We start from the raw sequence: 103,910 nt of genomic DNA, 5'->3' as shown, positions 1-103,910 counted from the left end.
GCGCACTGATTGTCGGCGCTCGACAAATTCCAACTCAAAATCTTGCGCGGTCTTGTCATTGTCGGACGTCACGGCAATTCCTTGATTTCACCGCTTGATCCAAGCGATGCACTTCGCCTTAGACTTTAGGCCTAGATGATAACATTTGGGAAAATTAAATAAATCGAATTCGCGGGCGAAATATTAAATTCGTTTTATGTATAAAGTCGGCGAAAACTTGGCGTTGATACTCCATTTTAAAAGTCATCTTGGTGTAGCGGCAAAATCCAAAATAACCAGTCGCCACGCAGTGTTCCCTCAAATGCTCCATACCCCTTCGTATATTAGTATTAGCTAACAGTGGACAGGCATACGCCTTTCATGGGATATATGCGGCTGCGTCCCATTTGATGAAAATTGTCTGGAATTTCCGGCAGGAATATTAAATCGCTCTTGCTAAAACACCTCCAAAATAACCAACAGGAGGCAGTCGCATGAACAATGTATTTTTCAATGCTGTACGCCGTGAAAGCGTAAAATGGGCAGCAACGGCCGCGATAGGTCTTGCAGCTTCTTTGTGTCTTTCTGCAAATGCGCAGGCCAAAGACAAATACAAACCGAAGAATGACACGCAGTCCGTTTACCTCGTGAAGTATCGCGTCAATAACGAAGTCCGTTACAACAAGAACCCGATGGGCAAGGTCGTCAAGGTTTCGGCTTCGCAGTATTATAGCGGTACTCCCTATGTCTGCACACCGAGCGGCTTTGGGCAAAAGTCACGCTGTTTTATGCGTGACTAATAATGTTCGTAACCCGGGGCCGACATTCGCATCCTTGGGACATGAATGTCGGCTTCTAACGACCACCAGCCCGCCAACTCCGCTCATGCACTCCTAACGCACGAAGTCGGCGAGCCGGTTCCCCGCCTGGGATTTATTTGGCTGACGCCTTAATTCGCATCAGTCCTTTGCTGACCAGATCGCCCCGCACGAGCTTTTGTGCTTCATCCGTCGGCTTCGAAGGGTTGTTCCGGAATATGTACCAGTCGCCGCCAATGGAGCGCTTCTGGTAGATCACGCCTGCCTTCTCGCGATGCAGGAAGCAGCTTATATCTCCGCCGCCACCACTGGATTTATTGCGCCAGTAAGCCTGCATGCAGAGCTTGCCGCCGTCGGTCGCGTACCAGCGTCCTTCACCATAGGACCAGGCTTTTCCCTTTTGGGACCAGGCCGCCAGTTTGTGTCGGTCGGCAGAGAAAAAGCCGCCGCCGTCCTTCCATTTCCATGTTTTGCCCGCATAGATCGCCTCAAGCGCCTGTGCGGACATTGGCGAAGCGGCAGCGGCCAGCTTGGCCGTTACGTCATCTGCTTTTGGCTTCGGTGCAGCTTCGGCGACACCTGCCACGAGGAGTACGGACAGCGCCGCACTCACAGCTGTGAAACGGATCGAAACCATTTTGCTTTCCTGTCCAATCTTTCGAGTTTCGGTTAATCCAACGGATGGTTCGCGACGCGCCAGTCAGGCCGCCCGACACCCCTTGGCCACGGATAGACTTCGCGGTCATTGAAATAGACAACGGCTGTCAGTTCCGGGAATTCGGGCTGAGGCTTGTTTGCCTCCGCAGCCCATGCCCGCACATAGTCGTCGCTGCCTTCATAACCGAGTTCCGCAATAACGATCGGCTTGTTGAAGGCCACCACGCGGTCGTAACCGGGCTTTGCGCGTTCGACGAAACTCGTGGGGCGCCCGACCTCCAGCTTGTCATAAGGCTCGTAGCCGAACACCGACAGGCCGATCACATCCACGAAGGCGTCGCCCGGATAATAGGCCTGAAGTCCCTCGTCTCCCTTCGGCGACCACATATATTTGGCGTTCGGCAGAGTTTTCCGGCAGACCTTCACGGCATGCTGGTAAGCAGCGATATACCCCTGCGGCGACCAATAGGACCATGTGAACTGGCCGGTCTTGTCGTCCATTTCCTGCGCCCAGCGAATAGTCACCGGACTTTTCAGTTTTGACGCCGCCGAACAGACGGCACCCATGTTGGAGTCGTAGCGACCATTGACGATTCCGCTCAGGAGCGCATCCGGCGCAACACGCCAGTCGCGCGCCCATGACCATGGCTCGATGGTGATCAGCAGATCACGACCGCGCTCCCGCGCATAGGCATCAGCTGCGCTGAGGCTTGTCAGATCCACATCTTCCCATGGCAAGAACAGATGTTCGATCTTCGAATTGGGATCATTGGTATAATCCCCGTGCGGGTCGTAAGCGCCGGGCGTGATCGACTTCGGTGTTATCACCGGGCGCTTGTCGTGGAACAGATTGCGCGTATCGACCGTCGCACCGGAAACCCCGCTTGCGGCATAGACAGCGCTGGTAACGAATGCTCCGCAGAGCAATATCGAAGCTATCTTGTAAGGGGTTTTCATGGCCCCCTCCCTTCTATTGTTTTGGCGATTGCTGGGCGGCTTCCGCCGCTGTCAGCTCGCCATTCTTTTTTTCCGATGCAAGACTGATGGATATGAGTTTGCGCGCCTCGTCTTCCACACGACCGTCAGCGTGACGGAAGACGTACCAGACGCCGTTGGGCTCGCGCTTTTGATAGACTGCTCCATCGCCGATACGGTGCGAAAAGCACGTCTTCGCCGGAAACTTGCCTTTTTCGGTGTGCCAGTCAGCCTTGAAGCACATGCGCCCGGTCTTGGTGATCATCCAGCGACCTTCCGCCCAGGCTTTGCCCTTTTCGCCATCGACACGCGCCGTAAAACGACGATCCGCACTCACCATCTGGCCGGAGCCATCGGCCCATTGCCAGTTTTTGTCACGGTAAAGCACGTAGATTTCAAACGGCGTCATCACGCGCGTCCCGGCGGGGATATTATCACCGGGCATGGTCGCAGCTTCGGCAGCACCTGCTGCGAGACCGGTCAGGCCAGCCATCAGGGCAAGAGTTGTAAGGGACAGCCTGCTCCGGCGGCTGAAATAGCGGCCGGTATCAAACATCGATAGCTTCATTTGATCCTCCCACGATTTTGAGATTGCGCGCGCCCGCCGGGGGTTCTTGTGGTGGGCGGACGCGCGCCTGCGGCAGCAAGTTTATTGGTTTTATTTCCTGCCGCAGATGAACGGGGCGACCGATGGTCGAAATACGAAAGCCAAGCCTTTCGGCCATCGCCCGGGAAAAGACATTTCTGAGATCTATGAGAACCGGCTGGCGCATTAGCCGCTTCATGCGAACGAGATCAAGCTTGCGAATGCTGTCCCATTCGGTCACGACAACGGCGGCATCAGCATCGGCCACACAGTCATAGGCGTTCTCGCAAAACTCCACATCGCTGAGGATGCGGCGTGCATTTTCGATGCCGACCGGATCATGGGCACGAATGCGTGCGCCGAAACGCTGCAAGGTTTCAATCAGCGGAATGGACGGCGCATCGCGCATATCATCCGTATCGGGTTTGAAGGTCAGGCCAAGCACGGCAATGGTGCGGCCCTCGATATCGCCGCCGAGCGCATCCATGACCTTCAGCGCCATGCGGCGCTTGCGCGCTTCATTGGCTGTCACGGTTTCCTCGACCAGACGCAGCGCTACGCCGTGGTCCTGCGCCGTGCGCAGAAGCGCAATGGTATCCTTTGGAAAACAGGAGCCGCCATAGCCCGGACCCGCATTTAGAAAGCTGGTGCCGATCCGCTTGTCCAGCCCCATGCCCAAAGCGAGATCGGAGACATCGCTTCCCACTTCCTCGCAGAGATCGGCGAGTTCGTTGATGAAAGTTATCTTGGTGGCAAGAAACGCATTGGCCGCATATTTGATCAGTTCGGACGTGCGGCGCTGCGTCACCACGATGGGCGTCTGGTTTGCTTCGAGTGCAGCGCTATAAAGCGCGACCAGAAGCTTGCGCGCACGCTCGTCCTCGACGCCGATAACCACGCGGTCGGGTTCCAGAAAGTCGCGGATGGCAACACCTTCGCGCAGAAACTCCGGATTGGATGCAACCGAAAATGTTCCAGGCTTGCGCACCGAGCCGATGATCTTCTGCACCACATCACCGGTCCCGACCGGAACGGTGGATTTCACCACCACAACCGTATTGTCATCGATGAGCGGCGCCAATTCGCGTGCCGCCATATAGACGAAAGACAGGTCTGCATCGCCATGGCCAGCCCGGGCGGGCGTACCGACGGCGATAAGCACAAGCTCTGCGCCTTTGACGGCTTCGGCCAGATTGCAGGTGAAGCTGAGACGACCAAAGGCGAAGTTGCGTTCGACCAGTTCGTCCAGCCCCGGCTCGTAAATGGGCACGATACCACGTTCCAGTCCGGAGATTTTCTGCGCGTCCTTGTCCACGCAGACAACCTCATGTCCCCAGGCAGCGAAGCAGGTGCCGCTGACCAAACCGACATATCCCGTTCCAATAACAGCGATCTTCATAACAAGTCCCGCCTCTCCGCTAGTTGTTTTCGCTGCGCGTGCCGCCCAATGGGTTCTCGCGCCAACGTGGGTTGAATATTGTCTTGTGCGTGTCGCGTCCGCCGACGCCTGCTCCGGCTACCGAGAATTGGTCGTCGAATACTGAAAAGCTCAATGTGCCCCAGGTGAGCGCTTCAATGCCGTCGCGGCCCCGTTCAGCGGTCGTGAAACCTGTGACCATGACAAGCGCCATGAAGCTGCTTGCGAGGACCGGCTGATAGAACCGGCTTTGCATCCGCACCTTGTTTTCATGTGCGTGCTGCACAATGATCATGCCGATCAAAAACAGGTAGAAGCACGCATTGATGATGGCGAAGACGTAGAAGCCGCGTGTTTGATCAGCGTCATCGACCAACAGAACCGGAACAAGCGACAGCATGGAGATGGAGGCATAGGGTGCAAGCACTCGGAACGGCACCGGATCGACTTCTGATGAGCCCTTCGGCGTAACGCGGAAGTCGACGAATGAACCCGTTGCCCAGTCCCGAAATGCTGCGAAGGTTCCAGCCAATACCCATGGCCAACGCGCCAACAGAAACAGCATCGCTTCCCAGCTGAAAATCTTGCCGTCGACCGGGCGGAACGTCTTGCTCGACCGCCACCAGAACGCGAGGAACAAAATCATCAGCGACTGCGGCATGAAGTGAAGCAGAAAATCCGGATATGTGACGCTGACAAAATTATCGCCATAGGCAAGGATAATGATCGGCAACAGAAAGGTCATAGCCAGGAAGAAGGCATAGAGCGGATACCAGACCTGTGAAAACAGAAACTGGAACTTCAGACGCAGCGGCAGTCGACCGATCAACTTCGGCGTGTACTGCAAAAGGATCATGACCAGACTACGCGACCACTGAAACTCCTGCGTTACCAGATCGCCGAAGGTTCGCGGACCATCGCCATGGGCAATGGCATCCAGTGCGTGAACGCCGCGCCAGCCATGCGCATTCATGAACAGGGTTGTCGAATGATCTTCTGCAAGTTCGGGGCCAAGGCCGCCGATTTCCTTCAAAGCCGCTGTACGAACTGCATAATGCGAACCGATGCACACAGGCGCAAAGCCGCCATTGTACCCCGCCTGCAACGAGCCATGCATGCTCGCCTCGACATAGAGACGTCCGCGTGCCGACCAGCTTTCATGGGCGTTGCGATCGCAAATGCTTGGCGCTGAAACATAGCCGATTGCCGGGTCTGCGAATGGACGCAGAATGTTGTAGAGATAATCCGGCTCTGGCACATGGTCCGCATCGAGCTGCGATACGAAGTCATAGCGTTCATAGCCGTAATGATCGTAGAAGAACGCCAGATTACCTTCCTTGCAGCGCGTGCGGCGCGGCCATGTCTGCCGGTGATAATCGGCGCGTCCCTTGCGCGTTGATACGAACACACCATGCTCCCGGCACCATGCCAGCGTTGATGGTGACGGATCTTCATCGGCAAGCCAGGTGTCATGCGGGACATTCTGAGCCAGCATGGCCAGCAATGTTTCCGACACGACTTCAAACGGTTCGGACGGTGCCTTGGTGACCACCATGGCCACCCGGCTTCCTTTCGGCAGCCGTAACGGGCCGGTCGGGCGCGCCGCGTGGAAGAAAATCAGGATGAAATAGAGCGGCAGTATGGTTATCCAGGCCAAAAGCGCCGTAACCAGAACAGAACCGACCGGATGGATATGTTCGGCGCTGATCAGCCACCATTGCCAGAAATAAGCAATGGCCATAGCCCAGAGAACGATGCCGATAATATATTCCACCCGCTTGCGGCCTGTGAAAATGGGTGTCAGCAAGGGTTCATGATTGTCCGTGAGCGGAGGAATTCGAGGCGTTTTCATGATCGCGCCTCCAGACCGAAGAACGGAGCAGCGGTACGAATGATCGTATCGAGATCGGAATGAAGCGTCGTGAAGCCGAGCTTTGCGGCGGCTTCTGTCGGATCGGCGTAAAGCGCTGGCGGATCGCCTGCCCGGCGCGCGCCCATTTCTACCGGCACCTCACGTCCCGTTACCCGCCCGATGGCATCGACGATTTCCTTGATCGATGTGCCGCGTCCGGTGCCGAGATTGAGAACGAGATTGCCGCCGCCATTCGCCAGATGTTCGACGGCCAGCACGTGGGCCCGCGCCAGATCGACAACGTGGATATAGTCGCGAATACAGGTGCCGTCCGGCGTATCGTAATCATCGCCGAAAACTTCAAGCGCATCAGCGCTACCAGCCGCCGCCAGCATGGCGCGCGGGATAAGATGCGTTTCGGGATCGTGCTTTTCGCCCAGTTCTCCATCGATATCCGCGCCGCACGCATTGAAATAACGCAGCGCCGCATAACGCATCCCATAGGCTGTCGAATAATCGGCAAGCATATGTTCGGCGATCAACTTGGTCCGCCCATAAGGATTGATCGGACGTTGCACCTCGCCTTCCCGGATCGGCAAGCGATCTGGGATGCCATAGGTCGCACAGCTGGACGAGAAGATAACCGGACGTCCGCCCGTCAAACGGCACGCTTCCAGAAGCGATTGCGTGCCGCAGACATTGTTCCGGTAATATTTTGCCGGGTCAGTGACGGATTCACCGACATAGGCCGAAGCCGCAAAATGGATGACAGCAACGGGATCGAAAGTCTCGATCGCCGCGATGAGCTTTTCCTGCGAGAGAATATCGCCTTCGACGAATTCGCCCCAACGTACCGAAGCCTTGTGACCGGTCGACAGATTGTCGTAGACGACCGGAGAAAATCCGTGCCCGGCCAAAAGCTTGGCCGTATGGCTACCGATAAAGCCAGCACCGCCGGCAACGAGTACGTTTTGCCTGGTCATCATGCCACCTCAACAAGCTCTCCCGAAGGTCGGACCAGTTGGCGCTCGAAATAGGCTATCGTTGATTTCAACCCTTCAGTGAGGGCAATCGCCGGTTCCCAGCCAAGCTCGCGCTTGGCAACGGTGATATCTGGCCGACGCTGGCGCGGGTCGTCGGTTGGCAGCGGACGCTGCACAATCCGCGATGACGAACCGGTCAGAGCGATGATCTGTTCCGCCAGTTCCCGCACCGTGAATTCGCCGGGATTGCCGAGATTGACCGGCGTGTGGATGGCAGGCTGACTGCCCATCAGGCGGCAGAAGCCTTCGATGAGATCATCGACATAGCAGAAGGAACGCGTCTGCGAGCCATCGCCATAGATGGTGACGTCATCACCCTTCAGAGCCTGTACGATGAAATTGGAAACGACGCGGCCATCGTCCGGGCGCATGCGCGGACCATAGGTGTTGAAGATGCGCACGATGCGGATATCAACGCCATATTGCTTATGAAAATCATAGAACAGCGTTTCAGCCGAACGCTTGCCCTCGTCATAGCAGGACCGTGGACCGAACGAATTGACGTTGCCCCAATAGGTTTCCGGCTGTGGGTGCACCTGCGGATCGCCATAGACTTCCGATGTCGAAGCCTGGAAAATCCGGGCCTGATAATGAGCGGCCAGTTCCAGCAGATTGAGCGAGCCGATAACGCTCGTCTTCATCGTGTGAACCGGATCAGCCTGGTAATGCGGTGGCGAAGCCGGGCATGCCAGATTGTAGATTTCATCAACCGGCAGATCGAGCGGGTGCACAATGTCATGGCGAACGAAGCTGAACGTGTCATAGCGCAACAGATTGCGCAGATTTTCGATGCGCCCCGTGGAAAAATTATCGACGCAGATAACGAAATTGCCTTCGCGCAGAAGTCGCTCGCAAAGATGCGAACCTAGGAATCCTGCACCGCCGGCGACAAGAATGCGGCGCGTAGACATGCGCTCTGCGAATATACTCGACGATTTGAAGATGATGCTCACAAAAACCTCCCGCGATACTCATCCGGTTTATGTCAATTCTTCAAATGCAAAGGACCTCCCCCAGCGACCGCATAGCAGCAGCCACTTTGAACAGTGTTTTCGGATGCCCTTTATTAGATGCTTGACGATAACCGCACGGGTTGGCTCTGTCGTTAGCGTAGAATCCTGAAACTTATCCGCGCGTCCAAATCTTCACAAAAACAAGGCGACCGGCTTTCGGGACGAGAAAATTGAATTTCAGACGCCTTGAAGCTGGAGATTGCAGGTCTAACGCGGCCCAAATCGCGGATAAAACCGCGTGTTCCGCAGCGCATATGGTGCAATCATTGAGACAACACGCCATATTACGAATTGTTGTATTTGTTTACAGCATCAGAAATTCATTAGAACTAAATTCTATTTGTATATAAATTAATTGCTAGATTAGTCCGCTTTTCCCGGCTCTTCGAATAGGTTTTCGCCCCTGAAACCTCATCTGTGTCTCTTTTTATTTATATTTACAGCCTTTATCCATATACGAGTTTACATTAGCGTGCGCGCATTCTTGAGGTGATGAGGAGGAGACACACCGGAATGAGTGCTACACATATTGATAGCGCTGTTCGGAAGGCCACACGGCGACTGCTGCCATTTCTGGCGCTGATGCTGATCATGGCCTTTCTTGATCGCGCGAATATCGGCTTCGCCAAGAAGGAGTTTCAGCTCGATACGGGCCTAAGCGATGCAGCCTATGCTTTCGGAGCGGGCATATTCTTCATCGGTTACGCGCTGTTTGAAGTGCCGAGCAACATCATCCTGCACAAAGTGGGCGCGCGGCTCTGGCTTAGCCGCATCATGATCAGCTGGGGGCTTGTATCGGCGGCGATGATGTTCGCCCATACGGAAACGGTGTTCTACACGCTGCGTTTTTTGCTGGGCGTTTGCGAGGCTGGTTTCTATCCGGGCGTTCTGCTGTATCTGACCTATTGGTTCCCAGCGAAGGAACGCGCGAAGGCGACGGGCCTGTTCTATCTCGGCGTCCCTCTGGCGCTGGTGTTGGGCAGCCCCCTGTCCGGCTGGCTTCTCACGCATCACGGCATATTCGGGCTCACCAACTGGCAATGGATGTTCCTTGTCGAAGGTCTTGGCGCCTCACTCATGGGCATCATTGCGCTCTTTTACCTGACCGACCGGCCCGAAAAGGCGAGCTGGCTCACGCCGGAAGAACGAGATGCGCTGACGACCGTTGTGAAGGCGGAAGAAGCCGCCAAGGAGAATACGCACAAGCATTCGGCACTTTCTGTTCTGAAAGACGCCAGAGTCTGGGCCTTTATCGCGATCTACTTCTTCCTGCAGATTGGTACCGCACCGCTCACGTTCTATTTCCCCTCGCGATTCGCGGACGCGGCATCGGGTGGAGAAATGAACCTCTTGATCGGCACGCTGTTGAGCCTGCCGTGGCTGTGTTCGGTGATAGCAACCCGCTATTTCACCGTGCTTGCGGATAATACCGGCAAACACCGGCTCATCTGCGCTCTGATGGTCACCGCAGGCACCATCGCCTTGGCGATGATCGGTCTGACCGGAAATGCCTGGATCATGCTGATTGCGGCCTGCATCGCCGTGCCCGGACTGACCGCATCGCAACCGGTTTTCTGGAGCCTCCCGACGCGCTATCTCGGTGGTGTGGGTGCGGCAAGCGGTATCGCCTTTATCGTGTCCATCGGCAATTTGGGTGCATTCTTCGCGCCGCAGATCAAGAACTGGGCCGATGTCGCCGTCGGCAATCACGATGCCGGGTTCTACGTTCTGGCTCTTCTGTGTGCGCTTGCCATCGTCGTTCTGATCGGACTGCGGGCAAGGAATGGCGGAAGCGAACTCGCCAAACATCACGCATAAAGCTTTCAAAATTCAAGCTCCCGGCTGACCATTTGGCCGGGAGTTTTATGACCTGAGGCCTATTCATCCATAGACAACAGAACCAATTGGCGATTCATGCACCGCGCGTCAGATTTAACTTGGTTTATGAAAATAAGTCATTGATGCGATTGCCCGGTTCAGCTAGAAACGCGGCAGAACAGGCTTTCAGCCGTCCAGTTTGCACCCGTAGCTCAGCTGGATAGAGTGCTGCCCTCCGAAGGCAGAGGTCACAGGTTCGAATCCTGTCGGGTGCGCCAAAAATCTCAATAAAAACAATAAGATTTTAGATTTCCTTTGGGACAGCAACCCCAAGCGTACGCAGAATGTACGCATAACGCTTCTTACGCGCCCCAATTCCATGGTCACAAGCGGTGGCTGCCATGGATAAGGAACATGCGTTTGTCGCAGTGCGTTTTCAGTTGCTTGAGCAACTCAGTCGAGACCAGGAGCTCGGCGACCGCGAAGTGCGCATCGCGACGTTCCTCCTTTCCGCACGCTTCAACCGTGCCTCAGGCCTGGCCTGGACAAGCTTCGCCGATTTGGCAAAGGCCATCGGTTGCAGCGAGAAAACGGTTCAACGAGCAATCCAGACCCTGGAGGCCCGGAATTGGTTCACAGTTGCCAGAGGTAACGGTCGCGGAAATGGAACGCGCATTGAATTTTGCGCCCAGCGCATTTCCACGGCGAAGTCGATGCGGGAAAAGGGAGACAATGTTGTCCCCTTTTATCCTCCAAAAGGTGGACAACCTTGTCCCGAAAGGAGGACAGAACTGGTTGAGAAAGGGCGACAGGTCTGTCCTACTTACCAAGAAAAAAAATACCAAAACACGCAGGCACGCGCGAGACCGCTTGAACTGTCGCTGCGACTGCCCGACATTTTCATCCCGGCAGACAGTGACTTCCAGATCGAGCCTTGGCGTGAATGGCTGCACAGCCACGGCCTCCCGACACTGGACGAATGCGGTAACCGAGGAAAACACCAAGGCCGACCTGGGTACTTTCTTCCCTCTCGTTTCCCACCGGCGTCTTCAGACAGCGATTCTCTCAAATCGATCATTGAGCACCTGCTAAATCGAGCGGAGCAACCCGCTCGAGAGCGAAGACGGCAGGGTTAGCCAATGGCGCTCATTCGAACGAAGAGAGCAAGGCTACCCCTGTCTGACACGCCTTGCGTTGACAGTGGCCTTGCGAGGGGTGGCGAGCCTCCCCTTCGAACCCCGCCAGGGCGCGTTGAGCGCGATGCGCGTGTGATTTTCCGCTGCTCGTCCGCAGAGAAGATGCTGCTCAACGCAAAGGCTGAACGGGCTGGTGTCAGCGTCTCGCATTTGCTGCGCGAGGCCCTCAATCTTGTGGGCGCCAAACGTCGCCGTGCCTTCCCCCGTGTTGATCCTGCTTTGCTTGGCCAGCTGGCTCGCATCGGCGGCAATCTGAACCAGATTGCGCGGTGGTTGAACGCAGCGGCAGCGACGGGTCAAGCCAGGCAGATTGATGCGCTCGTGGTGGCCACCAGGCTCGTCGCTATTGAGAGAGCTTTGAGCCTTCTGGCCACTCCTCACGCATTGGCTTTCGCTGAAGCCAACAACGGTGAAAGCGGCGCCGACTATGGGTCTTCGGCGCCCCTATCACCAAACCGCGATGCCTCCGCCCTCGAAGCTGGGAGGCACCCGTGATAATCAGCTTCTTCTCAACCGGCAGAGGCACTGGATCAGGACCGGTCGACTATCTCATTGCTCGCGATGTCATCCAGCGTGACGACAATCGCAACATTATTCGAGATGGCGATGGCCGCGCTGTTCTAATTGAGCGCTTCCCCATGCCGGAAGTGCTAGCAGGCAATGCCGAGCAGACACGTGACCTGATCGATGCCTCGCCGCATCAGTGGCGTTACACGTCAGGCGTGATCGCGTTTGAACGCGATGACCGCCCATCTGATGATCAGCAACGCGAAGTCCGTGACCGGTTCGAGAATCTGGCTTTTGCCGGTATGGCAGAGGATCAGCGCAATATCCTTTGGGTCCGGCACTCTCATGAGGATCGTGTCGAGTTGCACTTCCTCGTGCCTCGTATGGAGCTGCAATCCGGGCGATCCTTGAACATCGCACCGCCCGGATCAACCCGTGCCTACGATGCTTTGCGTGATGTGCTGAACAAGGAGAATGATTGGGCGGATCCTCAAGATCCGGCTCGTGCGCGCGATGTTCGCTCCATCATCGAACAGGTCAAACGCGGCAATGCTCGCGAGAGCCTGCATGATTGGGTGATCAATCGCATTGCAGAAGGCGTAATCAATGACCGGTTGCAGATGATCGATCATCTGAAGCGCGAAGGCTTCGAGGTTACACGCCAGGGCAAGACATACATCACAGCGCTTGAGCCCAGCACGGGCGAGCGCTTTCGTTTAAAAGGCGATATCTTTCATGAGAATTGGACGCGATCGGCCGCGCTTGAGCGAGCGGTTGGCGAGCGACATCGAGAACAAGGGCATTCCGCCCCCCGATGCGGAGAGCGCCTCGCCGCCGAAGACATTGGAGAGCTTCGAGAACGATTACAGGCGCATATCGACCGACGCGCTGACTACAATCGAGAGAGATATGGCAGCCTTCGTCTCCACGACCAGGAGCATGATCGAGGCGGCGGCAGCTCAGATCGGGACCGAATTGGCGGTAATCTCCAAGACATCGCGCAATCGTCTCTGGATCATGAGCGCATCGGTGCTGATTGCGATCGCCATCAGCGTGTTCGCGAGCTTCTGGTTCACCCGCTTGATGATGCAGGAAGCCCGGAGCGTCAGCTTAAGTACAATTGGTCTGCAAGCGTCTCAGACGAAGGCTGGGCTCGTGGTGACCTGGGACGAGACCAGACTGCAACTTGGCCAATGCCAGACAGGCCAGACGATCACGCCCTGCCTTCTCTCAATCTCGAAGTAGCCACGCCCGGAACCCTGTCGCGCGGCAAGGATCAGTCCACCGCAGCGCTTATCGATGGAGACAACAATGGCCATAGAGCAGCCACCCCGCCCATTCGAGACGCTGACCGGACTCGAACGCGAATTGCTGGGCTACGTCGAGCGGCTGACCAAAGCATCCGAGGACTTGAGCGAGCAGTTCGAACGGCTACAGAGGCAGTCGAGCGCGTTGCACGAACAGCGGCAGACCGCCGTCGAAGATGGCATGAAATCGCTGATCGTGTCCGTGCACGCGTTGATCGCGCATCTGAGCGCATCCAGCGCGGCTTCGACTGGTGGAAAGACTTTGCCGCCAGACTTGGCCGACAGTCTGACAGCTTTGAACGACGCAGTGCAGACCCTGCGCGGGCGGTCGGAGCAGGACGAAAGCTAGCCCTCCAAAACGGTATCACCAGCACTGCCGACACCCAGCAGGCAGCAGATCATCGTCAGCAACAGCAACAGCGCGTGCGCCCGACGGATGGCGCGCGCGATCGCGGCCCGTCGTGCTGACCTCATCTCAAAATCGACAATAACAGACACAGAGGTCTCTCATCATGTCCAGCTTTGCCATTACCCCCATTCGTATTACCCTGGCGATCACCATCGTCATGCTGGGTATCGCTACCATCTTCATCCAGCCGTCCATCTGGCCCAACCTGTTCCAGTCGAGCCGCATCGCCGTTCCGATGCTCATTGCCGCCATAGCGCTCTATGTGTGGCGCGATGGGCTTGAAGGTAATGCGATGACAATCATCAGTGCTTTGGCAGTTCTGACGATTTTTGCCGCCTGTGCGCTTGCGCTGTCGGATATCGTTTATCTAGCCAAAGTGATCCTAACGACTATCCGACAATGGCGAGAGGCCGGTCATTCGGCCTTTGCATCCTTGCAAGCAGGTGTAAGGGTATTGGACCGGCTGACCGAACCCCAGAGCCGTGCCTTCATGAGTGCAGGCCTCATCGGGTTAGCTCCGCTCTTCCTGCTAATGCTGAAAATGGTCTTTACCGCCAATGCACGCTCAAGAGGGCGGATATCCAAAAGCGGCCCCTGGCAGGCAAAGTGGATGGGCAAGCGTGATATTCGCTATCTCCGTAACCTAAAAGCCGGATTACCGCTCGGGCTGAAAGACGGCAATATTCTCCGGTATTCTCCCGATCCCGCCAAAGGATGGCGCGGCGGGCATCATGCGGCCATTGCAGGAACACGTGCAGGCAAAGGCGTCTCAGTCGTCATTCCTGCCATCATCGACCATGACGGACCGGTCGTCGTCCTCGACATCAAAGGAGAGAACTTCGCTGTTACACGGCGCTGGCGGCAGATGCAGGGCCGTCATGTTGTCGTGCTCAATCCGTTCGGGGTCATTGAACCCTCCAAGGACAGCTTCAACCCGCTCGAATACATCAGACCGCAATCGCTGGTCCGCGATATCGACGTGATCGCCGAGGGCCTGGTGAAGCCAGAGCCGGGCAATGGCGCGCATTTTGCCGAACTCGCCCGCCAGCTTGTGGCAGCAACGATCGAAGTAGTGATGAGCATCTACCGCGAGGAGGACCGCGATCTCAATGCAGTTGCCGATATTCTGCTCTCCCCCAAGGCCGAAGACACGCTGCGCAGCTGGGCCGAAAATCCGATCCAATTTGGTCGCAGGCCGTCACAAGCAGCCGCCATCCTACTCGGCGCTGGTGAAAACGAACGTGGCGGCGTGCGCACCACTCTGACGAAGGCCTTTGAATGGATGCGCTCGGATGAAATGCGCTCCTTCCTCGAAAGCGGACCAGACAAGTTCAAGCCATTCAGCCACCTGCTGTCGGGTCGTGTCGACATCTTCATCGTGGTGCCGCTCGATCAGATTGACCAGCAGGCTGTCTTCATGCGCCTCGTGATCAACATGGTTCTTGGCACGGTCGTTCGCCAGGACGGCCAGTCGACCGTGAAGAAGCGGATCCTGCTTGTTCTGGACGAGTTTGTGCGGCTTGGCCGCATGGAGAAGCTGCTGAGCATCGCCAATGTTTCGGCCGGAGCCGGTATCGAAGCGCTGTTCATAACTCAGGACAAAGGTCAGGTCGAAACAGTATACGGCCCCAACGATACCGCCAGCATCTTCGGCTCCTGCGTCACCAATCGCGTCTTCGGCCTTGGCCGAGCCGAGATTAAAACAGCGGAATGGATTGCAAACGCGCTCGGCGATCAGACGGTGCTGACCCAGTCGACGCAAACGGCGATCAAATTCGGCGATACGCCTAAAACCTCGACTTCCGAGCACAAGCAAAAGCTCATGACGGCCGATCAGATCCTCGAACTTCCGCCAGATGAAATGCTATGCTTAATCGGCTCGAAGCCGCCGATCAGGATGAAGGCGATCGTCTCGCACGGCCATGCGAGCTACAGGAAAAAGCTCGACGCGAATCCGACACGGCCTACATAGACAAATGGTCAGGCATATCGCCGCAGAACAAAATCCCAGACCTGCTCCACCTTGCTGTTCCACAATGCTTGCGGATAGGGATTTTCGGGCAGTTCATTGAGGCGCTGCCTGATCTCTGTCCAGACCGCGCCCCGCGTTTCCTGGCCACGAACCCAGTCTATCGCTCCGGTCAGGTCGTGCAGCTTTTCCAGCAGGGATCGCGCCACCCGTTTGACGTCCTGCTCCTCCGCCTTCGTGAGCTTGGGTTCGGGCGTGGTCAGCAGGTCGAAGATCGCCAGTTCCTCCTCGGTCAGTTCGTGGCGGGCCGCGCGCTTCTCCTCCTCGTCCATCTCCCCGATGTACGCCTTCAGAGCTTCGAAGAACTGCTCGGCATCGACCGAACCGGCGTTGTAATCGGCAATCAGCTTTTCCAGCCGCTCCACCAGATGCTGCCGGGTGGGATTGGCCTCAGCCATTTTCCGGGCCTTGTCCTCCGCCTCGTCGCGCAGCTTTTTGGCGGTGACTTTTGGGCTGGCGGCGAAAAGATCGGCCAGCTTGTCAAAGTCGATGCCGGAAAGGTCCACGCGCCCCTCGGAGCTATTGCCTTCGACGATGGGGGTGAGGATCGCAACGCCTTCCAGCTTCTCGTCCAGAAGCTCGGCGATACGCGCGGAAATGGCGGATATATCGACCGGGCCCAGCTTTGCTTTCACGGCGTCGGAAAGCGTGTGGAGAACGGCTACAGGCCGAAGATAGGGCGCGGCCCGTTCGTCCGGCAAGAGCGCCTTATATGCCTTGGTGACTGCCGCCGTCAGTCGCAGGAACTCGCGGCGGCGCTCGTCCGGCGCGATCAGAGTTTCCACCGCTTGATTGATTAGCCGCACCCGGTCGAAATCACGAACCGCCGTGATCGCCTCCGGCTCTATTCCCAATGGCTGAATGAAGGACCGGGCCGCAGCAAGTGCATCTTCCAGAGCGGTGACAAGCGCTTGCTTGTCCTTGATCGGCGTCTCCTCACCTCCACCACCCGCATAGATGGCCAGCGCTTTCTGGAGATTCTGGAACACGCCGACATAATCGACGATGACGCCCGATGTCTTGCCTTCAGACCGGCGGTTGGCCCGCGCTATGGTCTGCATCAGAGTATGGTTTTTCATCGGCTTGTCGAGATAGACGGTGCCGATGGTGGGCACGTCGAAGCCAGTGATCCACATGGCGCAGACGAACACTAGCCGCAGCGGATCGTCGGCGTCCTTGAACTTCGCCTCCAAATCCTCCCGTTGCATCCGCTCCCGGTGCGGCAGGATGTCGAGGCCCTTCTTGCGCAGGTCGTCGATCTCGTTCTGGCTCTGGCTGACCACCACCGCCATATCGAGTTCGCGCAGCCACATCAGCCGCTCGGCTATCGCCGCGCCCTCCGCCTCATGGGCAGTCTTCAGACGTTCCTCGTCCTGCGCGATCAGGCGGGCGACCTCGGCCTTGACCCTATCGTGCATGGCGACGGCGGTTGCCTTGTCGATGGCGACGAACATCGCCTTGCCGCGATAGCCCCGCATGGCGAAGTGCAGCGCCACGTCCTCAGCCACCTTGTCCAGCCGGTTGGGCGCGGTGATGAGCGTATATTGCCGCCCAAACTGCTGGCTGAGCTTCTTTTCCTGCTCCTCGTCCAGCATGGCTTCTTCAAGCAGGGTGTCCAACTCCTCCCGCAGTTCATCGGCGTTAAGCTGCAGCTCCGGCTTTCTTGCCTCGTAGAACAGGGGAACGGTTGCGCCGTCCCGCACGGACTGGGCGAAATCATAGACGGAGACGTAATCGCCGAACACCTCGCGGGTCCGGCTTTCTTCGCCCTGGATCAGCGGCGTGCCGGTGAAGCCGATGAAGGACGCATTGGGCAGCGCCGCCCGCATATTGGCGGCAAGCTGGTCATACTGGCTGCGATGGGCCTCGTCGGTCATCACGATGATGTCCGAGCGTTCGGACAGCACCGGCATCGGTTCCTTGTCCGCCGTGCTGAACTTCTGGATCAGGGTGAACACATAGCGTTCATTGCCCGCCAGCAACTCTTTCAGATGGGCGCGGCTGCCCGCCTGTGCCTGATGAATATCCTTGGTGAGCGCGCCCGCCGAGGCGAATTGCCCGGCAATCTGGTCATCCAGTTCGGTGCGATCGGTCACGATGACGAAGGTGTAATTCCCGCCCAGCCGCCGCAGCACCTTTTCCGCGAACATCACCATGGACAGGCTCTTGCCCGATCCCTGCGTGTGCCAGAACACGCCCAGCCGCCCCTGATTGCTTTCGATATGGCGGACGGCATCAATGGCGCGGTTGACCCCCAGCACCTGATGATATTTGCCGACGATCTTGCGCAGGCCCCCGCGCGCCTCGTCAAACAGCACGAAACTCTCGATCAGGTCGAGGAAGCGGGCAGGTTCGCAGGTGGCGCGCAGCAAAGTTTCAAGGCTGGGATCGTCGGGCCCGTCTTCCTCCAACCGCTTCCACGGCGCGAAGACTTCATAGGGCGCATGGGCCGCCCCCATCACCGCCCCCAGCCCGTTCGACAGGATCACAAAGCCATTGGCCGGGAACAGTTGCGGGATCGTGTCGCGATAGTCCCGCAGGTTGTTGTCATAGGCATCGGCGAGTGGACAGGCCGGGCCTTTCCATTCCGCCAGCAGCAGCGGCAACCCGTTGACGAAACCGATGGTATCGGGCCGTCGCCGGTGCAGCACCCCGTCGATCCAGACCTGACTGGCGACAAGGAAGTGATTGGCAGAGATGTCCCGCCAGTCGATCACCCGCACCAGCAGGTCATCGAACTTGCCGTCATCGCGCCGCACCTGAACCGGAACGCCATTTCGAATGAGCAGCAGCACTTCGCGATTGGCGGCGACCGGCAGCATGGCCGAGCGGTCGCGGGTCAATTCCGTTTCGGCCTGAGCAAGGGCCTCGGCTGGCAGGGCCGGGTTCAGCTTGCGCAGCGCCGCTTTCAGATGTGCGGGAAAATACGCCTGCTGAAAGCTGGTGCGCCCCGTGGGATTGGCAGGCCCCGGTTGCTCGCCGTGCAGATCGACATGCTGCCAGCCCAGTTCCCGCAACAGCGCGAGGGCTGGCTTTTCGACAATGCCATCCTCGGAAGCGACGATGCCAGTAAGCCCCCGCGCCATGTCAGGCGGCCTCTTCCAGTTGGCGTTCAACCTCGGCGACGGAAAGCTGGCCGGAGATCAGGCGCGGGAGCAGGAGGTCGCGAGAGGCGCCGAGCTTCACATTCGCAGTTCCCAGAAAGCCAACCAGTTCTAACATCGGCCAGACTACCGCGTCGAACCTACGGAGGAGGTCAAGTGCCGGGACAGGCATCGCTAAGGAGGCAAGGCTCTCTGTTCGGGCACGTTGGCGGCCTGTGGCCCCAGACATTGAGTTCCGCGCATTGTCACGAAACGATGGTTGGCGAGCGAGGCAATAGGTGAACGCTGGCCCCGCAGTTTCGCCACGCATGACGATAAATTCTGTCGAACCAAAGCCGATGCCATCTTGCCCCGGCAAGCCGCGCACCAACCCCGTTTTTCCGTTTTCCAAACAGGGCGTGATCCGGGCAAACAGCGTGTCTCCGTTGCGGAACTTCGCACCGGAGTTGCCGTCTCGTTCTTCCGGCGGCGCGATAAGCGAAGTTGTCGTGTCGAGATGGCCCATCGAGATGAACGGCTTTAGTCCGTCGCGAGGGATGAGAGTTCTTGGATCGAACGTAATAAGGTCGGCGGCGGCACCCCAAGTCCACCCCTCAGGCAGCGGGCCATCGGGTGTGTCGAGGATCGACACCGCTTCATGGCCGGGGAAACGGAAGCGGACGAACCACTCCTCGAACAGCCCCCGCGCCATCTCCTCCAGCACCGCGATCCGCCTCCGGTTTACCTCGATCAGATCGTCATACGCCCCAAGGATCGACGCTATGCGGCGTTGGGTTTCAAGGCAAGGGACTCGAACTTCACAGTCTTTGAGTAGCTTGAAATGCCGTTGATAGCCAAACTGCTTTAGATCCACGGCGTGCAGCGCATAATAGAGATAGCGGGCATCCAGGCCTTCGACGGGCCGCAACAGCTGAGTTCCGTCAGCACCGACCGCGAAGCGAAAATCAATGAACTTCAAGCAGCAAGTGTGATCGCCAAAAATGATGACTGGGAGCTCCCCATCATAAGCACGATCTGTTTCATCCGTGAAGCCTGCGATAAAGTCAGTACTTTGGTCTATAATTGGGACTGAGCCAGTCGCCCGATATTCGTTGGTCTTAAACTTGTGTTTTCGGGGCTGAACCTCAATTACGTTTCCGACAGGATAAAGGTCTGGGATCATGCCAGCACCTCCGCAACATTTTTAGCAATCTCATCTTGCAAGCGGGCCGCTTCGACGCTCAGCCCCTCCAGTTCTTCCTGCAGTGCTGCAAATCGCTCGCGGAAGTTTCCATCGTCCACCTGCTCGCCTGGCGCGACTCCGACATAGCGCCCGGGGTTCAGGCTCCAGTCCTGCGCGGCAATCTCGGCGCGGGTGGCAACTTTGCACAGTCCGGGCACATCGCCATAGCCAGCATCGCCGAAGATTTCGGCCATCTTCTCGGCGCTGCCTGCCAATGTCTCCGCATCCTGCCCGCGCCATAGCCGAACGATATTGCCGATGAACTCGATCTGGTCCGGCGTGAAGTCACGCTGGGCGCGGCTGACTTGACGGAAGATTTGCCGTGCGTCGATGAACAGCACCTCATCGGCGCGGGGCGTGTCCTTCTTGCCCTTGTCGAGGAACCACAGGGTCACCGGCAGGGTGACGGTGAAGAACATGTTGGGTGAGGTGCTGACGATCACATCCACCGCGCCGGATTCAATCAACTTGCGCCGCAGCTCGCGCTCGGACCCGCCCGCGTCAGAGGCCGAATTCGCCATGACAAAGCCCGCGCGCCCTTGCTCATTCAGCGCGGCGGCAAAGAGACCGATCCAAAGATAGTTCGCATTATTGACCGTGGGCACACCCAGCGAAAAGCGCGCCTCGACATGCCCGGCATCGTTGACCAGCCGCGAGCGATCCACCTCGGACTGGTTGAATGGCGGGTTCGCCATCACAAAATCGAACGCGCCCACCATCTTGTGCGGGTCTTCGTAATAGCTGTTCGCCACCCGAACGTCGCCGCTGAGGCCATGCACCGCGAGATTGAGGCGGCAGAGCTTCTGCGTGTCCTCCATCTTCTCGGCCCCGTAGATGCTGATCTCGCGGCTGGGGTTCTTGTGGTGACGTTTCACGAAATCTGCAGAATGGACGAACATGCCCCCCGAGCCACATGCCGGGTCGAAGATTTTGCCGTGATAGGGTTCGATCACTTCCACGATCAGCTTAACGATGGAGCTGGGCGTGAAATACTCCCCGCCCTTCTGCATGAAGGCGCTGGCAAACTCCCCCATGAAATATTCAAAGATCAGGCCATAGGCGTCGCCCTCGATCTTCAGGGGTGCGAGCAGTCGCAGCACTTCGCGCAAAACACTATTGGGCAACGCACCATATCCTCGCGGCAGGACACCGGCGAGGTCGGGGTTATGCTCGGTGATTGCCTCCATCGCCGCGTTAAGCGCTTCGGCCAAGTTTTCCGTCTCCGGCAGGCCCAGTAAGTAAGAGAAGCGGGCGTGGTCGGGCAGGAACACCGCGCCGTGGCCGTGGTAATCCTGCGGTGTGGGCTTCAGACGGCCCGTAAAGGTTTTCGACAGGTCCGCGTGAACCAAATCAAACCGCGCCTCCATCTGTCGCAGAGCAATCAGAGCGAGAACAGGCTGAGCATATTGGTCAGGGCGCAGCGCTGTGTTGGTCCATAGCTGCTCAGCGGTCTTGAACAGACGCCGCGAAAGGTCTTGAAGATCAACTGACAAATTTTTCCCCTTAACGCTGAGCGCGTTCTGGTGTCGAAGGTTTCGTTTTGATGCGGCCATACGACCGGAGAATTCTTTCGAGGCAACCCGCCACAAAAGCCACCCCAATTCCCGCTGCAAGCAGTGAATATATGACAGCAATAATTATGATTTGCCGCTCAAACGGTTGGTCAACACCTGAAATCGCGAGGATTGCACAACTGGCACCTAGAGGTATGCTCCAAAAGCGCAGTCTGATGTAAAGTTTCTGTATCCTATCAAGAAGATTCTCGAAGTCTATTGCTGGGCAGTTGTCATTGTCCGATATGGCGTTGAAACTCAGCTCACTCAGTATGCGCTTCAGCGCGTCTTGACTATTCTTTCTTCGGTCGGACATTGACTTCCTCCTATGCGGCGAAGGCCGACAGAGCGCTGTCAGTGTAGGTGCTGCCCAATTCACCATGTTCGAGCGCATACTCGTATAAATGACGAACGACGCGGGCCTTTTTTTCGGGTGAGAAATAGATCGATCTCTGTTGAAGGAATTCATCGGTTGCAATTACCGCGTCCTCAAGAAGATCGCCCGCGTCCTTCTGAAATTTCGATCCGCGATTTAGAAGAATCCAAGCTGGGCTAACACCGAACCGATTACAAATTTCTATGATCAATCGTGTCGGGGTTTCTCTCTCTCCGCGTTCATAATTTTTGTATGCACTTTGCGACACCCCAAGTGTCTCCGCGAACGGGATTTGGTGGAATCCAAGATCCTGGCGGACTTCCGCCAAGCGCCTTCCAATTTCACTCACCGAATCTCGCTGTTGCATCAAATATCCATTTGTGTCTATATATACACATTAATGACCTTAGTTGGTCATCCGTAGCTTCGTACATTAACTTATATCCAAATAGAGCGAGAAGTCTATGACTGAGAAGTTCGAGAGGCCTAAAGAGCTGGCCGCCCGTATCGGTTGGCCGATCAAACGTATCCGCACCCTCATAGCTTCCAAGCAGCTCCGACATCATCGGATCGGCGGAAGCATTATAATTCCCATCAACGCAATCGATGAATTTCTGAAGAACACCGAGGTTGAGCCATGCCAAGAAATCAAAGAGGGCCGCGCCTTGTCACACGAAAGGGAAGACCGAACTTTTTCATCCGATACATCGAAACCAGCGGAAAGCAGAAAGACGTTTCAACGGGCACAGGAATATTGTCAGAAGCTGAAGAAGCGCTCGAAGAATTCCTCCGCAACCGGCGAACCAAAAATGCTCCGAAAGCATTAAACAGAGTTTTGGTCGCAGAGGCGCTCCTCGACTACGCTAAATTCAAAGCAGATAAGCCAGCCCGCTCGCAGCGGATCGCTTATGCTATGGTTCATCTCCTAGACTTCTGGCAACAGGCTACAGTCTCCGAAATTAATCGCGAAACTCTAAAGGCTTATGAGCTTCAGCGCAAAGCGGCTCGTGCTACTGTCCGGCGGGAACTCACATGCTTGAGGGCTGCACTCAATCACAGTGTTGCCATGAACCGCATGGTTCCCTTTCCAAGACTTGAGTTACCAGAGGACGGCAAGCCGCGCCAACGCTGGCTTACAAAACATGAGGTGGCAAAGCTAATTCGTGCTGCGAGAAAGGAATTTCGGAGCCGGCATTGGCTGGTGCTGTTTATCCTCGTCGCTGTCTATACTGGCGCACGCAAGACCGCGATTTTGGAGCTCGAGTGGTCTCAAATCGACTTTGTGAATCGGATGCTCGATTTCAATCAACCTAACGCAGAGGAAACGAACAAGAGGCGGGCGAGAATACCACTTGGCCCAAAGTTGTTTGGTCACTTGTTACGTAGGCATAGACGGTCAAATGGTCCCTATGTATTCCACCAAAAAGGCGATGCAAATACACGAATTCATAGCATCGACAAGGGCTTCCGTGCAGCTTGCATCAGAGCCGGACTTAAGCATGTGACCCCACATACCCTCCGCCATACCCGTGCAAGTTGGTTTGCCCAAGATGGCGAGAAGATATTGGATGTCTCCGAATATATGGCAGTGTCAACGGAAACGTTGGCCAAAGTGTACACCCACCACAATCCGAAACATCTGCGGGCTCTCGCGGCGCGGCTTTAAGTGTGTACGCAGATCGTACGCATTACCCCGCGAATTGATTGGAAACGATTGGACAAATTCGGCATGAGACGGGCACAAAAAAATAGATATATGTTTTTATTTTCAATGCGTTATAAGCGCATCCTCTTTACTCCGAAGGCAGAGGTCACAGGTTCGAATCCTGTCGGGTGCGCCATTTTCCAGATAGCTTTCAGTTCGCTCAGGATACCTGTAGCCAGCCGTCGATACCTTCGGCTGCGGCAACGCCCATTGTGAAACAGGCCGTTAAAAGATAGCCGCCGGTGGGTGCTTCCCAATCGACCATCTCACCGGCAACAAAGAGGCCGGGCATTTTCTGCAACATCTGATTCTGGTCGATCTCATCCCACACGATACCGCCAGCCGAAGAGATGACCTCATCTATCGGACGGGTACGCAGCAAAGGGACGCGAAGCGCCTTGATGGCATGCGCCAGCTTGTCAGGATTTTTATCGCGCAGATATTCAGCAACGAGCGCTGCCTTCACGCCGGTCAAGCCAGCGCCCTTCCGCAAAAGATTGCCAAAGCTGAGCTTGCTGTCCTGTCGTTCCAGATCGGCTTTGAGCCGCTCAACGCTACGCCCTGGCGCAAGATCGAGCACCAGATCGGCCCGCCCGTCTGCTTCCAGCGCGTCCCGCAAGGCGGCTGCGTGCGCGTAAACAAGGCCTCCTTCCACACCCGTTTTCGTGACGACGAACTCGCCCTGTGTGGTCCCCGCAACGCTTGTGATGGTGACGGATTTGACCGGTTCGCCTGCAAAACGGCTCACCAGATGCTCACTCCAGGCAACATCGAATCCGCAATTTGCGGAACGCAACGGCGCAATCGTAATGCCCTTCTCGGCAAAATGCGGCATCCAGGCGCCATTTGAACCGAGTTTAGGCCAGCTTCCGCCGCCAAAAGCAAATAGCGCAGCATCGCATTCGACGGTTTCGCGGCCTTTGGCTGTTTCCACAACAGGCCTATTGCCTTCAAAGCCCACCCAGCGATGACGCGTCAGCACCCGCACGCCTTGCGCTTCCAGACGGCGTCCCCATGCGCGCAGAAGCGGCGATGCTTTCATCGCCTTGGGAAACACCCGATCCGAGGACCCCACAAAGGTTTCAGCGCCAAGCCCGTCAGCCCAGTCGCGTAGTTGTTGAGGCCCAAACTTTTGCAGCATTGGCAGAAGCCGGGCATTGGCCGCGCCGAAACGGCTTGCGAAGACCGCGAAATCTTCCGCATGGGTGATGTTGAGACCGGATTTTCCAGCCAGCAGAAATTTCCGTCCAACCGTCGGCATCTGCTCGTAGACGGTCACGGCGTATCCGAGGGCAGATAGTTTTTCGGTTGCAATCAGTCCGGACGGACCGCCGCCGAAAACCGCGATGCGACCGCTACGCATGACTGTTTTGCTGAAACGTGGACGTAAAATCCATCAGTCCTGCTTCTCCAGCATTTCCTTAACGGTAGTCGCCAACTGCTTGAGCGAAAACGGTTTTGGCAGGAATCCGAACTTTGCATCCGCTGGCAAGTTACGCGCAAAAGCATCTTCCGCATAACCGGAAACAAACACGAATTTGATGTCCGGATAGGTCTTGCGCAGCTCACGCAACAGCGTCGGGCCGTCCATTTCAGGCATGACCACGTCGGATACGACGATATCCACCTCGCCGCCCAGCTCTTCCATGATTTCCAGCGCTTCCACGCCGGAAGCCGCTTCATGCACCGTATAACCGCGCGACTGGAGCGCGCGCACGCCGCCCATACGCACGGCATCCTCGTCTTCCACGAGCAGGACGGTCGCGGAACCGGACAGGTCCGTTGCCTTTTCGACCTTCTTTTCCTTGACCGCGACGGGCGCGTCTTCGGCGCTCTTTTCCACGATAAGGCGCGGCAGGAAGATCTTGAAGGTCGTTCCCTTGCCGACTTCGGAATCGCAATAGATGAAGCCGCCGGTTTGCTTGATGATGCCATAGACCATCGAAAGGCCAAGACCGGTGCCCTTACCGACTTCCTTGGTGGTGAAGAACGGCTCAAAAATCTTTTCAAGCACATCGGCTGGAATGCCCGTGCCGGTGTCTTCCACCTCGAAGACGACATAATCGGCTTCAGGAAGATCGCGATAGTTGAGCTTTGCCGCTTCATGGACGGGCACGTTGCGGGTCCGCAGCGTGATTGCACCGCCTTCAGGCATAGCATCGCGGGCATTGACGGCGAGATTGACCGCAACCTGCTCGAACTGGCCAAGATCGGCTTTGACTGGCCACAGGTCGCGGCCATGATCAATCTTCAGTTCGATATCCTTGCCGACGAGACGCGCCAGCAACATGCGCAGATCGGCCAGAACATCGGTCAGGTCCAGCACTTCCGGACGCAGCGTCTGGCGGCGCGAGAACGCAAGCAACTGGCGCACGAGCGAAGCGGCACGGTTTGCGTTCTGCTTGATGTTCATAATGTCCGGGAAAGACGGATCGGACGCGCGATGATTGGTCAGAAGCAGGTCCGACGACATGATGATTGCCGTCAAAACGTTGTTGAAATCATGCGCGATACCACCGGCAAGCTGGCCCACAGCCTGCATCTTTTGGCTCTGCGCCATCTGGTTTTCGAGCGCTTTCTGTTCCGTCGTTTCAACGGCGGAAATGATCGCGGCTTCTTCCGACGATTCCCCGCCCATATCGCTGACCGGGCTCATATAGAAACGGATATGCCGTTCTTCATTGCCCGGAAGCACAGTATCGACGGGCGAGATACTCGCCTGTCCGGCAAATGCCGCAGCAAGCGCCTTGGTGAAGACTTCGCGGTCACGCTCATGCACGACATTTTCAAGCTTCACGCGGCGATCGACGGAATCGCGATCCACAACGGACGAGAAAATATCGAGGAAGCGCGCATTGGTGCGTAGCGTGTGCCCTTGCGCATCGACGGCGGCAATGGCCATTGGCGCGGAATTGAAGAATCGCGTGAACCGAACTTCTGCCGAACGCAGTGCAGCCGAGGAATCATCCCCCTCCGCACGATCCAGAACGATGGTGCGACTGGTGCCGCGCGTCCCGTCGCGCGCCGCCTGTACACGGTGATAAAACCGCACGGCCAGGCTCTGGCCATTGCGCTTGATGAGATCGAGATCGATCACCGTGTTGCGGCTGGTGCCGGGCTCGGCCTTGACGGCCTTGATCAGCGCCATGCCGCTGCCCGCTACGATTTCGTTGAGCGTCAGCGAGCCCGGTGTGAAGGCTGTGAGATCGACGCCCAGCCATTCCGCCAAAGTGGCGTTGAGATAGATGATGCGGCCCGACGGATCGGCAGAGAAGAAGCCTGCCGGTGCATGATCGAGATGATTGATTGCTTCCTGCAATTCCTGAAAGAAGCGTTCCTGTTCGGCGCGTTCTTCTGAAATGTCGGCAATCTGCCAGGCGACGAGCGGACCTTTGTAATCCTGCCCCGCTTCGATGGGACGAGCTTTGATCCGATACCAGACCGGTGCAAGCGAACCATGGGCTTCACGGGACAGCCCGCCAGACAGTCGCACTTCCTCCTGCCCGGAGAGACCGTCACGTACGGCATTCGTCAGACGGTAAATCGCGTCGGATGCCGCCGGTTCCGCCGTCAGCACATTGTCAAGCGAGCGGATGCCGTCGGCATTGGCAACGCCGGTCATGTTGGCATAAGCCTGATTGGCATAAACGATCTGACCGCGAGAATCGGAGATGACAGTACCTTCCGGCTGCGAATCCATGAAGGAATGCGCCAGATCTTGCCCGCCTTTGCGCTGGCTGAACTGAATGAGGCCCGTGGCCGCGCCCAGAAGATAGAAGACGCCGACCATCGACAGAATGCCCATCAGGATAAGCGCGAAACCATCACCAATCCGGTCGCGAAAAAGGAAGTAGACAACCGCCAGCCCGGTCAGCAAAAGGCCGACGATCAGCAGACGCAGCGCGCCGCTGGAATTGCGCTTCGGTGTAACGAGCGGTTTCGGATATGCGTTGTCCGTCTGTCGAGACATCAAGCCCACCGACCTTCCATACTGCATGACTGTTCTGCGCAGGCCGTGAATGTGCCGTGCATTGTTTCGATCAGCCAAGACGTCTTTTCACTCATTTAGCAACCCGATCCTGTCGCCACCCATCTTCTTGCGCGTTCTCCATAAACGATCGCGCAGCGGGGCGAAACGCCATGCATCTGGGTATATCCGATTCGCAGAATGCGTTAATCGGCGAGCAGCACAAGCGTTGCTACACGGAAACGGTGTAAATGCGGTTGTTTTTCACCGTTTTGGTTGGGGATCATAGATTTCTCGCAATTCGATGGAACATTCCCAACGCTTGCAAATTCAACTACTGTCCTGGAAAGTGCAAGTTGCGCGATGATGCGGAATGTCGGGGGATGCACAATCTCCGCTCGTCGGGTTTTTCGAATATTGAATTTAAGAGGGTATCCGCATGAAGGAATGGCTCAGCGGCATCGTTGGAGAAAGCGCGGCTAATATTGTCGGCTTTGTGCTTATATTTGCGATCATTCTCGGCGGAATTTTCGTTGTTTTGAGTATCATCCGCCGTTTCAGCGGTGGTACTTTCGTCTCGAACGGTCGGACACGCCAGCCGCGCCTCTCCGTCATGGATGCCGCAGCCGTGGATAGCCGCCGCAAGCTGGTTCTCATCCGTCGCGACGATGTCGAGCATCTGCTGCTTATCGGCGGCCCGACGGATGTGGTTGTCGAACAGAACATCGTTATGGAATCACGCGCCCATGCCCGCGTGCAGAACTCGCGTATCGAGCCGGAACATATCGAGCGTTTTCGTCAGCATGAAGCGACGATCACAAGCGACGTGAACGAGCGGCCAGCTTTGTCGTCACAGACATCCGCGCCAGAACCGACGCCAGCCAAGGATGAAGCGATCCAGCTGAGTTCGGCCATCGAAACGCCGGTCTACCGCAAGCCGGAACCGCCGAAGGAAGAACCGGTCAGACACGAAGCCCCGCAAGTTGCTGCGCCGCGCGTACCACCGCGCCCGCCGGTGACACCAACGGTTACTCCCGCCGCCCCGCAGGCCCCTGTTCGCCCTCCGGTCGCGCCGCCCGTACAGGCCGCACCACAGAATCGTCCGCAACCGCGCCCTGCACCCAATTATCCGCCGCAGCCGCGCACGGTGCTTCCAGCCCAGCCACCACAGCCGTCGCAGCCGCCTGCCCGTGCTCATCCTGCCTATCCGTTGAGCCAAGTATCGCGCGGCGTGGTCAGCTCTACGTCAAACCTGGGAACCGCCGCCGTAACAGCTGGCGCCGCTGCTGCAACGGTCGCCTCGGCAAATCTCGGCAGCATCGTGCCGGAGCGTGAACCGGTAGCCGCCGTGACAAACACGCCCACGCCTTCGCTCGACGTGACGAGCCCGTCCGTTTCGTCCACCGTGACACCGGATTTCAGCAATGTATCCGAACCGAAGCGCGTCGAGCCGGAAGTAGCAGTCGCCGCACCGGTCCAGCCCACAGCGGCAACGGAAGATGACGATCTGGAAGGACTGGGGGGTGCGTTACACGACGCCATTATGGCCGATCTTGAAACGGAAGTGACGCCGGTGAAGGAAGAAACGCCTGAACCGGAAGCGGATTTGACGACTGATTTCTTCGAAAGCGAACTTTTGAGCTCGCTTGACATCTCGGCAACCGACGACACGACGTCGGATGATATCGAAGATGAGATGGAAAAGCTTCTCGGCGAACTGACGAAGAACGAAACCCGCCCGTAAGACGGCGGTTCTCGTTTCGACTTTAAAGCGCCAGCGGTTATGCCGCTGGCGCTTTTAGTTTGGCGGGCATGCAAAAACAAAAGGCTGCGGTCACCCGCAGCCTTTGAAATTTCTCAAACCAACGTTATGTTCTTAGTCGTCGCGATAAACTTTTTCACGACGCTCATGACGTTCCTGCGCCTCAATGGACAATGTCGCAATTGGGCGTGCATCCAGACGCTTCAGACTGATCGGCTCGCCGGTTTCTTCGCAGAAACCATAAGTGCCTTCGTCAATCCGGCTCAAAGCCGCATCAATCTTGGAAATCAGCTTCCGCTGTCTGTCGCGAGCCCTAAGCTCGATTGCCCGGTCCGTTTCGGAGGATGCCCTATCCGCCAGATCGGGATGGTTTGCATTTTCCTGCTGTAGCGCATCAAGCGTTTCACGCGCTTCGCGAAGAATATCATTCCTCCAGGCGATTAGTTTCGCTCGGAAGTAAGACTTCTGCCGTTCATTCATGAACGGTTCGTCTTCAGTGGGCCTATAGTCAAGGTCGATTAATTCACTCATTCTGAATCACCCCACATCTAGGAGACGCGTGCGGTTATATAAGTCCATCGTCCAGTCGACACAACATCAAAGAAACGTATCCCACTACTTTTTAGTGCATCAATTTTGTGTGTATTTGCAAAAAATTTGTGCAAATGGCGCGCGCAACAGATACTCCGGCCATTATGTCTGGAAGATGACACCGAGGATTAAAAATAGATTGCAACGGGAAACATGATCTCAGCAATTCCGTTACCGTTGCTCTATTATGCCCAATAAATCAGCACCAATCCGCTGTGAAAAACGTCAGGCAACGGTGGAAAATTACGCCACATGACGCAGCAACCGCGCATTTTAGCGAAAATCATGGCAAAACATCTGTGTAGCCACGTTCGGGACGGTACAGATGAGTCGCTTGCTTCTCCTACGACATGCCAAAGCCGTCTGGGCAAAGCCCGGAATGAAGGATTACGACAGGCCGCTGGATGTGGAAGGCCACAACGCGCTCGACAGGCTCGCCGAGGCGATGCGCGCGACAGGCCTTCTGCCTGACCGCGTGGTGCTTTCCGGCTCCTGCCGTACGCGGGAAACCGCCTTCGGCCTGCAGACAAGGCTGGGCGTCGAGGTCGAAACCATCATAGACGACGAAATCTATAGCGGCGGCGCAGCGGAATATCTGCGCTCCGTTCGCGCGCATGGCGATGTCGAGACGCTGATGCTGGTCGGGCATAATCCGAGCATGGAAGATCTGGCGCTTGCCTTGTGCGCCAAAGGCGACCGGGAGAGCCTTGACCGTCTGCATGCCGGTTTCCCCACCGCCGCCCTCGCAACAATCATTTTTTCTGAAAAGCTGAGCGATCTCAGCCGCGAACACGGATTTCTTGAAAGTTTTCCGCAGCCGTGAGCTTGAACGGGATCCTGACGCGCCTTCGTCTTGCGAAAAGGGTTCGTCATCTTATTTATACGTGAACCGGGATTCACCCTGCGAGGACATCATTGGCAAAGCTTACCAGCATCGGCGACGAAGCCAAAATCGCACTGGACACACTGACGGAACGGGCGACCGGGCTTCTTTCTCCATCGCTGCGCCTTGGGGTGACGGGCCTGTCCCGCGCCGGTAAAACGGTTTTCATCACTGCACTGGTCCATAATCTCGTTCATGGCGGCAGGCTGCCGATGTTCGAAGCGTATAAGTCGGGGCGGATATCCCGCGCGCTTCTTGAGCCGCAGCCAGACGACGCTGTTCCGCGTTTTCAATATGAAGAACATCTGTCGGCGCTTATCGACGAACGCGTCTGGCCGGATTCCACTCGTGCCATTTCGCAGCTTCGTCTGACCATTGAGTATGAAACCGCATCAGCATGGGGGCGATGGCTGTCTCCCGGACGACTCTCGGTCGATATTGTCGATTATCCCGGCGAATGGCTGCTCGATCTGCCACTGCTCGGCAAGAACTATGCCGAATTCAGCGCAGATTCCTTCGCCTTGGCCAACGAACCGACCCATATCGATCTGGCGCAGCCGTGGCTGGCGGATGCCGCCTCGGTCGATCCAGCCGAAAAGGCGGATGAACTGACGGCGCAGCGGCTGGCAAAAAGTTTTACCGCCTATCTGCGGGCCGGAAAAGCGGACGAACGCGCATTGTCCACCCTGCCGCCCGGTCGCTTCCTGATGCCTGGCGATCTTGATGGCTCGCCTGCGCTGACCTTTGCGCCACTACCCAACCTTGCACCTGAAGACATCAAGGCCGGATCGCTCGCGGCCATGATGGAACGGCGCTATGAGGCCTATAAAACCTATGTCGTGAAACCGTTCTTTCGCGAGCATATTGCTCGGCTGGACCGCCAGATCGTGCTGATCGACGCGATGCAGGCCATGAATGCCGGAGGCGCCGTGGTGGCGGACCTCGAACGTGCACTGACCGATATCCTGTCCTGTTTCCGTCCCGGATGCTCCAATCTGCTGACCGGCCTTATCCAGCGCCGTATCGGGCGAATTCTGGTGGCCGCAACCAAGGCCGACCATCTGCATCATGAAAGCCATGATCGTTTGCAGGCCATTGTACGTCGTCTTGTAGAACGCGCCATCGAGCGCGCCAATTTTTCGGGCGCAGACATCGATGTTCTGGCCATGGCAGCCGTGCGCGCAACCCGCGAAGCGACTGTGACACAGGGAAAAGAGGTTCTTCCGGTCATCGTCGGGACGCCTCTCAAGGGCGAACGTATCGACGGCGATGTTTTCGATGGTGAAACAGAAACAGCTATATTTCCTGGAGACTTGCCAAAGAATCCTAATGCGATCTTTGAACAGGTTTCCACACCGGAAGACCCTGCCATTCGCTTCGTGCGGTTCCGCCCCCCGCGCCTTGAACGCACCGCCGAGGGTGTGACGCTATCGCTTCCTCATATAAGGCTCGACCGCGCCCTTCAGTTCCTGATCGGAGATCGTCTGGCATGAGCGATGACACACCGCGCAAACCGACCTCCTTCAAGGTTGCCCCCCAGCCACGCGTTCAACCGGTACCGGAAGCGCCTGACGAGACGCCGCGCCGACCCCGTGCCGTCAAAGATTTGGAGCAGATCGTCGTAGAGCCGGATATTTTCGAACTCAGCGACGAAGAAGCCGCCGAACTCGAAGTTCTTGATCCAGCCTTCGAAGCACCGAAGCGCAAGGGCTGGTTTGGCGGATGGTCGCTCGGCAAGATATTGACCGGCGCACTGGGTGTTCTGGTTTCTTTTGCCGTTGGCATCTGGACCGAAGATCTCATTCAGGCGCTTTTTGCCCGTGCAGGCTGGCTCGGCTGGACCGCTCTGGCGGTAGCACTCGTCGCCCTCGCCGCTTTCATCGCCATCATAACCCGTGAATTGCTGGCCCTGAGACGCCTCGCCTCCGTGCAGCATTTGCGCAGGGATGCGGCGGACGCCGCAGAGCGCGATGACATGGCGGCTGCGCGCAAAGCGGTCGATGAATTGCGCGCCATTGCGGCCAACCTGCCGGAAACGGCGCGTGGACGTCAGCTTCTGGACGGTTTGACCGACGACATCATCGATGGGCGCGATCTGATCCGACTCGCGGAAACGGAAATTCTGCGCCCGCTCGACCGTGAAGCGCGCGCGCTCATTCTCAACGCGTCGAAGCGCGTATCGATTGTGACGGCGATCAGCCCGCGGGCGCTTGTCGATATTGGCTATGTGATTTTTGAATCGGCGCGGCTCATTCGCAGACTGTCGCAGCTTTATGGCGGCAGGCCCGGCACGCTTGGCTTTATCAAGCTCGCGCGGCGCGTTCTCGCCCATCTGGCCGTCACTGGCACCATTGCCATGGGCGACAGCGTGATTCAGCAACTGGTCGGGCAGGGTCTGGCGTCGCGGCTGTCGGCCAAGCTCGGCGAAGGCGTGGTGAACGGCCTCATGACGGCGCGGATCGGCATAGCGGCGATGGAGGTCGTGCGCCCCTTCCCGTTTAACGCTGAAAAGCGCCCCGGTATCAGCGATTTCATCGGCGATCTGGCGCGCGTCAATGGCGACCGAAACGCCGCGCCCAGGTCTGGCAAGGCCGCAGCGACCAAGGCCAAACCATGAGTTTTTTCCCGGAAAACCCACTGACTTCCAGCCCGATGAAAACCAAGCGTTAACCATTCGCGACGATTATTAGCGGATAGAAATCCTGCGTCAGAATCGCGTGATCTGGTCGTTTGGCACAATCCTGTTTCGGTGTGCCCATCCAGTCCGATTGTTTCTGATAGTGCCGGTTATTCCGGCTTTTTGCAGCGTATGACACGACATTCGGTCGTGACATACTGACCAACAACGATTAGGAATGGCGTCCAGTAAAGGTCGCAAATTCCGGGACAGAGCCGAATATGAAGAATTGCATCGCTGCCTGCCTGACGCTGCTGCCCGTCTCGCTTTCCGCTGCGCCGGTTCTGGCCGCAGACAAGGACAAGCAGTTTTTCCAGACGATCGAAGGCCAGTGGTCCGGCCCGGGCGAAATCGTTGCCGGCAAGTACAAGGGCACCAAATTCGTCTGCAATCTTGCTGGCACCACACCGGATGATGCCGTTGGCATGACGCTGGATGGCAGCTGCCGCGTCGGCGTCTTTTCGCAGCCCATGAAGGCTACCGTCACCCGCGTCGGCTCCGGCTATTCCGGCAAGTTCAATGATGGGTCGGAAGGCAAAGGCCTCGACGTTACGTCCGGTTCCGTCAGCGGCAACAAGATGGTGTTCGGCCTCAATCGCAAACAGCTGAACGGCGCCATGCTGGCCCGTATTTCCGATCAGAACACGATGAATGTCACCGTGTCGGTGCGTGTCGAAAAGGAACTCGTTCCGGTTATCGGCATGAGCCTCAAGCGCATTGATAATGTCGCCGTCGGCAGCATCGCCAAGAACTGACTTTTACAGTTTTATTGGTTCCACCAGCCCGCATCCGTGCGGGCTTTTTCTATTTCGGATGATGGAACGTCCGCTTTCCATTCTGCAACCGTTCGCCCGGCGACTTTCAAGGATGGTGCGATATCGCTGAGTGGCACAAGCACAAATGCCCGCTCCTGCATGCGCGGATGCGGCAACTGGAGTTCCGGCAGCGCCATCGCAACAGGCTGCCCGGCAGCATCATGCATGGCCAGAATGTCGATATCGATGATGCGCGGCCCCCAACGCTCCAGCCGCACGCGTTTCAGCGAGCGCTCCACGTCGAGACATGTCGCAATCAGTTCCAGCGGTTCGAGCGTGGTTTGCAGCTCGGCGCAGGCATTGTGAAACCAGGCCTGATCGGTCTTGCCCCATGGCGGGGTGCGATAAACGGGTGAAACCGCGACCACACTCGTATCCGCGCGCGCATCCAGCATGCGCAGTGCGCTGCCCATCGAAAGAACGGGGTCGTCAATATTCCCGCCGAGGCCAAGCCAGGCGCGATAGGGTCCTGCGACTGCACTCACTGCGGATGAACCACCGTGACCTCAACATGATCCAGAACACCCGGCACTGGCGCATTGGGCTTGCGAATGGTGATTTCGGCGCGCTTGATCTGCGGAAACCGCTTGCTCAGAGCCTTGGCGACATCAAGCGCCAGCGTTTCGATCAGATAGCGCTGGCGACCGGTGATGATTTCCTCGATCACCGTGAAAGCCGTTCCATAATGGACGGTCCCTTCAATATCATCGCTTTCCAGCGCATTGCCGGGATCGACATCCAGAATGGCGTCGACATAAAAACGCTGACCGAGTTTGTGTTCTTCATCGAACACGCCGTGGTGCGCAAAGAATGCGCAATTCATAATCCGGATCGTGTACACGGCTTCACTTTCTCATATTCTCGCTGCGCTTCACTTGCAGGATAGCATCCGCAACCGCAAGTGCGTCTCTATTAAAAGCGACATTGTGAACGCGAAAGATGTCGGCTCCCGCCAGTCGCAACGCAACCGAGGTCGCAGACGTAGCTATATCACGCTTCAAAGGGTCGGTCTCGCCCGTGATCGTGCCCACAAAGCGTTTGCGCGATGTGCCCACCAGCCACGGATAGCCGAAACGATGTAGTTCCTCCATCCGTGCCATCAAAACCACATCCTCCTCCACGGTCTTGCCGAAACCGAAACCCGGATCAAGCATGATGCGGGATCGATCAATGCCTGCCGCAGCGGCAATCTCCAGCGACTTTTTTAGAAAAAAGGCGCGATCCTCGATGACATCGGGATCGGTTTCCCGCTCGCGTGTCGTATGCATGATGACAAGCCCTGCGCCCGTCTCGCGGGCAACATCGGCAATAGCCGGTTCGCGCTGCAACCCCCAGACATCGTTGACGATATGCGCGCCAGCCTCCACCGCCGCTCTGGCCGTTGAAGCCCGATACGTATCGACTGAAATGATGCAGCCGAAACGTTCCGTCAGCGCCCGGATGACCGGCACGACGCGGGCCACCTCTGTTGCGGCATCGACGCTCTCAGCGCCCGGCCTCGTCGATTCACCGCCAACATCAATGATGGTGGCGCCGTCCTCGAGCATCTTTCCGGCAGCGGCAAGCGCCGTTTCGAATTCATTGTGATGCCCACCATCGGAAAAGGAATCCGGCGTAATGTTGAGAATGCCCATGATTACGGACTTTTCCCCGAACTCAAGGCTGCGCCCGTGAGCCAATTGCCAGATTTTCGTCATTTCCGGATATTCCTGTATAGATGCTAATTAAGGCCCGCGATGCAACCAAGCTGGCCGAATGTCATTTAACCAAAGCGTTATAGTTCTCTTGACGTTTGCATGCCATGCTGCGACGGCAAAATATGAGTTTATTCCGAGTTTAGGAAAAAGGTGCCAGAATATGATTTTCAAAAAGCGGATTCTGGCTTTTGGCGCAGCTCTTGCAATCCTTGCATCTCAGGCCGACGCCGCATCGATCTTCCGTGAATTCAAATATTACACCGTCAATGGCAAGACAGCTGCCGAACTCGACAAGGCGCTCTCCCGCAGCGGCCCCTTTCTGAAGAAAACAGGACAGCATCATCCTGGCGCCGCTGAAATCCGATTCGACGCCAAAGTCCGCTATGGTCGTGCGCCGGGCAAGGCCTGCAAGGTGCAGGACGTCTATGTCAATGTTCACGCGAAAGTCTCGCTGCCGCGCTGGGCGCAGCGCCGCAAGGCGACAGCGGAACTGGCGCTGATCTGGGACACGCTCTATCAGGACATTCGCCGTCACGAGGAAAGTCATATCGTCATCGCGCGCAGCCATGCCAGCGAGATGGAACGACAGATCCGCGCCCTCCCCACCCGCTCGGACTGCGCCGTTTTGCGCAAGGATATCGACAGGATCACCGCCCGACTGATGGAAGCCCATGACGAAGCGCAGCAACGCTTCGACCGCGTCGAGACCATCAATTTTGAAAAGCGCTTCGAGCGGCTGCTGACCTATCGTCTTGAAAAGATGAATCAACTGCCGCGCTGATTCCTACGATCCGGCTTTATGCAACCTCTTGCGCACAGCCTGCGTCATGAGGGCGGCTTCATGAAAACCGCACAGGATTAGCTTCAGCTTGCCCGGATAATGGCAGGCATCGCCAATCGCATAGATATCGGGCTGTGAGGTCGCGAAAGTTTCAGGTGCGACAGCAATGGCATTGCCAGCCCTTTCCAAAGCGATTTCGGCCAATGGATCGGGCCGCACGATCTGGCCATCCGGTCCGAAAGCACCGAGACCCGAAGCGATCACCACGGCATCCGCCGCAAATGAAGCATCGTTGGCCGTCGTCAGGACAAGGCGATCTCCAGCGCGTTCCAACGTCGTGACGGTCTGACCGTAATGGAATGTGGGTTCGTAGGGCGCGATCTGTTCCAGGAGCCGGGAAACCAGCTCGTCGCCCATGATCGTGGGGAAACCCGGAATATCGAAGATTGGCTTGTCGGGATAGAAGGCGGAACATTGTCCGCCCGGCCGATCCAGCGCGTCGATAAGCTGACATCTGAACCCGAACAGGCCGAGCTGGAATACGGCGAAAAGTGCAACAGGCCCTGCCCCGATGATCGCTATATCATTCTTTATAACGATCCCCGGAGCAGCCGCCATTTTCTTAGTTCTGGCGTTCCGGCACCTGAACGACGAGACCGTCGATCTCATCGGTCACGCGGATCTGGCAGGACAGACGCGAAGTTGGACGCACCTCATAGGCGAAATCCAGCATGTCTTCTTCCATCGGATCAGGCCCGCCAACCGTTTCCGTCCACTCTTCATCAACATAGACGTGGCAGGTAGCACAGGCGCATGCGCCACCGCATTCGGCGTCGATGCCCGGAATGCCATTGCGAATGGCCGCTTCCATCACGCTGGAACCGTTATCGGCCTCAACTTCGGTACGTGTCGCGCCGTCAGCAGATACGAATACGATCTTGGTCATTTTCATTCCTTGAAACGCGTGAAGCCACGCGATCTTTTATCCCTTGCGATGGATCACCTGAAATTGGGATCTGCACGCATAATCTCGCAATGGCAGATACGGCGTTCCGGCCTTAGTTTCAACTGCAAGAGCCCCGTTAAGCCCAACTGCGCCAATATGCCGTGTTTTATAATGTATAAGCGGTGCGCAAGCGCCGATATAATGGGTTTTCTGCAAAACTCCGCCTTGCCGTTGCGCAAGTTTGCGGCATATGATGACAAGATGGGAATGCAGACATGTCGGATGGACGAATCCTGCACCCGGCAAATACAGCTTATAATTGCGCTATCGGATATCGAATTCGAGATACGAGCAATTTTGTTAACGAATTTGCATCGCCTTTCGAACTGCAAAAAGCGACCCCTGCTGATTTCCACAACTTGCTGATAATTGCAAAAAGCCCGAAAACACCGCATTTTTATGAACCCAAGCGTTTTCTGTTAACCTTGTATTTAAAGTTTTAGGCATCAGCGGGTGTCGCCTATTTCCTTAACAGGACCGAGCCGATACGATGCAAAATGGCGGATAAAGTTTAGTAACGGCTCTTTGACGATCCGGCCGTCACGGTAATTGAGTACGAGGTAGGCGAACAATGGCTTCCAAATCCAAGGCACAAAAGCTCGACCTTGAGGTTGAAAAGGCACTAGAACAGGCACTCGACATCGACTTCGGCGATGATCTCGATATCGATATGGATTTAAGTGCGTTCGACGAGAGTTTTTCGGTCGACGATCTGGAAGAGCAGATTTCGCGCGCCGCTGAAGAGCTGGTCGCGGAACAGAAGACGAAAGCCGCTGAACCCGAAAAGGTCGCAGCCGTGGCAGCCGAAACCAAGGTCGCTCCGATCGTTTCTGCATCCGTTATCGCCACGCCTGCAGCACCACCCGTACCGCCGGTGGTCAAGGCCGTGTCTTCCACACAGCAGCCCCTGCAGCAGATCGTCGCCAATACGCCGCATAAGCCGACCCCGATCAAGCCCGACACGACGCAAGCCGCTCCTTCGCCTCAGGTAGCAGATGTGCCGGAAGCGCCGGAAGCAATCCTGCGCCCTGTTGCACCGGCAGCGACCGTCAGCGTTGCAGCGCCTGCCGCACGCACACCCGCCAACGATGATTCGCGCAACGATCGTGCTATCGCAACCGCGCCGCGCCGCGTGACCGAGCGCACATCCAAGCTTTACTGGACCACCACAGCCATCAGCGTTTTGTGGGCAGCCGGTGGCGTCGCACTCGGCAAGGCCATCGATCCGGCTGTTTTCTCCAGCCTTGAGGCCACCAAGAACTTCTTCACCTCGCCCGCAGGCATTGGTGTGGTTGCAGGCGTCGCCCTGCCCGTTGCCATGTTCTGGGGCTTTGCGCAGCTTGTGAAGCGCGCGCAGGAAATGCACAACGCCGCACGCAGCATGTCTGAAGCGGCGATGAAGCTGCTTCAGCCCGAAGCCGTATCGGCTGATCGTGTTTCGACGCTGAGCCAGGCTGTGCGTCGCGAAGTGGCTGCCATGAACGAAGGCATCGAGCGCACACTCGCCCGCGCCGTCGAGCTGGAAACCCTCGTTCAGTCCGAGGTCAATCAGCTTGAACGCGCCTATAGCGATAATGAAGTTCGCATCCGTTCGCTGGTCGGCGATCTGGGCAATGAGCGCGAAGCCGTCGTCAGCCACGCTGAACGCGTTCGCTCGTCGATTTCCGGCGCCCACGAACAGCTCAAGGAAGAACTGTCGAGCGCATCCAACATCATCCGCGATAATGTTCTGTCTGCTTCCCAGCAGCTCAGCTCGCTGTTGAGCGAATCCGGCGAACGTCTAATCGGCAGCATCAATGAGAGCGGCAGCTCCATTGCCGAAGCCATCGAAACCCGCACGGGTGACATCGGTTCGCGCATCACGACCTCGGGCGAGGCTTTTGCCAATCTGCTCGATACGCGTATCGCAACGCTGGACGAACAGTCCCGCACGATCTCCGAACGCTTCACGACGGCTCTCGATGAACGCGCCGCTGGCATTGCCAATCTGCTTGGCAGCTCGACGCAATCGATGGTCAGCGAATTCGACACGCGCCTTGCCAATCTGGAAGGCACCTTGTCCGAACGCGGTCATGCCCTGCTTTCCGAGTTTGAGGCACGCGCTCATGCACTTGACAGCAGCACAGAGAAGCTCAACGCCGCTCTGGAAACACGCTCGCGTCAGATCAACGAGAACCTCATCGCCCGCACCCGTGAAATTGCCGAGACCTTCTCCGGCGGTCGCGCTTCGCTGAGCTCGATGATCGACGAAACCAAGACGAAGATCAGCGACGATCTGACCTCTATCGGTGAAAGCGTCGGCAATCTTCTCGGTGAAAAGGCAGCCGCCTTTGCAGGTAAGCTGGCAGAAAGCCGCGATGTGCTGGCTGCTTCGCTCGAAGGCGAAACCGACCGCGTGTCGGCAGTCATTCGCGGACATGCCGATACGCTGGCAGCCCGCACCGATGACATCCGCAATGCGATTGACGGTAGCGCATCGGCGCTCAACTCCGTCGCGGATAACCATGCGGCCATTCTGGCTGAGCGCACCAATGCGCTGCAGCAGGCAATGGCGAGCCATTCGGCACAGCTGGATACAAGCTTTGCCGATCACGCTCGCTCGCTGGAAGAGCGCGCTTCCGCGCTGCATACGGTCATCACCGGCAATCAGGCCATGCTTGCTCAGCTGATGGATGAGCGCACGGCGGCAATGCGCGATAATTTCAACGAAAATCGCGAAATCATGGCACGTGCATTCGATGACCGCGTCAACTCGCTTCAGGCCCTGATTGCCGACAATCAGTCTTCGCTGGCGCGCATTCTGGACGAACGCGCGGCAACGCTCGGCCAGTCCATTGCCGCTGGACGCGACGCTTTCGAAGCAACGCTTGGCGACCATGTTCGTCAGGTTGAGGAACGCACAAGCGGCCTGCGTGCTGTCCTGAGCAACCATAACGACTCGCTGGTCGACATTCTGAACGGCCATGAGCAGACGATTGAAACACGTGCCGCAGCAATCCGCGCAACGCTGAGCGACAGCACTGCCTCGCTCAACCAGTCGCTGCAAGACCATAGCGATGTTCTGGATCAGCGTACCGCCAATCTGCGCGGCGCGATTGCCGACAGTGCTTCGGCAATCGGTCAGGCGTTCGAAGGCCAGACCGGCATTATCGAAGGACACACGGCCAATCTCCGCAGTGTCATCGCCGAAAGCGGTTCCGTCATTGGCCAGGCATTCGCCAGTCAGAACGGTGCGATTGAAGAGCACACAGCCAACCTGCGAAACGTCATTGCGGATAGCAGCGCTATTATCAACGATGCGTTCGCTGGCCAGACTGGTATTATCGAAGAACGCACGCAGACCATGGAAAAGGCGCTATCCATCGGCGTCGACAATGTTCGCCGCGCACTGGAACAAAGCGCCGGTGTTGTTGCAAGCTCGCTGCGTGAGAAGATCGGCGAAGCGGCAAGCACGCTTTCCGCAGAAGCAGCAAAGGCCGGTCAGGCTCTGGATGGCTTCGGCGAAGCATTCAGCGCGCGCCTGATCGACAATCTGTCGGGCACGGAAGCACGCTTGGGCGAGCGCGCCGATGCGATTGCCGGACGCCTCGGCGATATCGAAACCCGCCTCACCGGCGAGCTCGGTTCTATCGAAGCCCGCATCGCTGACACCGCAACCAAGACAAGCGAGACCCTTGCCGGTCACAGCGAGGCTTTCGCTGCGAACGTTATCGATAATCTGGCGGGCACCGAAATCCGCCTCAATGAGCGCGCTGGCGCGATTGCAAGCGGCCTTGAAGCCATCGAAAACCGCCTCACCGGTGAACTCAGCGCCATCGAGGCCCGCATCGCCGATACGGCATCGAAGACGAGCGAAACCCTTGCTGGTCACAGCGAGAGCTTTTCGGTCAGCGTTGCCGACAATTTGGCAGGCACCGAAGCCCGCCTTGCGGAACGCGCCGACGCGATTGCCACCCGTCTGGGCGACATTGGTTCGCGCATCACGATGGAACTCGGCTCCGTGGAAGCCCGCATCGCGCAGGTCACGGATACGACGGCTGTTACCCTTGAAGAGCGCACGCGTGAACTCAATGCGGTTCTCTCGGCCCGCTCGCAGGAAATCACCAAGATCCTCAACGATACGGCTGAGCCGCTGGTCCAGCGTCTTGCCGATAGCGGACGCGGTCTGGCACAGCAGCTTGAAGAAGCAACCCATGCCGCAACCGACCGCCTGCGTTCGGAAAACGCCGCTCTGGTCAACGCACTGGCAAACCGCACGGCAGAAACCATTGCAGCCGTTCAGCAGGCAAAGGCCGGTCTCTCCGACAATGTCAGCGAGCTGATCGACCGCCTCTCCACTTCGAATGGCGAGCTTGGCAAGCTGATCGACGCTGCAACGCGCAATCTGACGGATATTGATGGACGCCTCGTCGACACCACGTCGAGCTTCGTTGAAAACACCAATCGCGCTGCGCAGATGTTCCAGGCCTCGACCGGCCTGATCGACACGAATATCGGTACGCTGCGTGCGCTTTCCGACAGCACCCTCTCGCAGATTGCCGACATTGCCGACCGTTTCGAAGACCATGGAAAGGTTCTTTCCTCGGCCTCCGACATGATCAATTCGGCGCAGAACGGTCTTGTCTCCACGCTGTCCGACCGCCAGCAGGCGCTCGACAAGCTGGCTTCCGGCCTTGTCGAGAAGTCGGAAGGCATCGAGAAGCTGATGCAGTCCTTCGAAACTCTGGTTGCTTCGGCATTCCAGCGCGCAGAAGGCCAGACCCGCGCCTCGGCGGAAAAGATGCGCGAAAGCGTTTCGGAAATCGTCGAGCAGGCAGCGCAGAAGTTCTCGGCGGCAACCGACGATATCCGCCGCACCGCTGGCGAAATCCGCACCGAGCTCAACACCACGCGTGGTGAGCTGAAGCGCGGCGTTCTCGACATGCCTGCTGAAGCCAAGGAAACGACGACTGCCATGCGCAAGGCCGTCAGCGAGCAGATCAGCGCGCTTAAGGAACTGGCTGAAATCGTCAACAAGTCTGGCCGTCTGGTCGATGTTGGTGAAAGCCGCGCAGACCGTACGGTTTCGCGTCCGGCGCCAGCTGCACAGCGCCCGGCCCCTGTTCAGGCGCCAGTTGCACCAGCCCCAAAGGCTGATGTTGCGGTGCGCCAGCACCCGGTTGAAATGCCAAAAGCTCCGGCTGCATCGGCACCTGCCGCTACCACTGACAAGCCTCGCGGCTGGGTTTCCGATCTCCTTGCCCGCGCATCGCGTGAAGAAGAAGAAGCCGTCCAGCCCAAGGCGCAGCCAACCGCCGCTCCGCGTTCGCCAAGCCATGTGGTTGAATCGCTGAACTCGCTTTCGGTCGATATCGCCCGTGCAATCGATCATGAAGCGTCGGTTGAACTTTGGGACCGCTACCGCCGTGGCGAGCGCAACGTCTTCACCCGTCGCCTGTACACGCTCAAGGGCCAGCAGACGTTTGACGACATCAAGCGCAAGTATCAGACGGATGGCGAATTCCGCCGCGCCGTGGACCGCTACATGGACGACTTCCAGCGTCTGCTCGAAGACGTCGCCCGTAACGACCGCGATAATATGGTGACGCAGACCTATCTGACGTCCGACACCGGCAAGGTTTACACCATGCTGGCCCATGCCAGCGGTCGCCTGCGCTAATCAGGCACCAGGCCACACGCAATTCAGAACGCGGCTTTCGGGCCGCGTTTTTTCTTTTCCGAAAGGAAGTGAGACTAACAAACGTGGCAACGCGGCGATGGGTTGATAAGACCGAAATCCGGCGTGCTTTGGCTGCTACAGCCGGACAAAAGAAAAGCGGGGTTAAGCCCCGCTTTTTTCATTTCAAATCATCTATTCTGCATTTGCGTGGTTTACAGCGATGAAACCGTCCAGCTGACGATTTCATTCACCGTACGATCAAAGGCTGCATCAAGCGCCTTCACATAAGCCGCATTGCCGGTGCCGCTGACCGGTGCGGAATTCCGAAACACGCGTGTGGAGCGCACTTCACCGGTCTTGTCGTTCATGAGCTTGATGGCGAGTTCCACAACAGCCGTTCTGGAACCGCCGCTAACCTGAACGCCAAACATGCGAAGATCAGTCAGGATCTGATAATTGATCGCCAGACCATCACCCGGACGCCCAACACCGCCAAACACGCCGGTATTCTCGTAGGCCTGGACAAGGCGAGACTGGACGATATTCGTCAGCCTGTCGCCCCATTGTGCGCCCTTCAGATACTCGATGGAACCCGGCGCTGAGCTGATAACGATGTTTTCGCTGTCCAGCGCCTTCAATGCTGTTGGTGTCGGAACCAGCAACTGTAGGCTCTTGCGGCTCGGCGACGAAACAGCAGGTTTCGGCGCGCTCAGATTGAATGTATCGAGAGGTGTCGTCCCACAGCCCGCGAGAAGCGCCGCCAGCAAGAGCGAAACCGAACCCACGGCACCAATCTTGCAGCGCGATTTCAAGCCATTCGTCCCACCTGTCGAATTTCCGCTTAAGAAAATCAATGACGCGCCCTTCCGTTATACTGGGGTACACTGCCTTGCCCGCCGAAAATCAGACGCTGCGGGTTGCGTTCTAGATCTGTGATGGCCTGCTCAATACGCTGTATGGAGCGGCGGCTATCCACGACCACCGACTGCACGTCGCGCAAACCCTGACCTGAAAAACGCTGCAAATTATCTGCAATCGGTCCGAGGCGCTTGTCGAGATTGTCCGAGGTCTGGCGAATGGATTCGAGCGTCGCCTTGGCCTGCGCCACCACACCGTCCTTATCGTCCGTAGACAGAAGCTTGTCGGTCTTGGCCAGAATGCCGTCAACGCGCACCGAAGCCGCATTGAGCCGCGCCATTGTTTCCTTGGCATCCTCGATGATCTGCTTGATGTTTCCGGTGTTGGAACCCAGTTCGTCAAGCACATCGGCGTTTTTGGCCAGTGCGTCGGTGAATGTCTTGGTGTTGTTGATCGTGTCGGTCAGAGGACCACGCGCTTCTTTGACAAAGCCTTCCAGCTCGCCCAGCACAGTGTTGGCACGTCCGAAAATATCCTGCGCGGTGGCAAGGAGATTGTTGACCGCAGATGGATCGGCGTCGATACGCGCGACGGTATCCTCCTTCGCCGCTTCGGTCAGCAGGTTAGGCTCGTCCAGGCTGCCGCCCTTCAGTTCGATATAGGCCTGTCCGGTCAGGCCCTGAAAGCCGAGCGTTGCAGCCGTCGAACGCGTGATCGGCGTGCTGCCATTCACGCGCGTCTGCACGATAACCATTTCCGGGTTGCTCTCATCAAGGCGCAGACGACGGACATCGCCAACCTTGATACCATTGAAGAGAACCTGACTGCCGACAGTCAGGCCCGTCACGGAGCCGGGAATGCGCACATCCATAGGAATGGAATCGCGGGCCTCGCCGAAGCGCGCAATCCAGTACACGAATCCGAAAGCCAGCAGGCTGACAAGCAGCGTGAAAACCCCGACCAGAACGTAATTGGCTTTTGTTTCCATATCTTATCCCGTCTGCAAGCGGCTGCCGGGCCGCCGTCTTGATGGCGCCGAAGTATCGATCTGGCGCGCACGCTTGCCCCGAAAATAGGATTTAACCCATGGATCGTCTACATGCAGCATGTCTTCTATCGTGCCGCTGACGAGCACTTTTTTGTTCCCCAGAACCGCTATGCGGTCGCAGATCGCAAACAGGCTATCGAGATCATGCGTGACCATATAGACCGTCAAGCCCATCGTATCGCGCAAATTCGCGATCAATTCATCGAATTCCGCGGCGCCGATAGGGTCGAGACCCGAGGTGGGCTCGTCAAGAAAGACGATATCCGGATCGAGCGCCAGCGCACGTGCCAGAGCGGCGCGCTTGATCATGCCCCCGGAAAGTTCCGACGGAAATTTCTCTGCCGTATCCGGCTTCAGTCCCACAAGATCGATCTTCAGTCGCGCCAGCTCATCCATCAGCTTTGGCGACAGATCGAGATATTCGCGCATCGGCACCTGAATATTTTCAAGCACGTTGAGCGCCGAAAACAGCGCGCCATGCTGGAAAAGAACGCCCATCCGCATGTCGATGGCCATTTTTTCCAGCTCATTGAGGTGATCGATATTGCGCCCAAGAATCTCGATTTCGCCGGACTGCTTCTTGTTCAAGCCCAAAATGGTGCGCATCAGCACCGACTTGCCCGATCCCGACGGACCGATGAAGCCCAGAACCTCGCCCTTGTAGATATCGAGGGACAGCTTATCGAGCACCGGCGCACGGCCAAACGACACCGTCACGTCGCGCACCGAAATCATCGGTATCGCCGTGTGGTGGCCATCGTCCTGCTGTGGTTGCGACTCTGCGTCGATACCGTTCTCCATATCTATTCTTTAACCGAGCCGCGCTTCCGACTGAACAGCGGAAGGCCAATGCAGGATCAGTTTTTTGTGTAACTGTGTCTCAAAGAACCCAAACAAAACAACGGCCATACAAAATTCTAGAAATTGATCGCTGCGTAGAACATCGCAAACATGCCATCGACAACGATAACCACAAAAATAGCCTTCACCACCGATGCTGTGACCCGGCGTCCAAGTGATTCTGCACTTCCGCCGACCTTCATACCTTCGACCGAAGCAAGAATACCGATAATCATCGCCATGAATGGCGCTTTGATCAAACCGGCGAAATAAGTGTTGAGCGCCACGGCATCATGCAGACGGCTGATAAAGGCCTCCGGCGAGATATTGGAATAGAACCACGCAACACCGCCTGCCCCAACCAGTGCCGCCAGATTGGAAATGATGGTCAGCAGCGGCAGCACGATGACGAGCGCAACAAGGCGCGGAAACACCAGAACGCCAACGGGATTGAGCCCGATGACGGTCAGCGCGGCGGTTTCCTCGCGCATTTTCATGGAGCCTATTTCGGCCGTGATGGCGCTGCCGGAACGACCGGCAATCATGATCGCAGTCAAAAGCACGCCCAGTTCACGCAAAACCAGAATGCCAACCAGATCGACCACGAAGATTTCAGCGCCAAAATAGCGAAGCTGAAACGCGCCCTGCTGCGCGATAATGGCGCCCACAATCGTCGACATCAGCACGATAATGGGAATGGCACCCACGCCCATGCGGTCCATCTGCGTCACGATGGCGGCAATCGGAATTCCGCTCCCACGACCATATTTCAGCTGCGCGCCGCGAATGGTGGCGCCCAGAATATGCATCGACATCTTGAAGTCGTTGTAAATCGAGACGACACCGCCACCAAGCGCTGCCAGAAACGCGACAACGAAGAATGGCTTCTTGGCGCGCGGAACGTCGAGCGCGCGTTCGACGGCACCGCCGACTTCGTCCATCAGCGGTGCCCAGGCTTCGCGGATACCTTCAAGCTGAACATCCGCCTTCTGGGTGATGAGACGCTGCCTCAGCCGCTCGACAAGCCACGCGCCTGCCGTATCGAGGCCGGAAATGCCAGAAGCATCGATATGCGTGGATTGGCCGCCCGCAACTTTTTCGAGACTGCGCATTTTGTCGTCGACAAGATGAACGCTCTGCGAAACCCAGCGTCCGCTCAGGCGAACCAGACGCACGCCATCCTGATCGGCCACATCGATCTTTGGCGCGACATTCGCAGCGGCTCTTGCTTTGTCAGCAGTGTCGGTCAACATGGCAAACCTCATATACGAGTCGTAACACGACCGAAATACAGCGTATTGGAGCATCCGCCCGTTGAATCAGACGAATACCCCAATTTCGCGCTCTCACGCACTATCTCATCCCAAAAGCCCATCAACTTTTCGGGATTGAGATTCGGAAGGCTCTCCATGCAGAATACCTTGAACATCCTCGTTGAACGCTACCCTATCGCCGGAAAATTCACAATTTCGCGCGGGTCGAAGACCGAAGCAGCAGTCGTTGTGTGTGCAATCGGCAACGGTGAACATCAGGGGCGCGGCGAATGCGTTCCCTATGCACGCTATGGCGAAAGCATCGAAAGCGTCACGGCAGCAATCGAAGCCGTCCGGGCACAGATCGAAGATGGTGCAACACGTCAGGATATCCAGACGCTGATGCCAGCCGGTGCCGCCCGTAATGCGGTCGATTGCGCCCTGTGGGATCTGGAAGCCAAGACCACCGGCAAACGTGTTGTCGATATGCTGGGCGGCGCGTTCAAGCCGCTGGAGACCGCGATTACCGTTTCGCTGGGCACGCCGGAAGAAATGGCGGAATCGACCGCTAAAGTCGCGCATTATCCGCTGATCAAAGTGAAGATGGGCGGCGACAACGACATTGAACGCATTCGCGCCGTTGCCGCAGCAGCGCCGAACAGTCGCATCATCATCGATGCAAACGAAGGCTGGACCGATGCGAATATTGCCGAAAATATGCGCGCCGCTGCCGATGCGGGCGTGATCCTCATCGAGCAACCCCTGCCCGCTGGCAAGGATGCGATCCTGAGCCAGATCGAACGTCCGGTCATGATTTGCGCCGACGAAAGCGTTCACACGTCAGAGGGTCTGGAAGAATTAGCCAAGCGCTATGATGCCGTGAATATCAAGCTCGACAAGGCAGGCGGGCTGACCGAAGGGCTAGTGATGCGCGAAAAGGCCATTGGGCTCGGCCTGAAGATCATGGTCGGCTGCATGGTGGGCACATCGCTCGGCATGGCGCCCGCAGTTCTGCTCGCCCAGAAGGCAACGGTTGTCGATCTCGACGGACCACTGCTCCTTGCACAGGACCGCGAACCCGGCCTTCGTTATGATGGCGCGCTTGTTTATCCGCCGGAAGCGACTGTCTGGGGCTGAACTGCCTGATAGTCCCGAACGGGGGGCTGTCCGCCCGCTATGGAGGTCAAAGCCTCTTCAAAGATGTCTGCGCAGGCATCCCAGGTGAAGGGTTTTAGAACCTGTTCCGGATCGAAAGGCTCAAGCTCCAGCGCGGCCAGACAGGCCGCGCGCAAGTCTTCCGAAAGAACACCCGCGCCCGTCGCGCCGATGACGTCTTTCGATCCCGGTACGGGAAAAGCCGCAACAGGCAGACCGGATGAAATTGCTTCCAGCAGCACGAGGCCAAACGTGTCTGTCCGGCTCGGGAAAACAAACACGTCAGCCGACGCATAGGTTTCGGCCAGCGCCTCGCCTTCCCGCTTGCCCACAAATACCGCATCGGGAAAGCGTGATTTCAGATCATCGAGTGCCGGGCCGTCACCGACAATCAGCTTGGTGCCGGGTAGATCGAGACTGAGAAAGGCGGGTAGGTTCTTTTCCGTCGCCACGCGTCCAACACAGATGAAAACAGGTTCCGGCAGATCGCGGCTCACATTGGCGCGGGCATGGAATACACCGCGATCCACGCCGCGTGTCCACAGATTGAGGCCGGTAAAACCGCGCTCTTTCAGATCATCCAGAATGGATTGGGTGGGAACCAGCGTATGCGATGCGGCATTGTGAAACCGCCGCAGAAAGCCATAGCTCCAGCTCAAGGGAACCGGAAAGCGTTCCGCAACATATTCAGGAAAGCGCGTGTGAAAACTGGTGGTGAAACTCCAGCCCTTTTTCAGACATGCCTGTCGCGCCATGTAGCCGAGCGGACCTTCGGTGGCGATGTGGATATAGTCAGGCTGCATTTGCGCCAACCGCCGCCGAAATGCGCCGGGCGTGGTCAGCGCCAGTCTGATTTCCGGATAGGTCGGGCACGGAACCGACTTATAGTCGAGTGGCGAAACCACAATCACCTCGTAACCGCGCGCGCGCATCATATCCTGACATTTGGTCAGTGTCCGAACAACGCCGTTGACTTGCGGATGCCAGGCGTCGGTGACGATGAGGAGCTTGTTCATCCGGCAATTTTCGCCGCGCTACGGGCAGGACGTGGCAGACGGACTATCCTGTTGTCGTCGGCCCGATTATCGTGAGCGAGAGCCCTGCCGCCGGACGATTTTTCGTCGCGCATTTCCGTCCAACTGACCAGTTCCATACGTCCGTCGAAATGCTCCAGCACCGCTGTGCAGCTTTCCACCCAGTCGCCGGTGTTGATATATTCAACATCGTTCATCTTTTCGATGGTGGCGTGGTGAATATGACCGCAAATGACGCCATCGACACCGATGCGCTGCGCCTCTTCGGACACCACCGTTTCGAACTCGCCGATGAAATTGACCGCCTTTTTCACGCGGAATTTCGCCCAGGCCGAAAACGACCAGTAGCGCAACCCGAAGAGCGAGCGCAAACGGTTCATCGCCGTGTTGATCCAGATCGCCGTGTCATAGGCCCAGTCGCCGAGATAAGCGATGAAACGGGCATTGCGCACCACCACGTCGAACTGATCGCCATGGATCACCAGAAACTTGCGGCCATCCGCCGTCTCGTGAATGGCGCGGTTTATCACTTCGATGCCGCCGAAATGCGTTCCCTGAAAATTACGCAGGAACTCGTCGTGATTGCCTGCAATGTAGATGATGTTGGTGCCCTTGCGGCTTTTACGGAGAAGCTTCTGGACAACGTCGTTATGTTCCTGCGGCCAGTGCCAGTTGCGCCGTAATCGCCAGCCATCGACGATATCGCCGACCAGAAAAATCGTTTCCGCATCATGGTAGCGCAGGAAATCGAGAAGCAGATCGGCCTGCGCGGCCTTTGATCCCAAATGCACATCCGAGATAAAAATCGTCCGGAGTTTCTTGGCCTGCGCTGCATCGGTGCTCATTTGGTTGTCCCTCTCAATGGCAACCTGAAACTACGTGCAGAGAACCTGATTCATGTCACAGAGTTATGACGGGACTGTAATGCGCAGATGACAGTGGCCGACGAACAGACAGCCCCATGCAAAACACGATCACCGAATAGTGTGCGTGAAAAACACCGAAAAATGGTCAAATGAGCGTCGAGAAAAGTGGACACATCAGCGCGTCAACCAGAATCCGGTTGATTGCACTTGGCGCTTGGTGGCATGTCTCCATGACCTTTAAAAAGCAAAGAGGATCGAGCCGTGGATTTGGGCTTGAAAGGTCGCAAGGCAATCGTATGCGCTTCCAGCAAAGGTCTGGGTCGCGCCTGCGCCGAAGCACTGGCCGAGGCAGGATGCGATATCGTGCTGAACGGACGCAGTGAAGAAACTCTTCTTGAGACAACTGACGCCATTCGCTCGGCTTATGGTGTCAATGTGGTCGCTGTCGCCGCCGATGTTTCGACGCCAGAAGGTCAGAAGGCGCTGCTCGCCGCCTGCCCCAACCCGGATATTCTGGTCAACAATAATGGCGGACCACCCTTCCGCGACTTCCGCCTGCTCGACCGCGAAGCCCTTCTTGAAGGCGTGACGCAGAACATGGTCACCCCGATCGAACTGATCAAGGCGGTCATCGACGGAATGGTTGAGCGCGGCTTTGGCCGCATCGTCAACATCACCTCGACCTCAGTCTATGCGCCTATTCCGGGACTTGATCTTTCATCCGGCGCCCGCGCGGGACTGACGGCCTTTCTGGCCGGCGTTGCCCGTACCGTTGCCGGGGCCAATGTCACCATCAACAATATCCTGCCCGGTGCATTCGACACGGACCGCCTGCGCAAAGGCTTTGCCTTCTCCGCGCAGAAGACCGGCACCACCGCAGAAGCAGAAGCTGCCAAGCGCGCAGCCCGCATCCCTGCGGGACGCATTGGCCAGCCAGAAGAGTTTGGAAAGGCTTGCGCCTTCCTCTGCTCGCAGCATGCAGGCTATATAACGGGCCAGAATCTCGTTATTGACGGCGGCGCTTATCAGAGCGCCTTCTGACACGGCCATTACATTACAGATAAACTCATTCTCCAAAACGGGCCTAATGGGACGTCAGAGTTTGAGCTAAAACCCAAAGTGCCCGACCCACGTGTTTAAAGGCTCGGTGTGCATGTGATTGCACCCTCCACGCGCCGCTGATCATCCCGGCGGTGCGGAAAAATGGAAAGCGATGCGACTATGACCAAGAAAACTCCTTCCACGCCGACGCGTTCGGATTTCGATGAAGCAGCCCTGTTTTTCCATCGATATCCGAAGCCCGGAAAGCTGGAAATCCAGGCAACCAAGCCGCTCGGAAACCAGCGTGACCTTGCGCTCGCTTATTCGCCAGGTGTGGCAGCGCCCTGCCTCGCCATTCAGGAAGACCCTGCCACCGCTGCCGAATATACGGCGCGAGGCAATTTGGTGGCGGTGGTTTCGAACGGCACGGCTGTTCTCGGTCTTGGCAATATCGGCGCGCTCGCATCGAAGCCGGTCATGGAAGGCAAGGCCGTCCTGTTCAAGAAGTTCGCCGATATCGACGTTTTCGACATCGAAATCGACGCGCTGGAAATCAACCGCGTTGTCGACGTGGTTTCCGCTCTGGAGCCGACATTTGGCGGCATCAATCTGGAAGACATCAAGGCACCGGAATGTTTCGAAGTTGAAGAACAGCTTCGTGCCAAGATGAATATTCCGGTTTTCCATGACGACCAGCATGGGACGGCGATCATCGTGGCCGCCGCCGTGTTGAACGGTCTGGAACTTGCAGGCAAGCAGATTGCAGACGCCAAGATCGTCACCTCGGGTGCCGGTGCCGCGGCTCTCGCCTGCCTCAATCTTCTCGTCAATCTCGGCGCCAAGCGTGAAAACATCTGGGTCTGCGATCTGGAAGGTGTGGTCTATGAAGGCCGCAACACGCTGATGGACCGCTGGAAAGAAATCTATGCCCAGAAGACCGATGCGCGCACGCTGGCCGATGTCATCGGCGGGGCGGATGTGTTCCTCGGCCTTTCGGCTGCGGGCGTCTTGAAGCCGGAACTGCTCAATCAGATGGCTGAAAAGCCGCTGATCATGGCTCTCGCCAATCCAAAGCCGGAAATCATGCCGGAAGAAGCGCGTGCTGCGCGTGCCGACGCCATGATCTGCACCGGACGGTCCGACTATCCGAATCAGGTCAACAACGTTCTTTGCTTCCCCTATATCTTCCGTGGCGCTCTCGATGTCGGCGCAACCGCGATCAATGAAGAGATGAAGCTCGCCGCCGTGCGCGCCATCGCCTCGCTCGCCCGCGAAGAACCTTCCGATGTCGCCGCCAAGGCTTATTCCGGCGATACGCCGACCTTTGGCCCGGATTACATCATTCCCTCGCCTTTCGATCAGCGCCTGATCCTGCGCATCGCCCCGGCTGTGGCCAAGGCTGCGATGGAAACCGGTGTCGCAACGCGCCCCATCGAGGACATGGAAGCCTATCTCGACAGGCTGAACCGCTTCGTGTTCCGCTCCGGCCTCATCATGAAGCCGGTTTTCGCCGCCGCCCGTTCGCAGGACAAACCCAAGCGCGTCATCTATGCCGATGGTGAAGATGAGCGCGTGCTGCGTGCCGCGCAGGTGGTGATCGAAGAACGCATCGCCGCGCCGATCCTTGTCGGTCGTCCGCAGGTTGTCGAAACGCGCCTGCGCCGTTATGGCCTGAAAATCCGTCAGGGCGTCGATTTCGAACTGATCAATCCTGAAGACGATCCGCGTTACCGCGACTATGTCGATCTGTACCTGTCCTATACGGGGCGTCAGGGCGTAACGCCGGAAGCGGCCCGCACCATCGTGCGCACCAATTCGACCGCCATTGCGGCGCTCGCCGTGATGCGCGACGAAGCGGATGCAATGATCTGCGGTCTCGAAGGTCGTTTCGAGCGCCATCTGCGCGTTGTGCGCCAGATCATCGGCATTGTGCCGGGTATCCGCGATTACTCCGCGCTCAGCCTGCTTATTTCGCAGCGCGGCGCGCTGTTCCTGACCGACACCTATGTCAATGTCGATCCGAACGCGAATGAAATTGCTGAAATGGCAATTCTCGCGGCCAAGGAAATAGACCGCTTTGGCATTGTCCCGAAGGCTGCTCTGGTTTCGCATTCGAATTTCGGATCGAAGGAAAGCGCCAGCGCGGAAAAGATGCGTCAGGCAGCGGCCATCCTCGCAGAAAAGGCCCCCGACCTCGAATCCGACGGCGAAATGCATGGCGACTCGGCGCTGTCTCAGGCGCTGCGTGACCGCGTGTTCCCGAATTCGCGCCTCAAGGGAGAAGCCAATCTTCTGGTTTTCCCGAATCTTGATGCCGCCAATATCACGCTCAACGTGGTCAAGACGGTCACCGATGCGCTGCACGTCGGCCCGATCCTGCTCGGTGCCGCCCGCCCGGCACATATTCTGACCCCTTCGGTCACGTCGCGCGGCGTCGTCAACATGACCGCTCTGTCGGTCGTGGAAGCACTGCAGCGCGCTGGCGAAGCACCGGTCCGCAAGGCAAAGATTCGCAAGTAAGCCTATCCGCAAAAAGAATCAGCCGGCACAGTATCAACTGTGTCGGCTGTTTTTGTTTGTAATCAGTAAAACTGTCAGGGCTTTCGGCTCTGAACCTTGTCCGGCCCCATCAGCACAAGAAGGTCGGCCAGTTCGGGTCCGTGAGATTGCCCCGTCAGCGCCAGACGCAACGGCATGAAGAGACCCTTGCCCTTACGTCCCGTTTCCGACTTGACCGCGTCAGTCCAGGCTTTCCATGTCTGGTGGTTCCAAGGAGCTGCTGGCAACGAATTGAACGCGATACGAATAAAGTCGCGATCCTCATCGGACAGTTCCGGCGCTTCCGGCAAATCGCCAGTCACGATCTGCCACCAATGCTGCACATCGCCGAAGCGATCCAGATTGCCACGCACAGCGAGCCAGAATGGTTCAGCCTTGCCGCCTTCGACACCAAGCGCTGTGAGACGAGGCTTGGCGTCGGCAAAAGACATTTCATGCAGCAATGCGCGATTGAGCGTGTCCAGTTCCGCCGGATCAAACTTGGCCGACGATTTTGAGATGGAGGCCAGATCAAAACGTTCCGCCAGCGCATCCATGGTCGGTGCAGCGGCGACATTTTCCGACGTGCCGATCAGGATAGCCAGCGAAGCAACCGCCATCGGCTCATAGCCGTTTTCGCGCAGCGACCCAACCGAAAGCGCGCCCGTGCGCTTGGACAGCCCTTCGCCCGTCGTGGTGGTCAGCAGATTATGGTGTCCGAAGACCGGCGGTTCTGCGCCGAGCGCCCGGAAGATTGCGATCTGCACGCCGGTATTCGTCACATGGTCGTCGCCACGGATAATATGGCTGACGCCGAGATCGATGTCGTCCACGACCGAAGGCAGCGTATAGAGATAGGTGCCGTCTTCACGCACCAGCACCGGGTCCGACATGGACGCCAGATCGACCACCTGGGGGCCACGCACCAGATCATCCCAGTGAACTTCGGTGCGCTGCGTTGTGAACGGATCGCTTTCGAAATTCGGCAGCAGAAAGCGCCAATGCGGCTTGCGGCCTTCGGCCTCGAAAGCGGCCTTTTCCGCATCGGTGATTTTCAGCGCCTCGCGGCCATAAACCGGTGGCAGGCGGCGTGCGAGACGCAGCTTGCGGCGGCGTTCCAGCTCGTCAGCCGTTTCATAGCAGGCATAAAGCAGCCCTGCTTCCTTCAGCTTTTCCACGGCGCGAGCATAAACATCGAAGCGTTTCGACTGATATTCGACGCGGTCCGGCTTTACGCCAAGCCAGTCCAGATCAACGGCGATGGCCTCAGCATATTCTTCACGCGAGCGTTCAACATCCGTGTCGTCATAGCGCAGGATGAACTTGCCGCCATTCTTTTGGGCATAAAGCCAGTTCGAGAGCGCAGTGCGCGTGTTGCCGATGTGAATATAGCCCGTCGGCGATGGGGCAAAACGAACAGTAACAGTCATTCTATTATCTTTCAGCGGTCGCGGAAGCGGTTCGTTATGGGATAACGGCGATCGCGTCCAAAATTCTTCCTGGTAATCTTAACACCGGGTGCCGATTGTCTGCGTTTGTATTCAGCGAGATAAAGCAAATGTTCGATACGCTGCACGGTCTCAACCGGATGGCCGCGCGCTACAATATCGGCATTGCTCATTTCGTTTTCGACCAGACATTCCAGAATATCGTCGAGCACCGGGTAGGGCGGCAAGCTGTCCTGATCGGTCTGGTTTTCACGCAGTTCGGCGGACGGCGCCTTGGAGATGATGTTGTTCGGGATCACCTCGCCTGCCGGTCCGAGCGAGCCTTGCGGAACATGGCTGTTGCGCCATTCCGACATCGCATAGACCTGCATCTTGTACACGTCTTTGATCGGATTGAAGCCGCCATTCATGTCGCCGTAGAGCGTGGCGTAACCGACAGACATTTCCGACTTGTTGCCAGTCGTGACGACCATGGAGCCGAACTTGTTCGAAACGGCCATCAGGATGGTGCCGCGCGCGCGGCTTTGCAGGTTTTCTTCAGTGACACCGCTGTCCGTACCGGCAAATAGTGGCTGAAGCGCGCTCATGAAGCCCTCAACCGGCTCGGCAATGGGCACGATATCGTAACGTACGCCAAGCGCCTTGGCGCAGTCGGCTGCATCTTGCAGGGATTCACCTGACGTGTAGCGATACGGCAGCATGATGCAGCGCACACGCTCCGGCCCCAGTGCATCCACGCCCATCGCAGCGCAGATTGCCGAGTCGATACCGCCGGAGAGACCCAGAACGACATCCTTGAAACCGTTCTTGTTCACATAGTCGCGCAGGCCCAGCACGCAGGCGGAATAATCCGCCTCCAGTTCTTCCGGAAGTAGAGCTTTCTCGCCCTCCTCGCAACGCCAGGTGTCTCCGTCGCGATGCCAGATCGTCATGGCGATCTGCTCCGAAAATTGCGGCATTTGCAGGCACGGGAACTTGTTGCCGGGATTGAAAGCAAACGATGCGCCGTCGAAAATCAGTTCATCCTGACCGCCAACCTGATTGGCGTAAAGCATCGGCAGTTCGGACAGCATCACCTGCTTTAGAACGACCTGATACCGGCGGTCCATCTTGGCGCGGTGATAGGGTGAACCATTCGGCACGAGAAGGAATTCTGCACCGCTTTCGGCAAGCGTTTCGGAAACGCCGAGATCGCCCCAGATATCCTCGCAGATCGGAATACCGATTCGCACACCACGGAAATTGACTGGTCCCGGCAGCGGACCCGGCTCGAATACGCGCTTTTCATCGAATTCGCCGTAATTCGGCAGATCGACCTTGAACCGCTCAGCAATCACTTCGCCGCCATCCAGCACCATGACCGAATTATGCAAGCCGCTCTCGCGGCGCAGAGGGGTTCCGATGATAACGCCCGGCCCACCATCCGCCGTATCGGCTGCAAGGTCTCGGACGGCCTTCTCGCAGGCTTCGACAAAAGATGGCTTCAGCACCAGATCCTCAGGAGGATAACCGGCAATGAACAGCTCTGTGAACAGGATCAGATCGGCCTTCATGTCGGCAGCCTGCACGCGAGCCGCGCGGGCCTTGGCCAGATTTCCGGCAATATCGCCCATGACGGGATTGAGCTGCGCGACTGCAATACGAAGCATAATGAGATTCTCACCAACACTATTTCAGCGCAAGATTTAGCGTGGGAGTGGAGGGGATGCAATGACCGGCACGCCTCCCCGCGCCGTTCGTCTCAATTATCGATGAGAGAACCCTGAATTGTTCAACCGATCTGAACAAGTCAACGGCAAACTGCCTTGCCAAGACCCGAATTAGTTTACGTCCTATTTCGGGGATATGAGGATACAACGGGTATAATCCGCCAGGTTTTCATAACTATCGCAATGATGTGCATTCGGCTGCGACGGTGCAGTATCCGCAGCATTGGCATCAATAAAATAAAGCCCAGCCGATATTAGAAACACCAAAAACAAAAAAAGATAAATTATTCTCGTCATTTATATCTCCTGGAATCAACCCGAAAGAAGATATCAATTATAGAAATTTCTAAAACCGCAATTATGAAAGAACTTTTGCTATTTTATCTATTTCAAATTCAAATATATTTATTTTAATAATAGAAAGACGATATGATTATATAGCCCCATGTGGCCACAACAAATATAATCGCGATCAGCACGGCCAATGAACCACAGTCCTTGGCAATCTGGATTTCCTTATGAAAATCGCGGGACACCGCATCGCATGTCGCCTCTATGCCGGTATTCAGAATTTCGACCATCATCAGAAACAGGATCGAGCCGGTCATCAGCAGGAAGGCCAGCCATGTGGGCGCAAGGAAGAAAGCGACAGGCAAGGAGACCAGAAACAATACCAGTTCCTGTTGCACGGCTTTTTCATTGCCCGCGAGATATTTCAGCGCGCGCATCGAGTTCAGAAAAGCCAGAAAAATGCGCTGCATAAATACCCCCAGAAGCCATGGACACGATTTCGCGCTTTGCCGGAGAATGCTTTAGACAACTCTGCTTCAAAAGCAACAGGGCGGAGATCGAAACCTCCGCCCTGCCCAAATGATTGCAATCCAAGAGCCTTTCAGGCGCTTGCGACCTGCTTTTCAGTGCCCGCATCGCGCTCCTTCTTGAGGAGTTCGGCCAGCAGGAACGCCAGTTCCAATGCCTGATCGGCGTTAAGGCGCGGATCGCAATGCGTGTGGTAGCGATCCTGAAGATCGTCTGCGGAGATGGCGCGGGCGCCGCCCGTGCATTCCGTGACGTTCTTGCCGGTCATTTCGACATGGATACCGCCCGGATGCGTGCCTTCGGCGCGATGGATCGCGAAGAAGGATTCCACTTCCTTGAGAATGCGGTCGAACGGACGCGTCTTGTAGCCGCCAGCGGTGATCGTATTGCCATGCATCGGATCGCAGGACCAGACGACCTTGCGGCCTTCCTTTTCGACAGCGCGGATGAGCTGCGGCAGGTGATCGCCCACCTTGTCGTAGCCGAAGCGCGCAATAAGCGTCAGACGGCCAGCTTCGTTTTCCGGGTTGAGCAGGTCGATCAGACGGATGAGGTCATCCGGCTGCAAGGACGGGCCACACTTGAGACCGAGCGGGTTCTTGATACCGCGGCAATATTCAATATGCGCATGGTCGGCCTGACGCGTGCGATCACCGATCCAGATCATGTGACCAGACGTGCCATACCAGTCGCCCGACGTGGAATCGACGCGGGTGAGCGCTTCTTCATAGCCGAGTAGCAGCGCTTCATGGCTCGTGTAGAAGTCAGTCTCGCGCAGCGAATGGTTGCTGTCAGACGTGATGCCGATAGCGCGCATGAAGTGCATCGTTTCCGAAATGCGCTGCGCCAGAGCCGTGTAACGTTCCGCCTGTGGGCTCTTGCCGACGAAGCCGAGCATCCACTGGTGCACGTTTTCCAGATTGGCATAGCCGCCCTGCGCAAAAGCGCGCAGCAGGTTCAGCGTTGCTGCGGACTGGCGGTAAGCCATGTCCTGGCGCTGCGGATCGGGCGTGCGCGAGGCTGCGTCGAAATCGATGCCGTTGATGATGTCGCCACGGTAGGATGGCAGCTCGACGCCATCCTTCGTTTCCATGTCCGTCGAACGCGGCTTGGCGAACTGACCGGCAATACGACCAACCTTCACCACCGGCTTGGAAGCACCGAAGGTGAGAACGACGGCCATTTGCAGGAACACGCGGAAGAAGTCGCGAATATTGTCCGCGCCATGTTCAGCGAAGCTTTCGGCGCAATCGCCGCCCTGAAGCAGAAATGCCTTGCCTTCCGCCACAGCGGCCAGCTGCTGCTTGAGCTTGCGCGCCTCGCCTGCAAAAACCAAAGGCGGATAGGTGCGAAGACGGGCCTCAACGTCGGTCAGAGCCTGTGCGTCCGGATAAAACGGCACTTGCTTGATCGGTTTGTTTCTCCAGGAATGCGGGGTCCAGTTCTTCGTCATTAGAGCACCTGTTTTGCGTTATCCGCTCGATAATCCTCGGATTATATCCTCCTTACACGAAAGCCGGAATTCCAATCATGCAGTCTGCACCTGAAGAAGATGCCAGCCACATGTCTAATCCCGGCGTGCGTGGGTCGCGCTGATATAATGCACGCGCGGGTTTTATACCAGCAATAATCGTTAATGATATTCGCCTGCGGCGAAAGGGTCAGCCTTCGACCTTTTCGCCATTTACGACGCGATAACTTGGCTTGTACATCGTGACCAGTTCTTCGGCGGCGGTCGGATGCACGGCCATGGTGCGGTCGAAATCATCCTTGGTCGCGCCAGCCTTCAGCGAAATCCCCAGAAGCTGCGCCATTTCACCGGCATCCGGTCCCATAATATGGGTGCCCAGGACGCGGCGGCTTTTCGCATCGACGACGATCTTCATCAGCATCTTTTCGTTGCGGCCCGAAAGCGTGTTCTTCATCGGACGGAACAAGGCGCGATAGACTTCGACTTCCGGATATTTCTTCGCTGCCTCTTCCTCGGTCAAACCGACAGTGCCAATTTCGGGCTGGGAAAAGACAGCCGTTGCGATCAATTCATGATCGGGCTTGGTCGGATTGTCCTTGAAAACTGTTTCAAGGAAGCACATTGCCTCGTGAATGGCCACAGGCGTCAGCTGCACGCGGTTGGTGACATCGCCGACCGCCCATATATTGGCGGTGCTGGTGCGCGAATAGTCATCCACTTCCACGGCGCCGAGCTTGTCCAACTTCACGCCAGCGGTTTCAAGGCCGAGTCCTTCCGTATTGGGCATGCGGCCAAGCGCCAGCATTGCCTGCCCGGCCTCGAGCGTCTCGCCATTCGACAGGGCAATCGACAACAGGCCGTTTGCCTGCTTCGTAACCTTCTCGAAAACCGCCTCACAAATGATGCGAATACCCTTGGCTTCCATGGTTTCATGCAGCAAATGGCGAACATCGCCGTCGAAACCGTTCAGGACTTCCTTGCCGCGATAGACAAGTGTGGTTTCCACGCCGAGACCATGGAAGATATTGGCGAATTCGACCGCGATATAGCCACCGCCCGCGATGACAATTGCCTTTGGCAATTCATCCAGATGAAAAGCCTCGTTCGAGCTGATGCAAAGCTCATGGCCGGGCAGAGCCGCGTGCGGATTCGGACGTCCACCGGTGGCGATCAGAATATGTTCAGCAGTAACGCGTCGTCCATCAGCCTTCAGCTCGACTGTATGTTCATCGACGAGCACGGCGCGGCTTGCAAAAATCTCGACCTTCGAATTTTCAAGCCCCTTGCGGTAGAGCCCTTCCAGACGGTCGATTTCCTTGTCCTTGGCAGCGATCAGCTTCTTCCAGTCGAAGCTGCTTTCGCCCACCGTCCAGCCGTAACCGACAGCGTCCTCGAAATGTTCGGGAAACTGTGAGGCATAGACAAACAGCTTTTTCGGTACACAGCCGCGAATGACGCAGGTTCCGCCCATGCGATATTCTTCGGCCAGACCGACCTTCTTCCCCATGGCGCCCGCCAGTCGGCCTGCGCGCACACCACCGGAACCGCCACCGATAACAAAAAGGTCGTAGTCATACCCGGCCATGGGGAATCTCCTTCAGCATTACTGACGATGATATGTAGGCAAAAGAAAAAGCCCGGCCAAGTCGCCGGGCTTTCAAATTATTTGATCTGAGCCGTGATTTACTGCTGTGCAGGCTGCTGCGTCTGCTGGCCAGCTGCCGCACCGGCCTGAGCGGCCAGAACTTCTGCAACATCGCGAGCGAGGTCACGGGCAACACCATTTTGCCAGACATTGGCGGCCTTCACGACTTCACGGGTCACAATCGGGCCTTCCGACAGAAGCTTCTTGCCAGCTGGCGAGGTGTAGAAGGTCGAGATCGCCTTCAGTTCCTCTTCCGAAAACGCCTTTGCGTAAGCGCGTGCGGATTCGGTTTCGAGGTCCGAACGGCGGGCAGCGAGAGCCAGAGCCTTTTCATCGACGGTCTTGGTGATCAGACCTTCGAGATTGGGGTCCTTCTGGATCAGCTCGCCCTTGAGCGCGCGGGCTGCGTTCGGCAGAATCTCGTCGAACTGTTCGGTCGCGTGGATCGCGGAGATCGCTTCGCGGGCAGCCTGCAGATGGGCATCAGTGATTTCCTGCGCCGAAGCCGCATGAACGCCGGCCATCAGGGCGAATACGGAAAGCGGTGCAATCAGACGACGAAAGCCAGTTGCCGGGATCATATGCTCAATACTCCGTTCAATCAGTTCAACACCAGCAATAGCACTGGCAGTTCAAGACCGGTTCAGGGTTCGGATGCCGTCGGTGCCTGCAATTACTGCCGCACGCGCCAGCCCGATGAAAAGTCCATGCTCGACGACGCCGGGAATGGCGAAGAGAGCGTCAGATAGTGTCTTTGGCTCGGGAATGCGGCCAAAAGATGCATCGACGATGTAGTGTCCACCATCCGTTACAAAAGGCGAACCATCTTTTAAGCGCAGGTTCAGCGGGCCTGCAAGGCCGCATTTCGCGGCTGCCGCCTCGATTGCGCGCATCGTGGCGCCAAGACCGAAGCGGTTGACCTCGATGGGCAGCGGAAAACGACCCAGGGTTTCCACAACTTTCGATTGGTCGGCAATGACGATCATGGCGTCCGAGGCTGCGGCCACGATCTTTTCGCGCAACAGCGCGCCGCCGCCGCCCTTGATGAGCGACAGTTCGGAATCGACTTCGTCCGCGCCGTCAATGGTCAGATCGAGATGCGGAGTTTCTTCCAGCGTCGTCAGCGGAACGCCCAGTTCCTGACACAGGCTGGCGGTGCGTTCAGAGGTCGGCACGCCGACGATCTTGAAGCCGCCCTGCACTTTTTCGGCCAGCAGACGCACGAATTCTTCTGCCGTGGAGCCCGTGCCGATGCCAAGACGCATACCATCCTTGACATGCGTCAGCGCCTCGGCTGCGGCGGCGATCTTCAGCTTGCGTGCTTCGTCCATGAAAGAAATCCTAGCATATCCTCCGGGTTGAACCGGCGGATTCTCGTCCCAATTCGGTTCGCGTCTAGCATGCGCAGGCATGACAACAAAGCATCTATTTAAATATGACGCAGAATTTCACATCTGCGCGACCGGAGAACCTGCCCTTGAGCCGTTGCACGCTATCGGTTACGTATGCCTGACCTCATCTATCCGAAAGAGACATTATGTCCGTTGCCAGCGCCAAGCCCATCATCGTTTTCGATCTCGACGGCACACTCGTCGATACCGCGCCGGACCTTCTCGACAGCCTCAATCACTGCCTGTCCATTTCCGGTCTCAAGGCCGCCGATCGGGCAGCGTTGCGTCGATTTGTCGGTCAGGGCGGACGCACCATGATCGAACGCGCCTTCGCGGCGCAGCAGACGCAGATCGATGACACGCGCCTCGACCAGTTGGTGGAAGAGTTCCGCGAGCATTATGCGGACAACATGCCCGGACATTCCGTGTTTTTCCCCGGTGTGCTGGAAGCGCTCGACCGCTTTCAGGCGCATGGCTTCGAGCTGGCTGTCTGCACGAACAAGTTCGAATCTCTTTCGGTCAAGCTGTTGACGTCAATGGGCGAAGCCGCGCGCTTTGCCGCCATCTGCGGCGCGGACACTTTCGCCTGGCGCAAGCCGGACCCGCGCCATCTGACCGACACCATTGCGCGCGCTGGCGGCAATCGTGATCGCGCGCTGATGGTCGGCGACAGCCGCACGGATATCGACACGGCCAAGGCGGCGGGTATCCCGGTAGTAGCCGTCGATTTCGGTTATACTGACCTTCCGGTCCAGCATTACGAACCGAGCCGGGTGATTTCGCATTATGACGAATTCACCCTCGAAATGGCCGAGCAGCTGATCGATGCGGTCGCAGACCCCGTCTGAAAGGATCGAGAACGGTGAAAAATACAGTTTTTCAGATTGTTACACTGGCTTTTTCAACTGCTATGGTATCAGGCGCTTTCACTCAGGAAAAATCCGCGCCCGGTCTTCCGGGCGTTGAACCGCAAAAGCCTCTCGTCTCGGCGCCACCGCCCGCCCCGGAGCCGGATGGAACGCCAGCAGGCAGCTGGAAGAATTTTCGGGTCGGCAATACCGATGTGTCTGTCTCGGGCGATATCATTATTGATGTCGGCACCGGCAGAGGCGGCTCCCGTCACCGATAATCCTTAGCTTCGCGCTGAAACTGCCAATGCGGACCAGACGGCGGGCAGCAGGTCGGGCAAGTCTTCAGCGATCAATCCGTGACCGAAGCGCCGTCCCGCATCGGCATGAACCCAGACTGCCGCGCAGGCCGCCTCAAAAGGCGGCATCCCCTGCGCCAGCAGACCGGCCACAATGCCTGCCAGAACATCGCCGGAACCGGCGGTCGCCAAAAACGGCGTTCCATTCGCATTGATCGCGGCGCGACCATCCGGGGCAGCGATGACCGTATCCGGCCCCTTATAGATCACCACCGCATTGGCAAGGGTAGCCGCCTTACGGGCCTTATCGAGCTTTGACGCATCATCCTTGGCCACATCCGGGAAGAGCCGACGGAATTCTCCCTCATGCGGCGTCAAAACAAGCGCTGTCGCCGCGCCTTTTCGCGCCTCAAACAATTCTCGCGGATTCTTTTCGAATGCCGTTATGCCATCCGCATCAAGCACCAGCCCATTTAGCGCCGGAAATGCCGATGCCGAGCGCCCGCCCAGCATCAGGGCATGCTCGCGTGCGAATGCTGCGTTTCCGTAACCGGGGCCGAGCACAGCCGCCGCGACTTTTCGATCTGCGATGAACTCCCGTACATCGCTGGCACTGCGGGTTTCGCGCACCATGATGCTGGTGACATGCGCCGCATTGATTGGCACGGCATCCGGTGGCGACAATAGCGTTACGGCTCCCGCGCCGCTTCTGGCCGCAGCCAGTGCCGACAGCCGCGCTGCGCCCGTCGCGTGCATACCACCCGAAAAGACGGCGGCATGTCCGCGGCTATATTTATGCGCATTGACGTTCAAGGCAGGCAAGCTATCCACCCACAAAGCGGGGGCATTTTCGTGCGCCTGTGGGCGGATCGTGTCCAGCACACGGTCTGGAATGCCGATATCCGCCACATGCAAAACGCCGCATAACGCCCTGCCCGGCTGCAATAAATGGCCGGGCTTCTTGCGAAAGAATGTGACGGTTGCCCGCGCTTTGACCGCCGCGCCCAGGAGTTGCCCGCTGGCGCCCGACACGCCGCTTGGCAGATCGACGGCGATAACCGGAATGTCTGATGCGTTGATCGCGTCGATGGCCACGGCTTCGGCCCCATGAACCTCACGCGTCAGTCCTGCACCGTAAATGGCATCGATGACACCGGAAAAACTGGCGGGCGAAAATTCGTTGATGCTGCGCACCTCGCCCTTGTGAAACAGCGAGGCACGAAGCGCGTCGCTGCCTTTTCGCGGCGGCGCGACGCTGAAGCACACGACCTCGAAACCCGCTTCCAGAAGATATTGCGCTGCGACATAACCGTCACCGCCATTATTGCCCGGTCCGCATAAAACCGCGACCGGCCCTTTGTCGGCGAACATGCGTTGTGCGACTTCCGCCACCGCCCGCCCCGCCGCCAGCATCAGCGAAAAGCCGTCACGCACCCCGTTATCCATGGTCCAGCGGTCCGCGGCTGCCATTTCATCGGGGTTTAGCAATTCCAACATCGCGCACCTGTTTCGTAAGACGGATTTCGCGGTGATTAAACACGCGGCAGAGCGCTTTGTGCAAGAGAGCCTATATTTGTCGCAAATTGATTACTTTTTAATCATACATTCAATATCAGGATAGCTCTTCCACACCCCAACGATAGGCACCTCCTTGCAAAGGTGCCGCCTTTAGTGCCACTCTGCTAAGGAAATGGAAGAGAAGAGAAAATTTTGCCTAGTTTTTTCAAACTGGCACGCTTCATGCTTCTCCAACAGTGAAACGGGCACAACGCTCATTTCTGAAGAAAAGCGGAGACCATTCTCTGATGAAAAAGATCGAAGCCATCATTAAGCCCTTCAAACTCGATGAAGTGAAGGAAGCCCTTCAGGAAGTCGGCTTGCAAGGCATCACTGTCATCGAAGCCAAGGGCTTTGGACGACAGAAAGGTCATACCGAGCTTTACCGCGGTGCCGAATACGTCGTCGACTTTCTTCCCAAGGTGAAAGTCGAAGTCATTGTAGCGGATGAAACCGTGGACAACGCGATTGAAGCCATCCGCAAGGCAGCCCAGACGGGTCGCATCGGCGACGGCAAGATTTTCGTCTCCAACATTGAAGAAGTCATTCGTATCCGCACCGGTGAATCCGGCGTCGATGCCATCTGATTAACACCTGCATACCTCTCCTTCGTCGTGCAAACAGGGAATTAAAATGACGACCGCCAACGATATTCTGAAACAGATCAAAGACAACGACATCAAGTTTGTGGACCTTCGCTTCACCGACCCGAAGGGCAAGCTCCAGCACGTTACGATGGATATCGGCCTCGTTGACGAAGAAATGTTCGTTGACGGCGTCATGTTTGACGGCTCCTCGATCGCCGGCTGGAAGGCCATCAACGAATCCGACATGGTTCTGATGCCTGATCCGGCGACGGCCCATATCGACCCGTTCTTCGCCCAGTCCACGCTGGTCATTCTTTGCGACATTCTCGAGCCGATCTCGGGCGAGGCTTACAGCCGCGATCCGCGCACGACCGCAAAGAAGGCAGAAGCCTACATGAAGTCGCTCGGTATCGGCGACACGGTCTATGTCGGCCCGGAAGCTGAATTCTTCGTCTTCGACGACGTCAAGTACAAGGCAGATCCGTACAATACCGGATTCAAGCTCGATTCCACCGAACTGCCGTCCAACGACGACACCGACTATGAAACCGGCAATCTCGGCCACCGTCCGCGCGTCAAGGGCGGCTATTTCCCGGTTCCGCCGATCGACAGCTGCCAGGACATGCGTTCCGAAATGCTCACCGTTCTGACGGAAATGGGCGTAACAGTTGAAAAGCATCACCACGAAGTGGCATCGGCCCAGCACGAACTCGGCGTCAAGTTTGACTCGCTCGTTCGCAACGCCGACAAGATGCAGATCTACAAGTATGTCGTGCATCAGGTTGCCAATGCCTATGGCAAGACCGCAACCTTCATGCCGAAGCCGATTTTCGGCGACAACGGCTCGGGCATGCACGTTCACTTCTCGATCTGGAAAGACGGCAAGCCGACCTTTGCTGGCAATGAATATGCCGGTCTGTCGGAAAACTGCCTGTTCTTCATCGGCGGCGTCATCAAGCATGCCAAGGCTGTGAACGCATTCACCAACCCGTCGACCAACTCGTACAAGCGTCTGGTTCCGGGCTATGAAGCTCCGGTTCTGCTGGCCTATTCGGCACGCAACCGTTCGGCTTCCTGCCGTATTCCTTTCGGCTCCTCGCCGAAGTCGAAGCGTCTTGAAGTCCGCTTCCCGGACCCGGCTGCCAATCCGTATCTCTGCTTCGCAGCGCTGCTGATGGCTGGCCTCGACGGCATCAAGAACAAGATCCATCCCGGCCAGGCCATGGACAAGGATCTGTATGACCTGCCGGCAAAGGAACTGAAGAAGATCCCGACCGTTTGCGGCTCGCTTCGTGAAGCGCTCCAGTCGCTCGACAAGGATCGCGAATTCCTCAAGGCCGGTGGGGTGTTCACCGACGACCAGATCGACTCGTTCATCGAACTAAAGATGGCCGAAGTGATGCGTTACGAAATGACCCCGCATCCGGTCGAATTCGACATGTACTACTCGGTCTAATAACGGAGATGCGGGAGCGCTTGCGCTCCCGCCATTCCATGAGTTACCGAGGGGAACGACGCGTTTTTAAAAACGCGCAAAAGAAAACCCGGCCTTATGGCCGGGTTTTCTTTTTGTAATCAATGCTTTGGATAAACTATTTGAGAAATAGTTTCAGTTGGCTCAAAGCGCCTTGAGTACCCGCGCTGCGATCATCATTTCGACCGCGCGCGCCTTGCGCCGTGCAGCCGCTTCCGCGTCTTCGCCCCACTGTTCGGTCGTCCAGTCTTCGTCGATATGCGCCAGTGCCCAGCCGTCTTCGGCGGATACTTCGCCCTTGGCGATGGCCAGTGCAATGATGGCCGAGCCGGTTAGCGTCGTCATCGTATGGAGCGACGCAAGCGCAATCGGATCGGTGAATGCGGACAGATGAATGCCAAATGCCGTAATCGCCTCACGCGACTGCTCCACATGCATCACGCCTTCGGCAAGCGTAAAGCGCGCGCCTAGCGTTTCCGCCCAGTCGATCAGCGGGTCCCACCGCGCCGTCTGGCGCGACACCAGTTCCTGTGGCGCATCGGCGCGATAGCAGAGCAAATCCGTGCCTGCGAAGCGCAATATGTCTTCAAGCACCGCCTGGGGGTCCTGCGCGATGCCGTCAATGGCCGTGTTCACAAGGCGCGTTGCGGGCATTTTACCCGGATCGATAACCTTTTCCTGCGCACGGAATTCTTCAGCAACTATCTCTGCCGCCGCAGCCGTCGGAAGCATGAGGAGACTGCGCGCTGGTGTCTTTACCGGGCGACCGTCGAGATGAACGGCAAAACCACCTTCCACTTCAGCGACTGCCACCTGCTCATAGAACCGCTTCGGCAGTTGCGCCTGCATCAGCTTCTGCGCTCGTATGATGGGATTCTCGTCGGAAAGCTGCTTTCCGGCTTCAAGATCGCTTAAAGTATCACGCATGGGGTCTTTCCAACTTTTTAAAGTGCATCCATTGCTTTCAGCAGCGGATGAAGGTCGTGCGGCGTAGCCAATATGTGGTGCGCACCGGCTTCGACGAGCGCATGCCGGTCATGATAACCCCATGACACGCCCGCCGCCATGGCTCCTGCCGAGCGCGCCATCTGCATATCGTAAATCGCATCGCCGATAACAATGGTTCGGTCGGGTTCTATCCCCATTTCCGCGCAGGATTCAAGCACCATCGCCGGATGGGGTTTGGACGGGCAGTCGTCCGCCGTGCGAATGACCAGAAAATGCTTGCCGATGCCATGGCGTTCGAACACCGCATGGACGCCGCGACGCGATTTGCCCGTGACGATCCCCAACAAAAGATCGTCCCGCTCGCCGAGTTCGGTCAGAAGCGGCAGAATGCCGTCATAGAGCGGCTCCGAGAAATCCGGCGCCTGCCGCAGTCGCACGAAATTATCCTTGTAGCGCTGCGTCAACCAATTGACCTGTTCATCCGGCTCGCGGCCCAGCAATCGCGCAATGGCCAACGGAAGCGACAGACCGATGATGGAATGCGTCTGGGCTTGTTCCGGTGGCGTCAGCCCCGCATCGGCAAAACTTTCCGCCATGCAGCGATGGATGAAATCACCGCTATCGACCAAAGTGCCGTCGCAATCGAAAAGAACAAGTTTCATCGTGCTGCTGCCGCCTTTGCCGGTCGATTGATGATTGTCAAGCCAAGACCGATCAGGATCAAGGCTGCGAATATCTTCCAGCTCAAGGCCTCGCCGAGCACAATACCGCTCAGCAACACGCCGAAGGCTGGCGTGAGAAAGGCAAAGTTGGAAAGCTTCGACGCCGGATAGCGATTCACCATCCAGAACCAGAGCGGATAGGTGAATGCGACCACAAAAAAGGACTGAAACAGCAGCGAGATCACCGAAAGAACATTCGGATCGCGCACGAGTGGGCCGGCAAGGCCGATAAACGGTAGCGGCACCAACGTGGCAACGACCAGCTGATACAGCAGGATTTTCTCAGGAACGGCATAAGCGAGTTTGCTGCGCTTGATGACCAGCGTGGTCAGCCCCCAGAGAATGCCCGAAACAAGCGCCAGCAAATCGCCATAGAACGCATAGGGCCCCGGTCGGCTGACATGATCAGAAAACACCACAAACACACCCAGAAACGCCACGCACATGCCGATGAACGCCCGGACCGACATGCGCTCGCCGAGCAGGAAATGGCTGCCGATCGCCACCCAGAACGGCATGACATTCATCATCAGTGTCACGCGGCTGACGCTGGTGAGGTCCATCGCGAGAAAAATCAGCACAAACTCGGTGCCAAACAGCAGTCCGGCAAGAATGCCCGGCAGCAGGGTTCCGTCATTTCTGAACAGCGGAATGCGTCGCCAGAAACACCAGAAAAACACGCATATGCCGCCGAGAGCGGAACGCCCGGCGGCCATCAGCATCGGATTGAAACCCTGATTGCCTATCTTCACGGCAACCTGATTAAGCCCCCAGCTGAACATGATGAAGATGACCAACGCCACGGCCAGCCCATCGAAAGAAGCCCGGCCCGGCGCCAGCGCTTCAACTTTCCCCTGCCCCATTTTCGCACCGAAATCGTCAGTTTGACTTTATTGGTTAGTCTTCCGCACTGTCCTCATCGAAACCAAGCAGGTTCCACGACTGAACCATGTGCGGCGGCAGCGGCGCGGTCACATCAATGATCCCGCCCGATGGGTTGGGGATGCGGATGCGGCGCGCATGCAGATGCAGACGCTTCTGAATGCCGCCGGGAAACTCCCAGTTCTGGTCGGCTTCGAAATATTTCGGATCGCCGATGATTGGATGACCGATATAGGCGGCGTGAACGCGCAGCTGGTGCGTGCGGCCCGTATAGGGCTCCATTTCCAGCCATGTCAGATTGTTGCCCACCTTTTCGATGATGCGGTAATAGGAAACCGCGTGATCGGAATCCGGTTCGCCGTGCTGGCAAACGCGCATCTTGTCGCCATCGGGCGTCTGTTCCTTGACCAGCCAGGTCGAAATCTTGTCTTCACGCTTGCGCGGAACACCCTTTACCAAAGCCCAGTAGGTCTTTTTGGTATCACGCTCGCGGAAAGCGGCAGTCAGAGCCTGCGCCGCGCCGCGCGTGCGCGCCACCACAAGAACACCCGATGTATCGCGGTCGATGCGATGAACAAGACGCGGCTTTTCGCCCTTCTTGTTGCGCCACGCTTCCAGCATACCGTCAACGTGACGGGTCAGTCCCGAACCGCCCTGCACGGCGAGACCCGCTGGCTTGTTGAAGACAAACACCTTCGGGTCTTCATAAATCAGCATCTGCGAGAGAACGTCGCCGTCCTGCTGGCTGCGGATGGTGCGCGCTGTGACCGGGCCAGTTGCCTTTTCATCGACACCGAGCGGCGGCACGCGGACCATCTGATTGGCCTGAAGGCGCGTATCAGCCTTGGCGCGACCACCATCGACGCGAACCTGACCTGAACGCAGCAATTTTTGCAGATGGCCGAAGCCCAGCCCAGGAAAGTGAACCTTGAACCAGCGATCAAGGCGCATGCCCGCTTCGCTTGTATCCACAATCTTCTGTTCAACGCCTGCCATGAGAAACCCGATCAATATCTTTCTGCCACGCGCAATCGGCGTGTCTGAGTGTTATTCCTGTCAATAGACGTGAGTTTCCACGATTGCTAGTGGAATTCCGGAAAACTCCGACTTGAAGCCTTTTACGCCAATTGCAGCCGATATTAGCCGGAAAACGCCTGAATCTTCACACTCAGTTACATACGTTTTTAATTTATGGTTGGTTCTGACACCCCATAGCCACTTCTTGCAGTCATAGAATATTGATACAAAGGCGGGGCTATACCATGTAGCCCCGTAAATAGAACGAGCGGGAGTGCGAAAGTGTCATTGCTCAAAATATACTGGCGAGCCATGGAATATCTTGCGGTCGAGAAAACCGCAACGATATCGATGTGTGTCGCGAGTGTCCTTGTTGCCCTTGTAACACTGGCCGAGCCTATCCTTTTCGGTAAGGTCATTCAGGCCATTTCCGACAAGGGAGATATCTTCTCCCCGCTGTCGATGTGGGCAGCGCTTGGCGTTTTCAACATCATCGCAGCCGTTTTCGTGGCGCGTGGTGCGGATAGGCTTGCGCATCGCCGCCGTCTCGGCGTGATGATCGACTCCTATGAGCGCCTGATCACCATGCCGCTTGCCTGGCATCAGAAGCGCGGCACGTCGAATGCCCTGCACACGCTGATCCGCGCGACGGACTCGCTCTTCACGCTGTGGCTCGAATTCATGCGTCAGCACCTGACCACGGTTGTGGCTCTGGCGACGCTTATTCCGGTTGCCATGAACATGGATATGCGCATGTCGCTGGTCCTGATCGTGCTCGGCGTCATCTATGTCATGATCGGCCAGCTGGTCATGCGCAAGACCAAGGACGGCCAGATGGCCGTTGAGAAGCACCACCACAAGCTTTTCGAACATGTCAGCGATACGATCAGCAATGTTTCGGTCGTGCAGAGCTATAACCGCATTGCCTCGGAAACGCAGGCGCTGCGCGACTATGCCCGCAATCTGGAAAAGGCACAGTTTCCGGTTCTCAACTGGTGGGCGCTTGCCAGCGGCCTCAACCGCATGGCTTCGACCTTCTCCATGGTGGTCGTGCTGGTGCTTGGCGCCTATTTCGTGACCAAGGGTCAGATGCGCGTCGGCGATGTGATTGCCTTCATCGGTTTCGCGCAGCTCATGATCGGTCGTCTCGACCAGATCAGCGCCTTCATCAACCAGACTGTGACGGCACGCGCCAAGCTCGAAGAATTCTTCGAAATGGAAGATGCGACCGCAGACCGTCAGGAGCCGCAGGACGTGGCCGATCTGGAAAACGTTAAGGGCGACATCGTCTTCGACAATGTCACCTTCGAATTCCCGAATTCGGGTCAGGGCGTCTATGACGTTTCCTTCGAGGTGAAGCCCGGCCAGACGGTGGCCATCGTCGGCCCGACCGGTGCAGGCAAGACCACGCTGATCAATATCCTTCAGCGCGTGTTCGATCCGGCTGCTGGTCGTGTGCTGATCGACGGCGTCGATACGCGCACCGTCAGCCGCCGTTCGCTGCGCCATGCGATTGCCACTGTGTTTCAGGATGCCGGTCTCTTCAATCGTTCCGTGGAGGAGAATATCCGCGTCGGTCGTGAAGACGCCACGCATGAAGACGTCCATGCCGCCGCCAAGGCTGCCGCCGCGCATGACTTCGTTCTTGCCAAGGCAAACGGTTACGACACGGTTGTCGGCGAGCGCGGCTCGCAGCTTTCGGGCGGCGAACGCCAGCGTCTGGCGATTGCACGCGCCATCCTGAAGGATTCGCCGATCCTCGTGCTCGACGAAGCGACAAGCGCGCTCGACGTCGAGACCGAAGAAAAAGTGAAGCAGGCTGTGGACGATCTGAGCCAGAACCGCACCACCTTCATCATCGCGCACCGTCTTTCGACGGTACGCTCAGCGGATCAGGTTCTGTTCATGGACAAGGGCCATCTGGTCGAACGCGGCAGCTTCGATGAGCTTGCAGCCCGCGGCGGTCGTTTCTCCGACCTGCTCCGCGCCGGTGGTCTTGCTCTCGAAGACAAGCAGGCCAAGCCCGCAGAAGGCAGTAATGTGATGCCTTTCCCGGCCCGTGCCTGATCGCTGATGATAGCGAACACGAAAAAGCCCGGCAGAGATGCCGGGCTTTTTCGTTTTAGAGCGGGATTTCAAACCGGAGTCCATCATATCCGGGCTCAACATTCTCAGGCGTTTCACGCAACACCGTCTCATAGTCCAGCGGCACATGCATGTGTGTGAGGATTGCCCGCCTGGGCGCGAATAGTTCGATCCATTCCAGCGCCTGTTCAAGCGAGAAATGGCTCGGATGCGGGCGATATTGCAAGGCACCAAGGATCAGCACATCGGCGTGGCGGATATGGCGCAGGCTTTCATCCGGGAACGCGCTGACATCCGTGCAATAGACAACATTGCCAATACGGAAGCCGAGCGACTCGATATCGCCGTGGATCTGCCGGAACGGCTCGAACCGGATCTCACCACCCGCGCCGTCGATGGTGAAGGGTGTTTCGGCTGCAATATCATGCATGCTCAGGATCGGCGGATAGCTTGAGCCCGCCGGCGTCTCGAAACAATAGCCAAAGGCGTCGTACAGCCGGTTACGCGTGAAGCGGTTGGCATAGACATCCATTAGCCGCCGATTATCCACCACATAGGTGCGCAGATCGTCGATCCCGTGAATGTGGTCGGCATGCGGATGGGTATAGACCGCCGCATCGAGCGCGTGCACGCTGGCATTGATCATCTGCGTGCGAAAATCCGGCCCCGTATCGATCACCACGGTGGTGTGGTTGCCGCTCTCATTGAAACGCTCAACCAGCAGCGAGGTACGCGTGCGACGGTTTTTCGGGTTTTGCGGATCGCACTTACCCCAATCGCCATTGACACGCGGAACGCCGGGCGACGAACCGCAGCCCAGAATCGTGAAGCGCAGGCAATTTCGGGGAGAAGTCACGCTCAAACTTCCTCTGAAGGCCGGGGCATCTTGGAGAAGAGCCTGAACACGTTGTCGCTCGTGATGCGGGCGACTTCTTCATTGCTCACGCCAATCGTCTCGGCCAGCATGGCAGCGGTGTGCTGCACGAAAGACGGTTCGTTGCGCTTGCCACGATGCGGCAGCGGCGCAAGGAACGGCGCATCCGTCTCCACCAGCAGACGGTCGCGCGGAACAATGGTCGCAATCTCGCGGATTTCCGGCGAGTTCTTGAAAGTCAGAATGCCGGAAAACGAAACATAGCCGCCCAATTCAACACCTTTTTCCGCCAGTGCGCGACCGGACGAGAAACAATGGAGAATGAAGGGAAAAGCGCCCTTGGCGGTTTCTTGCTCCAAAATTTCGGCCATGTCGTCATCGGCGCTGCGCGCATGGATGACCAGCGGCAGTTGCGTGCGGCGCGCGGCTTCGATGTGGACGAGAAACCCCTGGCGCTGCGCTTCCGGCGGAGCGTAGTCGTAATGATAATCAAGACCCGCCTCGCCTATGGCGACAACTTTCGGGTGCTCCGCAAGGCGCACCAGATCGTCAGCCGTAATGTCCAGTTCTTCATGCGCATTGTTCGGATGGGTGCCGACCGAGCAGTAGACGGACTCGTAAGATTCAGCGATGGCGCGGATCGTATCGAATTTACGCACCCGTGTGGAGATCGTCACCATGCGCTTGATACCGGCGTCGAGCGCGCGCTGCACAACAGCATCGCGCTCCGGCTCGAAATCGGCAAAATCGAGGTGACAATGGCTATCGACAAGCATCATCGCACTCAGTTCTGTTCTTCAGTTTCCACATAGCGCGGGAATACCGGCTGCGGGGCTGGCAGATCGGCGCCACCGATGAGCTGGCTTGCTGCCACGTCAGTGAACTGGCGCTTGTCGGCAGGGATGGCCAGAATGTCGAGCAGCTTTTCCGCCGACTGCGGGATGAAAGGCTGCACCATGATGCCGACGCGACGAATGACTTCTGCCGTCACGTAAAGCACGGTGCCCATGCGCGCCGGATCGGTCTTGCGCAGCGCCCAAGGCTCCTGCCCCGCGAAATAACGATTGGCTTCCGCGACGACGGCGAAGATCGCGCCGAGCGCCAGATGCAGCGCCTGATCGTCCATGGCCTTACGCGCTGTTTCCAGCGCCGCATCGGCCTGATCGAGAATGGCCTTGTCGGCGTCCGAGAATTCACCCGGCTGCGGCACCTTGCCTTCGCAATTCTTGGCGATCATCGACAGCGAACGCTGCGCCAGATTGCCAAGATCGTTGGCAAGATCAGCATTGGTCCGGTTAACGATGGCGTCATGGCTGTAGCTGCCGTCCTGTCCGAACGGCACTTCGCGCATCAGGAAGTAACGCAGCTGATCCAGCCCGTAACGTTCCACCAGACCGAACGGGTCGATGACATTGCCGAGCGACTTCGACATCTTCTCGCCGCGGTTGAACAGGAAGCCATGGGCAAACACGCGCTTCGGCAGCGGAATGCCTGCCGACATCAGGAATGCGGGCCAGTAGACGGCGTGGAAACGCGAAATATCCTTGCCGATGATATGCGCATCGGCAGGCCAATAGGCCCACTTGTCGCTGGTCGTATCGGGATAGCCGAGTGCGGTGATGTAGTTGGTCAGCGCATCGACCCAGACATACATGACGTGCTTTTCGTCGCCCGGCACCGGAATGCCCCAATCGAAAGTGGTGCGCGAAATCGACAGGTCCTTCAGACCGGACTTCACGAAGCTCACAATTTCATTGCGGCGTTCGGCAGGCATGATGAAGCCCGGATTCTTTTCATAAAGATCGAGCAGCTTGTCCTGATATTGCGAGAGACGGAAGAAATAGCTTTCCTCTTCAACCCACTCGACAGGCGTGCCTTGTGGACCGTAGCGAACATTATCCGCGCGGACTTCGGTTTCTTCCTCGCCGTAATAAGCTTCGTCGCGAACCGAGTACCAGCCCGCATAGCCGCCCTTATAGATGTCGCCATTGGCGGCCATTGCCTGCCAGATGGCCTGGCTGGCCTTGTAGTGACGCTCTTCGGAGGTGCGGATATAATCGTCGTTCGAGCTGTTCAGAACCTCGGCCATGCGACGGAAAGCTTCGGTATTGCGGTCTGCAAGCTCGCGAGGCGTGATGCCTTCCTTGCGCGCGCTTTGCAGCATCTTGATACCATGCTCGTCCGTACCGGTCAGGAAATGCACATCCTTGCCGTTCAGGCGCTGAAAACGCGCCATCGCGTCGGTTGCGATCAGTTCATAGGCATGGCCGATATGCGGCTTGCCGTTGGGGTAAGCAATCGCGGTGGTGATATAGTATTTTTCGCGGCTCATTATGGACCCGGTCTTTCGATGTTTGAAAGCGCGCCTGACCGTTTGCGGGAACGATCACCAGACACACACAAGAGAAAATCGTCGGCTGTGACATAACCCATGTGAGCAGTCATGTCACGCCGCAGTGCAGCAAGTTGGGCCAATCTGGAGCTATGATCCAGCGCCAGTGTGAAAAGCGCGATGCGTCTTCTCCAGCAGGATCACAACCGCTTGCTTGCGATCAAGATTATAGGTTTCAGCATCGATGATCTCGCGACCGAGATCGCTCCAGAATCGCGACCACTGATCGGCCTCCCGCAATTGCCCTGCTTCGGCGCGCTGGCGCGCTTCCGTGGCGATGCGCTCCATCAGATGATCGCGGAAAAGTTGATACTGAATTTCCGCCTCACGCCCCGTCAGGACGCTGGCCAACGCCTGCGCCTTGGGCAGATCGAAGGCCGGCCTCTCCAGTATCCCATCGACGGTGTCGGAAATCTCAATGCCGCCATGCGCCAGAAGCAGAAGCGCCTTGCGCACGCTGCCTTCGGCGCGTTCCAGAAGCGTCGGCGTGACACCGGATGCATCCAGCCCGATATGCGCGCCGACATGAGTCAGCGCATCCTTCATGGCCCTCTCGTCCAGCGGACGCAGCTGAATGCTCTGGCAGCGGGAACGGATGGTCGGCAAAAGGCGACCGGATGAATGCGACACCAGCACGAACAGCGCGCGCGCTGGCGGTTCTTCCAGTGTCTTCAATAGCGCATTGGCCGCATTGCGGTTCATGTCGTCAGCGGGATCGACGATGACGATGCGCCAAGCATGGTCCGAGGCGGTGCGGGTCAGAAAATGCGTGACGCGACGGATTTCCTCGACCGTGATACCGGTGCGGAATTTGCCGGTCTTCTGGTCGAACGGGCGATTGATATGCAACACTGCTGGGTGCATTCCACCCGCGATCTGCCGCCAAAGAGGCCTCGAAAAATCCGGCGTACCGATATCTTCCGGCGCATTGGTCTGATCGCCGTGGGTCAGCATATGCCCCGCCAAATGGAAAGCGAGCGTCGCCTTGCCGATGCCCTGCTCGCCCTCGAGCAACAAAGCATGGTGCATCCGGCCTTCGCGATAGGCCTGCGCCAGAAAGCGTGTCACCTCCCCGTGACCGGTCAGATAATCACTCGCGGATGGTCCCGGAATACCTTCAATGGAATCATGCGCCTTGGGGACGTCGAGTTCGTCGATCACAACAGCCCCTTCTTTTTCAACAATTCGCTGGCCAGTGCGCCGATATCTTCAGCTATTTCTTCCTGCGGTCGGTCAGCTGCAACAACCTTGCAGCGCTCTGGCTCCGCAGCAGCAATGGCCAGAAATGCCTGACGGCGCGCCTCATGCACGGCAATGTCTTCCTTCTCAAATCGATCCGCAGTCTCGTTACCGCGCCGTTTTCCGGCACGGGAAAGCCCTTTTTCAGCCGGAATATCGAGAATGATTGTCATGTCGGGAACAGCACCGTCGATTGCAATACGTTCAATGGCTGCCATATAGGTCGCATCGAGATTGCCCGTCACGCCCTGATAGGCACGGCTGGAATCGATAAACCGATCACACAGCACCACGCGCCCTTCGGCAAGCGCCGGGCGTATCAGCTGGTCAACATGATCGGCGCGGGCGGCTGCAAACAACATTGCCTCCATGGCCGGACCATAGCTTTCGGCATTACCGCTCAGGATGACGTGCCGCACAGCCTCTGCGCCCGGCGAACCGCCGGGTTCGCGCGTAATGACGGGATCAAATCCGTTTGCGCGCAAATATTTGGCAAGCAAGGCGATCTGCGTCGACTTGCCTGCACCCTCGCCGCCTTCGAATGTGATGAATAATCCTGACACTCTGGCTTCCGCATTACGTTCTGAAAAGATTCAATAGCCACAAGAGCTTGATTCAAGTTCATACCGGCCTTTGGCGGTGAGGTCGAGAATTTTGAGCATGTCCCGAAAACTGTCTAAAGATATTTGCGCAACCAGCCGGTCGAAAGCTCCACCGCGCTGCTCCATGCTCTTTGCGCAAGACTGCCTTTCTCGACGGATTGCGCAGCAAACAGCGGCACTTGCTGAACCATATTGCCGTTGAGATCAAACTCCAGCATACCGACCTTGCTTTCAACTGCGACCGGCGCATGCAGCGGCCCCTCATAAATGAACCGTGCCTTCAGCTTTTCCCGCCCCTCTTTGGGCAGCAGTAATTCGACATCGTCCTTCACTTTCAGCGAAACACTGGCCTGTGTCCCGCCGAAAACCTGCGCTTCCCCCACAATATCGTTTGCCGAATAAAGACGCATATCGTCAAACGACGTCATGCCCCACTGGATCAGCTTTCTGGCTTCCTCTTCGCGCTCCTTGACGCTGGCGAGACCGCTCAACGCAAGAAACAGACGCCGCCCGTTCTGCTCAGCCGATGCGACTAGAGCGTAACCAGATGCTTCCGTGTAACCGGTGCCCATGCCATCCGCGCCAACATCCAGCCGCAAAAGCGGATTGCGGTTGCGCTGGGTGATATTGTTCCAGGTAAAGGCCTCCTGCGCGTAATATTTGTAAAAATCCGGGTGGGCGGAATGAATATGACGTGCAAGCTTGGCCAGATCATCCAGGGTTACCGACTGTCCGCTTGCAGGCAGACCGGTCGAATTCACAAACACGGAATTGGTAAGACCCAGTTCCCTGGCGCGCTGGTTCATTCGTTCCGCGAAGCTTTGTTCGCTCCCAGCCATTCCTTCAGCCAGAATGATTGCACCATCGTTAGCCGACTGAACAATGAGCCCCTGAAGAAGATCCGCGACGGTCGGTGCGGACTTGATGCGGGCGAACATGGTCGAAGTGCCTGACGGTGCACCGCCGGTGCGCCAGGCATTTTCACTGACGATGTAAGGCGTTTCGAGTGTGGTCTGGCCCTTTTCCAGTGCTTCAAACACCACCTCCGCTGTCATCAGCTTGGCAAGCGATGCGGGCGGGATCGGCGTATCGGCGCCCTTTGACAGAAGGACCGTGCCACTGCGGTCATCGATCAGCAGGGCTTGCGGAGCCTTGGTCACAAGCGCGGTCTCGGCTGGCGCGGCAACGGCCGCCAAAGGCAACAGAACGGCAGCGATCCCCACCGTTCCTGCTGTTAAAACGCCAGCGATTCTTGAATGAAGCCCCATGGAAATCCCGTTACGACAGCAAGAGTACAAGCTTACGCAACGAATTCGACCAAAATCAATCCTTCAAACCGCATCACTCAAATATGATGCGACTGAGGGATTAATCCATACGGACAACGAATGCGTTCTTGGCCCCAGCCTTCCATGCCGCGCGCAGCAGGGCATCGTTGCCGCCCTTTTCTGCAACAGCCGTGAGTTCGTAGAACTCGCCCGTTTCAGTCGGCACTTTGGTGCGTTTGACTTTCGCCGTTTTCGGCAAGGCGCGCTGCATCTTTTCAGCCGCTGCAAGCGTGTCGAACAGACCGAGTTCAACATACTCGCCGTGCTCTTCGGCATTGCGGCGCTTCCATGCATCCGAAACAGCGCTTGCCGTCAGGATGCTGCCATAAGTGCGTTCTTCCGTATAGGCGCTTGCGGCGATCCGATCAGACGCATAGCCCGTCAGTCCGCTGATGTGACCCGCATTGGCCACACCAAAGCTTCCATTCGGCTTGCGCGACGGCAGAGGTACGTTCGGTGGCAAAACCGGTGCCGGACCCGACGCATCGCCATAGGCCGGATTGACCGAGAATGGCGATTCCTGCGGCACAGGTGCGGAAACCGGCATAGGTGCGCTTTGCGGCGCCATGGCAGGTATCGGAACAGCGGATTTCGGCGAGGTCGGCGTCGGGCCGTTCATGGCCATCATCACGCCCGTTGCAGGCTGGCCGATCATGTCGCCGCCAGCCGGACGATAGGATGCCATCAGATAGGCATCATCCTTGCCGTCGAGCGGTGCGCGCCCGACATATTCCACCTTCACATTGGCCGTGCCGTGATGTTGGTAATCGAGCATTTCCGCCGCTTTCTGCGACAGATCGATCACGCGATCATATTCATAGGGACCGCGATCGTTGACGCGCACGATGACTGAGCTACCGGTATCCATATTGGTCACGCGGGCATAGCTCGGCAACGGCATGGTCGGATGCGCTGCGGTCAGATGCGTCATGTCATAGACTTCGCCATTGGCAGTGAGACGGCCATGGAAGGCCTCGCCATACCAGGACGCACGACCGACGGCGGTATAATTTTTGTCTTCTTTGGGATAATACCAGCGGCCCTTAACCTTGTAAGGCTGGCCCGTCTGATCTCGTCCGCCCCCACGGGGCATAGGCTTGCCGGTGCCATAGGCAACACGCGGGCTTGCCTTCACGCCATATTTGGATTCGGCAAAATATTCCTTGGAGCGCTTCGGCTTCGGCTTGGCAGTCGGCGGCGTCGCGCAACCGGCCAGAGCAACGGCCATGGCCATGAAAGTCATCATGGCGACCGAGCCGCGCTTATCACGCAACATCGCCGCCTTCTCGCTGACCGAAATTTTCAGCCCACGCTTCGAACTCATACGCCACACGCCCGCTACTCGACACGCAGCCAAAAACGCTGGCTGCACTTTACATAAATCCAGTGATGTCACCGATTTATTGACGGATCATTAAAACTTTCAGAAAAGCCGTCATTTGAGTCGCCACACGCACAAGATGATTAACGGAGCCGACGATCACCGCCTTGAATTGTGGAACCAATCTGCCTCCCACAGAGTTGGAAATACACAACAAGGAGAACACCATGTTTCGAGCACTCATTCTTTGGCTTCTGGGCGTACCATTCATCCTCGTGCTGATTATCTGGTATTTTTTCTTCTAAACACGGAACATTCGCAGGACTACTCCGTTTTAGAAGTGGCTCTCTTGACCTCTGAGCCAGTCACCTAACGTCATGATTAGGCCCGCGCTTCATAGCTGCGGGCCCTTTTTTTGGCTCGAGTTTACCGGTCGCGCGCCGGTTAAGTGGGAATAAGCGCGTTGATGGCCTGCCGGTGGAGCTTGAAATGCGCCGGTGTCCAGGTGGAAAGCTCGCCATCGGTATTCACCGCGCGCGGCTTCTTGGTGCGGATAATCACTTCTGTCGTCGGAAAGGCGCGCACATCATTCCATTTCGACTGCGTGCCGCGTCGCAGGCTCGGCAGTAAACGAAGCAGATGCCACCAGTGATCAACTTCGAGACTGTAGAAATCCAGCTTGCCGTCATCGATGGCCGCGTCCTTTTCAACGGCCATGCCACCACCGTAAAACTTGCCGTTGCCGACGGAAACCTGCAATGTTTTGATCTTTTCGGTGATGCCATCATGTTCGAGATAGGCGGTAAACAGCTCTGACCGCATCAAAATGCGCGCCGCGACGATACCATAGCCGAGCTTGCCCCATTTGTTTTTCGCGTCCGCGCTCAGTTGCTGCGCAAGTTCCGCGCTGAAACCGATACTGGCGACGTTGAAATAGAGGTGACCGTTCACCTCGCCGAGATCGATGGGATGCACCTTATAGGTCGCAATCTGACGGGCCGCCTCCACCGGATCAGCTGGAATGCCCACGGTGCGGGCAAAATCATTGGCTGTTCCGAGCGGCAAAATGGCGAGCGGCATGCGGGTTTCCATGAGCCCCTTTGCAGCCGCATTGAGGGAACCGTCACCACCGCCGATGACGACCAGATCATGGTCCCGCTCGCGCGAAATGACATCGGAGATCGTTTCGCCCTCGCGCGGCTGGTGCTCGAACAGTTCCAGCCCACCGCGCTCAAGTTCCGTCCTCATCGCGCCGCCGAACCCTTTCCCATTACGGGCATTGGGGTTCACAATCAGCAATGCGCGACGCTTTGTTGTCTTTGCCATAGAGTATCCGTCGGGTCCGTTTCGTTTCACCCACCGCGAGTTGCAGCAAGTCGTAAAAGGCTTGTTCAGCAGATGGCGACGGATCGGCGGATATCAATATGCGCAAATGCTAATTCTGCTACCTTTGACAGCAAAGTGAAGACTGTAACAGCATGTGATCGCGTCAGCTGAGCAACTTTTCGCAGGCCCCACCCTGCCGCCGCAATCTTACAGATTGACGGGTGGATAAAGAGAACATAGCTTGTGCCCAAGAGTGCCAAACTCTCCAATCTGATCGAGCCCGATGTGGCTACAAGATACTGAAATATCTTGCAGATTGCGGGTATGATGTAATGGTAGCCTGTCAGCTTCCCAAGCTGAACGCGCGGGTTCAATTCCCGCTACCCGCTCCAGTTTTTCCCAATACTTACAATCAATGACTGTTGCGACTGCGCCTCCTCGCACGACATCGCGCATCTCGATTAATACTTAAAAAGCCAAATCATTACACCATTATAAGTATATTATAATTTAGTAATTTATAATATTTATTATTTGCTCCCTAATACTTGCCGTATTAACTATTTTCATTTCAATATAGAATTCCGAATTATTTAAGAACGAGATAGTTCATGCAGCGATATTCTATTCTGATTTCAGTGGTAACGAGAAATCGCCCGGCGATGCTCGCCGCACTTCTCAAGTCATTGGAAAGCGTCGTGGTGCCGGAACAGGTGTCGCTGCATTTTCTGGTCGTCGAGAACGATTCTCGCAAATCGCTGGATGAACAGGTGACGGCTTTTGCTGCGCGCATGCCGGACCATATCGTGCAGTATCGGCTTGAACCGAGGATCGGCATTTCGCACTCCCGCAATTGCGCGCTGAACCATGCCGTCGATAACGGCCACGATTTTCTGGTCTTCATCGATGACGACGAAATTCCAGAACCAAACTGGTTGATCGAACTCTTTGCTGAGCAACAGAGGGAGAGCCTGGATATCGTCGGCTCGCCGGTGCGCCCGATGCCTGTCGAGGGCAAATTGAACATCTGGCAGAAATTCGTCTGGTCCGGGCTGGACCGCCTTGCCAGTCGCTCGGAGCGGAAATCACGCGCGAAATGGGAAAATGGCCTGGCTGGCGGCATCAAGGTCGCTACGGGAAGCTGGATGGGCAGGCTCGATTTCTTTCGCGAGACGGGACTGCGATTCGATTCCTATTTCGGCCTGACGGGCGGCGAAGACTGGCATTTGTGGGCCAAGGCCAAAACGCTCAATGCGAAAACGGGATGGGCGCCGGACGCCATCGTCTACGAGACTGTGCCGCTCAGCCGCCTGACCCTCGCCTATCACTTCCGCCGTAATCGCGATCACAACACGACGGAGTTCATTTCGTCCTACAAGAAGAACCCATCGCGGGCGCTCGGTAAACTGCCTTCGTTGCTGGCCAGCCGCAGCTGGAAATTACTGGTTTCGGTTCTCTCCATTCCGCTGAAAGGCGCGCCGGCAGTGCTGGCCTCCGCGACAGCGCTTGGAGGTCTTGTCGGGTTGCTCCGCGGCTGCCGAGGCAAGCAATCCATGCATTATGCGAAAACGACCGGGCACTGAGCATTTTTTCGAAAGTGTGAGCGGTTCTCGTAATAGATGGAACAAACAAAAACAGCCCCGTAAGACGGGGCTGTTTGCATTTCAAAATCTGGGCAGGCAATCAATACCAGCCGACAGCGACCTGCGCTTCTTCGGACATACGGTCTGCGGTCCATGGCGGATCGAAGGTCATCGAAACTTCGACCATGGAAACCCCCTCCACCGCTCCAACGGCGTTTTCCACCCAGCCCGGCATTTCGCCAGCCACCGGGCAGCCGGGGGCCGTCAGGGTCATTTCGATCTTTACGGTACGGTCGTCTTCGATATCGATCTTGTAGACAAGGCCAAGCTCGTAGATATCCGCCGGGATTTCCGGGTCATAGACGGTTTTCAAAGCCGCAATGATGTCATCCGTCATGCGCAGGAGTTCTTCCTGCGGAAGAGCGGAGGCAGAGAAAACAGCGCTGCCTTCGGCTTTCGCCGTTTCATCGGCAGGCTTGGTTGCAGCCTGATCCTGAACTTTTTGTTCCATCTCGGTCATCCGAAAAACTTCCTCGCCTTTTCCAAGGCTTCCGCCAATGCATCCACTTCAGCGCGGGTATTGTACATGGCAAAGGATGCACGGCATGTAGAGGTGACGCCAAAGCGTTTCAAGAGGGGCTGTGCGCAATGCGTGCCCGCGCGCACCGCCACCCCGGCCCTGTCGATCACCATCGACACGTCATGCGCATGGATGCCTTCCAGCGCAAACGAGATGATCGCGCCCTTGTCCGGCGCATGACCGAAAATGCGGAGCGAATTGATTTTGCCCAGTTGTTCGTGGGCGTAATCGCGCAAATCTTCCTCATGGGCGAGAATGGCGTGACGACCAATCTTTTCCATATATTCGAGCGCCGCACCAAGACCGATTGCCTGAACGATGGGTGGCGTGCCAGCTTCGAAACGGTGTGGCGGATGATTATAGGTCACGTATTCTTCCGTGACTTCCTCGATCATTTCGCCGCCGCCCTGGAAGGGGCGCATCTTTTCCAGCATTTCGGCGCGACCATAAAGGACACCGATACCGGACGGACCATAAACTTTGTGGCCAGTGAAGACATACCAGTCGCAGCCCAGATCCTGCACATCGACCGGCAGGTGCACCGCGCCCTGACTGCCATCGACCAGAACCGGAATGCCCCGCGCATGGGCAAGCTCAACGATCTTCTTGATCGGCGTCACCGTGCCAAGCGCATTGGACATATGCGTGATGGCGACGAGCTTTGTGCGATCGGTCAGGCGCTTCTCGAATTCCTCGATATGGAAGATGCCTTCATCATCCACCGGCGCGAAAACCAGCTCGGCGCCCTGTCGCTCACGGATGAAATGCCACGGCACGATATTGGAGTGGTGCTCCATGATCGAGACCAGAATCTCGTCGCCTTCGCCAATATGCGGCATGCCGTAGCCATAGGCGACCGTATTGATTGCCTCGGTGGCGTTCTTGGTGAAGACGATCTCATCGACCGAGCCCGCATTCAGAAAACGCCGCACGGTTTCGCGCGACTTTTCATAAGCATCGGTTGCAGCATTCGACAAAAAATGCAGGCCGCGATGCACATTCGCATATTCGTTGGAATAAGCGTGCGTCACCGCATCGATGACGCTTTGCGGCTTTTGCGCCGAAGCGCCATTGTCGAGATAGACAAGCGGCTTGCCGTGGACTTCGCGCGACAGAATTGGAAAATCCCGGCGGATGGCTTCCACGTCATAGGCCGCAACAAGCGGATTCTTCTGGTCCATGATCGTTCCTTTTGCCGTTCGGCAGGAAGGACGGCGCGCACATCTGAGCGCACCGTCCTATTCAATCAGGCATGAACGGCGAGCCAGTTGGACAGCACGGCTTCCAGCGCTTCCACCAGCGTTTCGTCTTCCAGCTCTTCAATGATCTCGGCGATGAACGCCTTGATCAGCAGGCCACGCGCCTCGTTTTCCGGAACACCGCGGGCCATCAGATAGAACAGATAGTCCTTGGAAAGCTCGGCAACCGTTGCACCGTGACCGCAGGCCACGTCATCGGCAAAGATTTCGAGTTCCGGTTTGGCGTCGAACTCGGCTTCGTCCGAAAGCAGAAGCGTGTTGCAGGCCATGCGGGCATCGGTCTTCTGGGCGATCTGCGCAACGCGGATCATGCCCTGGAAAACGCTGCGCGCGCGGTCCTTCACCACATTGCGGATGATCTGGGTCGAACGGGTGTTCTCCACCAGATGGCCAACCGTCATGGTGATGTCGGTGTGGGTGTCGTCGGCCAGAAGATTGAGGCCGCGAAGCTCGAAGTCGGAATCTTCGCCCGTTACATTGACGTGCACTTCCTGACGAACCAGCTTGCCGCCCGCATTGACGATGTATAGCGTGAGCTTGGAGCCTTTGCCAATCGTCGCATTGAACTGCGAAAGCTGCGTCGCCTGGCCGAAATCACGCAGGATGACCCAGAGGACTTCTGCGCCGTCACCAACCGAAACGTGGCTCACCGACGTCGAGAACGCATCGCCCTCGCCGCCATTCTGGCGCTCGATGATCGTTGCCTTGACATCCGAACCGATGCGAACCGGGAAACGCGTGTGGCTCTGCCCGGTCTTCTGGATGTTCTGGATTTCGAGAGGCGCTTCCAGCTCGGTGCCATCGGCAATCGAAACCATCCAGCCATCGCTGACATAGGCAGCGTTGATCTGGCCAATCGTATCGTCGGTGCCACGTGCTTTAAGCTGAAGAGCCAGCGAACCATCGGCCAACGCTTCGCGAACCGGGGTCAGCGAAACGCCTTCCGGCGCCTTGGCGTCGAGCGCAGCGCCATTGCTGGCGGCAAGAATGGTGGAACCGGTGAGCAAAGCCGCAAGCGGCTTCGTACCGGCAGCGCTATCAAAAGGCGCGACGCCCTTCAAAAGTGTGCGGAAATCCGTGTAATGCCAGCTTTCGACGCGGCGCGACGGAAGCCCGATGCTCTTGAGCAGCTCAAGCGCGGTATCGCGTGCGACGACGACATCGCCATTGCCCGACAAATCGCCGATATAATCGCCAAAATTGTCGATCAGCGCGCTTTCAGCGGGCGTCCTCGGCTTTGCGGTCTGAGCGGTCTGGATATTCATAATCCAATCCTCCTCAGGCTGCTTCGCCGATTACTTCGGCATAACCGTTTTCTTCCAGATGCAGTGCGAGGCTCTTGTCGCCAGACTTGATGACCTGGCCCTTGTAAAGCACGTGCACGCTATCGGGAACGATGTATTCGAGCAGACGCTGATAGTGGGTGATGACGATCACGGCGCGGTCAGGCGAACGCAGCGCATTGACGCCTTCCGAAACGATCTTCAGCGCATCGATGTCGAGGCCAGAGTCGGTTTCGTCGAGCACGCAGAGGCTTGGCTCCAGAAGCTGCATTTGAAGAATTTCAGCGCGCTTCTTTTCGCCGCCCGAGAAGCCGACATTGAGCGGGCGCTTCAGCATGCTCATGTCGATGTTGAGGCCGCCGGCGACATCCTTCACCCGCTTGATGAATTCCGGAATCTTCAGTTCCGGCTCGCCGCGCGCCTTGCGCTGGCTGTTCATCGCGACTTTCAGGAATTCCATCGTGGCAACGCCCGGTATTTCCATCGGATACTGGAAAGCGAGAAAAATGCCCTTGGCAGCGCGTTCTGCCGGGTCGAGTTCGAGGATCGACTCGCCATTGTAGAGAATGTCCCCTTCGGTCACTTCGTAGTCGTCGCGACCAGCGAGGATGTAAGACAGCGTGGACTTGCCCGAACCGTTCGGCCCCATGATCGCAGCCACTTCACCCTTGTTCACGGTGAGGTTCAGGCCACGGATGATTTCGGTGTCCGTATCGGCGATCTTTGCGTGGAGGTTCTTGATCTCAAGCATGAATGTAAACCTTGTTCTAATGCCAGGAAAAGGCTGGCCAGAAAAATCAATGGGGAAGAGGCGTGTCGATTGGTTAGCCGACACTGCCTTCAAGCGAGATGCCGATCAGCTTCTGGGCTTCGACGGCGAACTCCATCGGCAGTTCCTGAATGACTTCCTTCACGAAGCCATTGACGATGAGAGCGATTGCCTCCTCTTCCGGAATGCCGCGCTGCATTACATAGAACAGCTGGTCTTCGGAAATCTTGGAGGTGGTTGCCTCGTGCTCGAACTGCGCCGTAGCGTTCTTCGCTTCGATGTACGGTACCGTATGCGCGCCGCAATCGTTGCCGATCAAAAGCGAGTCGCACTGGGTGAAGTTGCGGGCATTCTCCGCCTTGCGATGCGCCGAAACCTGTCCGCGATAGGTGTTGTTCGACTTGCCAGCCGAAATTCCCTTGGAAATGATGCGGCTCGACGTGTTCTTGCCGAGATGGATCATCTTGGTGCCCGAGTCGATCTGCTGATAACCGTTCGACACGGCAATCGAGTAGAACTCACCGCGTGAGTTGTCGCCGCGCAGAATGCAGGACGGATATTTCCAGGTAATGGCAGAGCCGGTTTCAACCTGTGTCCAGGAGATCTTGGAATTGTCGCCACGGCAATCGCCACGCTTGGTGACGAAGTTGTAGATGCCGCCCTTGCCGCTGCTGTCGCCCGGATACCAGTTCTGGACCGTCGAATACTTGATTTCGGCGTTTTCCATCGCAACCAGTTCAACCACGGCGGCATGAAGCTGGTTTTCATCGCGCTGCGGTGCGGTGCAACCTTCCAGATAGGAAACATAGGCGCCTTCATCGGCGATGATGAGGGTGCGCTCGAACTGGCCGGTGTTCTTCTCGTTGATGCGGAAATAGGTCGAAAGCTCCATCGGGCAGCGAACGCCCTTCGGAACATAGACGAACGAACCGTCGGTGAAGACAGCCGAATTCAGCGTCGCATAATAGTTGTCCGACACCGGAACAACCGACGCTAGATATTTCTGCACCAGTTCAGGATGTTCACGGATAGCTTCCGAAATCGAGCAGAAGATCACGCCCGCCTTGGAGAGTTCTTCCTTGAAGGTGGTCACGACCGACACGCTGTCGAACACCGCATCGACGGCAACACGGCCGGACGCATAGACATTGTCTGACGGATTGCCGTCGATTTCGCTCGGATCGCCCTGCTTGCGCACGCCCGCAAGAATTTCCTGCTCGCGCAGCGGAATGCCAAGCTTTTCGTAGGTCTTGAGAAGTTCCGGATCGACTTCATCCAGCGACTTCGGGCCGCTCTGGTTCTTCGGCGCCGCGTAATAATAGGCGTCCTGGAAATCGATCTTCGGATAATCGACACGCGCCCAGCTTGGCTCTTCCATGGTGAGCCAGCGTTCATAGGCCTTCAGACGCCATTCCAGCATCCATTCCGGTTCATTCTTCTTGGCGGAGATGAAGCGAATGATATCTTCGTTCAGGCCCTTGGGAGCCTTCTCTGCTTCGATCGTCGTCTCGAAGCCGTACTTGTACTGATCCACGTCAAGGCCGCGGACCTGATCAATGGTCTCCTGCACTGCAGGCATTGGCGTTCTCCATCCTCGTCGGGGTCAAGGCCCGACAGTTGCAAACGTCAAGGTGATATGTCTTGAACAATACCGCCTCAATATAGTGTGCGTGACGCTTCTTTAAAACCTCTCTAAACTAGATTTCAAGCGCCGCACGTAAATTTGTCCGAAAAATTCAAGAATATTTTGGGAATGGCGTAAACCCGGCAGCCATTCCAGCGTTTAAACACACTTCCGCCGCCTATTTCCTGCTTTCGTGACGCTCAACAATTTTGCGCAGGACGGCGAGAAACGCTTCGACCGAATCCATGCTCACATCCGGTTCCAGCGACACACGGATCGCGCCGGGGCCGTCCTCATGGCCCATGGCCGCCAGCACGTGGCTTGGACCGACCTTGCCTGACGAACAGGCAGAACCCGCCGAAAGCGCTATTCCGCCAAGGTCAAAGGCGATCTGGACTGTCTCGGCCTTCTGGCCATCGAGCGAAAAGAACGTTGTGTTCGGAAGACGATCCACGGACTTGCCGTGAATCACTGCCCCGGGTGCGATTTCCAAAATCCCCGCTTCCAGTCTGTCCCGCATATCGGGAGACCAGCCGCCACTTTCAAGCCGCTCTTTCGCAACGGTTGCAGCAGCGCCGAAGCCCGCAATCAGCGGCAAGGCTTCTGTACCGGCACGGTGTCCCTTCTCCTGACCGCCGCCGCGCACCAGCGCACGCGGCATCATCAGATCTGAAATGGCAATAACCGCACCGACGCCTTTCGGACCGCCGATCTTGTGGGACGAAACGATGAGATAATCGCCACAATTATCTGAAATATCGAGCGGAATACGCCCTGCCGCCTGAACGGCATCGACGACATAAATGCCGCCCGCAGCCTTCACGATAGCGGCAATCTCTGCCACGGGCTGAACGACACCGGTTTCGTTATTCGCGGCCTGCACGGCGACCAGCGGCAAGCCCTTGCTTTTGTCATAGGCAGCAAGCGCTTGCTCCAGCACATCGAGCCGCAAAATGCCGTTTGCATCGACAGGCAATGCCGTGATGCTGTCAGCGGCAAACTGACCGCCAGCGGTCATGCAGGGGTGCTCGGTCGCGCTGACATAAAGATGCGAAAGGCGCACCGGCGAACGCCCCATCATATAATTCGGCGTCAAAAGCGTCGATGCAGCTTCGGTCGCGCCGGAGGTAAAGAAGACATGTTCGGGCTTGGCGTTGACCAGCGACGCGACGTTGCGGCGCGCCGCTTCAACCAGCGCGCGGGCAGCGCGGCCCTCACGATGCACGGAGGACGGATTGCCCGTAATGCTCAACGCCTCGATGACCGCATTGCGCGCTTCATCGAGCAAAGGCGCACTGGCATTATAGTCCAGATAGAGCCTCTTGCCGCTCCCGTTCACCGTCCCTATCTCCTAAATAACGTCAAGAATGGGCTTCGAGCGCAATTTCCTTGAATTTTCAATCGGGAAAAGCCTATTAAGCCATTACTGCGTGCTGAACTTCAGGTTCAGCCTGTCCAAATTTCAAATCGGTTCTAGAAGCGGCGTCCCCCAACGTCAAGTTCGCAGCTTCGGTCCGATCATCCCGTTACAAGCGGAGTACACATGCCAGAAGTCATTTTTAACGGACCAGCCGGACGCCTCGAAGGCCGCTATCAGCCTTCCAAGGAAAAGAACGCGCCCATCGCGCTCATCCTGCATCCGCATCCGCAATTCGGCGGCACGATGAACAACAAGATCGTCTACGATCTGTTCTACATGTTCCAGCAGCGCGGTTTTACGACACTGCGCTTCAACTTCCGTGGCATCGGTCGCAGCCAGGGCGAATTCGACCACGGCGCGGGCGAATTGTCGGATGCCGCGAGCGCGCTCGACTGGGTGCAGGCCCTGCATCCGGATTCCAAGAATTGCTGGGTTGCCGGTTATTCCTTCGGTTCCTGGATTGGCATGCAGCTTCTGATGCGCCGTCCGGAAATCGAAGGCTTCATCTCGGTCGCACCGCAGCCGAACACCTACGACTTCTCGTTCCTCGCGCCGTGCCCTTCGTCCGGTCTCATCATCCATGGTGATCAGGACAAGGTCGCACCGCCCAAGGATGTGCAGGCGCTGGTGGATAAGCTTAAGACCCAGAAGGGCATCACCATCACGCAGAACACGATTGAAGGCGCCAACCACTTCTTTGCCGGCCATGGCGATCAGCTGATCGAGGAATGCTCGGAATATCTCGACCGCCGGCTGATGGGCGAACTGGTCGAAGCGCGCCCGAAGCGTCTGCGCTAAACAACAAAATCGGTCGCAAACCAGATTGACCTGGTCTTATCCGGCGGATCGCTCCGCCGGATTTTTTGTGCATATTGATTTCGTCAGATCGATTCGTTTCTCAGCAGGTGCGCCATGCCGGTCTATGCCCTTCTCGCCATTGCCATCTGCTCCGAAGTCATCGGCACATTGAGCCTCAAGGCGTCGGAAGGGTTCACCCGGCCCATTCCATCTATTATTGTGGTCGTCACCTATGGGCTTGCCTTCTATTTTCTATCCCTGACATTGAAGACTATTCCCGTCGGCATTGCCTATGCAGTCTGGTCGGGGATCGGCGTCACACTGGTCGCGCTGATCGGCTGGCTCGTCTTCGGTCAGAAGCTGGATTTTGCCGCCGTGGCGGGCATGGCATTGATTATCGCAGGCGTAGTGGTTCTCAATCTGTTTTCAGGCACAGCACAGCACTGAACAATCGAAGCTGTTGACGAAACCTGCGCAAATTGCGTGTTTCGCCAGACGTTCGGGAGTTTCCTTGTTATTGGCGGTTGATTGGTGCTAAAGGCCAACTTATCACTTTGTTGTAAGCATCCGCTTACTCCAGTTTCAACTTCGCCTTACCAGTCAGGAAAAAGGAATGTCCGGTTTCAAATCCGATTTTCTTCGCACGCTTTCCGAGCGTGGCTTCATTCATCAGATTTCCGATGAAAGCGGCCTCGACGAATTGTTGGCCAAGGAAACCGTGACGGCTTATATCGGCTTCGACCCGACGGCACCAAGTCTGCACGCGGGCGGTCTTATCCAGATCATGATGCTGCACTGGTTCCAGCAGACCGGCCACAAGCCTGTGGCCTTGATGGGCGGCGGCACGGGCATGGTCGGCGATCCGTCCTTCAAGGACGAAGCGCGCAAGCTGATGACCGAAGATACGATTGCCGAGAACATTGCCGGCATCAAGCGCGTCTTCGCGAACTACCTCACCTTTGGCGACGGCGCCACCGACGCGCTGATGGTCAACAATGCCGACTGGTTGCGCAACATCAATTACCTCGAATTCCTGCGCGATGTGGGCCGTCATTTCTCGGTCAATCGCATGCTGTCCTTCGATTCGGTGAAGATGCGCCTTGACCGCGAGCAGTCGCTGTCCTTCCTCGAATTCAACTACATGATCCTGCAGGCTTACGACTTCGTGGAACTGAGCAAGCGCCATAATATCCGCCTGCAAATGGGCGGCTCGGACCAGTGGGGCAATATCATCAACGGTATCGACCTCGGCCACCGTATGGGGACGCCGCAGCTCTATGCCCTGACCTCGCCACTGCTGACCACCGCTTCCGGCCAGAAGATGGGCAAGTCGCTGGGCGGCGCCATCTGGCTCAATGCGGACATGCTGAGCGCCTACGACTTCTGGCAATACTGGCGCAACACCGAGGACGCAGACGTGGAACGCTTCCTGAAGCTCTACACGACGCTGCCGATGGATGAGATCGCCAAGCTTGCCGCGCTCGAAGGTTCTGAGATCAACGAAGCGAAAAAGATCCTCGCGACGGAGATAACGGCTATATTGCATGGCCGTGATGCCGCCGAGGAATCCGCCGAGACGGCCCGCAAGACCTTTGAAGACGGCGAACTGTCTGAAAATCTTCCGACGGTCGGCGTCCACAAGGCAACGCTCAACAGCGGCATCGGCATTCTGGCGCTGATGGTTCTGGCAGAACTCTGCACCACCAACGGTGAAGCCCGCCGTCATGTTGAAGGCGGTGCCGTGCGCATCAATGACGAGCCGGTCACCGATCCGCGCATGACGATCGACGCCGGTGCGTTGAACGATCAGGGCGTCATCAAGCTGTCGCTCGGCAAGAAGCGCCACGTGCTTATCCGCCCGGCCTGATCTGGCCAGCCCAATAATTGAAACGAAAAAGCCGGGCTCCTGCCCGGCTTTTTCACATCCGTATTATCGGCGCTAACCCGCTTTAAAACTCGAAGATCGAGCGGAAGATGCCTGGCGCAATGATCGAAATAGGATTGACGATCACCTGCGGCTGTTTTGCGCTTCCCGAAAGCTTGTAGGTGATGCCGATCAGGCCACGGTCGCGACCATTGCCCAGCAGCATACCCACGATAGGCACTTCCCCGAACAGGCGGTTCACGCCATAAGCAGGCATGAAGGTGCCGGTGATCGCCATATTGCCTTGCTTGTCGTAAAGCGTTCCCTGGAACGTTGTGCCGACCGATGGTCCGCGCACCACACCCTTCGACAGGTTGAGATAGCCATCGCCCTTTTCAATCAGCGAGAAGCCCCGCTCGACATCGACGCGCGACACGTCAATGTCACGCTTCACCGCCTGATTGAGGCTTGCACCACCGGTTGCAGGCGGGCTCGACACGAGCTTGGCCAGACGCGGCTCGTTGATGATCGCGAAGTTGCGGGCATCGATCTGTCCACGCAGCGGGCCATCGCCCTGCGCCGCAAGCCCAACGGTTATCTTGCCGCCGCGCATCTTGTCGTAGAAATCGAAAAAGCGCAGCACCGCGCCCGCATCATTGGACTGGAGCGAAATTGAGCGGGCATCGCCCTGATCATTATTCGTCGCGACGAATGATTGACCGGACGAAGTCTGGGCGTTGACGGAAACACCCGCAATGCGATTGCCGGAGCTTTCATAGGAAATAGCGACATTGCGCAAGGATTCGCCGTTGAAGCCGCTGACTTCATCGACCTGCGCGCTCACGACCACACGCGGCCCCTTGCTTTTGCCGCCGCTGCCCTTGCCGCCCAGATCGGACGCCTGCTTGATCAAGGCCCGCGCATCGAATTGCGATCCGCGCACATTGACCCGATAGCCATTGGCACCCTTGGTAGCCTTGACCGACAGACGGTCATTCCGGTTGAGACGCAATTCGCTGAAATCAGCCGACTGGAAATCGCCCTTGGCAATCGACAGATCGCCCTTTACGCCGAATGCATCCCCCGTGAAGACCAGATTGTTGATATCGATCTTGCTCTTATCATCCGGATTCTGGATGAAATCGAAGGTGGCCTTGGCCGGTATGCCAGCGCCCTTACGCCAGCCAAGCCATGACAGGTCCACCTGTGTTCTGCCAAGATCGGCCGTGACGTGGCGCTTACCGCCTTCCGCCATGCCGAGATCAACCGACATTGGCCCGGAAAAGACGGAGTTCAGCCCCGGAAACACCGCGTTGCGTGTCTTGTCGTCGATTTCCAGCTTGATCTTCTGATCGCGCTTGGCCGGTCCGGACAGATTAACCGGCTCGGTCATCGTCACCTTGCCGGGTACGCCATCGAGTTTAGCATCAGCGGTGATGACAGCGGCGGTCTGGTCAACCTTGATCGTGCCTGTCGCATTGCTGACATTCGATCCGCCCACCGGCTTTGCGATATCCAGATTGTTGAAGCCGATATCGGCGCTCCATTTCAAAGTGCCGGGCGGCGGGTCCTTCGACACGGCAAAGCTTACCTTCACCTGCGCTTTCACATCGCCCGATACGTCTTCCGGCAGGAAGGGCACGTTTTTCAGAACATCAATGGGCTTTTTACCGGCAATCTCGGCGATAGCGGATGCATCGCCCGAAACCGTAATATCGAGATCGGAAATAACCGGACGCTGCGGTCCCCATGGAATGATCAGCGTGCCGTTGGAAACGTCGGCCTTTCTGTTTTGCGCCGTATAGACGACCCCCTTGGGGAGCTTGATCGTCGTATGCGCACCGCGAACGGTGATCACGCCATCGGCATCGCGCACCGGCGGCAATTCACCGACCACGTCAAGACGTGTGTCGAAAACCTTGAAATCACCTTTGATTTCATCGCCCGTCAGCGGTGGCGGCAGACCCGGACCGTTAAAGCGTCCGGCAGCCAGCGAGATGTCGATCTGGCTATCTTTCAGCGTGCCGCCGTAAAGGTTTTTCAGAACCCATTCACGCGCGCCATCGGCCACGTCGATGGGCCAGAGATGCTTGGCGTCAGCCACAGGCATTTTAGGAATGCGCAGCATGAAGATCATTTCGGGCGAGCCATTGCCGAACGCCATGCCGCCCTGCCCGTAAAGCTGACCGTTTTCGGTCTGCACATCGAGATTGGCAAACTGCACACGCAGCTGATCAGCCAGAAAACGACCAGATATGCGGGTTGCGAAGGACAGCGGCTGCTCTGTCGACTCCGCTGGCATGCTCGTCGCCGAACTGGTCAGAACCTCGAAACGATAGGCCGGACCGTCCTGATTGCCCGCATCCTCCGGTTCTGGCCCGAATGCGCCGTTGAACTGCGCCTGAAGTCCCCCCAATTGCAGCCGCGATTGCTTGATCTCGATCTTGCGACTACCCACCTGATGCTCAAGGCTCAAAAGCGCACTGCCGCGCACGTCCTCGACCCGCCCCATCTGCATGTCGATGCCATCGACGCCCAGATCAACGCCAAGGCGTTCGGGCCGGTCGCCCGTCGCGGCTGTGCCGGAAAGCGTAATTTTTGCCTGCCCGTCCAGCTCGAAATGCGCCGGATTGATCCTGTTGTTCGCCATGACAGGCGTTACTTCAGGCGGCGATCCGAGCTTAACGGGAATATCATTGATGTTAAGCGCGAAGCCCTGAAGGCTGTTATCAGCAACATCGCGATCAATCTTGCCGTCAATCGCGATCCTCTTACCCTGCCAGAGCAGATCACCCGTGATGGCGATCTTTCCTTGATCTTCCACCAGTCGCGCAGTCTTGATTTCCACGGATTGTTGAGCGTCGCCCGCCTTGAAGCGGATGGTGCTGTTGAAAATGCCAATGGCGCGGGTGTCCTGCTGGCGCAAAAGCTCGACGCTCTTGCGCATCGCCGCGAAAATCTGCGCCGAAACGGCATCGAAATCGACGATGCCGCGCTCATCGTAAGGCAGGGACTTCCAGAAACCGTCGCCCTTCGCCTCCGGCATATCGAAGGTCACGCCCTCGACTTCGAGCTGCGCCACGCGCACCGATCCGGTCAAAAGCGGCAGAGGGGCCAAACCAAGGCGCACAGACCGGATGCCTTTGATTTCAACGCCTTGCCCGGGGTCGATCACGGAAACGTCCCGCGCTTCCATGGCGACATGGCTATCCTGATCGAGCGAAAGCGCGGCGCTGCCAATCGAAGCGGACGCGCCATCGCCCAGCACGCCGACCAGAGCCTTCTGCGCTTCATTACGCAAAAGCTCGCTGTTCACGCCGCCACGAAGAATGAGAAAACCCGCACCACCGACCAGAACAAGCAGAATGCAAATCGAAACGAAAGCATGGGAACAACGCGAAATAAATGACCGCCCCGAGCGCAACGGGCCGTCTGCGAGACCATCTGCGCCATCAGCGGCCAGACGCTCGATTCTATCCATCTCCCGCTTCGTGAAGCGGATTCGTTTCGGTTTCTCTGTCAACAACCCAGCCGGATATCAAGTGCTGCAATCGACGACGCTTCATAAGATGAATCATGAAACTATCGTATTGAATTGATTTTACTCACCCTTTCCATCTGAGACAGTGCTTGCGGTTTGCGCTTGCGTCCATTTTCCGACATTTCGCCAATCTGCGAAACGATGCGGTTTCCATGGTTGCACAAGCGTCACTCGAATGCGATAGCTCGGACTGTAACAGGTGATTTCCATGCTAATCCATAAAAGAAAGGCACAGATATGGCTCATCCCCAAGTTGGCGAAACGGCACCGGATTTCAGCTTGCCGTCAGATGGACTTTCGGGAAGCGGTCAACTCACCCTTTCGTCGTTGAAAGGCAAGCCTGTCGTCCTCTATTTCTATCCCAAGGATGACACGTCGGGCTGCACCAAGGAAGCGATTGCCTTTTCACAATTGAAGCCGGAATTCGACAAAATCGGTGCGCGGGTAATCGGCCTGTCGCCAGACAGCGCCACGAAACATGCCAAGTTTCGCAAAAAGCACGATTTGACCGTCGATCTCGTCGCAGACGAAGAACGCACAGCTCTGGAAGCCTATGGCGTGTGGGTCGAGAAAAGCATGTATGGCCGCAAATATATGGGCGTCGAGCGTACAACCTTTCTGATCGATGCCGCTGGCCGTATCGCACGGGTCTGGAACAAGGTGAAAGTTGCCGGTCACGCCGAAGACGTGCTGGAAGCGGCTCGCGCCCTATAGCCCGACGGAGTGTATCCTGTGATGCGCGAGACCAAGGCTCCCGAACAAACGCTGCGTGGCAATGCCATCCGTGCCATTGCTGCAGCCGATCTGGACGACAAAGTCCGCCTCACGCGCGAGACGGCGGCGCGCTGGTTCGGGCGCACGCTCTCGGTGCGAAGCCCGCTCGACCCGCCTTTGCCAGATCGTCCGGGCCGTCCGGACAAGCCGGAGCTTGTCCCGCCGCGCATGATGAAGAAGCGCTCGCTCCACACGGAGCATGGCCGTATCGCGCTGATGCACGCTCTTGCGCATATCGAGTTGAATGCCATCGATCTGGCGCTCGATATTGTGGCCCGCTTTGCAGCCAAGCCCATTCCGCGCAGCTTTTTCGATGGCTGGATGAAAGTCGCTGATGACGAAGCGCGGCATTTCACTTTGCTGCGCAATCGCCTGAAAGATCTTGGTGCCGATTATGGTGACATGCCTGCTCATGACGGGCTGTGGCAGTCGGCGCATCAAACGCGCAATGATCTGGAGGCGCGGCTGGCCGTGGTGCCGCTCATACTCGAAGCGCGTGGGCTGGATTTGACGCCGTCGCTTCTCGAAAAGATGATCGAAACCGGCGATCACGAGACGGCAGCGATACTGGACACCATCTATAACGACGAGAAAACCCATGTCGCGGTCGGCGCGAAATGGTTTCGCTTTTTCTGCGCGCGTAATCGCATCGATCCGGTCGCCCGCTTTCAGGAACTGGTGCGCACCAATTTTCGCGGCGATCTCAAGCCGCCGTTCAACGATTTGGCACGGGCCGAAGCCGGACTGACGCCGTCCTTTTATCGCAACCTGTCTCCGGTCTCGATCTGAGACACTTTCCGGCCCGCATGGCTGGCGCAAGCCACGAATGCAAAGCTTTATTAACCCTAATAAGTTGTAATCAAACTTAGGGAATCGGTGCGTTTTCCAGAACGTTCCGCCAGAATTTTGCAGTTCGCATCCGTGTTCAGGTTCCGAGCTGCTCTATCGGGGGGCATGTGGGTGCCATGACGAATAAACGGGCGAAAACAACGGGAAAGACGGTCTTCGGTGAACGCAAGGAACCGCCTGTCGTCATTATCGCTCGCGGCGAGAAAATCAGCCATTTCACGTTTCGCCCTTGGATGGCCATTGCAGGCGGAGCGGCGTTTCTGGCGCTTTCAACTGCCTATCTCGGCTCCACCGCCTATCTCGTGCTGCGCGATGATCTGATCAGTTCCAGCATTGCGCGACAGGCACGCAACCAGCAGCTTTATGAAGACCGGATTTCGCTGCTGCGCACGGAAGTGGACCGCATTACGAGCCGCCAGATGCTTGACCAGCAGGTCATGGAAAACAAGCTCGCTGAACTCATGCAGCGACAGCAGACGCTGAGCGCGCGCGATGGCAAGCTTGCGCCTTTGCTGGAACGGGCATCGAAGTTGCAGCCAATGCCGGATATGCCGACACAGCCCGTCCCCTTCGCCGAAGAGCATAGCCAGCTTATCCCGGATGAGGCGATTGGCGAGCGGGACTTTCCCGGCATCGATCCGATCATAACCGGGCCTGTGCCCGCGAATGTCAAACCGGAGCGTCGTGCCGATGCGGGACCGCTGGGTCTGCGTCTTGCGGGCGGCATGTCGGGTGAATCCACAATCGAGACCTCCGACAAGTTGCTTGCCACCATCAACCAGACCCTCCATCGCATCGAAAGCGAACAGAATGGCAAGGTGCGCAATCTGGCGGATGCCGCTTATGAAAAAGCCGACACCATCGTCGACACGCTAAATTCCGCCGGGCTTCGCATCGAAACCTCGGACCAGGCGCATTCTGCCATGGGCGGCCCGCTGATTCCGATTTCAGCGCCCGGCACAATCGTCAATGATTTCGACATGCAGATCCGCAATCTCGACAGTGCACTGGAACGGCTCGATAGCGTTCGCAAACAAATCACGGCGATGCCGCTCGCGAACCCTGCCCCCGGTATGCCGGTGACGAGCCTTTTCGGATATCGCAGCGACCCGTTTTTCGGCAGCTCCGCCTTTCATTCAGGTATCGATTTTCGCGCCGCCTACGGCCAGACAATCCGGGCCACGGCTGCCGGAATGGTCATGAAGGCAGGACGCTTTGGCGGCTATGGTAACATGGTCGAGATTGACCACGGCAATGGTTTTGCCACACGCTTTGCGCATCTCTCGCAGGTTCTGGTCCGTGACGGGCAGAAGATCACCCGCGGCACGGTCATCGGTCAGGCGGGCAGCACCGGGCGTTCGACCGGGAGTCACCTTCATTATGAAGTGCGCGAGAACGGTCGTCCCGTCAATCCGGTCAATTTTCTCAAAGCGGGCAAACAGATAGAGCCGCTGCTTTAACAACAGCCATAAAAAACCCGGCGCTGAGGCCGGGTTTTTGTTATTCGCGGATTTCGAACAGGTATCAGTCGATATCGTCGATCATCTCGCCACCACCCTGAATGCGGTGTGCGAGCGCTGCTTCCATGAAAGGCGTTACCGCGCCATCCAGCACTTCCTGTGGATTGGTGCTTTCCACGCCGGTGCGCAAATCCTTCACCAACTGGTATGGCTGCAGAACGTAGGAACGAATCTGATGCCCCCAGCCGATATCCGTCTTGGTGGCATTGGCTGCGTCCGTCGCTTCTTCGCGCTTTTTCAGCTCTTCCTCGTACAAACGCGCGCGCAGCATCGACCATGCTTTTTCACGGTTCTTGTGCTGCGAACGTTCCGCCTGACACTGCACCACGATACCGCTCGCGATATGCGTGATACGCACTGCGGAGTCCGTCGTGTTGACGTGCTGACCACCGGCACCCGATGCACGATAGGTATCAATGCGAACGTCTGCTTCCGTCACCTGCACATCGATATTGTCATCGATCACCGGATAAACCCAGATACTGGCGAAGGACGTATGGCGGCGGGCATTGGAATCGTAGGGCGAGATGCGGACCAGACGATGAACGCCTGATTCGGTCTTCATCATGCCGTATGAATTGTGCCCCTTGACGAGAATGGTCGCGGATTTGATGCCCGCTTCATCGCCATCGTGCACTTCCATCACCTCGACCTTGCGGCCGTTGCGTTCTGCCCAGCGCGTATACATGCGCAGCAGCATCGACGCCCAGTCCTGGCTTTCCGTGCCACCGGCGCCGGCATGCACTTCGACATAGGTGTCGTTGGCATCGGCTTCGCCCGACAGCAGCATGTCGATCTGGCGGCGATCGATCTCGACCTTGAGTTCGCGGACGGTGTTTTCCGCATCGTCGATGATCGACTTGTCGCCTTCCTCCTCGCCCATGGCGATGAGTTCGATGCTGTCGTTCAATGTCTGGGTAAGCTGATTGATACCGTTAATGCTGTCTTCCAGCTGCTGGCGCTCACGCATCAGCTTCTGGGCTTCCTGGGCATCATTCCAGAGTGTGGGATCTTCGGCCTTCTGATTGAGATAGCCGAGACGTTTTATCGCCTGATCCCAGTCAAAGATGCCTCCTCAGCAGGCTTATGGCCTGCTTGATTTCGTCAACCAGCGTCTCGATTTCCGCGCGCATGGGCAAATCGTTCCTTCAGTAATTCCTATTTCAATGGGAAACCAAACCGGACGCAAAGCCCGGCTCGTCATTTCCAGCGTCGGACAGCCTGTCCAAGCGCCGCGGACCATAGTGACGCGGCCACGCTGTGTAAAGGCCAAAGCCCTGTAACCGGATCAGTAAAGTCCGCCCGAGCCGGAGTTGATTGCACGGGTTGCTTGCGGCGATTGCGGTGCGACAGGCGCGCCTTCACGGAACGAATCCATACCGATGACCGAATAGCTGTCGGATGGTCCCGTGCCCGGCTTAAAGGCTTCCATAATCAGATTCGGGTCACCCTCATTGGTGCGCATACCGGTCTTGCGGTTGATCGCAATCAGCGTCATGCCTTCCGGTACGCGGAAGTCCACCTTGGGCGTTCCAGCCAGCGCCTGCTCCATGAAGGATTTGAACACCGGTGCAGCCAGACCGCCGCCCGTGCCGCCCCGTCCGAGCGATTCCGGAGTATCGTAGCCCATAAATACACCGACCACGAGGTCGGGCGTGAAGCCGACGAACCATGCGTCTTTTTCGTCATTGGACGTGCCGGTCTTGCCAGCCAGCGGACGGTCGAGGCTCTTCAGAATCTGCGCCGTGCCGCGCTGAACAACGCCTTCCATCATCGATGTGATCTGATAGGCCGTCATCGGGTCCAGCACCTGATCGCGATTGTCGATCAGGGTCGGCTCTTCCTGATTGGCCCAATCCTGCGCATTGCAGCCTTCGCACTGGCGCGCATCGTGCTTGAACACGGTCTTGCCGTAACGGTCCTGAATACGGTCGATCATCGACGGCGTGATGCTCTGGCCACCATTGGCGATGACGGAATAGGCCGTTACCATGCGCAGTACGGTGGTTTCACCCGCGCCGAGCGACATGGAGAGAACCGGCAGCATCTTGTCGTAAACGCCGAAACGTTCGGCATATTCAGCGACAAGCTTCATGCCCATGTCCTGTGCCAGACGCACGGTCATGACGTTACGCGACTGCTCGATACCGTAGCGTAGCGTGGACGGACCGGCGAATTTGCCCGAATAGTTCTTCGGCGCCCAGACACCGAGCGTACCGCCCTGATTGACTTCCAGCGGACCGTCCAGAACCACGGAAGCAGGCGTATAACCATTGTCGAGCGCCGCAGCGTAGACGAACGGCTTGAACGACGAACCCGGCTGGCGATAGGCCTGTGTGGCGCGGTTGAATTCCGATTCCGCATAGGAGAAGCCGCCGACCATTGCCAGCACACGGCCCGTATGCGGGTCCATGGCGACGAGCGCGCCTTCAAGCTTCGGCGGCTGCTGAAGCCGATAGCCGTTGCCTTCCTTCGAGACATAGATGATGTCGCCGGTGTTGAGTACACCTTCCGGCGACTTCGCACTGCTGCGCTTGCCATCGATATTGGTGACGCGCATCGCCCACTTCATGTCGTCGGCGGTGATAAAGGCGCGCTTGCGCTCCTTGCTGCGCGATCCGGACGCTTCGACTTCCGGCTGGAGGCCGATATCGGCACCGGCAGCGGAAACATTCAGCACAATGGCGAGCTGCCATTCCGGAACATCCGAATAGGACTGCATGTCGCCGAAGGCGGTGCCCCAATCATTGCCGAGATCGACATTCTTCAACGGCCCGCGCCAGCCGCGTGCTTCGTCATAGCGCAGAAGCGCAGACTGCAGCGAATTGCGTGCTTCGACCTGCAAGGTCGGATTCAGCGTGGTGCGGACCGACAGGCCGCCTTCATACAGGGCGTCGACACCATATTTCTGGATGATCTGGCGGCGCACTTCCTCGGTGAAATATTCCGATGCGAAGACATAATGCATATCGCTGCGCGATGTGACGCCGAGCGGCTGCTTCTTCGCGTCTTCCGCCTCAGCTGTCGTGATATAGCCGTTTTCGGCCATACGATCGATCACCCAGTTGCGACGTTCCATGGCGCGGGCTGGCTGGCGGAAGGGATGATAATTGTTCGGGCCCTTCGGAAGTGCTGCGAGATACGCGCTCTCCGCGATGTTCAGTTCGCCGACCGACTTGTCAAAATAGGTCAGTGCCGCGCTGGCGATACCGTAAGAGCCAAGGCCGAAGAAGATTTCATTCAGATAGAGTTCGAGAATGCGATCCTTGGAATAGGCCTGCTCGATACGCATGGCCAGAATCGCTTCACGAATCTTGCGGTCATAGGTCTGGGTCGAGGACAGGAGGAAGTTCTTCGCGACCTGCTGCGTGATGGTCGACGCGCCCATCGGGCGGCGACCCGAGCCCATATTCTTGACGTTAGTGATAACGGCGCGTGCCAGACCACCGAAATCGAGACCATGATGTTCGTAGAAGGTCTTGTCTTCGGCGGAGATGAACGCAGCCTTGACCCGGTTCGGCACAGCCTGGATTGGCAAGTACATGCGACGCTCGCGCGCGAACTCCGCCATCAGGCTGCCGTCCGATGCATGAACGCGGGTCATGACCGGCGGCTCGTACTTCGCCAGCACCTCATAATCGGGCAAATCTTTGCTAAGGCTTCCGACGTAAAGGGCAACGCCGCCTGCTGCCAGAAGCATCAGCACCGCACCAATCCCGAAGAAATAACCGATAAGCCTTACCATATTTGCGGAATCCTGCCGTCAGATTATGCCCATGATAAGCGTCAATGCGCCAACCGCCAACCCACGAGCCCCGTAAGGTTCATGGTATCAGGCTTAGTGACCATCAAATGCGTCAAACGCAAGATCGTTTATGCGTTTTAACAGAATTAACATCTTTAGGCTCGGTCCCGGAATAAAAATACGACAAACTGTTGCATGCATGCATCGTCGTGCTGGTGCTCAACCTTTTGTTACGATTGCCGGGCGTCGTAACGTTTCGAACGACTTGATTGCCAAAGCA

Annotated in this window: 89 protein-coding genes, 2 tRNA genes and 1 pseudogene (1 of these 92 only partly in view); 34 read left to right on the top strand and 58 right to left on the bottom strand. The window is 57.3% G+C overall.

The genetic code is table 11. From position 1 onward, the window contains the following. The first annotated feature begins 473 nt into the window (after positions 1-473). The gene (locus tag HWD97_RS07095) at positions 474-779 is read left to right on the top strand and encodes a hypothetical protein (RefSeq protein WP_109368948.1); all 306 of its coding nucleotides are present in this window, start codon (positions 474-476) and stop codon (positions 777-779) included. 133 nt (positions 780-912) lie between these two features. On the opposite strand, the gene HWD97_RS07090 is transcribed toward HWD97_RS07095, so the two are convergent. The 7 genes from HWD97_RS07090 to HWD97_RS07060 are packed head-to-tail and all read right to left on the bottom strand — an operon-like array spanning position 913 to position 8,280. Continuing rightward, complete coding sequence (locus tag HWD97_RS07090) at positions 913-1,434, bottom strand: DUF995 domain-containing protein (protein WP_109368947.1); 522 nt, start codon at positions 1,432-1,434, stop codon at positions 913-915. A 32-nt stretch (positions 1,435-1,466) separates the two neighbouring features. After that, the gene (locus tag HWD97_RS07085) at positions 1,467-2,411 is read right to left on the bottom strand and encodes a glycoside hydrolase family 26 protein (protein ID WP_109368946.1); all 945 of its coding nucleotides are present in this window, start codon (positions 2,409-2,411) and stop codon (positions 1,467-1,469) included. A gap of 13 nt (positions 2,412-2,424) precedes the next feature. Further along, complete coding sequence (locus tag HWD97_RS07080; protein WP_235858870.1) at positions 2,425-2,997, bottom strand: DUF995 domain-containing protein; 573 nt, start codon at positions 2,995-2,997, stop codon at positions 2,425-2,427. Continuing rightward, entirely contained in the window at positions 2,978-4,414 is a 1,437-nt protein-coding gene (locus tag HWD97_RS07075) for a UDP-glucose/GDP-mannose dehydrogenase family protein (protein WP_109368945.1), read from the bottom strand. The genes HWD97_RS07080 and HWD97_RS07075 overlap by 20 nt, the downstream gene beginning before the upstream one ends. A 19-nt stretch (positions 4,415-4,433) precedes the next feature. Next, entirely contained in the window at positions 4,434-6,284 is a 1,851-nt protein-coding gene (locus HWD97_RS07070) for a glycosyltransferase family 2 protein (protein ID WP_109368944.1), read from the bottom strand. Further along, the gene (gene galE / locus HWD97_RS07065) at positions 6,281-7,267 is read right to left on the bottom strand and encodes a UDP-glucose 4-epimerase GalE (RefSeq protein WP_109370223.1); all 987 of its coding nucleotides are present in this window, start codon (positions 7,265-7,267) and stop codon (positions 6,281-6,283) included. The genes HWD97_RS07070 and galE overlap by 4 nt, the downstream gene beginning before the upstream one ends. Continuing rightward, positions 7,267-8,280, bottom strand: coding sequence for a UDP-glucuronic acid decarboxylase family protein (locus tag HWD97_RS07060; RefSeq protein ID WP_371834911.1), 1,014 nt, complete (start codon positions 8,278-8,280; stop codon positions 7,267-7,269). The genes galE and HWD97_RS07060 overlap by 1 nt, the downstream gene beginning before the upstream one ends. Positions 8,281-8,853: 573 nt before the next feature. Between HWD97_RS07060 and HWD97_RS07055 the strand changes: the two genes are divergently transcribed. The 4 genes from HWD97_RS07055 to HWD97_RS07040 all read left to right on the top strand — a co-directional run bounded on the left by HWD97_RS07055 (position 8,854) and on the right by HWD97_RS07040 (position 11,849). Further along, on the top strand, positions 8,854-10,158 hold the full coding sequence (locus tag HWD97_RS07055) for an MFS transporter (protein WP_109368943.1): 1,305 nt from the start codon (positions 8,854-8,856) through the stop codon (positions 10,156-10,158). Between the two features lie 201 nt (positions 10,159-10,359). Then, positions 10,360-10,436, top strand: a tRNA-Arg gene (locus HWD97_RS07050). A 123-nt stretch (positions 10,437-10,559) separates the two neighbouring features. Next, entirely contained in the window at positions 10,560-11,294 is a 735-nt protein-coding gene (locus HWD97_RS07045) for a helix-turn-helix domain-containing protein (RefSeq protein ID WP_371834910.1), read from the top strand. Between the two features lie 3 nt (positions 11,295-11,297). Beyond that, complete coding sequence (locus HWD97_RS07040) at positions 11,298-11,849, top strand: MobC family plasmid mobilization relaxosome protein (RefSeq protein ID WP_371834909.1); 552 nt, start codon at positions 11,298-11,300, stop codon at positions 11,847-11,849. Positions 11,850-12,070: 221 nt separating this feature from the next. On the opposite strand, the gene HWD97_RS07035 is transcribed toward HWD97_RS07040, so the two are convergent. After that, the gene (locus HWD97_RS07035; protein WP_371834908.1) at positions 12,071-12,256 is read right to left on the bottom strand and encodes a hypothetical protein; all 186 of its coding nucleotides are present in this window, start codon (positions 12,254-12,256) and stop codon (positions 12,071-12,073) included. Positions 12,257-12,289: 33 nt separating this feature from the next. Further along, complete coding sequence (locus tag HWD97_RS07030; RefSeq protein ID WP_371834907.1) at positions 12,290-12,493, bottom strand: hypothetical protein; 204 nt, start codon at positions 12,491-12,493, stop codon at positions 12,290-12,292. A 103-nt stretch (positions 12,494-12,596) separates the two neighbouring features. Here HWD97_RS07030 and HWD97_RS07025 point away from each other — a divergent pair, with 103 nt between their 5' ends. The 3 genes from HWD97_RS07025 to HWD97_RS07015 all read left to right on the top strand — a co-directional run bounded on the left by HWD97_RS07025 (position 12,597) and on the right by HWD97_RS07015 (position 15,549). Beyond that, a complete protein-coding gene (locus HWD97_RS07025; RefSeq protein WP_371834906.1) occupies positions 12,597-13,106 on the top strand; it encodes a hypothetical protein in 510 nt (169 codons plus the stop codon). A 66-nt stretch (positions 13,107-13,172) separates the two neighbouring features. After that, on the top strand, positions 13,173-13,517 hold the full coding sequence (locus tag HWD97_RS07020) for a hypothetical protein (RefSeq protein ID WP_371834905.1): 345 nt from the start codon (positions 13,173-13,175) through the stop codon (positions 13,515-13,517). Between the two features lie 163 nt (positions 13,518-13,680). Beyond that, entirely contained in the window at positions 13,681-15,549 is a 1,869-nt protein-coding gene (locus HWD97_RS07015) for a type IV secretory system conjugative DNA transfer family protein (protein ID WP_371834904.1), read from the top strand. Positions 15,550-15,557: 8 nt separating this feature from the next. Here HWD97_RS07015 and HWD97_RS07010 read toward each other — a convergent pair whose 3' ends face one another. From HWD97_RS07010 to HWD97_RS06990, 5 genes are read right to left on the bottom strand one after another with little or no spacing between them, the layout of a single operon-like run. After that, a complete protein-coding gene (locus HWD97_RS07010) occupies positions 15,558-18,692 on the bottom strand; it encodes a type I restriction endonuclease subunit R (protein ID WP_371834903.1) in 3,135 nt (1,044 codons plus the stop codon). 1 nt (position 18,693) lies between these two features. Beyond that, positions 18,694-19,872, bottom strand: a complete 1,179-nt coding sequence (locus HWD97_RS07005; protein WP_371834902.1) for a restriction endonuclease subunit S — start codon at positions 19,870-19,872, stop codon at positions 18,694-18,696. Next, the gene (locus tag HWD97_RS07000; RefSeq protein ID WP_371834901.1) at positions 19,869-21,425 is read right to left on the bottom strand and encodes an N-6 DNA methylase; all 1,557 of its coding nucleotides are present in this window, start codon (positions 21,423-21,425) and stop codon (positions 19,869-19,871) included. The genes HWD97_RS07005 and HWD97_RS07000 overlap by 4 nt, the downstream gene beginning before the upstream one ends. Positions 21,426-21,435: 10 nt before the next feature. Beyond that, positions 21,436-21,801 (bottom strand): hypothetical protein, encoded by a 366-nt coding sequence (locus HWD97_RS06995; protein ID WP_371834900.1) that lies wholly within the window; start codon positions 21,799-21,801, stop codon positions 21,436-21,438. Between the two features lie 10 nt (positions 21,802-21,811). Next, positions 21,812-22,228: a helix-turn-helix domain-containing protein gene (locus tag HWD97_RS06990; RefSeq protein ID WP_371834899.1), complete on the bottom strand. Its 417-nt coding sequence runs from the start codon at positions 22,226-22,228 to the stop codon at positions 21,812-21,814. Positions 22,229-22,325: 97 nt separating this feature from the next. On the opposite strand from HWD97_RS06990, the gene HWD97_RS06985 reads away from it, so the two are divergent. Next, positions 22,326-22,688: a hypothetical protein gene (locus HWD97_RS06985; protein ID WP_371834898.1), complete on the top strand. Its 363-nt coding sequence runs from the start codon at positions 22,326-22,328 to the stop codon at positions 22,686-22,688. Continuing rightward, positions 22,616-23,527, top strand: coding sequence for a tyrosine-type recombinase/integrase (locus HWD97_RS06980; protein WP_371834897.1), 912 nt, complete (start codon positions 22,616-22,618; stop codon positions 23,525-23,527). The genes HWD97_RS06985 and HWD97_RS06980 overlap by 73 nt, the downstream gene beginning before the upstream one ends. 199 nt (positions 23,528-23,726) lie before the next feature. Here HWD97_RS06980 and HWD97_RS06975 read toward each other — a convergent pair whose 3' ends face one another. After that, entirely contained in the window at positions 23,727-24,929 is a 1,203-nt protein-coding gene (locus tag HWD97_RS06975) for a TIGR03862 family flavoprotein (RefSeq protein ID WP_109368942.1), read from the bottom strand. A gap of 33 nt (positions 24,930-24,962) precedes the next feature. Continuing rightward, a complete protein-coding gene (gene cckA / locus HWD97_RS06970; RefSeq protein ID WP_371830780.1) occupies positions 24,963-27,563 on the bottom strand; it encodes a cell cycle histidine kinase CckA in 2,601 nt (866 codons plus the stop codon). Between the two features lie 409 nt (positions 27,564-27,972). Here cckA and HWD97_RS06965 point away from each other — a divergent pair, with 409 nt between their 5' ends. Continuing rightward, positions 27,973-29,277, top strand: a complete 1,305-nt coding sequence (locus HWD97_RS06965) for a flagellar biosynthetic protein FliO (RefSeq protein ID WP_124915979.1) — start codon at positions 27,973-27,975, stop codon at positions 29,275-29,277. Between the two features lie 132 nt (positions 29,278-29,409). On the opposite strand, the gene dksA is transcribed toward HWD97_RS06965, so the two are convergent. Beyond that, complete coding sequence (gene dksA / locus HWD97_RS06960) at positions 29,410-29,826, bottom strand: RNA polymerase-binding protein DksA (protein ID WP_109368939.1); 417 nt, start codon at positions 29,824-29,826, stop codon at positions 29,410-29,412. Between the two features lie 385 nt (positions 29,827-30,211). On the opposite strand from dksA, the gene HWD97_RS06955 reads away from it, so the two are divergent. From HWD97_RS06955 to HWD97_RS06940, 4 genes are all read left to right on the top strand, one after another. After that, a complete protein-coding gene (locus HWD97_RS06955) occupies positions 30,212-30,709 on the top strand; it encodes a histidine phosphatase family protein (RefSeq protein ID WP_371834896.1) in 498 nt (165 codons plus the stop codon). Between the two features lie 92 nt (positions 30,710-30,801). Then, complete coding sequence (locus HWD97_RS06950; protein WP_371834895.1) at positions 30,802-32,262, top strand: YcjX family protein; 1,461 nt, start codon at positions 30,802-30,804, stop codon at positions 32,260-32,262. Beyond that, positions 32,259-33,386 carry a YcjF family protein gene (locus HWD97_RS06945; protein ID WP_109368936.1) on the top strand — a complete coding sequence of 376 codons (1,128 nt, stop codon included), beginning with the start codon at positions 32,259-32,261 and terminating at the stop codon, positions 33,384-33,386. The genes HWD97_RS06950 and HWD97_RS06945 overlap by 4 nt, the downstream gene beginning before the upstream one ends. Before the next feature lie 281 nt (positions 33,387-33,667). Next, positions 33,668-34,201 (top strand): hypothetical protein, encoded by a 534-nt coding sequence (locus HWD97_RS06940; RefSeq protein WP_109368935.1) that lies wholly within the window; start codon positions 33,668-33,670, stop codon positions 34,199-34,201. A gap of 11 nt (positions 34,202-34,212) precedes the next feature. On the opposite strand, the gene folK is transcribed toward HWD97_RS06940, so the two are convergent. From folK to folP, 3 genes are all read right to left on the bottom strand, one after another. Beyond that, on the bottom strand, positions 34,213-34,674 hold the full coding sequence (gene folK / locus HWD97_RS06935) for a 2-amino-4-hydroxy-6-hydroxymethyldihydropteridine diphosphokinase (protein WP_371834913.1): 462 nt from the start codon (positions 34,672-34,674) through the stop codon (positions 34,213-34,215). Between the two features lie 68 nt (positions 34,675-34,742). After that, positions 34,743-35,102 carry a dihydroneopterin aldolase gene (gene folB / locus HWD97_RS06930; protein WP_109368933.1) on the bottom strand — a complete coding sequence of 120 codons (360 nt, stop codon included), beginning with the start codon at positions 35,100-35,102 and terminating at the stop codon, positions 34,743-34,745. A gap of 4 nt (positions 35,103-35,106) precedes the next feature. Then, positions 35,107-35,958 carry a dihydropteroate synthase gene (gene folP / locus HWD97_RS06925; protein ID WP_371834894.1) on the bottom strand — a complete coding sequence of 284 codons (852 nt, stop codon included), beginning with the start codon at positions 35,956-35,958 and terminating at the stop codon, positions 35,107-35,109. A 160-nt stretch (positions 35,959-36,118) separates the two neighbouring features. On the opposite strand from folP, the gene HWD97_RS06920 reads away from it, so the two are divergent. After that, complete coding sequence (locus HWD97_RS06920) at positions 36,119-36,739, top strand: DUF922 domain-containing Zn-dependent protease (protein ID WP_109368931.1); 621 nt, start codon at positions 36,119-36,121, stop codon at positions 36,737-36,739. Between the two features lie 3 nt (positions 36,740-36,742). Here the strand turns inward: HWD97_RS06920 and HWD97_RS06915 are convergent, their stop codons facing one another. Both HWD97_RS06915 and HWD97_RS06910 read right to left on the bottom strand, forming a co-directional pair. Beyond that, a complete protein-coding gene (locus HWD97_RS06915; protein ID WP_109368930.1) occupies positions 36,743-37,357 on the bottom strand; it encodes an NAD(P)/FAD-dependent oxidoreductase in 615 nt (204 codons plus the stop codon). 4 nt (positions 37,358-37,361) lie between these two features. Then, the gene (locus tag HWD97_RS06910) at positions 37,362-37,685 is read right to left on the bottom strand and encodes a 2Fe-2S iron-sulfur cluster-binding protein (protein WP_109370221.1); all 324 of its coding nucleotides are present in this window, start codon (positions 37,683-37,685) and stop codon (positions 37,362-37,364) included. 608 nt (positions 37,686-38,293) lie between these two features. Here HWD97_RS06910 and HWD97_RS06905 point away from each other — a divergent pair. Then, positions 38,294-40,887, top strand: a pseudogene (locus HWD97_RS06905) (kinesin); the annotation flags it as partial. Further along, positions 40,861-43,404, top strand: a complete 2,544-nt coding sequence (locus HWD97_RS06900; RefSeq protein WP_371834912.1) for a hypothetical protein — start codon at positions 40,861-40,863, stop codon at positions 43,402-43,404. The pseudogene HWD97_RS06905 and the gene HWD97_RS06900, both read left to right, overlap by 27 nt. 212 nt (positions 43,405-43,616) lie before the next feature. On the opposite strand, the gene HWD97_RS06895 is transcribed toward HWD97_RS06900, so the two are convergent. The 4 genes from HWD97_RS06895 to HWD97_RS06880 form a co-directional block, all read right to left on the bottom strand. Then, positions 43,617-44,216 carry an ABC-type transport auxiliary lipoprotein family protein gene (locus HWD97_RS06895; protein WP_371834893.1) on the bottom strand — a complete coding sequence of 200 codons (600 nt, stop codon included), beginning with the start codon at positions 44,214-44,216 and terminating at the stop codon, positions 43,617-43,619. Between the two features lie 38 nt (positions 44,217-44,254). After that, positions 44,255-45,250: an MlaD family protein gene (locus HWD97_RS06890; RefSeq protein WP_109368927.1), complete on the bottom strand. Its 996-nt coding sequence runs from the start codon at positions 45,248-45,250 to the stop codon at positions 44,255-44,257. 3 nt (positions 45,251-45,253) lie between these two features. Beyond that, a complete protein-coding gene (locus HWD97_RS06885; RefSeq protein ID WP_121536107.1) occupies positions 45,254-46,111 on the bottom strand; it encodes an ABC transporter ATP-binding protein in 858 nt (285 codons plus the stop codon). Between the two features lie 116 nt (positions 46,112-46,227). After that, entirely contained in the window at positions 46,228-47,403 is a 1,176-nt protein-coding gene (locus HWD97_RS06880; protein WP_371834892.1) for an MlaE family ABC transporter permease, read from the bottom strand. Positions 47,404-47,559: 156 nt separating this feature from the next. Between HWD97_RS06880 and dgcA the strand changes: the two genes are divergently transcribed. Then, positions 47,560-48,540 (top strand): N-acetyl-D-Glu racemase DgcA, encoded by a 981-nt coding sequence (dgcA, locus tag HWD97_RS06875; RefSeq protein WP_140025182.1) that lies wholly within the window; start codon positions 47,560-47,562, stop codon positions 48,538-48,540. On the opposite strand, the gene HWD97_RS06870 is transcribed toward dgcA, so the two are convergent. Beyond that, positions 48,510-49,574, bottom strand: coding sequence for a glycosyltransferase family 4 protein (locus HWD97_RS06870; RefSeq protein WP_371834891.1), 1,065 nt, complete (start codon positions 49,572-49,574; stop codon positions 48,510-48,512). The genes dgcA and HWD97_RS06870 overlap by 31 nt on opposite strands. Continuing rightward, entirely contained in the window at positions 49,571-50,437 is an 867-nt protein-coding gene (locus tag HWD97_RS06865; RefSeq protein ID WP_371834890.1) for a UDP-2,3-diacylglucosamine diphosphatase, read from the bottom strand. The genes HWD97_RS06870 and HWD97_RS06865 overlap by 4 nt, the downstream gene beginning before the upstream one ends. A gap of 282 nt (positions 50,438-50,719) precedes the next feature. Here HWD97_RS06865 and HWD97_RS06860 point away from each other — a divergent pair, with 282 nt between their 5' ends. Both HWD97_RS06860 and HWD97_RS06855 read left to right on the top strand, forming a co-directional pair. Further along, complete coding sequence (locus HWD97_RS06860) at positions 50,720-51,499, top strand: SDR family oxidoreductase (protein WP_109368922.1); 780 nt, start codon at positions 50,720-50,722, stop codon at positions 51,497-51,499. A gap of 180 nt (positions 51,500-51,679) precedes the next feature. Beyond that, positions 51,680-54,019, top strand: coding sequence for an NADP-dependent malic enzyme (locus tag HWD97_RS06855; protein ID WP_109370218.1), 2,340 nt, complete (start codon positions 51,680-51,682; stop codon positions 54,017-54,019). Positions 54,020-54,093: 74 nt separating this feature from the next. Here HWD97_RS06855 and gltX read toward each other — a convergent pair whose 3' ends face one another. The 7 genes from gltX to rpiA form a co-directional block, all read right to left on the bottom strand. After that, entirely contained in the window at positions 54,094-55,467 is a 1,374-nt protein-coding gene (gltX, locus tag HWD97_RS06850) for a glutamate--tRNA ligase (protein ID WP_109368921.1), read from the bottom strand. 11 nt (positions 55,468-55,478) lie between these two features. Then, positions 55,479-57,134, bottom strand: a complete 1,656-nt coding sequence (locus HWD97_RS06845; protein ID WP_109368920.1) for an NAD+ synthase — start codon at positions 57,132-57,134, stop codon at positions 55,479-55,481. 470 nt (positions 57,135-57,604) lie between these two features. Continuing rightward, the gene (locus HWD97_RS06840; RefSeq protein ID WP_109368919.1) at positions 57,605-57,955 is read right to left on the bottom strand and encodes a diacylglycerol kinase; all 351 of its coding nucleotides are present in this window, start codon (positions 57,953-57,955) and stop codon (positions 57,605-57,607) included. 131 nt (positions 57,956-58,086) lie between these two features. Continuing rightward, positions 58,087-59,466 carry a class II 3-deoxy-7-phosphoheptulonate synthase gene (locus HWD97_RS06835; protein ID WP_109368918.1) on the bottom strand — a complete coding sequence of 460 codons (1,380 nt, stop codon included), beginning with the start codon at positions 59,464-59,466 and terminating at the stop codon, positions 58,087-58,089. 208 nt (positions 59,467-59,674) lie between these two features. Beyond that, on the bottom strand, positions 59,675-61,069 hold the full coding sequence (gene gor, locus HWD97_RS06830) for a glutathione-disulfide reductase (RefSeq protein WP_171318402.1): 1,395 nt from the start codon (positions 61,067-61,069) through the stop codon (positions 59,675-59,677). A 98-nt stretch (positions 61,070-61,167) separates the two neighbouring features. Continuing rightward, on the bottom strand, positions 61,168-61,710 hold the full coding sequence (locus HWD97_RS06825; RefSeq protein ID WP_109368916.1) for a DUF2059 domain-containing protein: 543 nt from the start codon (positions 61,708-61,710) through the stop codon (positions 61,168-61,170). Positions 61,711-61,761: 51 nt separating this feature from the next. After that, positions 61,762-62,460, bottom strand: a complete 699-nt coding sequence (rpiA, locus tag HWD97_RS06820; protein WP_109368915.1) for a ribose-5-phosphate isomerase RpiA — start codon at positions 62,458-62,460, stop codon at positions 61,762-61,764. A 206-nt stretch (positions 62,461-62,666) separates the two neighbouring features. On the opposite strand from rpiA, the gene HWD97_RS06815 reads away from it, so the two are divergent. After that, positions 62,667-63,368 (top strand): HAD family hydrolase, encoded by a 702-nt coding sequence (locus HWD97_RS06815; RefSeq protein ID WP_109368914.1) that lies wholly within the window; start codon positions 62,667-62,669, stop codon positions 63,366-63,368. Between the two features lie 62 nt (positions 63,369-63,430). Further along, positions 63,431-63,649: a hypothetical protein gene (locus HWD97_RS06810; protein ID WP_171318447.1), complete on the top strand. Its 219-nt coding sequence runs from the start codon at positions 63,431-63,433 to the stop codon at positions 63,647-63,649. A 3-nt stretch (positions 63,650-63,652) separates the two neighbouring features. On the opposite strand, the gene HWD97_RS06805 is transcribed toward HWD97_RS06810, so the two are convergent. Then, a complete protein-coding gene (locus HWD97_RS06805; protein ID WP_371834889.1) occupies positions 63,653-65,164 on the bottom strand; it encodes an NAD(P)H-hydrate dehydratase in 1,512 nt (503 codons plus the stop codon). A 308-nt stretch (positions 65,165-65,472) separates the two neighbouring features. Between HWD97_RS06805 and HWD97_RS06800 the strand changes: the two genes are divergently transcribed. Next, positions 65,473-65,811, top strand: coding sequence for a P-II family nitrogen regulator (locus tag HWD97_RS06800; RefSeq protein ID WP_078338549.1), 339 nt, complete (start codon positions 65,473-65,475; stop codon positions 65,809-65,811). A gap of 46 nt (positions 65,812-65,857) precedes the next feature. Beyond that, positions 65,858-67,267, top strand: a complete 1,410-nt coding sequence (glnA, locus tag HWD97_RS06795; protein WP_109368912.1) for a type I glutamate--ammonia ligase — start codon at positions 65,858-65,860, stop codon at positions 67,265-67,267. A 162-nt stretch (positions 67,268-67,429) separates the two neighbouring features. Here glnA and HWD97_RS06790 read toward each other — a convergent pair whose 3' ends face one another. The 4 genes from HWD97_RS06790 to HWD97_RS06775 are packed head-to-tail and all read right to left on the bottom strand — an operon-like array spanning position 67,430 to position 70,833. Continuing rightward, entirely contained in the window at positions 67,430-68,212 is a 783-nt protein-coding gene (locus tag HWD97_RS06790; RefSeq protein ID WP_109368911.1) for an ATP12 family chaperone protein, read from the bottom strand. A gap of 17 nt (positions 68,213-68,229) precedes the next feature. Continuing rightward, entirely contained in the window at positions 68,230-68,895 is a 666-nt protein-coding gene (locus HWD97_RS06785) for an HAD-IA family hydrolase (protein ID WP_124915984.1), read from the bottom strand. Beyond that, positions 68,892-69,818, bottom strand: coding sequence for a DMT family transporter (locus HWD97_RS06780; protein WP_124915985.1), 927 nt, complete (start codon positions 69,816-69,818; stop codon positions 68,892-68,894). The genes HWD97_RS06785 and HWD97_RS06780 overlap by 4 nt, the downstream gene beginning before the upstream one ends. 34 nt (positions 69,819-69,852) lie before the next feature. Then, positions 69,853-70,833, bottom strand: coding sequence for an RluA family pseudouridine synthase (locus tag HWD97_RS06775; RefSeq protein WP_109370216.1), 981 nt, complete (start codon positions 70,831-70,833; stop codon positions 69,853-69,855). 303 nt (positions 70,834-71,136) lie between these two features. On the opposite strand from HWD97_RS06775, the gene HWD97_RS06770 reads away from it, so the two are divergent. Beyond that, positions 71,137-72,921 carry a glucan ABC transporter ATP-binding protein/ permease gene (locus tag HWD97_RS06770; protein WP_109368908.1) on the top strand — a complete coding sequence of 595 codons (1,785 nt, stop codon included), beginning with the start codon at positions 71,137-71,139 and terminating at the stop codon, positions 72,919-72,921. A gap of 55 nt (positions 72,922-72,976) precedes the next feature. Here the strand turns inward: HWD97_RS06770 and HWD97_RS06765 are convergent, their stop codons facing one another. From HWD97_RS06765 to HWD97_RS06730, 8 genes are all read right to left on the bottom strand, one after another. Continuing rightward, on the bottom strand, positions 72,977-73,795 hold the full coding sequence (locus HWD97_RS06765) for an MBL fold metallo-hydrolase (protein WP_109368907.1): 819 nt from the start codon (positions 73,793-73,795) through the stop codon (positions 72,977-72,979). 2 nt (positions 73,796-73,797) lie between these two features. Continuing rightward, positions 73,798-74,589, bottom strand: coding sequence for a TatD family hydrolase (locus HWD97_RS06760; RefSeq protein WP_109370215.1), 792 nt, complete (start codon positions 74,587-74,589; stop codon positions 73,798-73,800). 8 nt (positions 74,590-74,597) lie between these two features. After that, a complete protein-coding gene (metG, locus tag HWD97_RS06755) occupies positions 74,598-76,145 on the bottom strand; it encodes a methionine--tRNA ligase (RefSeq protein ID WP_109368906.1) in 1,548 nt (515 codons plus the stop codon). A 150-nt stretch (positions 76,146-76,295) separates the two neighbouring features. Further along, positions 76,296-77,366 carry a DNA polymerase III subunit delta' gene (locus HWD97_RS06750; protein ID WP_109368905.1) on the bottom strand — a complete coding sequence of 357 codons (1,071 nt, stop codon included), beginning with the start codon at positions 77,364-77,366 and terminating at the stop codon, positions 76,296-76,298. After that, positions 77,363-78,007 (bottom strand): dTMP kinase, encoded by a 645-nt coding sequence (gene tmk / locus HWD97_RS06745; RefSeq protein ID WP_109368904.1) that lies wholly within the window; start codon positions 78,005-78,007, stop codon positions 77,363-77,365. Before tmk ends, HWD97_RS06750 begins: the two co-directional genes overlap by 4 nt. 113 nt (positions 78,008-78,120) lie before the next feature. Further along, positions 78,121-79,314, bottom strand: a complete 1,194-nt coding sequence (locus HWD97_RS06740; protein ID WP_109368903.1) for a D-alanyl-D-alanine carboxypeptidase family protein — start codon at positions 79,312-79,314, stop codon at positions 78,121-78,123. Positions 79,315-79,414: 100 nt separating this feature from the next. Continuing rightward, complete coding sequence (locus HWD97_RS06735; RefSeq protein WP_109368902.1) at positions 79,415-80,698, bottom strand: septal ring lytic transglycosylase RlpA family protein; 1,284 nt, start codon at positions 80,696-80,698, stop codon at positions 79,415-79,417. 441 nt (positions 80,699-81,139) lie between these two features. After that, positions 81,140-82,021 carry a lipid kinase gene (locus tag HWD97_RS06730; protein WP_371834888.1) on the bottom strand — a complete coding sequence of 294 codons (882 nt, stop codon included), beginning with the start codon at positions 82,019-82,021 and terminating at the stop codon, positions 81,140-81,142. Between the two features lie 318 nt (positions 82,022-82,339). Here HWD97_RS06730 and HWD97_RS06725 point away from each other — a divergent pair. Next, positions 82,340-82,413 (top strand) — tRNA-Gly (locus tag HWD97_RS06725). Positions 82,414-82,632: 219 nt separating this feature from the next. Next, on the top strand, positions 82,633-83,604 hold the full coding sequence (locus HWD97_RS06720) for a glycosyltransferase family 2 protein (protein ID WP_109368900.1): 972 nt from the start codon (positions 82,633-82,635) through the stop codon (positions 83,602-83,604). Between the two features lie 100 nt (positions 83,605-83,704). Here HWD97_RS06720 and HWD97_RS06715 read toward each other — a convergent pair whose 3' ends face one another. From HWD97_RS06715 to HWD97_RS06690, 6 genes are all read right to left on the bottom strand, one after another. Continuing rightward, complete coding sequence (locus HWD97_RS06715; RefSeq protein WP_109368899.1) at positions 83,705-84,124, bottom strand: SUF system Fe-S cluster assembly protein; 420 nt, start codon at positions 84,122-84,124, stop codon at positions 83,705-83,707. Further along, complete coding sequence (locus HWD97_RS06710) at positions 84,121-85,365, bottom strand: cysteine desulfurase (protein ID WP_371834887.1); 1,245 nt, start codon at positions 85,363-85,365, stop codon at positions 84,121-84,123. The genes HWD97_RS06715 and HWD97_RS06710 overlap by 4 nt, the downstream gene beginning before the upstream one ends. Before the next feature lie 65 nt (positions 85,366-85,430). After that, entirely contained in the window at positions 85,431-86,708 is a 1,278-nt protein-coding gene (gene sufD, locus HWD97_RS06705) for a Fe-S cluster assembly protein SufD (protein ID WP_371834886.1), read from the bottom strand. Between the two features lie 13 nt (positions 86,709-86,721). Then, entirely contained in the window at positions 86,722-87,477 is a 756-nt protein-coding gene (gene sufC / locus HWD97_RS06700) for a Fe-S cluster assembly ATPase SufC (protein WP_109368896.1), read from the bottom strand. A 73-nt stretch (positions 87,478-87,550) separates the two neighbouring features. Further along, positions 87,551-89,074, bottom strand: coding sequence for a Fe-S cluster assembly protein SufB (sufB, locus tag HWD97_RS06695; protein ID WP_078338531.1), 1,524 nt, complete (start codon positions 89,072-89,074; stop codon positions 87,551-87,553). 223 nt (positions 89,075-89,297) lie between these two features. After that, on the bottom strand, positions 89,298-90,458 hold the full coding sequence (locus HWD97_RS06690) for a cysteine desulfurase family protein (RefSeq protein WP_109368895.1): 1,161 nt from the start codon (positions 90,456-90,458) through the stop codon (positions 89,298-89,300). Between the two features lie 204 nt (positions 90,459-90,662). Here HWD97_RS06690 and HWD97_RS06685 point away from each other — a divergent pair, with 204 nt between their 5' ends. The 3 genes from HWD97_RS06685 to tyrS all read left to right on the top strand — a co-directional run bounded on the left by HWD97_RS06685 (position 90,663) and on the right by tyrS (position 93,204). Continuing rightward, entirely contained in the window at positions 90,663-91,337 is a 675-nt protein-coding gene (locus tag HWD97_RS06685; RefSeq protein WP_078338528.1) for an alpha/beta hydrolase, read from the top strand. A 114-nt stretch (positions 91,338-91,451) separates the two neighbouring features. Next, on the top strand, positions 91,452-91,784 hold the full coding sequence (locus HWD97_RS06680; protein ID WP_109368894.1) for a multidrug efflux SMR transporter: 333 nt from the start codon (positions 91,452-91,454) through the stop codon (positions 91,782-91,784). Positions 91,785-91,950: 166 nt separating this feature from the next. Continuing rightward, positions 91,951-93,204: a tyrosine--tRNA ligase gene (gene tyrS, locus HWD97_RS06675; protein WP_109368893.1), complete on the top strand. Its 1,254-nt coding sequence runs from the start codon at positions 91,951-91,953 to the stop codon at positions 93,202-93,204. Between the two features lie 82 nt (positions 93,205-93,286). On the opposite strand, the gene HWD97_RS06670 is transcribed toward tyrS, so the two are convergent. Then, a complete protein-coding gene (locus HWD97_RS06670) occupies positions 93,287-96,682 on the bottom strand; it encodes a DUF3971 domain-containing protein (RefSeq protein WP_124915988.1) in 3,396 nt (1,131 codons plus the stop codon). A gap of 297 nt (positions 96,683-96,979) precedes the next feature. Here HWD97_RS06670 and HWD97_RS06665 point away from each other — a divergent pair, with 297 nt between their 5' ends. The 3 genes from HWD97_RS06665 to HWD97_RS06655 all read left to right on the top strand — a co-directional run bounded on the left by HWD97_RS06665 (position 96,980) and on the right by HWD97_RS06655 (position 99,825). Then, the gene (locus HWD97_RS06665; protein ID WP_109368891.1) at positions 96,980-97,456 is read left to right on the top strand and encodes a peroxiredoxin; all 477 of its coding nucleotides are present in this window, start codon (positions 96,980-96,982) and stop codon (positions 97,454-97,456) included. Between the two features lie 21 nt (positions 97,457-97,477). After that, entirely contained in the window at positions 97,478-98,305 is an 828-nt protein-coding gene (locus HWD97_RS06660) for a ferritin-like domain-containing protein (RefSeq protein ID WP_109368890.1), read from the top strand. Between the two features lie 176 nt (positions 98,306-98,481). After that, on the top strand, positions 98,482-99,825 hold the full coding sequence (locus HWD97_RS06655) for a M23 family metallopeptidase (RefSeq protein WP_109368889.1): 1,344 nt from the start codon (positions 98,482-98,484) through the stop codon (positions 99,823-99,825). A gap of 64 nt (positions 99,826-99,889) precedes the next feature. Here HWD97_RS06655 and prfB read toward each other — a convergent pair. From prfB to HWD97_RS06640, 3 genes are all read right to left on the bottom strand, one after another. Further along, a protein-coding gene (gene prfB / locus HWD97_RS06650) for a peptide chain release factor 2 (RefSeq protein ID WP_109368888.1) occupies positions 99,890-101,018 on the bottom strand; the annotation gives its coding sequence in 2 pieces (ribosomal slippage) (positions 99,890-100,948 and positions 100,950-101,018; 1,128 coding nt in all). A gap of 155 nt (positions 101,019-101,173) precedes the next feature. Beyond that, entirely contained in the window at positions 101,174-103,630 is a 2,457-nt protein-coding gene (locus HWD97_RS06645; protein WP_371834885.1) for a penicillin-binding protein 1A, read from the bottom strand. A gap of 219 nt (positions 103,631-103,849) precedes the next feature. Next, on the bottom strand, positions 103,850-103,910 hold the final stretch of the coding sequence (locus HWD97_RS06640) for an N-acetylmuramoyl-L-alanine amidase (protein ID WP_124915991.1). The gene runs 1,199 nt beyond the window's last position; only the last 61 of its 1,260 coding nucleotides appear in the window; the start codon falls outside the window, past its right edge — the gene reads right to left on this strand; it ends in the stop codon at positions 103,850-103,852.

It is taken from the genome of Ochrobactrum sp. C6C9 (genome assembly GCF_022627935.1).
GTDB classification, from domain to species: Bacteria; Pseudomonadota; Alphaproteobacteria; order Rhizobiales; family Rhizobiaceae; genus Brucella; species Brucella teleogrylli.
Note: the sequence above shows the minus strand (reverse complement) of the source record. Positions and strands in the feature narration are given on the sequence as shown.

Excerpts from the sequence above, each read along its gene's own strand:
- HWD97_RS06710 (WP_371834887.1), bottom strand. The coding sequence starts at position 85,365 with ATGGACCAGAAGAATCCGCTTGTTGCGGCCTATGACGTGGAAGCCATC.
- HWD97_RS06990 (WP_371834899.1), bottom strand. The coding sequence starts at position 22,228 with ATGCAACAGCGAGATTCGGTGAGTGAAATTGGAAGGCGCTTGGCGGAA.
- HWD97_RS07015 (WP_371834904.1), top strand. The coding sequence starts at position 13,681 with ATGTCCAGCTTTGCCATTACCCCCATTCGTATTACCCTGGCGATCACC.
- HWD97_RS06785 (WP_124915984.1), bottom strand. The coding sequence starts at position 68,895 with ATGAAACTTGTTCTTTTCGATTGCGACGGCACTTTGGTCGATAGCGGT.
- HWD97_RS06870 (WP_371834891.1), bottom strand. The coding sequence starts at position 49,574 with ATGAACAAGCTCCTCATCGTCACCGACGCCTGGCATCCGCAAGTCAAC.
- HWD97_RS06670 (WP_124915988.1), bottom strand. The coding sequence starts at position 96,682 with ATGGATAGAATCGAGCGTCTGGCCGCTGATGGCGCAGATGGTCTCGCA.
- HWD97_RS07080 (WP_235858870.1), bottom strand. The coding sequence starts at position 2,997 with ATGAAGCTATCGATGTTTGATACCGGCCGCTATTTCAGCCGCCGGAGC.
- HWD97_RS06995 (WP_371834900.1), bottom strand. The coding sequence starts at position 21,801 with ATGTCCGACCGAAGAAAGAATAGTCAAGACGCGCTGAAGCGCATACTG.
- metG (WP_109368906.1), bottom strand. The coding sequence starts at position 76,145 with ATGAGCCGCGAAAAATACTATATCACCACCGCGATTGCTTACCCCAAC.
- HWD97_RS06940 (WP_109368935.1), top strand. The coding sequence starts at position 33,668 with ATGAAGAATTGCATCGCTGCCTGCCTGACGCTGCTGCCCGTCTCGCTT.
- HWD97_RS06645 (WP_371834885.1), bottom strand. The coding sequence starts at position 103,630 with ATGGTAAGGCTTATCGGTTATTTCTTCGGGATTGGTGCGGTGCTGATG.
- folK (WP_371834913.1), bottom strand. The coding sequence starts at position 34,674 with ATGGGCAGCGCACTGCGCATGCTGGATGCGCGCGCGGATACGAGTGTG.
- dgcA (WP_140025182.1), top strand. The coding sequence starts at position 47,560 with ATGCAGAATACCTTGAACATCCTCGTTGAACGCTACCCTATCGCCGGA.
- HWD97_RS06865 (WP_371834890.1), bottom strand. The coding sequence starts at position 50,437 with ATGAGCACCGATGCAGCGCAGGCCAAGAAACTCCGGACGATTTTTATC.
- HWD97_RS06880 (WP_371834892.1), bottom strand. The coding sequence starts at position 47,403 with ATGTTGACCGACACTGCTGACAAAGCAAGAGCCGCTGCGAATGTCGCG.
- HWD97_RS06975 (WP_109368942.1), bottom strand. The coding sequence starts at position 24,929 with ATGCGTAGCGGTCGCATCGCGGTTTTCGGCGGCGGTCCGTCCGGACTG.
- HWD97_RS06720 (WP_109368900.1), top strand. The coding sequence starts at position 82,633 with ATGCAGCGATATTCTATTCTGATTTCAGTGGTAACGAGAAATCGCCCG.
- HWD97_RS06855 (WP_109370218.1), top strand. The coding sequence starts at position 51,680 with ATGACCAAGAAAACTCCTTCCACGCCGACGCGTTCGGATTTCGATGAA.
- sufC (WP_109368896.1), bottom strand. The coding sequence starts at position 87,477 with ATGCTTGAGATCAAGAACCTCCACGCAAAGATCGCCGATACGGACACC.
- sufB (WP_078338531.1), bottom strand. The coding sequence starts at position 89,074 with ATGCCTGCAGTGCAGGAGACCATTGATCAGGTCCGCGGCCTTGACGTG.
- glnA (WP_109368912.1), top strand. The coding sequence starts at position 65,858 with ATGACGACCGCCAACGATATTCTGAAACAGATCAAAGACAACGACATC.
- sufD (WP_371834886.1), bottom strand. The coding sequence starts at position 86,708 with ATGAATATCCAGACCGCTCAGACCGCAAAGCCGAGGACGCCCGCTGAA.
- HWD97_RS06735 (WP_109368902.1), bottom strand. The coding sequence starts at position 80,698 with ATGAGTTCGAAGCGTGGGCTGAAAATTTCGGTCAGCGAGAAGGCGGCG.
- HWD97_RS06825 (WP_109368916.1), bottom strand. The coding sequence starts at position 61,710 with ATGATCCCGGCAACTGGCTTTCGTCGTCTGATTGCACCGCTTTCCGTA.
- HWD97_RS06920 (WP_109368931.1), top strand. The coding sequence starts at position 36,119 with ATGATTTTCAAAAAGCGGATTCTGGCTTTTGGCGCAGCTCTTGCAATC.
- HWD97_RS06685 (WP_078338528.1), top strand. The coding sequence starts at position 90,663 with ATGCCAGAAGTCATTTTTAACGGACCAGCCGGACGCCTCGAAGGCCGC.
- HWD97_RS06885 (WP_121536107.1), bottom strand. The coding sequence starts at position 46,111 with ATGGAGAACGGTATCGACGCAGAGTCGCAACCACAGCAGGACGATGGC.
- HWD97_RS07020 (WP_371834905.1), top strand. The coding sequence starts at position 13,173 with ATGGCCATAGAGCAGCCACCCCGCCCATTCGAGACGCTGACCGGACTC.
- HWD97_RS06665 (WP_109368891.1), top strand. The coding sequence starts at position 96,980 with ATGGCTCATCCCCAAGTTGGCGAAACGGCACCGGATTTCAGCTTGCCG.
- dksA (WP_109368939.1), bottom strand. The coding sequence starts at position 29,826 with ATGAGTGAATTAATCGACCTTGACTATAGGCCCACTGAAGACGAACCG.
- HWD97_RS06810 (WP_171318447.1), top strand. The coding sequence starts at position 63,431 with ATGGTATCAGGCGCTTTCACTCAGGAAAAATCCGCGCCCGGTCTTCCG.
- HWD97_RS06780 (WP_124915985.1), bottom strand. The coding sequence starts at position 69,818 with ATGGGGCAGGGGAAAGTTGAAGCGCTGGCGCCGGGCCGGGCTTCTTTC.
- HWD97_RS06760 (WP_109370215.1), bottom strand. The coding sequence starts at position 74,589 with ATGCTTGTCGATAGCCATTGTCACCTCGATTTTGCCGATTTCGAGCCG.
- HWD97_RS07075 (WP_109368945.1), bottom strand. The coding sequence starts at position 4,414 with ATGAAGATCGCTGTTATTGGAACGGGATATGTCGGTTTGGTCAGCGGC.
- galE (WP_109370223.1), bottom strand. The coding sequence starts at position 7,267 with ATGACCAGGCAAAACGTACTCGTTGCCGGCGGTGCTGGCTTTATCGGT.
- HWD97_RS06805 (WP_371834889.1), bottom strand. The coding sequence starts at position 65,164 with ATGTTGGAATTGCTAAACCCCGATGAAATGGCAGCCGCGGACCGCTGG.
- HWD97_RS06915 (WP_109368930.1), bottom strand. The coding sequence starts at position 37,357 with ATGGCGGCTGCTCCGGGGATCGTTATAAAGAATGATATAGCGATCATC.
- HWD97_RS06730 (WP_371834888.1), bottom strand. The coding sequence starts at position 82,021 with ATGGCAAAGACAACAAAGCGTCGCGCATTGCTGATTGTGAACCCCAAT.
- folP (WP_371834894.1), bottom strand. The coding sequence starts at position 35,958 with ATGACGAAAATCTGGCAATTGGCTCACGGGCGCAGCCTTGAGTTCGGG.
- HWD97_RS07095 (WP_109368948.1), top strand. The coding sequence starts at position 474 with ATGAACAATGTATTTTTCAATGCTGTACGCCGTGAAAGCGTAAAATGG.
- HWD97_RS07030 (WP_371834907.1), bottom strand. The coding sequence starts at position 12,493 with ATGATCGATCATCTGCAACCGGTCATTGATTACGCCTTCTGCAATGCG.
- HWD97_RS06955 (WP_371834896.1), top strand. The coding sequence starts at position 30,212 with ATGAGTCGCTTGCTTCTCCTACGACATGCCAAAGCCGTCTGGGCAAAG.
- HWD97_RS06835 (WP_109368918.1), bottom strand. The coding sequence starts at position 59,466 with ATGACGAAGAACTGGACCCCGCATTCCTGGAGAAACAAACCGATCAAG.
- HWD97_RS06740 (WP_109368903.1), bottom strand. The coding sequence starts at position 79,314 with ATGGGGCTTCATTCAAGAATCGCTGGCGTTTTAACAGCAGGAACGGTG.
- HWD97_RS06815 (WP_109368914.1), top strand. The coding sequence starts at position 62,667 with ATGTCCGTTGCCAGCGCCAAGCCCATCATCGTTTTCGATCTCGACGGC.
- HWD97_RS06790 (WP_109368911.1), bottom strand. The coding sequence starts at position 68,212 with ATGCGTGATACTTTAAGCGATCTTGAAGCCGGAAAGCAGCTTTCCGAC.
- HWD97_RS06910 (WP_109370221.1), bottom strand. The coding sequence starts at position 37,685 with ATGACCAAGATCGTATTCGTATCTGCTGACGGCGCGACACGTACCGAA.
- HWD97_RS06715 (WP_109368899.1), bottom strand. The coding sequence starts at position 84,124 with ATGACCGAGATGGAACAAAAAGTTCAGGATCAGGCTGCAACCAAGCCT.
- HWD97_RS07045 (WP_371834910.1), top strand. The coding sequence starts at position 10,560 with ATGGATAAGGAACATGCGTTTGTCGCAGTGCGTTTTCAGTTGCTTGAG.
- HWD97_RS07090 (WP_109368947.1), bottom strand. The coding sequence starts at position 1,434 with ATGGTTTCGATCCGTTTCACAGCTGTGAGTGCGGCGCTGTCCGTACTC.
- HWD97_RS07025 (WP_371834906.1), top strand. The coding sequence starts at position 12,597 with ATGAGAATTGGACGCGATCGGCCGCGCTTGAGCGAGCGGTTGGCGAGC.
- HWD97_RS07085 (WP_109368946.1), bottom strand. The coding sequence starts at position 2,411 with ATGAAAACCCCTTACAAGATAGCTTCGATATTGCTCTGCGGAGCATTC.
- HWD97_RS06965 (WP_124915979.1), top strand. The coding sequence starts at position 27,973 with ATGAAGGAATGGCTCAGCGGCATCGTTGGAGAAAGCGCGGCTAATATT.
- HWD97_RS06775 (WP_109370216.1), bottom strand. The coding sequence starts at position 70,833 with ATGGCAGGCGTTGAACAGAAGATTGTGGATACAAGCGAAGCGGGCATG.
- gltX (WP_109368921.1), bottom strand. The coding sequence starts at position 55,467 with ATGACTGTTACTGTTCGTTTTGCCCCATCGCCGACGGGCTATATTCAC.
- HWD97_RS06945 (WP_109368936.1), top strand. The coding sequence starts at position 32,259 with ATGAGCGATGACACACCGCGCAAACCGACCTCCTTCAAGGTTGCCCCC.
- HWD97_RS06655 (WP_109368889.1), top strand. The coding sequence starts at position 98,482 with ATGACGAATAAACGGGCGAAAACAACGGGAAAGACGGTCTTCGGTGAA.
- HWD97_RS06800 (WP_078338549.1), top strand. The coding sequence starts at position 65,473 with ATGAAAAAGATCGAAGCCATCATTAAGCCCTTCAAACTCGATGAAGTG.
- HWD97_RS06660 (WP_109368890.1), top strand. The coding sequence starts at position 97,478 with ATGCGCGAGACCAAGGCTCCCGAACAAACGCTGCGTGGCAATGCCATC.
- HWD97_RS06985 (WP_371834898.1), top strand. The coding sequence starts at position 22,326 with ATGACTGAGAAGTTCGAGAGGCCTAAAGAGCTGGCCGCCCGTATCGGT.
- gor (WP_171318402.1), bottom strand. The coding sequence starts at position 61,069 with ATGGCCGGGTATGACTACGACCTTTTTGTTATCGGTGGCGGTTCCGGT.
- HWD97_RS06680 (WP_109368894.1), top strand. The coding sequence starts at position 91,452 with ATGCCGGTCTATGCCCTTCTCGCCATTGCCATCTGCTCCGAAGTCATC.
- HWD97_RS06840 (WP_109368919.1), bottom strand. The coding sequence starts at position 57,955 with ATGCAGCGCATTTTTCTGGCTTTTCTGAACTCGATGCGCGCGCTGAAA.
- HWD97_RS07005 (WP_371834902.1), bottom strand. The coding sequence starts at position 19,872 with ATGATCCCAGACCTTTATCCTGTCGGAAACGTAATTGAGGTTCAGCCC.
- HWD97_RS07055 (WP_109368943.1), top strand. The coding sequence starts at position 8,854 with ATGAGTGCTACACATATTGATAGCGCTGTTCGGAAGGCCACACGGCGA.
- tyrS (WP_109368893.1), top strand. The coding sequence starts at position 91,951 with ATGTCCGGTTTCAAATCCGATTTTCTTCGCACGCTTTCCGAGCGTGGC.
- HWD97_RS07010 (WP_371834903.1), bottom strand. The coding sequence starts at position 18,692 with ATGGCGCGGGGGCTTACTGGCATCGTCGCTTCCGAGGATGGCATTGTC.
- cckA (WP_371830780.1), bottom strand. The coding sequence starts at position 27,563 with ATGCAGTATGGAAGGTCGGTGGGCTTGATGTCTCGACAGACGGACAAC.
- HWD97_RS07070 (WP_109368944.1), bottom strand. The coding sequence starts at position 6,284 with ATGAAAACGCCTCGAATTCCTCCGCTCACGGACAATCATGAACCCTTG.
- HWD97_RS06890 (WP_109368927.1), bottom strand. The coding sequence starts at position 45,250 with ATGGAAACAAAAGCCAATTACGTTCTGGTCGGGGTTTTCACGCTGCTT.
- HWD97_RS06845 (WP_109368920.1), bottom strand. The coding sequence starts at position 57,134 with ATGCTTCGTATTGCAGTCGCGCAGCTCAATCCCGTCATGGGCGATATT.
- rpiA (WP_109368915.1), bottom strand. The coding sequence starts at position 62,460 with ATGGACGAAGCACGCAAGCTGAAGATCGCCGCCGCAGCCGAGGCGCTG.
- HWD97_RS07040 (WP_371834909.1), top strand. The coding sequence starts at position 11,298 with ATGGCGCTCATTCGAACGAAGAGAGCAAGGCTACCCCTGTCTGACACG.